General features: G+C 44.4%; 87 protein-coding genes and 4 pseudogenes (1 of these 91 running past the window's edge). 17 read left to right on the top strand and 74 right to left on the bottom strand.

Annotation, left to right across the window (positions count from 1 at the left end; translation table 11 throughout):
* The 15 genes from AC58VC_RS16840 to AC58VC_RS16770 all read right to left on the bottom strand — a co-directional run.
* Positions 1-1334, bottom strand: partial view of a sulfatase family protein gene (locus tag AC58VC_RS16840; RefSeq protein ID WP_497369911.1) — the 5' portion only. Its footprint begins 190 nt before the window's first position; the window shows 1334 of its 1524 coding nt (coding positions 1-1334); the start codon lies at positions 1332-1334; its stop codon lies beyond the left edge, outside the window.
* A gap of 28 nt (positions 1335-1362) precedes the next feature.
* Positions 1363-2172, bottom strand: a complete 810-nt coding sequence (locus tag AC58VC_RS16835; protein WP_497370579.1) for a carbohydrate ABC transporter permease — start codon at positions 2170-2172, stop codon at positions 1363-1365.
* An 88-nt stretch (positions 2173-2260) separates the two neighbouring features.
* On the bottom strand, positions 2261-3244 hold the full coding sequence (locus AC58VC_RS16830) for an ABC transporter permease (protein WP_497369910.1): 984 nt from the start codon (positions 3242-3244) through the stop codon (positions 2261-2263).
* Positions 3245-3259: 15 nt separating this feature from the next.
* A complete protein-coding gene (locus tag AC58VC_RS16825; RefSeq protein ID WP_497369909.1) occupies positions 3260-4825 on the bottom strand; it encodes a type 2 periplasmic-binding domain-containing protein in 1566 nt (521 codons plus the stop codon).
* 162 nt (positions 4826-4987) lie between these two features.
* Complete coding sequence (locus AC58VC_RS16820) at positions 4988-5881, bottom strand: helix-turn-helix domain-containing protein (protein WP_497369908.1); 894 nt, start codon at positions 5879-5881, stop codon at positions 4988-4990.
* Between the two features lie 220 nt (positions 5882-6101).
* Positions 6102-7316: a M24 family metallopeptidase gene (locus AC58VC_RS16815; RefSeq protein ID WP_497369907.1), complete on the bottom strand. Its 1215-nt coding sequence runs from the start codon at positions 7314-7316 to the stop codon at positions 6102-6104.
* A gap of 74 nt (positions 7317-7390) precedes the next feature.
* Entirely contained in the window at positions 7391-8137 is a 747-nt protein-coding gene (locus AC58VC_RS16810; protein WP_497370578.1) for an amino acid ABC transporter ATP-binding protein, read from the bottom strand.
* A gap of 11 nt (positions 8138-8148) precedes the next feature.
* Positions 8149-8793 (bottom strand): amino acid ABC transporter permease, encoded by a 645-nt coding sequence (locus AC58VC_RS16805; RefSeq protein ID WP_497369906.1) that lies wholly within the window; start codon positions 8791-8793, stop codon positions 8149-8151.
* A 26-nt stretch (positions 8794-8819) separates the two neighbouring features.
* A complete protein-coding gene (locus AC58VC_RS16800) occupies positions 8820-9683 on the bottom strand; it encodes a transporter substrate-binding domain-containing protein (protein WP_497369905.1) in 864 nt (287 codons plus the stop codon).
* A gap of 223 nt (positions 9684-9906) precedes the next feature.
* Positions 9907-11250: a sulfatase family protein gene (locus AC58VC_RS16795; protein ID WP_497369904.1), complete on the bottom strand. Its 1344-nt coding sequence runs from the start codon at positions 11248-11250 to the stop codon at positions 9907-9909.
* A gap of 37 nt (positions 11251-11287) precedes the next feature.
* Positions 11288-12115 (bottom strand): carbohydrate ABC transporter permease, encoded by an 828-nt coding sequence (locus AC58VC_RS16790; protein WP_497369903.1) that lies wholly within the window; start codon positions 12113-12115, stop codon positions 11288-11290.
* A gap of 6 nt (positions 12116-12121) precedes the next feature.
* A complete protein-coding gene (locus tag AC58VC_RS16785) occupies positions 12122-13432 on the bottom strand; it encodes a carbohydrate ABC transporter permease (protein WP_497369902.1) in 1311 nt (436 codons plus the stop codon).
* A 94-nt stretch (positions 13433-13526) separates the two neighbouring features.
* Complete coding sequence (locus AC58VC_RS16780) at positions 13527-14858, bottom strand: ABC transporter substrate-binding protein (protein WP_497369901.1); 1332 nt, start codon at positions 14856-14858, stop codon at positions 13527-13529.
* A gap of 123 nt (positions 14859-14981) precedes the next feature.
* Positions 14982-15995 (bottom strand): LacI family DNA-binding transcriptional regulator, encoded by a 1014-nt coding sequence (locus AC58VC_RS16775; RefSeq protein ID WP_497369900.1) that lies wholly within the window; start codon positions 15993-15995, stop codon positions 14982-14984.
* Between the two features lie 301 nt (positions 15996-16296).
* A complete protein-coding gene (locus AC58VC_RS16770) occupies positions 16297-17325 on the bottom strand; it encodes an oxidoreductase (RefSeq protein ID WP_497369899.1) in 1029 nt (342 codons plus the stop codon).
* Between the two features lie 157 nt (positions 17326-17482).
* Between AC58VC_RS16770 and AC58VC_RS16765 the strand changes: the two genes are divergently transcribed.
* Positions 17483-17905 (top strand): Lrp/AsnC family transcriptional regulator, encoded by a 423-nt coding sequence (locus AC58VC_RS16765; protein ID WP_497369898.1) that lies wholly within the window; start codon positions 17483-17485, stop codon positions 17903-17905.
* A 65-nt stretch (positions 17906-17970) separates the two neighbouring features.
* Here AC58VC_RS16765 and AC58VC_RS16760 read toward each other — a convergent pair whose 3' ends face one another.
* From AC58VC_RS16760 to AC58VC_RS16740, 5 genes are all read right to left on the bottom strand, one after another.
* A complete protein-coding gene (locus tag AC58VC_RS16760; RefSeq protein ID WP_497369897.1) occupies positions 17971-18912 on the bottom strand; it encodes a DUF4179 domain-containing protein in 942 nt (313 codons plus the stop codon).
* 1 nt (position 18913) lies between these two features.
* Positions 18914-19447 (bottom strand): RNA polymerase sigma factor, encoded by a 534-nt coding sequence (locus tag AC58VC_RS16755; protein WP_497369896.1) that lies wholly within the window; start codon positions 19445-19447, stop codon positions 18914-18916.
* A gap of 760 nt (positions 19448-20207) precedes the next feature.
* On the bottom strand, positions 20208-20510 hold the full coding sequence (locus AC58VC_RS16750) for an iron-sulfur cluster assembly accessory protein (protein ID WP_497369895.1): 303 nt from the start codon (positions 20508-20510) through the stop codon (positions 20208-20210).
* A 188-nt stretch (positions 20511-20698) separates the two neighbouring features.
* Positions 20699-21646 (bottom strand): ABC transporter permease subunit, encoded by a 948-nt coding sequence (locus AC58VC_RS16745; protein WP_497369894.1) that lies wholly within the window; start codon positions 21644-21646, stop codon positions 20699-20701.
* A gap of 3 nt (positions 21647-21649) precedes the next feature.
* Entirely contained in the window at positions 21650-22723 is a 1074-nt protein-coding gene (locus tag AC58VC_RS16740; protein ID WP_497369893.1) for an ABC transporter permease subunit, read from the bottom strand.
* A 477-nt stretch (positions 22724-23200) separates the two neighbouring features.
* Between AC58VC_RS16740 and AC58VC_RS16735 the strand changes: the two genes are divergently transcribed.
* Positions 23201-26398: an amidase family protein gene (locus AC58VC_RS16735; protein ID WP_497369892.1), complete on the top strand. Its 3198-nt coding sequence runs from the start codon at positions 23201-23203 to the stop codon at positions 26396-26398.
* A 147-nt stretch (positions 26399-26545) separates the two neighbouring features.
* Here the strand turns inward: AC58VC_RS16735 and AC58VC_RS16730 are convergent, their stop codons facing one another.
* The 6 genes from AC58VC_RS16730 to AC58VC_RS16705 all read right to left on the bottom strand — a co-directional run bounded on the left by AC58VC_RS16730 (position 26546) and on the right by AC58VC_RS16705 (position 40711).
* Positions 26546-28852, bottom strand: a complete 2307-nt coding sequence (locus AC58VC_RS16730; protein ID WP_497369891.1) for an AraC family transcriptional regulator — start codon at positions 28850-28852, stop codon at positions 26546-26548.
* Positions 28853-29045: 193 nt separating this feature from the next.
* Positions 29046-30560 carry an extracellular solute-binding protein gene (locus AC58VC_RS16725; protein WP_497369890.1) on the bottom strand — a complete coding sequence of 505 codons (1515 nt, stop codon included), beginning with the start codon at positions 30558-30560 and terminating at the stop codon, positions 29046-29048.
* A gap of 86 nt (positions 30561-30646) precedes the next feature.
* Positions 30647-31528, bottom strand: coding sequence for a carbohydrate ABC transporter permease (locus tag AC58VC_RS16720; protein ID WP_497369889.1), 882 nt, complete (start codon positions 31526-31528; stop codon positions 30647-30649).
* A gap of 18 nt (positions 31529-31546) precedes the next feature.
* Positions 31547-32506 carry an ABC transporter permease gene (locus tag AC58VC_RS16715; RefSeq protein WP_497369888.1) on the bottom strand — a complete coding sequence of 320 codons (960 nt, stop codon included), beginning with the start codon at positions 32504-32506 and terminating at the stop codon, positions 31547-31549.
* Between the two features lie 309 nt (positions 32507-32815).
* On the bottom strand, positions 32816-39418 hold the full coding sequence (locus AC58VC_RS16710; RefSeq protein WP_497369887.1) for an S-layer homology domain-containing protein: 6603 nt from the start codon (positions 39416-39418) through the stop codon (positions 32816-32818).
* A 456-nt stretch (positions 39419-39874) separates the two neighbouring features.
* On the bottom strand, positions 39875-40711 hold the full coding sequence (locus tag AC58VC_RS16705; RefSeq protein ID WP_497369886.1) for a helix-turn-helix domain-containing protein: 837 nt from the start codon (positions 40709-40711) through the stop codon (positions 39875-39877).
* Between the two features lie 149 nt (positions 40712-40860).
* On the opposite strand from AC58VC_RS16705, the gene AC58VC_RS16700 reads away from it, so the two are divergent.
* Positions 40861-41994, top strand: coding sequence for a glycoside hydrolase family 88/105 protein (locus AC58VC_RS16700; RefSeq protein ID WP_497369885.1), 1134 nt, complete (start codon positions 40861-40863; stop codon positions 41992-41994).
* A gap of 206 nt (positions 41995-42200) precedes the next feature.
* On the opposite strand, the gene AC58VC_RS16695 is transcribed toward AC58VC_RS16700, so the two are convergent.
* The 13 genes from AC58VC_RS16695 to AC58VC_RS16635 form a co-directional block, all read right to left on the bottom strand.
* Complete coding sequence (locus tag AC58VC_RS16695; protein WP_497369884.1) at positions 42201-43688, bottom strand: DUF5605 domain-containing protein; 1488 nt, start codon at positions 43686-43688, stop codon at positions 42201-42203.
* Positions 43689-43731: 43 nt separating this feature from the next.
* Positions 43732-44580, bottom strand: coding sequence for a carbohydrate ABC transporter permease (locus AC58VC_RS16690; RefSeq protein WP_497369883.1), 849 nt, complete (start codon positions 44578-44580; stop codon positions 43732-43734).
* Between the two features lies 1 nt (position 44581).
* Positions 44582-45466: a carbohydrate ABC transporter permease gene (locus AC58VC_RS16685; RefSeq protein WP_497370577.1), complete on the bottom strand. Its 885-nt coding sequence runs from the start codon at positions 45464-45466 to the stop codon at positions 44582-44584.
* 151 nt (positions 45467-45617) lie between these two features.
* Entirely contained in the window at positions 45618-46952 is a 1335-nt protein-coding gene (locus AC58VC_RS16680; RefSeq protein ID WP_497369882.1) for an ABC transporter substrate-binding protein, read from the bottom strand.
* Positions 46953-47319: 367 nt separating this feature from the next.
* On the bottom strand, positions 47320-48837 hold the full coding sequence (locus tag AC58VC_RS16675) for an extracellular solute-binding protein (protein ID WP_497369881.1): 1518 nt from the start codon (positions 48835-48837) through the stop codon (positions 47320-47322).
* Positions 48824-51103 (bottom strand): helix-turn-helix domain-containing protein, encoded by a 2280-nt coding sequence (locus AC58VC_RS16670; RefSeq protein WP_497369880.1) that lies wholly within the window; start codon positions 51101-51103, stop codon positions 48824-48826. Before AC58VC_RS16670 ends, AC58VC_RS16675 begins: the two co-directional genes overlap by 14 nt.
* Positions 51104-51370: 267 nt before the next feature.
* On the bottom strand, positions 51371-52123 hold the full coding sequence (locus AC58VC_RS16665) for a TIM barrel protein (protein ID WP_497369879.1): 753 nt from the start codon (positions 52121-52123) through the stop codon (positions 51371-51373).
* Positions 52124-52150: 27 nt separating this feature from the next.
* Positions 52151-54454: a glycoside hydrolase family 2 TIM barrel-domain containing protein gene (locus AC58VC_RS16660; RefSeq protein ID WP_497369878.1), complete on the bottom strand. Its 2304-nt coding sequence runs from the start codon at positions 54452-54454 to the stop codon at positions 52151-52153.
* Positions 54455-54541: 87 nt separating this feature from the next.
* Positions 54542-55390: a carbohydrate ABC transporter permease gene (locus AC58VC_RS16655; protein ID WP_497369877.1), complete on the bottom strand. Its 849-nt coding sequence runs from the start codon at positions 55388-55390 to the stop codon at positions 54542-54544.
* Position 55391: 1 nt separating this feature from the next.
* Positions 55392-56297: a carbohydrate ABC transporter permease gene (locus tag AC58VC_RS16650; protein WP_497369876.1), complete on the bottom strand. Its 906-nt coding sequence runs from the start codon at positions 56295-56297 to the stop codon at positions 55392-55394.
* 78 nt (positions 56298-56375) lie between these two features.
* The gene (locus AC58VC_RS16645; RefSeq protein ID WP_497369875.1) at positions 56376-57722 is read right to left on the bottom strand and encodes an ABC transporter substrate-binding protein; all 1347 of its coding nucleotides are present in this window, start codon (positions 57720-57722) and stop codon (positions 56376-56378) included.
* Positions 57723-57907: 185 nt separating this feature from the next.
* Positions 57908-59476: a response regulator transcription factor gene (locus tag AC58VC_RS16640; protein ID WP_497369874.1), complete on the bottom strand. Its 1569-nt coding sequence runs from the start codon at positions 59474-59476 to the stop codon at positions 57908-57910.
* The gene (locus tag AC58VC_RS16635; protein ID WP_497369873.1) at positions 59469-61277 is read right to left on the bottom strand and encodes a sensor histidine kinase; all 1809 of its coding nucleotides are present in this window, start codon (positions 61275-61277) and stop codon (positions 59469-59471) included. The genes AC58VC_RS16640 and AC58VC_RS16635 overlap by 8 nt, the downstream gene beginning before the upstream one ends.
* A gap of 345 nt (positions 61278-61622) precedes the next feature.
* Here AC58VC_RS16635 and AC58VC_RS16630 point away from each other — a divergent pair, with 345 nt between their 5' ends.
* Entirely contained in the window at positions 61623-61958 is a 336-nt protein-coding gene (locus AC58VC_RS16630) for a hypothetical protein (protein ID WP_497369872.1), read from the top strand.
* Between the two features lie 242 nt (positions 61959-62200).
* Here AC58VC_RS16630 and AC58VC_RS16625 read toward each other — a convergent pair whose 3' ends face one another.
* The 8 genes from AC58VC_RS16625 to AC58VC_RS16590 all read right to left on the bottom strand — a co-directional run bounded on the left by AC58VC_RS16625 (position 62201) and on the right by AC58VC_RS16590 (position 72797).
* Entirely contained in the window at positions 62201-62944 is a 744-nt protein-coding gene (locus AC58VC_RS16625) for a hypothetical protein (RefSeq protein ID WP_497369871.1), read from the bottom strand.
* A gap of 72 nt (positions 62945-63016) precedes the next feature.
* Positions 63017-64585: an extracellular solute-binding protein gene (locus AC58VC_RS16620; RefSeq protein ID WP_497369870.1), complete on the bottom strand. Its 1569-nt coding sequence runs from the start codon at positions 64583-64585 to the stop codon at positions 63017-63019.
* Positions 64586-64639: 54 nt separating this feature from the next.
* Positions 64640-65512, bottom strand: a complete 873-nt coding sequence (locus tag AC58VC_RS16615; protein ID WP_497369869.1) for a carbohydrate ABC transporter permease — start codon at positions 65510-65512, stop codon at positions 64640-64642.
* A gap of 10 nt (positions 65513-65522) precedes the next feature.
* On the bottom strand, positions 65523-66482 hold the full coding sequence (locus tag AC58VC_RS16610) for an ABC transporter permease (RefSeq protein WP_497369868.1): 960 nt from the start codon (positions 66480-66482) through the stop codon (positions 65523-65525).
* Entirely contained in the window at positions 66479-68119 is a 1641-nt protein-coding gene (locus AC58VC_RS16605; protein ID WP_497369867.1) for a hypothetical protein, read from the bottom strand. The genes AC58VC_RS16610 and AC58VC_RS16605 overlap by 4 nt, the downstream gene beginning before the upstream one ends.
* A gap of 26 nt (positions 68120-68145) precedes the next feature.
* Positions 68146-69669 (bottom strand): extracellular solute-binding protein, encoded by a 1524-nt coding sequence (locus AC58VC_RS16600; protein ID WP_497369866.1) that lies wholly within the window; start codon positions 69667-69669, stop codon positions 68146-68148.
* A 93-nt stretch (positions 69670-69762) separates the two neighbouring features.
* Positions 69763-70173 carry a golvesin C-terminal-like domain-containing protein gene (locus AC58VC_RS16595; RefSeq protein ID WP_497369865.1) on the bottom strand — a complete coding sequence of 137 codons (411 nt, stop codon included), beginning with the start codon at positions 70171-70173 and terminating at the stop codon, positions 69763-69765.
* Complete coding sequence (locus AC58VC_RS16590) at positions 70080-72797, bottom strand: cadherin-like beta sandwich domain-containing protein (protein WP_497369864.1); 2718 nt, start codon at positions 72795-72797, stop codon at positions 70080-70082. The genes AC58VC_RS16595 and AC58VC_RS16590 overlap by 94 nt, the downstream gene beginning before the upstream one ends.
* A gap of 182 nt (positions 72798-72979) precedes the next feature.
* Between AC58VC_RS16590 and AC58VC_RS16585 the strand changes: the two genes are divergently transcribed.
* Positions 72980-74743, top strand: a complete 1764-nt coding sequence (locus AC58VC_RS16585; protein ID WP_497369863.1) for a sensor histidine kinase — start codon at positions 72980-72982, stop codon at positions 74741-74743.
* Positions 74718-76331 carry a response regulator gene (locus tag AC58VC_RS16580; protein ID WP_497369862.1) on the top strand — a complete coding sequence of 538 codons (1614 nt, stop codon included), beginning with the start codon at positions 74718-74720 and terminating at the stop codon, positions 76329-76331. Before AC58VC_RS16585 ends, AC58VC_RS16580 begins: the two co-directional genes overlap by 26 nt.
* A gap of 88 nt (positions 76332-76419) precedes the next feature.
* Here AC58VC_RS16580 and AC58VC_RS16575 read toward each other — a convergent pair whose 3' ends face one another.
* Positions 76420-78045 carry a right-handed parallel beta-helix repeat-containing protein gene (locus tag AC58VC_RS16575; protein WP_497369861.1) on the bottom strand — a complete coding sequence of 542 codons (1626 nt, stop codon included), beginning with the start codon at positions 78043-78045 and terminating at the stop codon, positions 76420-76422.
* Positions 78046-78365: 320 nt separating this feature from the next.
* Positions 78366-78695, bottom strand: a pseudogene (locus AC58VC_RS16570) (phosphorylase family protein); the annotation flags it as partial.
* Between the two features lie 15 nt (positions 78696-78710).
* On the opposite strand from AC58VC_RS16570, the pseudogene AC58VC_RS16565 reads away from it, so the two are divergent.
* Positions 78711-79148, top strand: a pseudogene (locus AC58VC_RS16565) (LysR family transcriptional regulator substrate-binding protein).
* 194 nt (positions 79149-79342) lie between these two features.
* Here the strand turns inward: AC58VC_RS16565 and AC58VC_RS16560 are convergent.
* The 7 genes and pseudogenes from AC58VC_RS16560 to AC58VC_RS16530 form a co-directional block, all read right to left on the bottom strand.
* Positions 79343-80032, bottom strand: coding sequence for an ABC transporter ATP-binding protein (locus tag AC58VC_RS16560; protein ID WP_497370576.1), 690 nt, complete (start codon positions 80030-80032; stop codon positions 79343-79345).
* A 49-nt stretch (positions 80033-80081) separates the two neighbouring features.
* Positions 80082-80485 (bottom strand): annotated as a pseudogene (locus AC58VC_RS16555) (sigma factor); the annotation flags it as partial.
* Between the two features lie 111 nt (positions 80486-80596).
* Complete coding sequence (locus tag AC58VC_RS16550) at positions 80597-80743, bottom strand: DUF5605 domain-containing protein (RefSeq protein ID WP_497369860.1); 147 nt, start codon at positions 80741-80743, stop codon at positions 80597-80599.
* 59 nt (positions 80744-80802) lie between these two features.
* Positions 80803-81453 carry a YczE/YyaS/YitT family protein gene (locus tag AC58VC_RS16545; RefSeq protein ID WP_497369859.1) on the bottom strand — a complete coding sequence of 217 codons (651 nt, stop codon included), beginning with the start codon at positions 81451-81453 and terminating at the stop codon, positions 80803-80805.
* Positions 81443-82315, bottom strand: coding sequence for a sugar phosphate isomerase/epimerase family protein (locus AC58VC_RS16540; RefSeq protein ID WP_497369858.1), 873 nt, complete (start codon positions 82313-82315; stop codon positions 81443-81445). Before AC58VC_RS16540 ends, AC58VC_RS16545 begins: the two co-directional genes overlap by 11 nt.
* 134 nt (positions 82316-82449) lie before the next feature.
* On the bottom strand, positions 82450-84162 hold the full coding sequence (locus tag AC58VC_RS16535; RefSeq protein WP_497369857.1) for a sensor histidine kinase: 1713 nt from the start codon (positions 84160-84162) through the stop codon (positions 82450-82452).
* 15 nt (positions 84163-84177) lie between these two features.
* On the bottom strand, positions 84178-85698 hold the full coding sequence (locus AC58VC_RS16530) for a response regulator transcription factor (protein ID WP_497369856.1): 1521 nt from the start codon (positions 85696-85698) through the stop codon (positions 84178-84180).
* 372 nt (positions 85699-86070) lie between these two features.
* Between AC58VC_RS16530 and AC58VC_RS16525 the strand changes: the two genes are divergently transcribed.
* The 4 genes from AC58VC_RS16525 (at position 86071) to AC58VC_RS16510 (ending at position 91278) form a co-directional block, all read left to right on the top strand.
* Positions 86071-86904 carry an ABC transporter permease gene (locus AC58VC_RS16525; RefSeq protein WP_497369855.1) on the top strand — a complete coding sequence of 278 codons (834 nt, stop codon included), beginning with the start codon at positions 86071-86073 and terminating at the stop codon, positions 86902-86904.
* A gap of 19 nt (positions 86905-86923) precedes the next feature.
* The gene (locus AC58VC_RS16520) at positions 86924-87775 is read left to right on the top strand and encodes a carbohydrate ABC transporter permease (RefSeq protein WP_497369854.1); all 852 of its coding nucleotides are present in this window, start codon (positions 86924-86926) and stop codon (positions 87773-87775) included.
* A 31-nt stretch (positions 87776-87806) separates the two neighbouring features.
* Positions 87807-89285, top strand: coding sequence for an extracellular solute-binding protein (locus tag AC58VC_RS16515; RefSeq protein ID WP_497369853.1), 1479 nt, complete (start codon positions 87807-87809; stop codon positions 89283-89285).
* A gap of 70 nt (positions 89286-89355) precedes the next feature.
* Positions 89356-91278 carry a heparinase II/III domain-containing protein gene (locus tag AC58VC_RS16510; protein ID WP_497369852.1) on the top strand — a complete coding sequence of 641 codons (1923 nt, stop codon included), beginning with the start codon at positions 89356-89358 and terminating at the stop codon, positions 91276-91278.
* A 399-nt stretch (positions 91279-91677) separates the two neighbouring features.
* Here AC58VC_RS16510 and sigK read toward each other — a convergent pair whose 3' ends face one another.
* Together sigK and AC58VC_RS16500 are read right to left on the bottom strand one after the other, a co-directional pair.
* Complete coding sequence (gene sigK, locus AC58VC_RS16505) at positions 91678-92244, bottom strand: RNA polymerase sporulation sigma factor SigK (RefSeq protein WP_497370575.1); 567 nt, start codon at positions 92242-92244, stop codon at positions 91678-91680.
* Between the two features lie 77 nt (positions 92245-92321).
* Positions 92322-92642 (bottom strand): helix-turn-helix domain-containing protein, encoded by a 321-nt coding sequence (locus AC58VC_RS16500; protein ID WP_497369851.1) that lies wholly within the window; start codon positions 92640-92642, stop codon positions 92322-92324.
* A gap of 268 nt (positions 92643-92910) precedes the next feature.
* Between AC58VC_RS16500 and phnD the strand changes: the two genes are divergently transcribed.
* Positions 92911-94269 (top strand): phosphate/phosphite/phosphonate ABC transporter substrate-binding protein, encoded by a 1359-nt coding sequence (gene phnD / locus AC58VC_RS16495; RefSeq protein ID WP_497369850.1) that lies wholly within the window; start codon positions 92911-92913, stop codon positions 94267-94269.
* Between the two features lie 224 nt (positions 94270-94493).
* Here the strand turns inward: phnD and AC58VC_RS16490 are convergent, their stop codons facing one another.
* The 3 genes from AC58VC_RS16490 to AC58VC_RS16480 all read right to left on the bottom strand — a co-directional run bounded on the left by AC58VC_RS16490 (position 94494) and on the right by AC58VC_RS16480 (position 96628).
* A complete protein-coding gene (locus AC58VC_RS16490; RefSeq protein ID WP_497369849.1) occupies positions 94494-94979 on the bottom strand; it encodes an Imm26 family immunity protein in 486 nt (161 codons plus the stop codon).
* A gap of 247 nt (positions 94980-95226) precedes the next feature.
* Complete coding sequence (locus AC58VC_RS16485; protein WP_497369848.1) at positions 95227-96021, bottom strand: class I SAM-dependent DNA methyltransferase; 795 nt, start codon at positions 96019-96021, stop codon at positions 95227-95229.
* 277 nt (positions 96022-96298) lie between these two features.
* Entirely contained in the window at positions 96299-96628 is a 330-nt protein-coding gene (locus AC58VC_RS16480) for a hypothetical protein (protein ID WP_497369847.1), read from the bottom strand.
* Positions 96629-97224: 596 nt separating this feature from the next.
* Here AC58VC_RS16480 and AC58VC_RS16475 point away from each other — a divergent pair.
* Positions 97225-98457 carry a M16 family metallopeptidase gene (locus AC58VC_RS16475; RefSeq protein WP_497369846.1) on the top strand — a complete coding sequence of 411 codons (1233 nt, stop codon included), beginning with the start codon at positions 97225-97227 and terminating at the stop codon, positions 98455-98457.
* A 602-nt stretch (positions 98458-99059) separates the two neighbouring features.
* A pseudogene (locus AC58VC_RS16470) lies at positions 99060-99887 on the top strand (IS110 family RNA-guided transposase); the annotation flags it as partial.
* A 491-nt stretch (positions 99888-100378) separates the two neighbouring features.
* Here AC58VC_RS16470 and AC58VC_RS16465 read toward each other — a convergent pair.
* The 11 genes from AC58VC_RS16465 to AC58VC_RS16415 all read right to left on the bottom strand — a co-directional run bounded on the left by AC58VC_RS16465 (position 100379) and on the right by AC58VC_RS16415 (position 110712).
* A complete protein-coding gene (locus AC58VC_RS16465; RefSeq protein WP_497369845.1) occupies positions 100379-100711 on the bottom strand; it encodes a hypothetical protein in 333 nt (110 codons plus the stop codon).
* Between the two features lie 62 nt (positions 100712-100773).
* The gene (locus tag AC58VC_RS16460; protein WP_497369844.1) at positions 100774-101967 is read right to left on the bottom strand and encodes a sugar efflux transporter; all 1194 of its coding nucleotides are present in this window, start codon (positions 101965-101967) and stop codon (positions 100774-100776) included.
* 285 nt (positions 101968-102252) lie between these two features.
* Complete coding sequence (locus tag AC58VC_RS16455) at positions 102253-103533, bottom strand: alpha/beta fold hydrolase (protein ID WP_497369843.1); 1281 nt, start codon at positions 103531-103533, stop codon at positions 102253-102255.
* A 121-nt stretch (positions 103534-103654) separates the two neighbouring features.
* The gene (locus AC58VC_RS16450) at positions 103655-104329 is read right to left on the bottom strand and encodes a DUF4405 domain-containing protein (protein ID WP_497369842.1); all 675 of its coding nucleotides are present in this window, start codon (positions 104327-104329) and stop codon (positions 103655-103657) included.
* Positions 104330-104353: 24 nt separating this feature from the next.
* Positions 104354-105082 (bottom strand): cytochrome P460 family protein, encoded by a 729-nt coding sequence (locus AC58VC_RS16445; RefSeq protein WP_497369841.1) that lies wholly within the window; start codon positions 105080-105082, stop codon positions 104354-104356.
* A 55-nt stretch (positions 105083-105137) separates the two neighbouring features.
* Positions 105138-105614, bottom strand: a complete 477-nt coding sequence (locus AC58VC_RS16440) for a hypothetical protein (RefSeq protein WP_497369840.1) — start codon at positions 105612-105614, stop codon at positions 105138-105140.
* Positions 105615-105984: 370 nt separating this feature from the next.
* Positions 105985-106680, bottom strand: a complete 696-nt coding sequence (locus AC58VC_RS16435; protein ID WP_497369839.1) for a response regulator — start codon at positions 106678-106680, stop codon at positions 105985-105987.
* The gene (locus tag AC58VC_RS16430) at positions 106677-108113 is read right to left on the bottom strand and encodes a HAMP domain-containing sensor histidine kinase (protein WP_497369838.1); all 1437 of its coding nucleotides are present in this window, start codon (positions 108111-108113) and stop codon (positions 106677-106679) included. The genes AC58VC_RS16435 and AC58VC_RS16430 overlap by 4 nt, the downstream gene beginning before the upstream one ends.
* A gap of 231 nt (positions 108114-108344) precedes the next feature.
* Positions 108345-109325 carry an aldo/keto reductase gene (locus AC58VC_RS16425; protein WP_497369837.1) on the bottom strand — a complete coding sequence of 327 codons (981 nt, stop codon included), beginning with the start codon at positions 109323-109325 and terminating at the stop codon, positions 108345-108347.
* Positions 109326-109343: 18 nt separating this feature from the next.
* Positions 109344-110345, bottom strand: a complete 1002-nt coding sequence (locus tag AC58VC_RS16420; protein WP_497369836.1) for an aldo/keto reductase — start codon at positions 110343-110345, stop codon at positions 109344-109346.
* A gap of 37 nt (positions 110346-110382) precedes the next feature.
* Entirely contained in the window at positions 110383-110712 is a 330-nt protein-coding gene (locus tag AC58VC_RS16415) for a carboxymuconolactone decarboxylase family protein (RefSeq protein ID WP_497369835.1), read from the bottom strand.
* Between the two features lie 210 nt (positions 110713-110922).
* On the opposite strand from AC58VC_RS16415, the gene AC58VC_RS16410 reads away from it, so the two are divergent.
* On the top strand, positions 110923-111840 hold the full coding sequence (locus AC58VC_RS16410; protein ID WP_497369834.1) for an AraC family transcriptional regulator: 918 nt from the start codon (positions 110923-110925) through the stop codon (positions 111838-111840).
* A gap of 239 nt (positions 111841-112079) precedes the next feature.
* Positions 112080-112931, top strand: coding sequence for an aldo/keto reductase (locus tag AC58VC_RS16405; RefSeq protein ID WP_497369833.1), 852 nt, complete (start codon positions 112080-112082; stop codon positions 112929-112931).
* Between the two features lie 253 nt (positions 112932-113184).
* Here the strand turns inward: AC58VC_RS16405 and AC58VC_RS16400 are convergent, their stop codons facing one another.
* Positions 113185-113577, bottom strand: a complete 393-nt coding sequence (locus tag AC58VC_RS16400) for a hypothetical protein (protein ID WP_497369832.1) — start codon at positions 113575-113577, stop codon at positions 113185-113187.
* Positions 113578-113728: 151 nt separating this feature from the next.
* Entirely contained in the window at positions 113729-114187 is a 459-nt protein-coding gene (locus AC58VC_RS16395) for an NUDIX domain-containing protein (protein ID WP_497369831.1), read from the bottom strand.
* 316 nt (positions 114188-114503) lie between these two features.
* Here AC58VC_RS16395 and AC58VC_RS16390 point away from each other — a divergent pair.
* On the top strand, positions 114504-115343 hold an 840-nt coding region (locus tag AC58VC_RS16390; RefSeq protein WP_497369830.1), incomplete at its 3' end, for an IS110 family transposase.

The following is a 115343-nucleotide window of genomic DNA, read 5'->3' as shown; positions in this document are numbered from 1 at the left end:
TCACCCATCCTCGTCACTGCATCCTGCAAGGTACCAGGCAGGTACAGGATTAACTTCCAATCCTGCTTGCGCCACATAAAGGCCGGAGCTGCAAATAAACCGCTCTCTACCTTGCGATGAAACTCGCAGAAAGCTCCAACTCGTTGCTTATCGCCGAGCAGATTAAGACCAGGAAGTAGCGGATTGCTCTTCGCTCCAGCTGCCTTCGTAAGCGTCGGAACAAGATCGATGAGTTCTGCAGAACGTTCGTCCACCGTCCCCCGCTTCTCATTCGGCACCCAACTGCCAGATAGAATCATCGGTACCCGTACGCTGCTCTCGTACAGGCAGTATTTACTGAAGCGAAATTGTCGTTCTCCCAGCATTTCCCCATGATCGGAAACGAAAACAATCAGGGCATTGTCCAGTATACCTTTAGCCTGAAGTCCCTCCAGCACCTGTCCGAAATAGTGGTCCAGCCAAGAGCAATTTGCCCAGTAACGCAGCGTGGTTCTTCTTCGTTCCATCGCGCTCATGTCTTCCCATACTTTTCTTCTATCCCAATACACGCTGTCGCTTTTTCTTCCTGGATCCTGCGGCTCTGACAGGTGTGTATGTTGCTCCATTTCCCAAGGAGGTTGTTCAATGTCAGGAATATCTTCCAGTCGGTACCAATCCTCGAATTCTTTCGGCACATTGAAGCCCGCATGCGGTTTAAGGAAGGAGAGATATAAGAATAGAGGCCTCGAGGGATCGATCCCGTTGTCGATAAAGCTCTTGCACTGCTCTGCGACCCAACCATCCCGATGCTGGTGCATCGGCACTTGGCTGGTGCAGCCGATGTAGCCTAGCGCGTTCTCTTCCCCGCTTCCATAGGGGCGGGTTTCCTCAGAATAAGCTTGGAGCCCTTCGGGATCATGGTCTCCCATCATCGTAGCATTCTCTTCATAATGACCGCTATCCCGCGACAAGCCTACCGCCCGCACTTCAAAGCCGCGAGTCGACGGATTGGCGTTGCGCAAACCATGGTTCCAATGAGTTTTTCCGAAGCCAGCTGTCTGATAGCCTTCCCGGCGAAGCAGCTCCGGCAAGGGCTGCACCGACAGCTTATCCTCGTCGTATAGCCCACCGTGATTCGTCCGTACGCCAAGCTGTGAGGGATACAAGCCGAACATCATGGAGCTGCGGCTGGGTACACACATAGGTGCTTGGCAAACCGCTTGGCTGAACACAATTCCTTCATCTGCCAATCTGTCCAGCGTTGGTGTCTTGATATGCTCATTGAATTTTCCGATACAATCCCAACGCTGTTGGTCTGTCATCAGAAAGATGATATTAGGTCTATTGTGTGACATTACATTTTCCTCCAATTACATAACTCACTCAACCTTTTATTGAACCAATCATAGCTCCCTTGGCAAAATGCTTTTGCAAGAAAGGGTACACAATAAGAATCGGTACTGTTGCTACGATAACTGCAGCCATTTTCAACATTTCCGACGGCGGCGGCTGAGTGGAAACATCAAAGACTTCAAGATCGGTATTGCTTGCACTGATCAGCATGTTCTGAAGCAGAACTTGAATGGGCCACTTGCTGGAGTCGTTCAAATAAATTAGAGCCGAAAAAAATTGGTTCCAGTAACCCACTGCATAAAACAAGCCAAAAGCAGCCAAAGCCGGCATAGAAAGCGGCAAAATAATTGTAAACCAAGTTCGCAGCTCGTTGCTGCCGTCTATCGATGCAGACTCATCCAGTTCAGCCGGTATGTTTTCGAAGAATGCCTTCATGAGCAGCACGCTCCAACCATTAGCCAGCGCCGGAATAATCAACGACCAAATGCTATTAATAAGTCCTACTTGGCGAACCAACATATACGCCGGTATAATGCCTGGACTGAAGAGGATCGTAATTAGAACAAGCAACAACACTTTCCTTCTCCCACGCATTCTTTGGCGAGACAGGGCATAGGCGAGCATTGAGGTTACGACGAGCGATAAAGCAGTGCCGACAACAGCTAAAAAAGCGCTATTACTGACCGATCGTACAAAAGCTTTTGCCGACAATAAATAATGGTAAGAGTCAAAACTCCAATGGTTGGGAAAAAGCATCCAGCGCCTCTGGAGAAATTCAGAAGGATCCGATAAAGAAACGATCAGTACGTAATAGAATGGGAAGCATGTGATCAACGCCATCCCTCCAAGTGCAATGACATTAAAACCTTGAAACAGCTTGTCGCCAAAACCAGCTTCGATTTTTCTCACAGAACGAAAATCCCCTTTCCTAATAAATCCCACCCTGCCCCAGCCTCTTGGCTATATGATTGGAAATCAGTACGAGAATGAGTCCTATCAACGATTTAAATAACCCTACCGCCGTGCTGTAACTGAATTGCCCCCGCTGTATTCCGGTTCGATATACGTAAGTATCAAATACTTCCGCAACCTGCGAAACCGCACCGTTGTACATTAGGAAAATCTGTTCAAAACCTACATCCATAATGTCGCCAAGCCGGAGAATCAAGAGAATGACAATAACACCTCGCAATGCAGGGAGTGTTACATGCCACATCTGTCTAAGCCTGCCTGCCCCGTCCATACGTGCTGCCTCGTAAATTTGGGGATCAATACCGGCTATCGCAGCCAGAAAAACAATCGTCCCCCATCCTGCTTCTTTCCACATCGACTGCAAGGTCACCATCACCCAGAAGATATCCGGATTGGTCAGGAAATCAATTCGCTCCCGCCCCATTGCCTCCAGGATATGATTAATGAGGCCTTCCCCTTTGGCAAAGAGTGTAAAGGTCAAGCTGGCGATAATAACCCAGGACAAGAAGTGAGGTAAGTACAGCACGGTTTGTACAAGCCGCTTATATACCATGCTTTGCAGTTCGTTCAACAAGATCGCTATGATAATAGGAAGTGGGAAAAAGAACACAAGATTAAGTAAATTAATAGCCAAAGTATTCCGAAGCAAAATACCAATATCTGGTGTATCAAAAAAGGTGCGAAAATGCTCTAAACCTACCCAAGCGCTTCCTGTTATACCCGAAAATGGCGAATAGTCCTGGAAGGCGATGATGACTCCCCACATTGGAACGTATTTAAAGAAGAGGAAGAACATAACACCGGGTAGAGCCAGCAAATAAAGATAAGGATTACGGCGAATATCACGGAATAGATTCTGGAAGTAGGATCGCTTGTTAGAATTATCGGAACTAGCCCGCTGTGCGGGCTGTGTCTCGCATAAAAGCTCCGCTTTCTCCATGGTCGGGTAGCCCTCCTATTTTCCTCTTCGTTTTTGATATGCATTTGATATTTCTTCTGTCGCTTTAATAAACTGCGGATCGCTTTCCGTCTTTTTAACAAGAGCGTCCCATGAGGATAAAGGTTCCTGGCCAATAATAATTTTGGCTTTGAGGTCAGAAATTCGTTTCTCTAAATCAGGGAGCAGCTTCTCGGCCGTTGGTGAATACAGTCCCACTCCAATATCCGGCACACTCACTTTGACACGTTCCGCATCCACTTTAACTCTCAGTTCTTCCAAGTCCTTTAATTCCTGATTAGCAGGAGGAGGGTTTAATGCGGGATCGATTGAATTCACGATTTGATTGAAATCCGAAGCATTGTCCGCCTGGAGCTTCTCTGGGATCGTAACCTTAATCCCATCTTTCACATTATAATGAACTCCCTCTATACCAAAGCGTTGGACAGATGACACCTCCGTCGTTAACCAGGTATCGACAAGCTTCAGGATTCTCTTCAGTTTTTCCTCAGGCACTGTCTTCGGAATAGCGAGGATACCATTGAAACCAGTTCCCTTAGGAACATAGCCGTTAATTGAAGCTAGAGGGTAAAAGTCGGCTTCTTTATACGTAGGCACTATTTTTTTGAGGTCTGGTGCAAATATTTTAGGACCCGTGCCCGTCTTGTCGATTACAGCGCCGGCTCTGTTCCCCTTGTAGAGGTCCCGTATTTGCGTAATCTTTAGGGACAACTGATCTTCCGGCAACAGCTTTTCTTTATACAACTTTGTTAAATATTCAATGGAGTTCCTCGTTTCCGGCAGAAACGGTGCATATTTCAATTTGCCATTGGCCTCTTTCCAGGATCCGGTTACTCCTGTGAAGATTCCTTGAAACGTCCCCGTTAGGGTTTCAATATCCGTGGAAAGCCCGAACGTATCCTTCTTACCGTTTCCATCCGGATCTTTATCAGCAAAAGCTTTCAACACCTGATATAGCTCCTCCGTAGTTGCAGGCGGCTGAAGTCCTAGCTTATCTAGCCAATCCTTGCGTAAAATGAGGAATGAGACATCGTTGGCGTCACGTCCTCTGGGAATGCCATAAATTTTCCCGTCCTCCAACTTGGTCAGTTCCCAAGCCACATCAGGAATTCCTTTCGCCAAATTCGGATAATCCTTCAGATAAGGCGTAAGATCCCAGATAGCCCCTTGTCTTGCCAGGGTTCTAAAGGATTGATTAAATGGATCGCTAATGAAGGTCAGATCGGCTATTTGGCCTGAAGCTAGCGTAATGTTCAATTTATCATTATAAACATTGTTAGATATCCATTGGATACTCAGCTTGGCATTGGTTAGCTTTTCAATTTCACGCTTTAATATGTTGTCGTCTGCTGCCGGAGGAGTACTTGGCGTAATGGTCATAATACTGACCTGGACAGGATCCGACTGTGCAGAGCCACTTGCATCACTCGTTGGCTGATCTTTCCCTTTTGTTGACACTGGGGCTCCGCAAGCCGTTAATGTCAATAAAGCCGTATTTAGTACCAGTAGAGCAAGTGTTGGAACAATCCTCTTCTTCAGTGGTTTCTGCAAGTTAAACTGCATGTTATCCATCTCCCATCATAAAACATAGTATTCTACTAGGTTTTATCGTCTTTGTTCTTATCTTAACTTAAAAGTCGGCATTAATTTTGTTCAATCAGGACAAATATCTTGCTAATCGAGACGAAAAGAAAGGAAGGACTATGTCCTTCCTGGTTTCGCAAATTAGGCATCTTTACGTGCTTTCTTACGGTATCCGCTTGGCGTATTACCTGCAATTCTAGCGAATAATCGGTTAAAGTGAGAGGGATCGCTGAAGCCTACAAATGACGAGATGGAGTCAATGCTCCTGTTTGTGTCGGTTAGCATTTGCTTGGCGCGTTCGATACGGATCAACTGGAGGGTTTCGATAATGCTTTTGCCTGTTTGCTGACGGAAGATGCGGTTCAAATGTCTTGGGCTTATCGTAAACTTGTTGGCCAACATTTCCGTTGTAATTTTTTGTTCAAAGTTATTTTCGAGGTATGTATTCACATTGCGGGCCAGAATCTCATGTCCGATAATTAGGGGTTTGGTAATGTCTAGTGAAGGGGTCTGACGATTTACAATTCTCGACAGACGAATCATCAGATGGATTAACAATTGTTCGACAATAAGATTCGCACCGGTCTCATTTCTTAGTAATTCCCGAATAATTGTCTCTAATTGCGAAAGCACCTCTGTAGAATCACTTGAAGATAACGACAACTTTCTCGGGAAACGCTCATTTGCCTTATAGAAAGGAATAATAAATGGTAGTTCCAATAGGGAATCCTTGTGTAGCGGCAGCAAAGAAGTGATTGATTCTCGCCGAAACAGGCAATTGACGATTTCCAAACTGTAATCTTTGACATCCGGGAAGTCATGGATTTCACCTTGCATAATCATAAAGACGTCCCCGGTCCGCATGTCATAGTCGATTCCATTGATTCTATGTCTTCCCTCGCCTTGTACAACATAAACCATTTCAATAAAGTCATGCCCATGTTCCTCAAATAGATTATGCTGCCCATGTGAAGAACGCTGTGCCCAAACCTGATTTTTATACCTCTCGTATTCATGAAAAAGTTTAATCTGCAATCGTACTATACCTCCCTCCACTCGCAATGATGATGGATGAAAAAAAGCATGGATTCAGCATCCATGCTTTCGATTTTCCGGTCAGTGTCATAATCTCGTTTATTCCAATTGGTTTACTATGTATTGATATACTAGCATGGTCATTCAAAATCTGTCAATGCAAAGTGCTGCACAAAGTGTCCAGCAACGAGTCCATATGTGCTTCGAATCAGCAATAGTCCTACAGCGAAACGAGCTCTCGGGAAAGCTGATTTATGCGCTCACAACCATTCGTTGTGACCAGCACCATATCCTCGATCATCATCGCACCAATGCCATAACCATAATAAGGCGTTTCGAGGCAGATAACCATTCCAGGCTGGAACAATGTCCTTTCTAACGGGCCTAGGAAAGGGGGCTCCTCGGCTGCGAGGCTTAAACCTGCGCTATGTCCAAGGTGCCCACGATTGTAATGGGGTAGCCCTGAGCGCCGGATCACTCCCATCGCATCCTCGAAAGCCGCCTGCATCGAGATGCCTGGTGCCACGATTTCCAAAAGGCGGTCGTGGCCAGCCTTCAATGCTCTGTAGATACGGGTAATCGTTTCGGAGGGATTGCCGAGAACGAATGTCCGCGCAATGTCGGACCCGTAGCCGTTCACATCCACGCCAACATCAAATTTGATAACATCCCCTGTTCTCGCGGGGGTGGTTTCAAAGCGGTGAGCAGGCGCAAATGAAGCACCCACGGAAATCATATGGAAACGTGCGGCTAAGCCCTTCACATCTTTCATCAAAGACAGTTGAAACTCATGCACGATGTCCTTCGCTGTGCTGCCTAGCCGAATGCTTTGAACCGCATCCGTTATGCCTGCTTCCGCAAACGCGCATGCTGCTCGAAGTTGCTCGATCTCCCACGTTGTTTTGATCGTGCGCAGTGCCGTGAACAGCCCCTGAGCTTCCACTAGCTCCGCTTCTGGTGCCGCCTGATGCAGTGATTCCACAGATGAATGTCGCATATTGTTCAGTTCGGCAGCAATTCTGCCAGCCTCGCAGCCATACTCTGCTAGCGTGCTCTGGAGCAGACCGAACATTTCCTGCGCCTGATGACCTGTTGGTCGTTTTCCTTCATACTTGCCCCCCCTCAAACCGAGCGGATCATCGACATCTACCCAAGTCGGATAAGTTCGCAGCTCACAATTCGGCAAATCGCTGGATACACCAGCCGCTTCGAAGTCATTCATGATAATGATTGTCTTGGAACTAGGGTCGCGGAATAGGACAGCTAAAGCGACTTCGCTCATCCGCAATGTATACATAAACGTGCTTTCATGCCCGCAAAGATAATAGAAATTTTCATAAGACGAAGCCACAAGCGCATCCAAGTTCATTTTTTCCATCAGTACTCGTGCTCTTGCCGCAATTGTGTTTAAATGATGCTCATCGGGATGGGACACAGGTATTTTTCTCCTCTCCTTTGTCTTCTTATTGATTCCTGTACGCAAGACTGCGATTACGTGAGGCGTTACACCTACATATCCCCTAACTGTCTTAGAAATCTACGAGCACGTTCTGTCTGCGGCTGCATGAAGAATTGACTCGGACTACCTTCTTCTTGAATAGCGCCATCGCTCATAAAAATAACCCGATTTGCAACTTCGCGCGCAAACTTCATTTCGTGGGTGACAACGATCATCGTCATCCCTTCCACAGCAAGGTCCTTCATGACCTGAAGCACTTCGCCGGTTAGTTCAGGGTCAAGCGCCGATGTCGGCTCATCGAAGAGCATGACTTTCGGCTGCATGGCTAACGAACGCGCAATCGCTACTCGTTGCTGCTGTCCGCCAGAAAGACGTGAGGGATATTCGTGCTTTTTCTCCTGAAGCCCAACTTTCGTGAGTAATCTTTCTGCAAGTTCTGCCGCTTGTTTAGCACTCATATTTTTAACCAGCATAGGCGCCGCCGTAATGTTTTGCAGTACCGTCATATGGGAAAATAAATGAAATGATTGAAAAACCATCCCGCTCATTAACCGAATTCGTTTAATGGCTTCCCGCTTCGCGGATCTGTCCATAGCGGCATCCCATGTGACATCACCCATTCGGATTGTCCCGGAGTCCGGCTCTTCGAGCCCATTGAGACAACGGAGCAGCGTGCTTTTCCCCGAACCACTCGGTCCAAGCAGCACCACGATTTCTTTGGCCTTCATTTGAAAGTCAATCTGTTGAAGAACTTGCAAGTCGTTAAAGCGTTTTGAAAGCTGATTCACTTCAATCATACGGCTCACCTTTAGTACGCCTTAGATAATTTTTTTTCAACTCTAGTCAGCAGATGGGAAAATAACATGCTCATGAGCCAATACATGACGGCAATGGCGATATAAAAGGGCATGGCAATATAATACTGTGCGATCAAAAGCTGAGCCGTACGGAGCAACTCCGTCACGGTAACAATGGAAACGAGCGATGTTTCCTTGAGCATCCCGATAAACGTGTTGCCCATTGGAGGTATCGCTACCCGCGCAGCTTGCGGCAGTACAACCTTATAGGTCGTTTGCCAAGGAGTAAAACCCAGTGACATCGCAGCCTCCGTCTGTCCCTTACTGACCGATAGAATGGCACCTCGGAACGTCTCCGATAAATAAGCGCCTATGTTGAGACTAAGTGATAGAAATGCTGCTGTAAGTGGACCCAAACGAATACCGTAATCCGGCAAGCCGTAGTAGATGATGAAAATTTGGACGAGAATCGGCGTTCCCCGAAAAATAGAAATATAGAATATCGCAATATTCCTTATAACGATGTTCCCTTTTAGACGAGCAAACGCCACAATCAAAGCAAGAATGAAGCCGAAAAACATCGACACCATGGTGATCAACAGCGTATAATACGCACCCTTTAACAGAAAGTCGAGATTTTGCAAAACAAGCTCCATGCATGCATCCTCCTACGCACTGATGCTCAGATGTTAGGATCGACTTTGAACCATTTTTGGAATATTTGTTTAAACGCACCGTCTGATTTCATTTCAGTCAACGCATTATTCAATGCACTTAAGAGTTCAGCATTATTTTTACGAATCGCGATTCCGGCAAAGTCATCTTTTACAGAAGCACCGACGGTTTTGATCTGAAAATGATTCTTTTCAACCAACGGTTGAATGGCAAAAACATTGTTGATCGTGGCGTCGATTCTACCTGCATTCAAATCCGTAAGCGACGTAATCACATCGTTATAGGTCACGATATTAAATGTACCAACCTTCGGCAGTACTTCGTTGCGTAAATAAGTCTCATCATTTGTCCCAAGGCCTACGCCAATTTTCTTCCCTTTAAAATCTTCAATCGCCTTCACAGAGGTATTATCATTTTTAACGATGACACTCACGCTGTTTTTTATGTAGGGTGTAGAGAAATCCATCGTTTTCTTGCGGTCGTCCGTAATGGTGACTTGGCTGACGAGAGCGTCATATTTGCTTGTTTGCAGCCCTTCTATTAATCCGGAGAACTCGCCCGTAATGAAATCAGCTTGAACACCGATCCGCTTGGCAACTTCCTTAGCGACGTCGGCATCGAACCCGTCCACTTCATGTTTATCATTGAGAAAATTGTAGGGTGCGTACGTCCCCATCAAGCCGATTCTGATTTTGCCTGACTTCTTAATCGATGCCAACAAGTCCTCTGAGGCAGCACTGGTGCTCTTAGGTGTTGCTGAAACGGTTCCTTGCGTGCTATCCCCTGATTTACTCGAGCAACCAACAACCACTGCAGTTATAACACTTATTAATGAAATCCCTCTTATTATTTTCTTGACTGTGACTGACATGTTCTGTCCTCCTAGAGAAAGTAAGTTAACCCTTTAATACTGCTCAAAATAATCTACCACACTACTTATCTACACCTAAGGTTTCCCAATTCCCCCAAATAATACGCAGGATATCTTCACTCTTGATACTTAAAGATTGCTTTTGTTAAAATCCCCGCTACAGCAGCTTCCTAACAAAATAAAAAAACATCGCCCAATTGCAACGATGTTTTTAAATCTCTTATCATTTCCTTTTATACGAGTAGGCAGAGCCATTATCGAATTGCTCTTCCCATTCTGGTGCGGCAATGCCTGCTATTTCTCCATTAAGAAGTGGATCCTTCGTAACTGTCATCCAATCATCCACTTTCGATCGAAGCTCTTCGAGAACTTCCTTATAAGCTGGTAAAACAGCCAAGTTGCTGGTTTCAAGCGGATCCTTTTCCAAATCATATAGTTCCTCCGGAACGTTAGGCACGTAATACGCTTCTCTTACAGCAAATCCCGAAAGACTGCGGTGAATATCGAGCGGTAAATAAACCGAAGGACCATCCTCAAAATTACGGATATATTTGAACTTCTCCGTTCGTATGCTCCTCATCGGGTGATACAGGTCGTGCCAAGTGAGTTCTGAGAAAAAATGATCGCGGGTTGACTGATTTGCATCCTCTTCATCCAAAATAGGCAAGAAACTGTTACCATCAATCCCTTTCGGCGATTCTGCTCCAGCAAATTCAAGGAGTGTTGGCATTAAGTCGACGTTACACAACAGTTGACCTACAACCTTACCGCCTTCTATGCGGCCAGGATAGTACATAATTAAAGCTGTTTCCAAACCTGCATCCATCAAGGTGCCCTTTGCTCTAGGAAAAGCAATACCGTGATCGGTTGTATAGATGACAAGCGTATTTTTATCTAACCCGGTATCTGCTAAACTTTTTAAAATATGTCCAATGCTTTGATCCAATATTTTCACTGATCCATGCAGCAGCGCAAAATCCTCCCGAACTTTCGGTGTATCTGGCAAATAAGCCGGAGGAATAACTCGGTCTATCGGATCAGCAATCGCCTCGTATTCATCGAAATCACGATGTGTCTCAAAAAAGCCGACGGAGGCAAAGAATGGCCCACTATCCGTAGATGCTGCCTTCTCCTCTAAATATTGGACAACTTTTTTCGCAACATCAGGCCCTCGATCACCTGGCACAGGTAATACATGTTCGTAGCCTAATTTATACGTTGAGGAAGTAAGCCTGCTATCCGGCTCATCAATCGTTTCATGGCTAAAACCGATTAATGAGGTTTCGTATCCGTGTTTTTGAAGCTCTTTAGGCAGAGTGGTCACATCCGGATGCATAGAAAATCCAAGGTGAGCCAAGCCGATCATGCCGTGGTTATGCGGGTATAAGCCAGTCAATATGCTTCCTCTACTAGGACTGCATTGGGGCGCCGGACAAAAATACTGGTCAAAGCGCACGCCTTTTTCAGCTAGATTATCCAGATTTGGAGTTTCTACTTGCTTGCCGTAACTACCTAAATATCTGCCTGTATCATGTGAAATCATAAATAGAATATTGGGTTTGTCCATGGTACTCTCCTTCGGTGTTTACATTTTTATGTGTACGCTATTCTTTGACAGCGCCAGATGTCAATCCAGAAATGATGCGTCTCTGAAACAAAAGAACCATGAGAACAATAGGTACTGTTACGATGATGGCAGCTGCCGATATTTCCCCCCACGGGAACGTGAATTCCCCTTGAAACATCGCGATACCTACCGGAACTGTCATCATATTTTCTTTCGTGTTGATGGTTAGTGAAAAGAAAAATTCATGCCACGCATCAACAAAAACAATGATTGCTGTTGTAAATAGACCGGGAGAAGCTAAGGGCAGCAATACTTTCCAAAAAGTTTGCAGGACTGACGCCCCGTCCATTTTAGCAGCTTCATCGAGTTCATATGGGATTTTCGCAAAAAAAGATGTCATATACCAAATGGATAGAGGCAAAGCAAATGTCGTATAAGGGATAATTAAGCCTAAGTACGTGTTGCGTAAGCCTGTAGCTTGCATAAATAAAAAAATGGGCGATATGGTTGCAATCTGAGGAAACATGGAAACCGCAAGCAACACACCTAAAAACACAGATTTCCCCCAAAAATGAAGCCGTGCAATCGCATATGCGGCAAAAGAAGCAATGATTAAGCTGAATATCATACTAAGCCCCGCAACAGCAAAGCTGTTAAGCAAAAATCGTCCAAAAGGATGATTGGCAAACACACTGATATAGTTATCAAGTGTATAACCAGGTACAAACACATCGAAAGCATGTATACCGTATAAATATTGAGGTTGTTTCACAGAAGCTATAAATACCCAAAGAAATGGAAATATGATGACTGCAACAAATACCATCAAGCCGGCGTAAAAAGGCAGGCTCGCTTTCCTAACCATGTCACTCTACCCCCCGCGTTTGCTGATCACGTCGCCGCCTAATATTTTCACATAAATTGTACAAATAACAGCAATACATATAAATACAATGACAGCCAATGCCGATCCAGCACCGAAGTCCAACTCTGAGAACATGGTTTTGTACGCGTAAATCGATAATGATTCCGTGGAGTTGGCCGGCCCACCTCCGGTTAAAACATAGATAAGATCAAAAACACGGAACGCATCCAATGTACGGAACATAAGTGCCACCAGGAATGTCGTTTTGAGAGACGGCAAGGTAATATGTACGAACTGCTTCCATTTATTAGCTCCATCCATTTGTGCAGCTTCGTATAATGAACTTGAAATCGTCTGAAGACCTGCTAGTAAAAGCAGCGCAACAAAAGGTGCGGTTTTCCATGTATCAGCCAAAACGATAGAGAACAGTGCTCCCTGCTTGGTCGACAGCAGCGTGCTCATATCGGGAATTACACCGATTGCCGCAAAAAGTTTAGCAACCACGCCATTCTGACCATCGTAGAGGAAGTGCCAAATCATCGCAGATATGGCTGTTGGTGTCGCCCAAGGGATTAAGACGGCTGCTCGCACGAGACCTCTGCCACGGAAGGTGCGATTGATCAGGATCGCAATCAGCAGGCCGAGAAGCATCTCCATGGATACGGCATATACCGTGAATAGCGAGGTATTTCCAAGAGCATGCCATAAACGGGCATCCGTCATGAATCGTTTGTAATGTCCTAAACCAACGAAATTCGGTTTAATAAAAGAGTCTTGTAGCGCTTTAGTTAACCCGATAGCGTCATCTGGGCGTTGTAATGCTCCAGCTTCCTTTAATTGGAGCAAACTTTTACGCATCTCGTCCAGACTCGATTGAATGCGCTCTGCCTTCTGATTATTCAATTCGATATACTTCATTTCATCTGGAACCGGTTTGAAATCATACAGAAGCTTATCGATCTCTTCATATCTGGCATTTAGAGAAGCGTCGGTCTCCAATTCTTTCTTAATCTGATCCGTCTTCTCTTTTAGCGGTTGCAATTTCATGCCCAAATCTTTATTGCCTGATGCTTCTTTATCAAAAGTTCGGAGCAAAATGGGTAAGGTCTGCGTATATCTCTCCATATCCAACGCATAGGTCGAATGGATTTCACTTCGCGTTGGATCATTCAAACGTACATCGTATAAACTGATCCACATAGAGCGCAGCACTGGCCATATAGCGATTGCGCCAATCAATATGGCAGCCGGCAAAACAAATACATAAGCAAGTCGCGCTTCTCTGGTCATTTTGCTGCGTTTGTTGCGGTTAAACATCCCGGGTATCACCTGCCTTAGTCACCTCGTACGCTAATGAAAGGAAAGAAAGGAAGGGTCACTCCATAGTCGGTAGACCCTTCTTTATTTGGTCCTACTTGCTGACAGCTTGCTTGATCTGGCTTTCCAAATTGGAAAGCGTCTGTTCCGGCGTCTGCTCGCCTGCGATTGCCTTAGAAACTTCCACCTGAATCACACTGGAAATCTTTGCGTATTGAGGTGTAATCGTACGTGGAATAGCACTTCCCAAACTATTGACAAAATCACGGCTAGCGAATAATGGGCTTGCCTTTTGAACATCTGCATCATCAAACAATGGTAAATAGGTTGGCGTTTGTGTGCTGTTTACTGCAATAATTTTTTCCCCTTCAGCACTTACCGCGAATTTCAAAAATTCCCATGCTTCCTTCGGATGCTTGGAGTATTTATTGATTGCCGCCAACCAACCGCCTAATGCTGCCGCTGAACGGGCATCTCCTGCCGGAAGCGGAGCAATGCCTACATTGCCTACTACTTTAGATACCTTTGGATCATTAGCTTGCGCATAAAGTGCCGGCCAATGACGGGCGAATACTGCGCTGCCCTCTATAAAGGCATTTAAAGTTTCTTTCTCAGTAAAAGTGTTCAAATTCGAAGGAACGGCAGAAGACTTGGAAATTTGAACGAGTTTTTTCAGTCCTTTAAGAGCTTCAGGACTATTAACCACGACATTCCCTTTGTCATCGATAATGTTTCCACCATAGGCTGCGACAAGTTCCGTAAAGCTCACGGCTAAACCTTCATATTGCTTAGCTTGAGTGACGAAACCATATTTCGTACCACCTTGACCCTTCAATTGTTCCGCTTGTTTAAGCAAATCATCCCATGTTTTGGGCACTTCTTTTACCAGATCTTTACGGTAGTATAATAGTCCCGCGTTATTGTAACGAGGGAGTGCCCATTGCTGACCGTTAAAGTAGCCAGCATCAATGCCACCCTTTAAATATTGACTTGTTTCAACCTTATCTTCCTGAATAAAACGGTCAAGAGGCAGCAGGAAACCAGCTTGAGCAAATTCAGCCGGCCATACGACATCAAGGTTGACAACATCCACTTCAGCAGATTTTCCGCCTAGAATAGTAACAAGTTGATCATGCATTTGCGAAGAATCATTAGGAAATTTCCGTACTTCTACTTCAATATTTGGATGTTTGGCTTGGAAAGCAGCTATCAACTTCTTCGTTCCCTCAGTTTGATCCGCACCCTGACTAAAAACAATTTTCACTTTCTCATTGGTCGGTGATTGAGACTCCGTTGCCTTGGCGGTTTCCTTGGGTTGTTCTTTCGCTGGCTCGGTTTGGTTCCCGGAAGTACTGCTTCCGCATGCGCTAAGCGCCACAATTAATGATAATAAGAGTGCCGTGTTCGCTGCTGTTTTTTTCAACATATTTACATCCTCCCAATGATTGTTTTTTCATTTGAATTCTCATGCTTCTGAACCTCTGAAAAGCTTTTCAGAAAACGTAGGGAAGCAGTTCAACTGAATCCCTTTTCCATGAGGTCCACCTATTTATTGCTTTAAGTTATACACGGTCTCTCGTTCTTCAATCCAATGAGCCATATACGTTCTTAACTCTTCCAGGGGTTCGCCATTAATCATAAGGTCCAGTTTCCGGATGACCAATTGCCCCATTTCATACAAGGGCTGAGCGACTGTTGTCAGTTTGGGAAAACACATTCCCGCCATCCTTGTATTGTCAAAGCCGATGACCGATATGTCATCTGGCACTTTAATTTTGTTTTCATGCAAATAAGATATGCACCCGAGTGCTCTTTCATCACTTGTCGCAAAAACCGCCGTCATTTCTGGAAATTTCTTATGTAGCCTTTTGACAGCCTCGTAACCATCATTAAAATGATAACTTCCATATTCAATGCAGGTATCGGGATCAAGATCAATGCCATGTGTTCTTAATGCTCGAAGAAATCCTTGGATTCTTGGCAAACCTGATATTGGATCCAGCATAGAGCCGCTAATCATCCCAATTTGATGGTGCCCTTGGCGTATCAAATATTCGGTTGCATCAAATGCAGCCTGTTCGTCATTCACTTTTACGGATGGAATCTCATATTCCAAGCTATGAGTTGCTGCGAGCACAATTGGTACTCCTAATTGTTTAAAAAGCTCGTAGTTGTCAGGGAAAACAGGCTCACTCGTAAAAATAATCCCATCAATTTGCTTTTCACTTAATACTCTAAAACTCGCATTCTTGCGTTCCTGATTGTTATCTGTATTGCAGATAATCAAATTATTGCCGCTCTCTCTCGCAGCATCTTCCATCCCTTTAATCAATTCGGCATAAAATAAGTTGGAGATATCAGGAATAAGCACGCCTAAAGTCTGAGTGCGCTTGTGAATTAATCCGCGTGCTAGCGCATTAGGTGTGTAATTCAGCTGTTTGATCGCTTCCAAAATTGTATCACGCTTGTCCTTGGCTACAATATCAGGGTTATTTAGTACTCGTGAAACAGTACTTATGGAGACATTGGCCATTTTGGCCACATCTTTAATCGTTGATTTCATCTCATTCACCTGCTAAATGTTGTGAAAAGCTTTTCATATATCATATCAAAGCTATCCGGATTGTTCCACAACGTATTTTCAAGGAATAATAAGATAACGACAACTATTATACCTAGTATTATACTCGGTTTAATACGAATTTCAATAGGTTGCAACAATTTCACTTATTGCTAACAGCAAATGCGCAGTTGGTGAGTTTTGCTGGCAAGTAAAGCCTAAATAAAAAAGTCTGTAAATCCCTGGAAGAGGGCTTAAACAGACTTTTTTTGCTAGAGAAGCAGCAGATCTTTATGAACTTTGACTAGGCCGATGAACCGCTGTTGGGAGACAATCCGTTAGTGGAAGCTTGCTCTTGATTTATCAATAAACATTCCGCAAAATCCGGGTCCTCCAAGAGCGGGCTCCCGATGGCAATACAATCGGCTAATTGGTCTTCAAGTATACGGTTGGCAAGACTACGGGTATATATCTTTCCAACTGCAATAACCGGGATATTGAGATGTTGCTTGATCGCAGCAGCGTGCGGCAGCTGATAACCAGCGTGCACATCACTAGGTTGTATAGGGAGAAGTCCGCCTGTTGAGACATGAATCGCATCCAATTCATTCTCAAGGGTCTTTAGCATCCGCACCAACTCCTCAGGTGTTAACCCCCCTGAGCAATAGTCAGTGGCAGAAACCCGTATGGTAACCGGATATTGTCGTCCGACTTCTCCCCTGATAGCCAGAAGAACCTCTCTCAGAAATCTTGCTCGGTTCTCCGAATTGCCGCCATACTCATCCGACCTCACATTGGATAGAGGGGAAAGGAATTGATGAATTAAGAAGCCATGTGCGGCATGAATTTCAATGCCATCGAACCCCGCTTCGACAGCTCTTTTTGCTGCATGTCGGTATTCCTCTACGATTGTATGAATACCCGCCAGAGACAGCGGCTCGGGCGAGCCATAATGCTCGTCGAAAGCAATTGCGCTCGGTGCAACTAATGAATTCGTAACTTCGGGTGAAGATTTTCTACCACCATGAGACAATTGAATAAATACTGGAGTTTGATGGGCATGGATGGCATCGACAATTTTTCTTAGTGGTTCCACATGCTGATCAGTAAATATGCCAATATCATTTTTCCATAGTCTTCCATTGGGGGAGATCGCAGTTGATTCTAAAATAACAAGCCCCACATGCTTGGCCCTTCGTCCATAATGTTCAATGTGGTGGTCAATGGAAAACGCTTCAATCGTCCCTTTATATTGCTGCAAAGGCGCCATGATTAATCGGTTCTTCAGGCGTAAGCTGCCCAAATTAATAGGGTCATCCAAGATCCATGTCATTTCTATTCATTCTCCTTTGCATGTTATTCCTGACTTCATTATAGTGTTGATAACATACAAAACACATAGTAATATTAATATAAATAACGTGTATTAACTAATTTATTAAGTTATTTATTAGTTATTACCTTATATATTTTTGTGAGGTGATTTTATATTGGACCAAGTTGATTCTAAAATCTTATCGTTGATGCATGAAAATGCCAGGATATCTATTTCTGAAATGAGCAAAATTATTGCCATGTCGCAGCCTGCTGTAACGGAAAGACTCCGGAAGTTGGAGGAGCAGGGAATCGTAACAGCCTATCGTGCGCAATTGTCCCCACAGAAACTTGGCAAACATATATCCGCTTTTGTTATGTTTAAAACCAATTGCTGTCCGGACTTCGTCAAATTCTGCGAAGCATCCCCTGAGATTGTCGATCTTTACCGAATCAGTGGAGATTATAACTTTCTACTGAAAGTGCTAACCGAGACGACAGAATCACTTGCACAATTTCTTGATACTTGCAGCCCTTATGGATTTTCAACGACTTTAATTGTACTCTCGACGGCATTTGAAGACAAAAGTCTTGTATAGTTTCCCGATTGCGCACATTCCGGATTATGTCAACCGAAGGCATCTGCACAAACTACCCCTTCTTCTTACTTAATAGGAATCTGCACCGTATCACCGGTTTTCGTAATGATAAGCTGCACGGATTGAAGATTTTCCGGGAGGGCGCCATACCGCATGGAAAAGGCATGCGTTAGGTGCGACTCTTCGCCGGAAATCTGTTGTACCGATTCTCCATTCGCGATCAGATTGATTCCGTTCATGCCAATGCCTAATTCCGGTTGGGATGTACCCTCGATCAAAGTCATCGTCGGAGTTGCGGTGATCGTACCAATATGAATGGACTGGCCATCAACCGTAACTTCTACGACCTGTCTGATCTTGGTCGTCATCGCTTCGTCCGGTTGGTAAGGGAATGTCACTTCTTTCTCCCGTCTTTGATCTTTTACCGGCGGCTCATCGTAGTACGAAAACGTTAGTTTCTTAGCAAGAGGACTGACCGGCTCAAAAGCCAAGAAGCCTTTTGTCTCTGTTTGCCCTTCAATTGGCCCGGATCCGCCGGATTCGAATCGGGAATCCGTTCGAAAGCCTTTGATCTGAATCGGATCAAAACTGTCGTAATTTTGAAAACCATTCGGATTGCTTAAGGTATAGAATAAGATAATCTGATTATCATCTGACATAAGGCCGTTGAGAGTAAGCAATGATCCGTTTGCGAGTTGAACTTGCTCGTCAAGAGGCTGACCCTTCCCTTGATTGTTCAAGTCGCCAAGAGTGCCGTTTACGACTCCGTTGAAACCCAGCAGTGTCTTGCCGTAATAGGCTAACGCATGATATTGGTTGCCCGCGAACAGCATTAGCGCAAGGACTGCCACAGCGATTCTCCAACCGCTTTTTACGTTCCGTATCGTTTTTCTTCTCGGGGCTGCGGCGTTCAATGCCTTTCTCAATCTCGCTTCCAGCACATCAGGTGCGGAAAGTTCACATAGGCGCGCTTTCTCTTCCCATAACCGCTCTTCAACGTTGCTCATCTCAATTCCTCCCATATAACGTTCTCAGCTTCTTCAATCCCTCGAAAATTCTTGATTTGACTGTTCCCGGTGAAACGCGAGTCAACGCGGCAATCGTCCCATAATCTAGATCAAGGTAATATCTGAGTCGTATAGCTTCACTTTGGTCATCGTTCAATTGAACCATTAGCGATTGAAGATCCATTTGCTCCTCCACTTGTCTGTAATCAGACATCTCCGCGTGGCTGCTATATCCGTTACTCCCCTCAAGCGGATTTTCTAACGGTATGACCTTCTTGTTTTTTTTCAGCGCCTGCTTGCATCGATTGACCAAAATGGTCTTGCTCCAAGAGTAAAAGGACTCTCTTTTCTTTAATTGACCGATTTGCTCGTAGAGCTTCACGATCATATCTTCCAGAACATCCATGGCGTCCGCTTCATTCCTCATATAAGAATAAGCAAGCCGATAATACGCGTCTTTCTCGGCTACGATTAACTTCAGCAAAGCCTCCTTGTCCCCATTTTGTGCAAGTTTAACCTCGTTTACCACTAGCATGTCTTCACCTCTCTTTTCTCTAAGAGCATTGAGTAGCTCAAATGGTTCATTCACAAAGAAGGAAAGTTTTGTTAGTCAAGATAAATAAGTTGTTTTATGATGTGCCGATCCGTGAAATCGATTATCAACACGAGGGGTTCAAAATGGTACGGTTATCGGAGCAACGTTTGGACGTAATGCCGCTAGTGTTTATAAGACTGCCAATTCAACCAAGCATAAGTAGCATTTGAGATTGATAAAAAGGCCTGGGATAAGTAATTATCTCCAGGCCTTTGTGTTTACTTCGGGCTTTCCTTCAAATCGCACTAGTCATGAATAGCTCTAAGGTGTACCGTTATTATTGGCGATGAAGATAATGATTATTCCCCCAAATGCTTCTCCAATCTGAACTTAAGTGGGATGGCATAAGCAGGAAGGGAATCTACTAAGTGGTTGGTACACAAATTAATGAAAATTAGTAATGAAAATTATTATATTTATAGATTAGACGTATCGCTCAAATGAGCGTAAGCTTACGCATGTGAGCAAGGCCTGCTCCAAGGAACCTCCCCGAAAGTACTCGAATAAAAACAATTTCGCCTGGCATTATTCAAACGCATGCGGAGATCGTACGATCGACCATATGTACCGTGCCAATTGTTTAATCTGCCAGGTCGACTTTCATCAGTGATGAAACGAAAAAAAGAGCTGCTTCAATGCAGCTCTTGTGCTATAAAATATTCTTTTGCATCCCGTTATTGAACATTAATATTTCCTACCTTTATTTGTCATGAAAACCTGTAGAAGGATTTGTTATGAAGAAACCTTCATCAGGCACATAAAAGTACTGAATCCAAACCCCATCTAAGAGGTCTTCGCGTTTATCTAATACAATTTCAATGTCTTTGTCTGTTTTTACGATTTCATCATGTTCAGTTGGTGTATCCAGCTTTATATCATAATGAGCATGATCTCCATGATTCTGTGTAATAAAAACACGAATCATCTTCCCCTCAGCCGCTTCTTTACTACTCAGCATATTTTTTAATACATTTGCAGCATTTCGATTGATTTTACATTTCATGTTTTGTGTCCTCTATTCAAAATTTGTATACTGTAATACTATTTGTTACAGTATGTTTTGTCAAGATATATTGATTAATCAACAATGAAGAATGAGCAAGTGTGAGAGATAGGCTTTTCATTTCAGTTTCAAACCTATCGATGTCTTTCGTTCTACTTCCACGATAATTCGATTGTTATTGACAAGCATTATTGAGTCCGTTTCTTGAATTGATTCAGGAAAAATTGCAAGGAAAGAATTAAGATCGCGAAAGCAATTCCCGTTTCAATTAAAATAAAAGGAAAATTTCGGATGTACTTAGCTCCATAAGCGAGCAACGAGGTCCACTCGCCGGTCGTTGTCAAATAGATAATATAAGGTGGTTCTCCTGGCTCTGACATCATCAACGTCTCCGAACCACCTATAATGATATTGAAAATCGCTAATTGTCCCATAAGGAAGAGCACGATGATGAATTCGCTTATCAGCATATAAAGCAATTCAAGTCGCATGCTGGAGAGAATGTGTCTTACGATTATATGAAATGTCGAGCTGCCCATCAACCGGGACGTTTCAACGTATGGTTTCCTATTGTAGAAGCTGCTTCTTTCTTTAATTTGATAAGCGAGTGGAAAGATACCTAGGACGGTCATCATGACGAAATAGACGATCGTGAATAACATCAAGTCGTGAGGATCCGCTTTGTTCACCTCATTCAAGCCAAGTCCGAAGAACATGCCTACGAGTGGCGGATATAGAAACAAAAATGCCGGAACGGCAGAGATTACCCAATGCATGGCCCGCAATGCACCGCCGCCTTTACCTGTCGTCCCTGACCACATACCAAGCGGAATCGCGACAATGAATCTTAAAACTGTCAATAATGCGGCATTCGCCAACGTATATTTCAATCCGTTCATAAGCAGGCTCAACATATCGAATCCCCTATGATCGCTCCCTAGAAGATAAGTAGCATTCGGCGAGTAAGGCGGAGTTTCGAAATCCATTTTACCGTCGTTTATCTTCGTTGTCAGGACGACTTTATCGGCATTCGTAAGACCATGGGGCTTCAAACTTCCACCGATAGCAGCTACTAATAGGACGAGAATGAGAATCGCGCAAGAAAAATAGAATATTTTCGAAGTTTTTTTCTTCATGGCTTATACACTCTCCTTGATCTTCACGACAAAGAGTTTGCCGAGCAACGCATACATGGCATGAAAAAGAATTGCCAGAACCGCCAATACAATGCAAAAGATCGGAGTGGCGCTAACATTTTGCATTCTCGGACTTACAATATATCCGCCGAGCCCAAGAATATCGCACATCGCTTCCGCAACTACCATGCTTGCGAGTGCCAATGTTGTCGCTTTAGGAAGCACCATCAAGAGGTCCTCTATGATATTTCGAATAACGTGATGAAATAGAATTTCCCAACTAGACAATCCTTTGGCCTGTGCCGTCGTGATGTAATCCTGTGTCATCTCACGTTCGATCGACAGCCGTAGCGTCCCATATATCAAGAAACAGGGAATGAAGGCGATCGTAAGAAAGGGAATCGTGAACGGTATGTTATTACCGTATTGCGCGATAAGGATCTCGTTTTTCCCCGTCAATCGAGTTAAATAAATGGACACGAGCTGAATGAGAGTGATAAGCAGAAAGTCAGGCAGACCGCTCAATAACGCGTGGATGGAATCCAATAATCTCCCTGTAAACCGCCAAAGCGAAGCCAACATTGATAATAAGACTGACAACAAAACCCCAGCTATAATGCCCGGTATTAAATAAGAGAAAGTGCGGATGATGGTCTTCGTTAATATGCTTTTTACAGAGATGGAATAATCCCCGGTGCGGATTATTCCTAAATTGCCATGTGAGTAGTCAATCAAGAGATTCTTTACAGAAAACAGATAGTAGCGAAACGAAAGCTCTGTCTTTTTTAGCGGTACAACTTTCGCTTGGAGCACACCGGGAATTTCGACGGCTATCTTTTTATATTCATCGACTTTGCCGAAAGGTATGGTTATCATGCGCGTTTTCGGATCGACGATCTTGCTTGCGGGAAGTTCGGATACGACTTTATCAATCGTCGTTGTAGAGCTAAGTCCAAGCTGTAGCCTGTCGGGAGCCTCGTGAATAAAGGCTTTGCTCGTATTACTCAACAGAAAAACAGCTGCAATAGTAAAGAGGCCTAATAATCCCCACTTCAGAACAATTTTCAATACGATCAACTACCTTTCTACTCGTGGGAGCCTTTGATCCTATGCAAACAGTAGCCCATTCGTATGGCCTCCATCTGCCGTAATTTTTTTTCCAATTGAAGGTTTCTACCTAAGAAGAGGGTGTGGTTGTCGCAACAAATTATATTCAAAATCATTAAAGATGTCATTTACATAACGTTAATAATAGGACCTATACTGGACGTTACTTGAACAGAGGGCTGCCTCATGGCAGCCCTCTCATTATTGAACTCTAGTTTTCCTATAGTTGAGCTATAAATCTATGTAGAGTCAATTATGTGTCATTAATATTTACACAATTTCAAAAAAATTAACTCTATAATACCCCTTCCACTCGTATTTTCATTGGTAATTAACATTCCTTGAAGTTAATGTTATTTTATATAACATAATATATCAAAATACTTGACGTCATAGTAACGCAGTGCTAGAATTCCCACTATATTCACTAGAGGGAGTTGAAACATAATGTTTAAGATCAAGAACATTTTGAGGCTCAATAAAGGTCAGTCTTCTTCAGATTTACCAGTCCCCCACGCAGTAAAACGTACTTGGAGCAAAAAAACCACTTTTGCAGCAACCCTCGCTCTTACCATGGCCATCGCAGGATTGGCTCCGTTCAACAGTGCATATGCGTTAACTAAACTGACATCGAAAAGCGGCACGGAATGGGAATTCCATGATTCCTTTGCTCCTAACCTCGATACAGGCAGTGTTCGCAGAGCGAGCGCTACACCTTTACAGGGCTTCGGCGATATTTTCGTACAAGTGTCCACCACACCTGGACCTCGCATGAACGGCCAAATGATGAGAGGTTTTGGACTTACATTTGACAACAATGACACATTTGCCACTACCCAATCTGTTAATTTGGGCAATGTACTTATTACACGCGATATATACTTTGATAGCACAAACAACAAAACACGTTTCTTTGACACCTTTACCAATACGACCGCTTCGCCCATCACGGTCAATGTTTCTTTCGGCGGATCACTCGGCTACGGTACAGGCCCATATTACGCCAATGTGAAAACGACCTCCAGCGGAGACACTGCCATCGCTTCCAACGATTCATGGGTGTTGATAGCCAACGCGAGAGCAGCAGATCGTCCAATCGGTGTCGCTCTTGGTTCGCCTGCTCCATTTGGAGGCGCGTTGCAAGGCACCGGCAACCAGCAAAAGGATCCTTTCACTACTCCACTGGCCACTTCAGGCAATGATGCAAACTTCTACGGCTTTATCCATCGCCTGACGATTGAGCCTGGCCACACCAAGTCGCTTGCCAGATATGTGCTGGCTGGAGAAACAGGCGCAGCCGGACTCACACAGGCTGCCGATTCGCTGGACCAGTTGGCGAAGAATCCTGATCTTACGCACCTGACTCCTGCACAGGTGTGTACAATAAGCAACTGGGACTTGTCCAACCTGGCTGGTTATGATGCTGCTGCTTGTGCAGCCGTTACTCGCCTTGACATTCCGGCGGCTCCTGCCGTACCACCTACGGTGACAACCTCCACTTACGATGTGCTTAACAAAAGCATTTCGCAAATGCAGGATGCTATGGAGAAAGGCTTTACTACCTCCGAAGACATCACAAGGGCTTATCTGGATCGCATTACAGCATATGATTTTGGACAGTTGGGCTTCCATTCTTTCCTTCACGTCTCTGAAACAGCTATCCAACAGGCCCAGGCAGCGGACCAAGCTCGCAAAGGGGGGAAGAGAGGCCAATTGCTTGGCATTCCGATTGCTATCAAGGATCTCTATGATACAAAGGATATGCCGACCACCGGCGGTACCAAAGCACTTGAGGGCTGGCAGCCCCAAGCAGACGCTTACCAGGTTCAGAAGCTGAGAGAAGCAGGAGCCGTCCTTATCGGCAAAACCAATCTTTCAGAATTTGCCAACAGTGGCAGCTTCAGCGAAAGCGGCTGGATGCAAACCTGGAATGCGCTCTATCCGTCCAAAACCTCGTTCGGTTCCAGCGGCGGCTCCGCAGTAGCCGTTGCGGCAAACTTTGCAGCAGCAGCCTTGGGTACACAAACTGGTGTTTCGCTGTACGCACCGTCTGTAGGTGCTAGTCTGACGGCTTTCCGCGGAACGGATGGCATGGCAAGCACGCGCGGTGTTATGCCGCTGACATGGGGACAGGACTATGCAGGACCCATTGCCCGCACCGTCACCGACCTGACTTATTTGCTTAATGCAACTACAGGAACCGATCCACTGGATTTGCTGTTGACAAAGGAGGCAGATACAAAAAGGCCAAGCGACTGGACGGAAGCACTTGATCGCAATGCCCTGCAAGGCAAGCGAATCGGCTATATTCCATCCTCATTCGTTTCCTCGTACGCTGATGACGGCACGGGTGAAGCAGTTTTGCAACATTTATCCGATCTGGAGGCGGCAGGAGCTACTCTGGTCGAAATGAGCACGCCTCCTAGCGGCGGATCAAGCCCACCGGGAAATACCGGCGCCGAGGGCTGGGCGCGCTACATCGAGCTACAGAAGGATTTCCCATTTGCTAACGGCGACGAGCTGCTCGCCTCGCCTAAGGTGCTGCTGTACAATCAGCGCAACTTGCAAGTGCGTCCGCGAATGACAGAAAGCCAGGTACAGGCCTACCTCGATTACAGAAAGAACTACAAACAGATTATTGCAGGCTGGATGGATCAGTACGATGTAGACAGCGTCGTGTATGCAGGATTTATAAGCGATGTGTACAACAACGACAGTGCAGCTACTCAGCTGAGCTCGGACAGAGGTACCGGCGTACTGACATCCAATGTCGGACTGCCAACTGTTATCGTACCTGTAGGCACAAATCCAAATGGCTATTCGATTTCTATGCAGCTTGTAGGCAAAGCATGGGATGACGCCAACATTCTGGGTATGGGCTATGCACTAGAGCAGCAAACCATGGCTTCCCGTCATACAAGCTTTGCGCCTGCGCTGACTCAGAAAGACAATAACGTACCGTTAGACCCAGGCAATGAACATTCAGATTCAGGCAACGGACCGATAGACTCAGGTAATGGACCGACAGTTCCAGGTAGCGGACCGACAGTTCCTGGCAACGGACCGACAAATCCAGGCAATGGGCCGTCCACGCCTGGTGACGGCACTATCGACAAGCCTTCACCAGAAGTGATCTCGTTTACCGACACGAAGGGACACTGGGCCGAGGATAGCATTGTCCTCCTGATTAAGAAGGGATTGCTGTCCGGTTACCCGGATGACAGCTTCCGTCCTGACCTCAGCATTACCCGCGCCGAGGCCGTGAAAGTGCTGTCGACTCAGCTTGGCCTAAAGCCGCAAACAAGCGATTTTACTGATGTACCTGCCTCGCACTGGGCTGCAGGCTACATCGGAGCCGCAGAGAAGTCAGACCTCATGAACGGATATGATGACGGCACATTCCGGCCGGATGACAGACTTAACCGGGCAGAGATGGCCGCCTTGGTTGCCAGAGCATTCAAACTAAGCGGCAGTAGTGCTGTTTCATTCTCAGATGTCCCGTTGGATTCCTGGTCATACCCATATATCAATGCTCTTATAGTTAACAAGATCGTCACAGGATATGATGACGGCACATTCCGCCCAGCTCAAGCGATTACGAGAGCCGAATTTGCCACAATGATAGCCAGAGTACTACAACGCTAGACAAGAGAAACGGGCGCCCGTATGGAATCAGCGCCCGTTTCTTTATTTTATATTATCAAGACCAAAATACTGGACAGTGAAAGATTGTCACACTCACGAATGCCGACGTCGACATCAGTCGCAGCCTGCCTCCGTCGTGCCAATCTCTCATTTCTGTTGAAACTGTCCCCGATATTGTCCCGGCGTCATGCTAGTAATGCGGCGGAAAGTCCGGATAAACGAGCTAGTATTTGTATAACGTAGTCGCTCGGCGATCTCGGATACTTTGTCCGTCGTTGTCTCGAGCAAGTTTTTCGCAATCGTCATACGGTATTCGACGAGATAATCGACGAAGTTGACTCTCGTCTCCTTTCTGAATACCCTGCTCAAATAAACGGGATGGAAATTCAATATAGATGCGCACATCTCCAGCGACAATTCTTCCTCATAGCGCTCATGAATCATTTTGACCATCTGATTGGCAATACCAACGTATTGCGTTTCCGCCCGCTGCGCCAAAAACGCAAACAGCGGATCGAACAGTTGCTGCTTGAACCAGCGCACGATGGCATCTAGCGTCGTCTGCTTCAAGAACTCCTCTACCATCGCCCCATCGCCCAACGCTTTTTGTACCGTACTGCCCTGCTCATGCACGAGCTGATAGATATTGGACACAAGCTGCAGCATCAGCACTGGATATTCATTAAAATGTACATCTCTCACAATGATCGCTGCAATATATTCGCCGAACAGAGCGTCCGCCTTCTCCCGATTCCCTTGCTTCACGGAATTTACAAGCTGATCCTCCATGAACTTGAGTTGCGCATAGATGGCAGCCTTCAATTCCTTTCCGCTCTCGATATCCTCCGCATGAATAATCAGATCGCTGCCCAGGCTGATTCTTACCTTCAACGCTTCCAAACTTTCGGTGTACGCCTTCATCGCGTCGGTAATATGCACGAACGGTCTACTGATGCCGATGCTAACAGTCAGCTGCAAATATTCGTCCACCTTTGCTTTAATAACGCCGGCTAGCTCATGTAACTCCTGTTTTTGCGATACCGGATCACTATCCCCTTTTAGGATAAGAAGCGTCACTTGTGACTGGCCAAGCACAATTGGACTAAACGGGTGCTCCTCGCTGACCAGCTCTGCGACAATATTGTTGATGGCGAACAGCAGCAACTCGCGATCGTGCTCGCCATAACGCGTGCTTTCCAGTGTATCAATCTGCAGCGTCAATACGCCGAGTTTTTTCCACTTCGTAGGCAACCCATACATCGACGATCGGTACGCATAGTCGCTTTCCGACAATTGACCGGTAAACAGTTTTAGCATAAAAAACTCTTTTAGTTGCGTATATTGTCCACGAATTTGCTGCTGAAGCTGCTGCCCTTTGCTGGACAATTGTCGCAGCCGGTCTTCGATCCACACAAATTCATCCTTGCCTTTGCCCGTCGCCGGCCGACTTTCTCCCGAGGACTCCGGCTCAATCTCTCTCGTAAATTCAAACAACCGATGAACAGGCGAATAGATGCGGCGACTTCCGTAAAATCCAAAACTCGCTACAGCCAGCAGAATCAGCAGACAGGCAAAAAACGTAATCCAGCCGATATTGCGCGACTGCTTCGTAATTTCGCTGATCGATACAACCGAAGCGTACACCCAGTTATTGTAAGGAGAGACGCGGTACGTCACAAGCACGCTTTCCCCTCCGCGCTCGATTTCGAAGGAGCCATGACCGGCCGTAAGCTGGGAAGCTGAAAAAATTTCCCGAGCAATGATGCCACGTTCCGCCTTCCCCACTTCTTCGCTATACAGGAAGTCATTCCCCTTCTCATCCAGGACCATCATTTCTCCGAAGTTCACCGACTCTGTCAGCAGCTGCTTGATCTCGTTTTCAGGCAGTTCGGTCACAATCAGCCCTTGGGGACGCTCGGCTTGTACGAACGGAATTTTCAGCACCATACGGATAATTCGTTCGGGCAATTGCTCGGGATAAGCCGACTCATTAGTCACCGTTGCTATCCAGTTCAAGCTGTTCGGAAGCCTGGCATATGTCGCCAGCTCATCGTGGTTCAACAAAGACTCAAACGGCTGGAAGGAGCGGAAATTGATCGACCAGCCGCTGTTCAAGCTGATTAGATACGCCTCTCTGATACTCCCGAACGACTGCAAGCTGTACAATCCCTGCGACAAATCGCGCACTTGCTGGAAATTGTCGGGAGTCAGCGTTTCTGTAATCGATTTCAATATTAACGGAGAATTGGCATACTGGACAGCTGACAGCTCCAGCGTCCGCATCACCTGCTCCACCCGCATCTGCGTCTGCAGTAAAATCTGCTCATTGCCCTCCTTGACCTTGTCCTCGATGTCGCCGGAAGCAATGAGGTAAGAAATTACACCTATAAAAATAATGGGTATTGCACCCAAGAGTATACTGAACGTGAGCAGTCGTGACAAAAACTTTGACATGGCGCACCTCCCCTGGTAGCATCTCAGCCAAGCTTCTCTATAATAATTCTCACATGAAAGCGTTTTATGAACAATAGTTTCATTATATCATAGCCTAGAGATGCATAATATGCATACGCGGATTTCAACCTCTTACGTTCATACAAATGCGGCCGCCTCCTCGAGGAGCGCAGCCGCATGGGTAAGTATGCAATTATTTGGACTCAGCGTAAGAAGCATTAAGCTCCTCGATAATTTTGTCTCCTCCGTTTTTCTGCCACTTCGTCACTTCCGACTGGAAGCCAGCTTCATCCAATTGACCCATAATTAATTTGATTGTTGCGTCGTCGATAATTTTTTTCAACTCGGTCCCACGAGTTGTCAGCGTGTCGGAGACTAGAGCTTCCGCCGGGTTGGCTACAACCATCTTGTCATTGTCGAGCGTAAGCGCCTCATATTTCTCGCGTAGTGGATCGTTGGCAGCTTTCAGGTTCGTCAGATCGAGGCCGATGATCGAGTCCAGCGGACGAACTTCCTGCTCGAATGCATCTTTCGCTCCCGCGATTTCCTCGAATTTGCCGTCTCCCAGCAGCTTGTGATGTACACCCTCAATGCCGACTCTCATCAAGTTGAACACTTCAACCGTGTTCATTTTGTCCATCACGGTAAGAATTTGCTTCAACTCATCCTCCGTTTTGATCGACGTTTTCGGGAAAACGAACATGCCGTTATGCCCCGCCTGCGCCCATACAGCTTCTTTGCCGTCCGGGCCTGCGATGCGGTTGAAGATATCGATTTTAACATTCGGATTAATTTTCGAGCTGTCATTGAACAAATTTTTGCCGTCTACCATATTGCCGACGTACAGCCCTGCCTGACCTTTGGAAAACTTCTCCCATTGCTGCGTTTTGCTCGTCACGGCAAAGTCATCGTTCATCAGCTTTTCCTTATACAACTTATTGAAAAATTTCATTGTCTCGATATACTGCGGGAACATAAATTCCGGCACCAACTTGCCGTCCTTCAAGCCCCATTCGTTTGGGGTACCGAAGTAGGAGGATACCGTCTTAAACGCGCCAAACTTCAGATCGTTACGCTCCGTCAGGCCAAACGTATCGTTTTTGCCGTTTTTGTCCGGATCGTTAAGCGTGAACGCTTTCAATACGTTATAGAGGTCGTCGATCGTCTTGGGCTGCTGTAGGCCGAGATTATTCAGCCAGTCCTGACGTACGACAATTCCTTGACGCGACAGCGGACGTTCGCGCGGGATGCCGTAAACTTTGCCATTAATTTTTATGTTCCCAAGTGTGGTCGGATTTACTTTGTTCAGGTTCGGATAATCCTTGAGCAGTGGCCCGATCTCCCAGAACATGCCGGCCTTCACAGCGCTCTGGAACGAAGACATCTTGATGTCCTGTACCGCTACAATTTTGGTCAGCGTGCCGGACGCTAGCGCCGTATTCAACTTGTCTTCCTTGACCGCATCTGGCACCCACGTAATATCAAACTTGGCGCCAACCTTCTCTTCAATCAGCTTCAGCACCGTATCTTTTGGAACAGATTGTGTATAGAGCGGCGTTGTCCAGGTAATATTGACAGGAGCAGCGCTGGCGCTTGCCTCGCTTTCCTTTGGCGTTTCCTCTTTCCCCCCGCATGCTGTAGCTATTAGCGAGACTGCAGCGAGAATTGAGACCGTTGACATCCAATTTTTACTTGCCGATTTCTTCATGTTTTTGACCCCCCATAATAGAATTTGCAAAGCATGTATAGTACACCCGCCCTCTCGGGTAGGGATCTACTGAAGTTGCCGAGGCGTCAGCCCTTGATCGAACCGAGCATAGCGCCCTTAGCAAAGTGCTTCTGCAGGAACGGATACACGATTAGAATCGGCAGTGTCGCAACCACTACAACTGCCATCTTGATCGTATGCTCCGGCGGAGGCACAAAATCTCCGCCCAGCTCCGAGGTGTCCGCCTGCAAGCCGCTGGAGACGATAACAATTTGTCTTAACAGCACTTGGATCGGCCATTTTTCAGAATCGTTGATATACAATACCGCCTGCTGGAACATGTTCCAGTACGACACTGCGTAGAACAGCGAGATCGTCGCGATGGCGGGCAGACACAGAGGCAGGACGATCCTCCACAGGATGCCGAAATCGTTGCAGCCGTCAATCTTGGCCGATTCCTCCAGCCCGTCGGGAATGTTCTGGAAGAAGTTGCGCAGGATAATCAGGTTAAACGCACTGATCGCCGACGGCAGGATCATCGCCGGATACGAATCGAGCAGCCCCATCCACTTGACGACAAGGAAGGTCGGGATCATGCCGCCACTGAACATCATCGTAAACACAACGAGGAATATCAGTGTGCGCCGTCCATACAGATCGCGCCGGGACAATCCGTAAGCCATCATTGAAGTCAGCGTCATGCTGACGAGTGTACCGACGGCTGTAATGCCGATCGACACGAGCAAAGCCCTGAAAATCGTATCCGTTGAAAAGATATACCGGTAAGCATCAAGTGAAAATTTCGTGGGTAACAAGATAAACTGCCTCTGCAACATCTCCTCGACAGTGGCAAACGAACCTGCAACTACATGCACGAACGGCAAGAAAGTGATTAGCGCAAAAATCGTCAGCGAACTGTAGATAAAGATGTCGAGCAGGCGGCTGCCAACTGTTTTGTCATGTACCATGTCAAACCCGCTCCTTCCTTAATAAATGCCTTCTTCGCCGTATTTTTTGGCGAGCTTGTTGGCGAATACGATCATTATCAGACCCACTACCGCCTTGAAGAACCCGACAGCTGCGCTATAACTGAATTGACCTTGCCGCAAACCGGCCGTATACACGTAGGTATCAAATATTTCCGACACCTCACGGTTTGCCCCGTTCAGCATCAGGAAGATGTGATCGAAGCCCAACTCAAGGATATCGCCTACCTTCAGAATCAGCAAAACGAAGATCGTGCTGCGAATGGCCGGCAGCGTCACATGCCAGAGCTGGCGGAACCGTCCGGCTCCATCCATGCGGGCCGCTTCGTAAAGCTGCGTATCGACTGCGGCTATAGCCGCCAAGTAAATAATGGTGCCCCAACCCGCTTCTCGCCAGATCACCTGCATCACATATAGCGGGCGGAACCACGCTACTTCCGTCAGGAAGCTGATTTTGGCAAAGCCCATCGAAGCCAGCCATTCATTGATCAAGCCGCCTTGCGTCGTGAACATTACATACGTCAGCGAGACAACAATCGCCCAAGACATAAAGTGCGGAATGTAAATAAGCGTCTGCACCGTGCGCTGAAAATATTTGACCCGCACTTCGTTCAGCATCAGCGCCAACATAATCGGCACTGGAAAGAAAAAGATGAGATTAAGCACAAATAACATGATTGTATTGCGGAACAGCATCCAGAACGTTGGCTCGCTGAACAGCCGTTCGAAATGCTCTAAACCTACCCATTGGCTGCCTCGAATGCCAAGAAACGGCTGGTAATCCTGGAAGGCAATAATTAGTCCCCACATCGGCAAGTATTTGAAGATGAGGAAATAAATCAACCCCGGAAGGATCATAAGATAAGTCAGTTTGCTCTTCATCATCTTAGCCCAGACGGAACGTTCCGAGTGGGAGTGGGGCTGCGGCTTTATAACGGATTGTGCGGCCGAGGTGTCCATAAGAAGTCTCCTATCCTGTCCTAAAGTTTGCGTTGCTTGCTGTTGTTTTTAGCATAGGGCTCGGCGCAACCGCCAGTCAATCTGCAAGATTTAATCTTTGCCGATTTAAATCTAGGCGAGTCAGCCAAGTTAAAAAAGGAGTATGTGGCGCAAACAAGGATAAACGACTTTGTCGTCCTTTTAGGACGAGCGCGTTTCATATTTTACTAAATTAACGCTGTGGTGCATTGAAATAAGTACTTAAAGAAAGACTGCCGAGACTCTCTCGACAGTCTGAGGTGTCGGGGTGAAATACCCAACTACTTTTTTCTATTTCAATGAATCAATCAAAGAAGCAATTTCAGGGTTCAATTTTAAGGAGCGAAGCAGTACGGTTAATGCTTCGGCACGAGTCGAGTTTTTGTCCGGAGCAAAGGAATCTTCGCCTACACCGTTAATAATACCGGCCTTTGCTGCCGCTTCAATCTGGTCTTTATTCCATGAATCGCCGAGATCAGTGAACACAGTGCTGCTTGTTCCTTGAACTGTCGTCAAGTTAATGATTCTGGCAATAATGGCAACCATTTCTGCACGAGTAATGTTAGCTTCAGGGTGGAATTTGCCATCTTCATATCCGTTAATGATACCATTTGATGCAAGTGCCAGGACCGCTTCTTTCGCCCAGCTTCCGTTGATATCACTAAACTGAGCAGTCTTTAATTCACCAGTACCGATATTGAAGGTTTTGGCAACGATAGCAGCAAACTCGCCACGAGTAATTTGAGCATCCGGCTTAAATGTACCATCCTCGTAACCATTAACGACACCAAGTTTCGAGAACACATAAATACTTTCAGCTGACCAATGATCGAGCACATCTTCGAACGTTACAGATTCATGAGAAGATCTTATTTTTTCTCCCAGAATCTCCTTCAATAAAGTAACCGACTCAGGCTTGCTCAGATCGAATGCCGGTTTGCCCGGCGTAGTCGTTACCACTGATGACGGTGTTTCCGGTACAGATGGTGGTGCTGGCGTTGTCGGTTCTGTTGGTGCTCCTGGGGTAGATGGTGATGCTGGCGTTGCCGGTGTTGAAGGTGTATCCGAAGGACCAGAGGAGTCATCATCGTAATCATACCCTTCTGTCATTACCGTCATGCTCAGCCCACTGGTAGACCAGTTGCCTGCCGAATCCCATGCCTGTACGGTGAAGGTATAGACAGTTCCGGCTGCTAGACCTGTTACATTATAGCTGTATACTCCACTCGTTACTGTTGTAAGAGGCGTTGAGCCACTGTATACCTTGTAATCAGTTACTCCTACATTGTCTGTTGCTGCGGTCCATGTAAGTGTTGTCCCTGTTCGGGTAGTATTGCTTGCAGTGAGCGTACTTCCTGCAGGCCAAGCCGGTGCTGTTGTATCTGTCGAAGCAAGTGTGGTAACAGTAACCGTTTTTGCTTCTGAGAAATTATTCACACTATCTGCAGCCTTTACATTAAAGGTATAGGATGTACCCGCAGTAAGTCCTGTTACTTCATATGAATATACGTTTGATGTTACTGTCTGCAAAAGAGACGAACCATTATATATGTTGTAGCCGGTTACACCTACATTGTCTGTTGCCGCAGTCCATGTAAGTGTTGTCCCTGTTCGGGTAGTGTTACTTGCAGTGAGCGTACTTCCTGTAGGCCAAACCGGTGCTGTCGTATCTGTTGAAGTAAGCGTGGTAACATGAACCATTTTTGCTTCTGAGAAATTATTCATACCATCTACAGCCTTTACACTTAAGGTATAGGATGTACCCGCAGTGAGCCCTGTTACTGCATATGAATATACATCTGATGTTACTGTCTGCAAAAGGGACGAACCATTATATATATTGTAGCCGGTTACACCTACATTGTCTGTTGCCAAAGGCCATGTAAGTGTTGTACCTGTTTGGGTAATATTGCTTGCAGTAAGCGTACTTCCAACAGGCCAAACCGGTACTGTCGTATCTGTTGAAGTAAGTTCGGAAGCTTCTACTCGCACGTTGTGCAGCATGACGGTGTTATTGGTGCCCGTGTTGCCGTATTCGTAAGAGGAGTTGCCAGAGTTGTTAATGCGGACACCGAAGCCGCCGAGCATGTTGTTACCCAAAGCGCCGGTATCATCCGTCCACGAGATGTCAACCGAATTAGATAGATTTTGTTCGATTTGCAGCGGCGTCTTCTCGGACAGTGTCGAGGCCTGTACGCGAAGGGTGCTGCCTGTAACGGAAACGGTCATGGTGCTCTTCGGCATAAACGCCACTGTTTTAAGTGGCTCGCTCAAAGGTGTCTGACCGGTGCCATCATATTTATACAGCGTCCATAACGTAGCGTTCGAGCCGGCGGCAGCTGTACGTTCTACGCGCAGGCCGTATCCCTTGCGGGTCGCCGGATCATATTTCACATAGATATCCATGAATTGGCCGTTGCCGCCGAAGCCCTGGCCCTCTACCTTGCTTGAGGAGTAGTTCAGGGTCAGTGACATGTCGCTGTAGCTGCCGGGTTGTCCGAACACGAATCTGGTATTCGTACCGCCGGAATTGTTCTGAAGGCCCCAAATCTTATCCGTGCCGTTGCTTCCGATACCCCATCCCCACGGCACTCCTGTACCGCTCACGCGGTCAAAGAACCATCTGCCCTTCGTGGTGGTATTGTCTTCATTGGTAACAGACAAATTTTTAAAGTCAGTGTACAACGACGTTTCCGTTACGTCGTCCGTCGTGACCGCACGCTTGGTGTATATCGTGATGGGTGCGCCGGCGGAGCTGAACTCATACTTCGGTGTGATAACGGCGCGCAGGTAGTAACCTACGTCGTACTTATTAACAGCGTAGTTTTTATATGGTTCGTCTACGAAGAATCCGTTAGCGTCGTTGCGCATCGTGCCGATATGAATGCCGTTTGTAGTATCGGGTCCCGTCTCGCGGTACCATTCGATGACGGAGGTGTCCTTGTATCCGAGCTGATTCAGCGCATAGCTGAGCGTCGCAAGATTCTTGCTGATATCGATCATTGGCGCCGTAACTACGGGCGCGGGGACAGCCGTCGGGCGGATGTAAAGCGTCGCGCCGCCCGAGATGCCGCTTGGAAGCGTACCCGTCACAATCGTCTTAACAATAGCGCCAGTATTGTTGGGCTTGGCGGTCAGTGTAATTACGCCTGTCGCAGCGTCGACTGTGCCGTTCAAAAGATTGGTATCGTACGACCAAACGGTATTTTTTACATCGACGGAATCCGCCGGAGCTGGGGCGGGAGTCAAAACAGCCCTGTTGGTGTTGTCTGTTTTGTCGGAATACATGGTTTTACCCGTTGCGCCGACTAAGAATCGATATGGCAGGTGGGCGTAAGGTGCCCACTCAGCGTTGTACTGGCCTTTAGGGTCCCAACCGTCATTACCCTTTAAGAGGTTATACACGTTGTATTCCTCGCCGACCTTGAAAGCGTTAAGGGCGTTCCCAGTAAGCGTGACAGAGGTTTGCGGCTGGGACGGGCTAATTACGAGCGGCGCATGTCCTTCGCCGATTGTGTTGTTCGACACAAAGTGGCGGGCGTCCTCGCGCACTACGTTTTCCCACTCGACAGATTCGATCCGGCCGGTGAACTGGGTATCGATGATGGCAAAGATACCGTTCGCGTTAGGGCCGATAGCGTTGGACTGCTTGGCAAGGTAAACATCCGTACTGGTCATTTGCGGCATACCGACGACTTTGCTACCCAGCAGGACGTTGATGCCACCGTTACCGGCACCGCTGACGGACGGGTGGTTGCCGAAGAAGTGGAAGGTACTGTTCTCGTACACATTGACACCGCCGGCGAAAATAGAGTCGTCTGTTAATTGGAGAAAGCTGTCTAAGAAATACGCACGGGTGGGCGCAAGGCCAAGCATCATGTTCAAATAGCCGACGAATCGCGTGTTTTTAAAATACAGCTTGTCTGGCGCACCCGTGCCGTTGGCTCTCGTTAAAACCTCGGCATGGTTTTTGGAGTCTATGCGCTTCTTTATATTCTGTGAAGGATCGCGTGGGTAAACCAAATCCTCCTGCGCGTAGTTTGCGATTGTGATGTTCTCGCTGTGGAAGCCCGAGGAGATGCCAAGCGAATACCAGCTGCCGCTCGCGCCTAAGCCGGTCTCGCCCCCCTCGCCTCGGTTACCGGCGATGATCGTGTTTGTAGCATCATCGGTAAGGCCGATGAATGAGATGTTTTCGCCCAAAATGCTGAGGCCGATATTCGGACCTGCAATCACGCCGCCTTCCCTATACGTCAAGTCCGTCCAGTACACGCCGGGGGCAACGTACACCGTCGTGCCCTCGGGCAGCGTCAATTCGCGTTGGTTTGTGGAAAGCGTTCCCAAGGTCTGCAACGTTGACGCGACGTAAGGGCTTTCAAGCTCTTCAGTCGAGGCGTAGGCGTTCAGCAGGCGATGCTTCTCGTCCACCTGGACCCACTTTGCGTGCAGCACCGTGGAACCGGCCACTTTTTCATTCAAAAAGTCCCACATATGGACGCTGGTGTTTTTATCCGTGTACCAGCCTACAAAAACCCAACCGTCCTTTTTAGGACGCACCGGAACTGTGATGGCGTCGCCGACGTGCACGCGTTGCGGATCGACTGCGCTACCGCCGTCGGTGTCAAACGTTACCAACTGATTATCGCCGCTTATTGCGTAGATAGTAGACCAATCACTTTCTCCGATGGCATTCACCGCCTTTATCCTAAATGCATATGTTGCGTCTCTGCTTTCGGCCTGCGCCAAAATGGCTTTAAAGTTGGCGAATTGGTCAATACTCTGCGTGATAAAGGTAGTTGGCCTGGAGCTCGCTTCAACGGTTCCAATTGTTTCCCAGTTGTTACTTCCCTTATCCCACTGAATTTCATAGTGGTCTGTCGAAACATCATTGGAAACCCAATCAATTGTAAAGGTATCTTTGTAGACAACAACCTTGCCGGGTGAAGGTATAAATGTGCCAGCAGCATCGCTGAAAGCAGAACGCACTTCGTCGTTGATTTTGACGCCTGAAATTGCAGGAGTCGCGGGAGCTGAATCGGGAGCCAATGCAAGCATTGCGCCGGAATAGGTCTCAATCTCGTGTTTCAAAGCTTCCACTTGTTCCGGGGTTCCTGTTGGCCATACGACACTACCAGTTGGTCTGAATGACCAATCCAATTGCGCAGGTGGGTTTGTGGTCATAGCCGGATTCGTAGTGGTCGAACCCGCAGCAACCACAACACCAATGTCCAGTTTCGGGTCAAAGTTCTCCTGAGAAGCTTCGTCAAGAACATTTGGCTGAAGGCTTAGAGCAGCAGTCTTAAGGTCCTGAAGGGCTTGATCTGTAAGACCGGACATATAATCCGAGGTATTTCTAAAGCCAGCTATACTACTAGGGAAGTCGCCGTCAGTTACATCCTCTTTTGCAATAATAAAGCCGGGAGCGTCTCCAAAGAAATGGTTAAATCCGGCGTTAGCGGTGCTGGTTTCGCCGGGCCCGGGCACATAATCAATAGCTTGAGAGCCCCTCGCATGGCCCTGGCGGCTTCTAAGGAATGGGAAATTGACGTTTTCAAAGACATTGCCTTCCGCCCATACGGTAGCATTGTGGGCCGCGCCAATACCATACCCCGTGCTTCTGTCCAAGAGCTGATTATGATATACGGTCCCCTGGACATCTTCATACAGGTTGTTAAACACGTGAATCCTGCCGTTTCGCACACGGGGGGTCCTTTCCGCCGAGCCATCGAACCAGTTGTGATCTATGGTTCCATAGTGATTGCTCATTGAAGTGGTGCCGCCGCCAATCAGCAAGACCTTGCTGCTTTCGACATATTTATTGTAAGAAACCGTATAATTTCTCGCGTGATTGCTTATGTCTGTTGCGCCATCACCCTTCGCCTGGTCAGGATCTTGATTCAGAGCGAGATGCTTGTTCTGCCCGTATCCAAACGTAGTGTTATGCACCCATACGTTGGAAGCCCTTACAGTCGTACTTGTGCCATTAATCTCTATGGCGTCGTCAAACCACTGGTCGAAGTGGAGGTTGCTGAATACCACGTTGTGAGCGCCGCTGGTGCTTATCCCCCAGCCGAAGATCGTCGCGTCGGGGCCAATACCTTCCAAGGTTACATTGCCGTTGCCCTGGCCGACCTGAATCATACGGTTGGCGTTTAACCCCGGAGGTCCTACCGTGCCGGAATTGGCAACAGTTGAGTTGACTGTTTTAAAAGAGCCGACAGTACCTAAGAAGCGAATGACAAGAGGTGTTCTCGCATTTGCAGTAGATCCTCTATTTGCTGAAAATACATTCGATGGAAGAGTTTCCCCCATATTTTCATGGGTTACATAGATTATTTTAGCACTGGGATCCTCTCTGCCATCCGGCAAATATCCGCCTATGGCCCCATTGAGAGCAAAAGTGTGGCTTCCTTCGAAAGTATTTGCGTTGGAAGGCACAAACGCTGCACCATTACGCGGGAAAGACCAAGTTTCAAGATCGGTGAATGTGTGAAGAACCGTCGTGCCATCAGTTGCCCTGACTTGGATTTCGTATTCTCCTCTTGGAAGACCGGGAATGTCCACACGCCAGATATTGCGGGCAGGATCCACCTTACGGACAAGCTGAGCGTCCACTTCTTTCCAATCCTCAAGCCAGCCTGCGATTGGGCTGTTATTTCTCCAGTCATAAGCGCCCAAAGTCCTGACGTAAGCCCGGTATCCGCTAACCGATTTACCTGCCCAAGTGGCGTAAGCGGTTTCAAACCAAGTGCCTGCATGCATAGAACCTGTGGTCATAGCACTTGTGGGCGCAGCTACATCGTCGCCTTTCTCAGCAAAAGCGATTGTTGGTAACATGCTAATCACAAGAAGAACGCTGATCAGAAAGTTGACTACTCTCTTTGCTTTAATCATACATACACCTCTTATTTTGATATACTTTTTGCACGCTTCTTCAGTGAAAGCCTCTTCGTGTAAAGACTCCCTGCAATCGTTTTTTTCAATTCTATCAATGAATGAATAACAAGCAATGGCATCCCCCTTCTCAGGAATAATGAAAACACTTACATAGATAAATATATGGGGCTAGTTCGTTACAAACAATATACATTTATTAACCTTGATCCATATGGAACAGATTGCGAACCGGACAGCTTGAGAACTTACGGTTAAACGTAATCCTCATACCAGAATCCCTCCTTTAATGATTACCTAGTATACGATGCTGTATCTTGACAATCTCAATTACTTCAAAAACTCCAACAGCCAACAACACAGATATGCTGTGCGCACCAAAAAGGGAGTATCGAAAATTAGCTTCGTTTGAGCTATTTTCCGACACTCCCTTGAAATCCACAGATTTTACAAACTCTACTTATTCTTCCTGTAATATAACGGGGCATGTCTCGTAACTGACTTAAATACACGGCCAAAATGTGTAACACTGCCAAAGCCGACTTTCTTGCCAATCAGGCTGACTTTCATCGAGGTTCGTTCAAGAAGCTTCTTTGCCTCCTTGACCCTGACACTGTTCAAATACTCCACGAACGTAAAACCTGTCGCTTCTTTAAAAAAACGACTTAAATAATAAGGGCTGACATAAAATTTCTCTGCAAGCAGATGAAGCGATAACTCCTGCATATAGTAATTGTTGATATAGCGGACAACCTCCGAGATTCTTTCATGCATGGAGCTTGGAGATTCCATCGTTTCTATGCTGTTTTTTATGACATGCCGGCAGCAAATCATGAGCATCTGCAGCACCAAAGTCTGTGCATACATCTCGAAGCCCATCTTCTTCTCCTGCATCTCCTGCCTGATACTTTGCCCAAGCGCCTCGATGGCAAGCTTATCAGACAGAGAACATTTCACAATGAGATACTCATTTTCAAACAGCGGTTGCAAAATGTCTCTATACGAAGCATTCACTGAGGCCATATAGTTCTCATGAATATTCACGATGAGCCGTTCATGCTTAGGCATTTCCGTATTGGTTGTCCTGTGCAAAATATTCGGAGAGATAATGATGACATCCCCCTCGTTGATCACTATCGTTCTATCCTTAATAAAGAATTCCCGTTTGCCGGCTATCAAATAGAAGACTTCAAATGTACTATGAAAATGACTGTTCGGCATATGATGACTCAATGCTTTCCTATAAGATACCGAGAAGGTACCTTCACGGTTATCGAATTGAAAATCACCCATTTTGTGCTCTTCCTTTCATTCGATTTGCCATTTATTATACGCCTCTATTTATTTACTACAAGATATAAGAAGAATGAAATGGTTTCAGCAAAAAATGTACATATTCCTCTGTTAAAATAGACTTATTACAAGAAGGAGGAATGAACCAAATGAGTTCTTCAGAAGCTAATAGGCAGACCAAACATACAGAAATAGAGACACGAACCCCCATTCAATGGGCTGAGAAGGCCTGCGAGGCGTTAATGTTCAAATTTGAGCCTGAATATCTACCGCCGGATAGGTTCCACTATCATCAAGGCGTCTTTCTTTCAGGAATGGAGAAGTGCTGGCGAGAAACCAAAAACAATAAATATTATGACTATATGAAACGGTGGGTGGACAGCCAGGTACTTACGGACGGTAGCATTAAGAAGTACAACCCAGATGAACTGGATGATATTCAACCTGGTGTACTTCTCTTTAACCTGTTAGAACAAACGGGCGATGAGCGATATAAAAAAGCTCTGTACACGCTAGTACCTCTTTTAAAGTCATGGAGAACTAATCCATCCGGCGGATTCTGGCATAAGGGACATTATCCGAATCAAATGTGGCTGGACGGGTTGTATATGGCTGGACCGATTGCCGTCCAATTCGGCAAGACCTTCGGTGAGAGCGAATATTTTGACATGATGACCTACCAAGCGATTTTGATGGAGAAGCATACCAAGGACTCTAACACAGGCCTGTTATACCACGGTTGGGATGAAACCAAAACTGCTGCTTGGGCTGACCCTGCAACAGGCTTGGCACCGGAGTTCTGGGGTCGCGCAATCGGCTGGTACCCTGTCGCTTTGCTTGAGATGTTCGAATACCTCCCTGAGGACCATAAGGATAAAGTACAACTCACTAACATCCTTCAAAACCTTCTCATCGCCTTAACACATTATCAAGATACCGCCACAGGTCTGTGGTATCAAGTTGTTGACAAAGGTGATATGGAAGATAATTGGCTGGAAAACTCCTGTACAGCCCTGTACGTTCATGCCATTGCCAAAGCAGTGCGGTTAGGCTATCTGGACGCAAAGTATTTGGTTTATGCCTGGAAAGGCTATCAAGGGGTAATTGATACGCTGAAGTTCGACGAGAACGGTCATGTGATCATCGGCCAGATCTGCATCGGTACAGGGATTGGGGACTACGCCCACTATATCGCCCGTCCGACTAGCGAAAATGATTTGCATGGCGCAGGCGCATTTATTCTCATGTGTGTCGAAATGAGCCTAGCCAAACAAACGGCTTGAGCATGTAAAAATAAGGAGGTAGTAAGTAGAAGTTCATATATCAAAAACCGGAACCCCCCGACAACAACTTACTTCTTGACATTGTGTATACGAAGCAACGTAATTGGATATCTTTTCACACGTAAAAAGCTGAAGTCCTGATGGGAGACTTCAGCTTTTGGGTATTACTTTCAAAGCTGCTAAATCAAATACTTCTTATGCACGCCTCATTGCTCCTGTTTTTCAATAGCACAGACCCGGATTGCCATGTACGGTGTTCCAGGAAGATCGACACGGGTCAGGCCACTGTAGGAACCTTCCATTGGAGTAACTGTCATCTGCCATGTATCAATTACTTCAATCTTAAACAGCTGATCTTCTGGTAATGGAAGTTGACGGTAGGCAGGACAGTGTAGGCCGAAATACTGCAAGTAGTACTCACCATTAATACCGATAGTTGGAGCATCATAGAAAGTTTCTATCGGACTCATAGATTGCGGTGCCTCCTCCATAATTTCCTTTAAAAACGCAATGCGCTCTGGGCTTCCCCCATGTAACTCTCCACCTTTGGACCACCATACAATCTCTTCAGCATGCAAGAAAGTCTCACCATGACCCACATATCCGCCACGGGTAAATCCATCCCAGAAGCGTGCTGTCATATCTTGACCTGTAATGTTTCCCCAGCGCTGCGGCAGATTTCCTTCATAGCAGCATTCATCCACTATCACAGGCTTTTTGTACTGCTTGCGCCAAGCGTGCATCGGGGTTAGCTCCCAGTACTGCATACTTACATGGGTAACCCAAGGCTTGGAATGGTCATACAGGACTAGATTGGTTGGATCATACATTTTGGTTCCGTTATGTATGGACCGTAGATGCTGATAAGGGTCGCATTCTTGTACAATTCGGAAAAACCGATCCCAGTCCTCCATCGTTTTCGTTTTCATAAAATCAAATTCGTTTGCCAAGGACCACCAAATATTTCTGAACGATCCCAAGCGGGCTATTATGTAACGCAGATAGAACTCGTCTGTCTCGGCATCCATACGGTCAAAACACCAGTGTCCTTTATCATAAGGGTGAAATAAGATTAAATCGGCTTCGATGCCTAGCCGCTGCAGTTCTAATATTCGCTTCTCTAATTTTTGAAAGTAAGCAGGATCAAAACATGTCCAATCGAATCCGTCCGCTTGCGAACCTACAAACGGAAAACAATCCGGTTCGTTCGTGTTAAAGCTATAATGCTTCGGAAATATACACATACGAATTTTGTTAAAAGGTGACTTACTTAAGGCTTGCAGGGTTTGTTCCTGCAACGCCTCCTCTTGGTGGGTCCAAACATAACACGTTGTTCCGAACGGCAGATAGGCTGTTCCGTCTTCGTAAACAAATCGGGATGCATCACGAATTCTCACTGGACCGTGATTGCTTTCAGCTGCTGGGATACACTCAAAACTGCCACACGCACCACTCAACTCAGGGCATTGACTGTGTACTTCGTATGTCCACACACCCTCGGTGTCCGGCATAAAACGAATATTATATATACCGTTCCCGTCATAAAATCCGTCAACTCTTACCTTTCGATGCTTATGTCGAAACTCCGCCTCTACTTGAATATCCTTATACGGGTTACCATGGGTTGGTCCTATTAATGACAGTTCAAAAAAATCCCATCGTTCAATGTTATTCTGATTAAGTTGAGTAATCATCGATAATCGCTCCTATCGAAATAAAAAGATTCTTTTTATATTCTTATCCTTTGATTCCTGAAGTGGAAATGCCTTCGACAAAATATTTCTGACAGCTGAAAAATATAACTAAGCTTGGGATCAACGAGAGCACAGACATCGCAAAGAGTACCCCCCATGCCGATTCACCTGATGAATCCATAAACAGTCGCAAGCCTAACGGAATGGTATACAGCTTGGAGGTATTAATGTAAAGCAGTTGACTAAAGAAATCATCCCATGTCCAAATGAAAGTGAAAATCGCCGTTGTGATCAGTGCTGGCAATGCCAACGGCATAACAATCCGCCAATAGATTCGTACTTTGCCACAACCGTCGATGGTTGCTGATTCGTCCAACTCTTTGGGCAGACCACGTACAAATTGAACCATAAGGAAAATAAAAAAGGCATCGGTTGCAAGCCATTTTGGAATTGTCAGGGGATAGTACGTATCGATCCAGTTCAATTGCTTGAACAAAATATATTGCGGGATTATTGTAACGTGATGCGGCAGCATGATCGTCACCAACATGAGTGCAAACCAAAGCTTTTTCCAGGAAAAATCCAACCGACCGAACGCATAGGCCGCCATCGAGCATGATAGCAAATTCCCGATCACACAAAGTAGTGAAACTGCAACCGAATTCATAAAAAATGTAATAAAAGGTACTCGTGCAATGCCTGTCCACCCCGTGATGTAATTCTTTAGAGTCACCTCCTTAGGCCACAAGCTTAAATCTGTAAATATCAAATTAGCTGGCTTGAAAGAGCTCGACAGTAGCCAAAGAATGGGATATAGCATAAATAAGCCAAGACCCAGGAGCAGAGCGTGCAATAGAATCCTACTTGATCGGTTATACGCATTTGGAATCATCTTATTTTCCACCGTCCCCGTAATGCACCCAATACTTGGATGAGCGAAAAGTAATTGCGGTAAAGAATCCGATAATAACGAGCAACACCCAAGCCATTGCAGAGGCATAACCCATTTCGTAGAATGAAAAGCCTTTCATGTACAAGTACAGCGTGTAAAATAAAGTAGAGTCCATCGGACCACCGGTACCACCGCTAATAATAAAGGATTGGGTGAAAGCCTGAAAGGCACCAATCAGCTGGATGACCAGATTAAAGAAAATAACTGGTGTCAGTAATGGAATAGTTATATGGAAAAACTGTTTGTATTTGTTTGCTCCGTCCATTTGAGAAGCTTCATAGAAATCTTGAGGTATCTGCTTCAGCCCAGCTAGGAAAATGATCATGGAAGAACCGAACTGCCAAACGGACAATGCAACAATGGAATAAATCGCATATTTCGGATTCGCGATCCAGTCAGGCGCATGAATGCCCAATTTAAGAAGCAATTGATTAACAACACCCGAGCCGCCAAATATTTTGCGCCATAGTACCGCTATCGCGACACTCCCTCCCAATAGGGTAGGCAAATAGTATAGCGTTCGATAAAAGCTCAGTCCGCGCAGCCCCTTATTCATTAAAGCCGCAATCAGCAAAGCAAATCCTAACTTCAAAGGTACTGAGGTAAATACATATAGGAACGTAACTTTTAATGAGGCGAAAAATCTGGGATCATTGGTAAACATCGTGATGTAATTCTCAAGCCCGATATATTGAGGCGGTGAAATCACATCAAACTTGGTTAACGAATAATAGAACGAATTGATCATTGGTCCTATCGTTAAAGCAACCAAACCAATAAACCACGGCAAAAGGAAAAAATATGCAACAGCATTTTTCTTCCACATCTTTACCAGTAAAACACTTAAGTATCTGGAGTTCCTTTTGTCTGCAATTGCAATCCGGTTCATGAGTACACCCCTTTAAACTGTCGGTCGAAGCAACTGTTCGAGGAACGGACCTGATCTAAATTGTACAGGTCCGCAAGGTAGGTAGCATTTACTTTTTATTAATAGCCTTCTCAATTGCGCCGACTAGCTCTTGTGCTGCATCAGAAATAGTCTGCTTACCATAAGATACTTTCTGGCTTACGTTCACCATCGTAGAGTCATATTCCTTAATGTTGGGAAGTTCACGATCTTGCACACGTGAATTTTTGGCTGCCAGATCGATATATTCATACATTTTTTTGTCAACTGGTGTGGCCTTTGCTTTCAGCGCTTCCCGAACCTTGGATGAGCCTGGTACTCCCCGCTCGCTACCTAGTACGGATGTCGCTTCAGGATCATTCACCATAAAGTTAATAAACATAGCAGCTTCTTTCGGATGTTTCGTATTCGCGCTTACAGATATAAACTGGCTCGGCTGCATCCATAAGCCTTGCACAGCTCCCTGCCCTCCGCTCGGCGGCAGCACAATGTTAATTTCGTCCTTCATAACCTTTTGATAGGAATTAATGGCGTTGGACCAAATTAAATGCATGGCAGTCTTACCTTCCACGAAGGAAGAATTCTCAGGCTGCTCGGTGTACGCTGATGTAAATTCTGCAGTTGGCACACTTCCCGCTTTGCGGTAGTTATCCCAAGTTGTTAGCCACGCGGAAATATCCTCTTTACCTAAACCAATTTTTCCATCCTTGTAAAGGGTTTTGTTGCTCTGGCGTACATGATAGTTCATGTATAACGATAGTTTGGATTCATCTACAGCTCCATAAGAGCCTTTACCTAATGCCTTGGTCAAATCCTGAGCATATTTACCGAAGTCATCCCAAGTCCAATTACCCGTTGGCGGCTGCATGCCGGCTTTCTTAACCAATTCCGTATTGTATGCGATTCCAAATGCATTAGATCCTAAAATAATTCCATAGAGTTTACCGTCTAAAACCCCAGAATCTACTGTGGCCTTGTCAAAATCCGCAACGTTAATTTCCTTGTTTACGTAAGGGTTTAAATCTAGTAGAGCGTTTCGAGTGACATAGTCAGGGTAGTTGTTACCCAGCTGAATTAAGTCTGGGGGGTTACCGCCTGCGACTTGAGTATTCAACTTATCCCAGTATCCGTCACTCCCCAGGAATTCGCCGCTGATTTTAACATTTGGGTATTTCTTCTCAAACAATTCAATCACTTTTAATGTAGCGTCATGTCGTACCTGCGAGCCCCACCAGGTCATGCGCAGCTCTACATTCTTAGCTGGTGCTGAATCACCCACAGGTTCACTCGTGTTATTTGGAGTTGAATTCAGTGATCCACCGCCGCCACCTGGTGTACAAGCAGCAAGCATGGAAGCAATAGTAGTAAATGAAACAAGTAAGCTCCATTTTTTACTCATTTTCATATAAACACCCCCTGATATAATTACTAGACACATGATAAATCCCATTGCCATAATACCAACACTCAAGCTGCCAATCATAAATATTGAATTCGTATGATTGCGAGTGTTCACCGCCTTTCATGGCTGTATTTTCAATTACTGTCCCCACAATAACGCCACTAGGAGATTACGTATATGGTCCTATCCGAAGTAGTTTACGATAATCATTAGCGAACTTTCTTATAATCATGAGCGAAGGCATGTCCCCTGGTGTATAGCCGCCCATTTACCAAGCACCCACTTGCTTCATCTCTTCATGTAAAAACAATAAAATAGCCGAGCAAGAGTGACTCTTGCTCGACTACATTTGGCAGTAAGAAACTACTGTCTATTTGTGATTATATTTATTGTACTCCGCAGTATATTCTACAATAATTTGGCTTCCGCCTTGTTTCTTCCATTCTTCTTTCGCCGCGTGCCATCCGTTCTCATCAATTACACCCATAATGAACTTGACTCGAGCATCGTCTATAACTTTAGTTACTGTTTTGCCACGCTCTGTGAATGTATTAGATATCAACGGAGTCGTAGGATCAGCCACAGCATATTGCAAATTGTCCTTAAGCATCTGCTCCACTGTTTTCGCTAACGGCGTTCCATTATTCGTAACCGGTAACGACATACCGAGATGACGTACCGGGTAAACCTCTTTGTTTGCCTTTGTCGGATCGATTGTTTTGATTCCATCCTGTACCGTGTATTGATTTCCTGCCACTCCATAATTAAACATAGTGATCATCTCATCACTGTTCAACTCATTCAGGAACGTAAGTACTTTCTTCAAATCAGTTTCTGTTTTTACCGATGTTTTTGAAACCATATACATGCCATTAAAACCGCTTCCCGCTTGAACACGGATACCCTTCGGCCCTTGCAGGCGTGTAATGACACCAACCTTGGCATTTGGATTAACTTTCAACAAGTCCGTATTCAGATAGGGCAACGTGTAGTTTTCGAGAGCGGAGGAACGGATGCCCACTCTTCCTTTGACGAATTCATCTTCAGGTTTTGTATTTGGTGACGAGGCAAAATCCTGGTTAATTATCTTTTCATCGTATAGTTTCTTCAAAAATTTAAGATTATCCATATATTCTGGGGTCATAAAAGAGGGTACGATCTTACCATCGATAACGCCCCAACCATTCGGTGCGCCTTTCATAATCTCAAACGGGTAAATACCGTTAAACAGCCCGGAACCGGATCCTGTAGTTGAAGTGGCGAAACCGTAGGTGTCCTGCTTACCGTTACCGTCCGGATCTCCAGTCGTGAATGCCTTAAGCATCAGATATAGTTCATCCATCGTGGTTGGCTCCTTCAGACCGAGCCTTTCTAACCAATCTTGACGGTAAAACAAACCATAACGCGCAGTGTAACGAGAGCGGTAAATACCGTACGATTTGCCATCAATAGAGGAATTGTACAACAAGTTTTCATCTAACTTGCTCAAATTCGGATAATCCTTCAGATAGGGAGTCAGGTCCCAAAACGTGTTAGAACGGACGGCATTGACGATCACAGGATTTTTCGTATCTATCACCAATGTGACCATCGGCAGTTGATTAGATGCTATAGTAACGTTAAGCTTTTCGCCATAATTTTGACCGATCCATGTGATATCAAGCTTGGTGTTCGTCTTTTTCTCTAATACTTTCACTAGAGAGTTATCTTCCATCGGTGGCTCGGACGATTCGAACCAAGTCATCATAGAAATATTGAACGGCTTTCCCGCGTCCTGCGCTGAGTCGGATATGGCGGCATCATTTCTGCAGCCAGTCACGGTCCATACAGATATGAAAGAAAGACTCAGTACAATTACGGGCTTCAAAGCCTTTTTATAAAGTTTCATTATTCAGATACTCCTCCCGATATTTCCCCGGGGTCGTCCCCTCCGTCTTACGGAAAGAGCGGATGAAATTTTGAGGGTTGTTGTAGCCTAGCTTCTCGGCAATTTCGGTAATCGTCATGTCAGTCTCGATTAGCATTTTCTTGGCCATCTCGAGTCGGTACGCACTCAAATATTCGCTAAAGGTGATGCCAATGTGCTTGCGAAATACTTGCCTCAAATAGTCTGGACTGAAATTCATGATTGCAGCGCATGACTCAAGCGTTAAATCCGTATGATACTGCTCATGGATGATCATTTTTAGCGTTTCGGAAATGCTGTTATACTGGCGTTTCCGCTTCGATTCCAGCTCTTGAATCAACGGCCCGACCATCTCTTGATTAAAAAAAGTTTCAATTTCTTGGGACGATTTCAAGTCAAAGAAATGATCGACTGCCGATTTATCATGTGGAGAAACCCTCCCACTAATATCAAGTTCATGCTGTTGTGCAAACTTCAACAGCTCTAGCAGTACACCAACCAACGTTAATTGACATTCCCGGTAGCTGTATTCTTGCGCCAGCATCACTTCCGTCACCAGTTCATGCACGAGTTCCTGTGCTTTCGACTGATCCGCAAAGCGGATGGCCTCCATTAGTTGATTTTCAATATCTTTGGGGAAGATGTACGCCGAAGACGCTACATTCCTCAAATCTTCGATATGCAGGACTACCCCGCTGCCTGCGCGAATTCGGTAATCAAGCGCTTCCAGTCCTTCATAATAAGCTTTGGGTGCATCCTTTAAATTACTGAACAATCGGCTAATCCCTATGCTGGAATCCAGCTCCAAATACTGCTTCACCGCTTCTTGGATAGATCTAGCATATTTACGGCTCTCATTCGTCAGATCGAGAGTATCCATACTAGATTTAGCAAGAACAAGTACAACTGATCGGTTGAGCAGCACTGGACTTAGACGGCGCTCTACCGGTACGACCTCGGCGATCATATTTTGAATAGCAAATAAGATCAGATCGTAATCCTTAAGTTCGAATCGTGTTCCTGCCAGTGTATCGAACTGGACGGTGAGTGCAATGAATTGGTCATGTTCTGCCAAACCAAATAATTGGAGTTTTTCTTCTATCTCCTGCCTGCTTAATGTGCCCTCCAACAATTGAATAATAAAATATTCATTCAACTGCGTGGACTGCATGCGCAACTGATTTGCAATTTCCGATTGCGTATGCATCAGATTGAGAATATGTTTACTGATGTGCTCCATCTCGCTGAGGCCGTCACTTGTCACCTCTGGCTCGTCTGGTTTACTAAGCAGCTTATATACTTTACCAATAGGTGAATACATTCGTCTGGAGCCAACGATCGAAATAAGCAGCGTCAGCACAAACACGACGGTGCAGGTCGCGATCGTAATTTTAGCAATAACACCTGTTCCTGCCGTAATATCGGACACCGGTACGACAGATACATAAATCCACCCGTTATAACCGGACTTTAAATAGGTCACTCCATATTTCTGGTCACCGCTGTAAAAAAAGCCGTTCAACTGTCCAGAGGATTCCGCCGAGAATATCGGTTCTTTTGATGCAGCGATAACTTGAGCAACTGAATCCTCTGCAGGCGTAAGGAGTTGAAATTTCTCGTTCAGAATGGCTATGCTGCCCAGTTCATTTTTACGTGCGATGAGTCTTGTCAACTCACTTAATGATATGTCCGCAGCTATAAAACCCTTGGGATTACTAGAAAGTAACGGAAGTTTTTTGACGATTCGCAGAGTACCTACTGTCGATGGATCCGCTTTCATAATAGACCAACCATTATTCTGAATGGAGACAAATTCCTCTTTTAATTGATCTCGTTTGGAGGTTTCATCTAATGAAATGATACCCCCTTGAGCTATATACCAGTTTTCTCTAATATTAATCATTTCAATCTTTTGAATTCTCGTTTCATATGATTGCAGATTATTCATCTCATTCGTTATTGATTTGACCTCATTGAACTTTTGGATGGTAAAAGACAAATCCATAGACTGAATAACCAATTCCGAGACAGCAAACTGAGTAAGAGCACTATCGACCGATTTTATCAGCTGTTCCGTCTGCATTTGAGTTTGCTCAAGAATCGTCTTACTGCCGAGGTTCATTTTCTCTTTTACAAGATCAGAGCTCTTAATATATGAAACTACTCCAAGAAATACGATCGGAATCGTCATGATTATCAAATTAAGCAACAAGATTTTGGTTAAGTAGCTGGATAATCGAATGGGCATGTGAATCTCCTGTGGGATTGGATGTATATGTCTATTCATAGCATAAATATACAATCAAAGTCTACCCACGATGTTGATCTGTTGTTGCTGGAGAAGGACACTAGAAAGGATTTAATCGTTGAAAAAAGAAGCTTGGGATAGACATCAAACTCTCCCCCACTTGTCAGGATAAAAATGAGGAAGAACCACCCTTATTAGGATGATTCTTCTCCCTTGGTTTCTACTTTGCAATCATCCCGAACTTCATTCAATCAGTCACTTACTTTCCTACAGTAGTCCCTTCGCGTATAACAAGCCCTTGTCATGTTCCATTGACGACGCATACTCCAAACCGATGTAGTTCGCATATCCTGCAGAGCCTAGCTCTGCAAATACGTCTGCATACACAATTTCGCCCAATTGTAACTCATGGCGCCCTGGATATCCAGCAGCATGAATATGTCCGATATCTGGGAGCCGCTCAAGCATTGTCCGTATAACATTTCCTTCTGTGATGTGCTGATGGTAGACATCGAAAAGCACCTTGACATAATGACTCCCCACTTGATCGATAGTCGTAAAGGCTTCGTTGGAGCGTGATAAAAAGTGACCGGGATGGTCGATTCGTGTATTCAGCGGCTCCAGCACCAGAGTAATGCCCGCGTCTTCCACTATAGGTGCGGCCAAACGCAAGCCAGCCACAATATGCTCAAACTGGCGCTCACGCTCCACACCCGGCTGTTCAGCACCTGCTGTCGTAATTAGCGTGGAACATCCCAAGCGATTAGCAATCTGAACTGCATCTTTGATACCGTCTACATAGGCTCGATGAGCCTCCTGTGATACAAGCGTGCCACCATTCGTACAGAACGCTGAAAGCGTGAGAGAGAGGCTTTTCATTTCAGCCTCAAGCCTATCAATGTCTTTCGTTCTCCAATTCCAGAACTCGAAGGCATCAATCCCATATGCTTGAACTACACGCAATGCATCCCCTAGATCCCATCCTCTGAATAGAGAATCAATACATACCGAAAGCTTCATACTCTCTCCTATCTGAATCAGGATGTCTTAAATAGCCTCGATAACTAACTGAGCAGGATACATTCCCTCTGAGGATGCCGATAACACTACACGTCCTGTTTCTCCCGTTAATCGGATGACTGTACTCACACATCCTCGATACATGTGCATCCAGTTTCTGTCGTACGGCTCACTTGAGCATAGATCTCCATTATCTACCGCGATAATCTCTGCAGGCCCAGTCACATGGAAGATGACCTTTGAACTATCGCGAAATACAGGTGTGCCATCCAAGTCTTTGGCTCGAACCGTGAATAATTTCTGATAGCCTTCCGTGGCTTCCACAGTGATGACTTCTGAATCAAATCCAAGCCTCACTACTGGACCTGCTGTTTTCAACATATAGTTGCACACCTCTTGACCACTAATATAACCTCTGACCGTTATCGTCCCTGGCAGGTAGGGAAGATAGCCTGTAATCATTCGGCTTGGAAAGTCAGATGGCTTATTCACGTGCAACTTTTTACCGTTCAAATCAATGGTAACTTCCTCACAATTCGTTGCGATCATATAAGGAATTACCGTCTTATTAAATTGAGGAAAATTCCAATGGCTCGCATATCTCGGAGCATCCCAATGTTCCTTAACGCCTTCATCTTGTAGAGAGTAATCCATGACAGCCAAGTAGACCATCGGGTTCTCTGACCAATAGCTTTCATATAGATAAGAAATCGGCTTACGCTCATTATTCGTCGAGAACAACGAACCCGCCCATCCTTTAGCAGGATACCCCATGGATTCACCCAGGTAATCAATGCCTGTCCATAGCATACCGCCTATGACATAGTCATGTTTCTCCACATCCATCCATGGCACTTCATCGCTGAAATTCTGCATCTGATCCGGATGCCCCCGGAAAAATTGGTAAGTCTCCGTTCCCAGAATCAATTTATCGGGAATGGCTTCTTGTATAAGCGGATACCATTGCTCCTGATAATTGCAGCTAATAACATCCACGATCTCGGCAATTCTCCGGATGCGCTCCACTCTTTCATATTTATCATAGATTTCTGTGTCACTAACCTCATCTACAAACTGCTGAATATCCTTTACCTGGGATAAATCGACATTGCTTTCATATTTAAAATGAGGATTCATCGCATAAGAAATCGGTCTCGTATCATCGAGGGTGAGCAGATGGGTTTTCAACATGGTTAATATCTTGAGCATGGATGCCTGCCCTTGATTCTCAACTTCGTTGCCCACTCCCCACATAAAGATGCACGGATGGTTACGATCTCTCTTTACCATAGATTCCAAGTCCGCTTGCCATTCTGTCTCAAAATATCGTCTATATGAACCACCCGTCCATTTATCGAATGGCTCTTCATACACAAGCAGACCGAGTTCATCACAAAGATCCAATATTTCTGATGCTGGCATGTGATGAGAAGGACGAATGGCATTGCATCCCATGGCTTTGAATTTCGTCAATCTTTCTTTCCAGATTTCCGTTGGAACGGCCACTCCGAGACAACCCGCATCTTGGTGAATACAAAATCCCTTTATCTTGGTCATACTGCCGTTGATAGACATGCCTTTACTGGGTATCATTTGAATATCTCTGACACCGATCCGTAAACCGTAGGTATCCACAAGTTGATCCCCCTCAAAAAGGGATAATTCCAAATGATATAAATGCGGTTGATCTGGGCTCCAAAGCTTTACTTGGGGTATTTCAACTCGGATCGTTCCATCTTCCGATTCGCCTGTAAGATAAGTTGTTCCATCAGTAATACAGGCTCTTACTAAGGAGGAAACCCCTGTCTGGATAGTCACAACCCCTTTATCACCAATAACGGCAGATTTTACTTGAATCTCTTCCGGTTTGAGATGATGTTGATTTAACTCTAGCAGCTTAACGTTTCGGTAGATGCCTGCCCCTGAGTACCATCTGTCTGCCGGGAAAGAAGTGTTATCCACTTTAACCAGGATCAGATTGTCTCCTTCATGAATTTTATCCGTAATATCCAGCGTAAATCTTGAATACCCATATTTTCGTCCACCGGCTTCTTTCCCATTCACCCATACCGTACTGTTTTCGTATACACCGTCAAATTGCAAATGATAGACATGATTTTCTTTCATTTCTGAGATAACCATATTTCTTCTATACCATCCGATGCCCCATCTCTCTCTAAAACCTTGAGCTTCAGCCTGTTTCATTTCTCTGTTTATGGGAGCAGTTATTGCCCAATCGTGCGGCAGATGTACGGGCTCGAAATGCTCATCCTTAGGCTCCTTCAATGTGAATTCCCAACCATCCATAATCAAGTTCTCTACATGGCTCATACCTATTCCATCCTCTCGTTATTAAAAACCAGAGGTCTGCACCTCCGGTTACTTAGCGCGTCCTACTCCGTGCAGTGCTTTATCTCGTTACCCTTTGAGTCCTGTTGTGCTTATCCCATCCACGATATATCTTTGGAAAATAAAGAAAACAATAACAGGCGGAAACAAGGATAAACTCGCCATAGCAAACATGGCGGACCAATCGGTCTGTGAACTCGGATCGGCAAACATACGCAGTGCTACACTTACGGTATATAATTTGGGTTTTCCTAAATAAATCATCGCCTCATAAAACTTATCCCAGGTCCAGTAAAATTCAAAAATAGCCGAGGTTACAAGTGCGGGCACAATTAATGGAAGAATAATTTTCAGATAAATACCAAAACGGTTGCAACCATCCATCTTAGCTGACTCATCCAGTTCATAGGGAATGGTCCGAATAAATTGCATGATGAGAAAAATAAAGAACGCACTCCCGAAAAAGGACGGAACAACGAGCGGAAGAATCGTGTTAATCCAATGCATTTTATAAAAAATGATATACTGCGGGATTAAAATTATCTGCGATGGCAGCAGCATCGTCACCATGACGGTGGCAAACCAGAATCCTTTAAACCGGAATTTAATCCGCGCAAAACCGTAGGCGATCAAAGAACAAGATAGCAAGGCGCCTAATGTAGACAATAAGACAATAACGATTGTATTGGTAAAAAAGGTGGCGAACGAAATCCCCGCAAATCCTTTCCAACCGCGAGCGTAGTTAGAGAAGTTCCATACTTGCGGTAACAGGGACTGCGAATCAGCAAAAACTCTTGAGCTTTCTTTAAAGGAGCTGGCAATCATCCAAAAAACCGGGTATAAGGAAAGCACTGCAATAAGAATACACAAGACCTGGAAGCCAATTTTAGGAACTAACGATTTTTGTACAGACGGCATGTCACTCACCCTTTGATTCATAATGAACCCACGAATTTGATGTTTTGAATACAATGGCTGTCAGTACTGCCACAATCACCAGCAGAATGCAGGACAAGGCGGCTGCGTAACCCATCTCAAATAATTCAAACCCTCTTCGGTATACGTACAGCTGGTAGAACAACGTTTTATCCAGCGGGCCTCCCCCCGTGATAATTAAACCTTGGGTAAACGTCATAAAACCGCCGATGATTTGCATGATTAAATTAAAGAAGAGAACCGGACTGAGCAAGGGCAACGTAATTTGTATAAATCTTTGCCAACCATTTGCACCATCTACGACCGCAGCCTCATAGTAGGAGACCGGGATATTTTTCAAGCCAGCCAAAAAAATAACCATCGGAGATCCGAATTGCCACATACTTAGCAGGATAATGGAGCCCAATGCGGTACTCGGATCCGCAATCCAAGAAATATCAGGCGTCTTGCCGAACAGATAGCCAATAAAGGAATTGACAGCCCCTTCTCTGGAGAACAGCAGTCTCCACATAACAGCAACAGCAACACTGCCACCGATGATTGAAGGAATATAGAACACTGTGCGATAAACCCCGACAAATCGATGCTTCGTATTGAGCAGCATGGCAATCGCAAGTGCGACGATCAGTCGAGCAGGAATCGCAATGAGTACATAAACGAAAGTTACTTTCAAAGACTGTATAAACTTAGGGTCATTTGTTAAAATGGCAACGTAATTATCAAGCCCCAGCCACTTGGGGGAGGATAGCAAATCATATTTCGTAAATGAAAAATAGATGAGACAAAATAAAGGAATTAATGTAAATGCTAAAAATCCAATAATCCACGGTAAAATAAATAGATAACCCGACGTATTTTCAAAATTCGAGCGTACAGTTGTTTTTCTCACTTTCCTCCACCTCTTCCGGACACTTACTTGTAAAAGGCGGGAGCATGGGTCTTTCCAACCGCATCCTCCCGCATCTCATTATTTTTTATTTTTCTCCAAAATTTTGACGGATTCACTTTTTAGTGTTGCGTAGGCTTGCTCAGGTGTTGTCTTGTTATATAGAATTTGCTGTTCCAAGTCCAGCATCAGCTTCTCAATCTCCGTTGAGCCGGCAGGAGCTTGAGGGTCCATCGGTGAGCTTGCCTTAGCAACCTGGTCGATATACGCTGCAGCTACTTTCTGCTCAGGTGTGAATCCTTCTTTAATTCCATCCCTTACTTTCGAAGCAACCGGCATACCTCGCTCGCCATTCAGCACTTTGTTCGCTTCTACATTATTCGTGAAGTAGCTAATGAATTTCGCAGCTTCTTCCTGATTTGTCGAACTGAGTGGGATCACAAAATGCGCTCCTGGACGCAAATCCATCGCTTTAGCTGCATTAGGCCCCGGCAGTGGAATAAGCTTCAATTCCTTACCTGCTGCCTTAGAAATACCAGGATATTGATTCGTATAAATAACATTGACAGCTGACTTTTTCTTCGTAATCATGGATTCCTCCGCTGACTTGATGGAGAGGAACACATCGATAGGTGGCATCAAGCCCTCTTTGATCCAGTTCTTCTTCATTGTGTAGAAATCAACATATGTCTTTTCATCGAAACCTATGCCCGTTTTATCAGCGTATTGGACCTGTCCAAGCTGTCTAGCATAATAAGGAAAGGTGAAATTCTCTCCCAATAGATCATCTGCACCATAACTACCTGTGACCGCTTTCAACTTGACTAGATCTTTTCCCAGATCCTCCCATGTCGTATAGCCATTCGCCGGAATGGTCAATCCTGCTTTTTGATACGCTTCAGGATCTACAACCATGGCCTTGGCATTTACACCAAGAGGAATCCCGTACAGTTTCCCACCAATTTTTCCACTTGCGAGCGCGCTTTCGCTAATATCGCTGACATCGATCAGCTTCTTTGCTACTAGATCATCAAGTGGTGCAATCAAGTTTTTGTCCATGAACTGCTGCGCATCACCGGCACCAACGTAAAATTGAGTCACATCCGGCATATTGTTGGTCGCAGCCTGCAGCGTCAGCTTCTGATAGTAGCCGTCAAACCCTTGAAATTCGGGCTGAAAAGATACGCTCGGATTGTCCTTTTTATACATGTCGAGCACTTTATTCGTTGCATCATGCCTCGGTTGATTCCCCCACCAAAATACGCGCAAACTTGTTGGTTTGACGCTTGGCGTCGAGCTTTCCGCTGCAGTCGACCCACTTGGTGTCGCAGTCGTAGAACCTGTTTCCTTTGTACCTGAAGAGCAGCCTGCAAGCGCCAGCGTTACTGCTAAGCTTGCAACTAACGGTGTCATTGATTTATATCGCATTGTATAACCCTCCTGTTATAGGCAATCCTTTGGAAATCATTTAGTTGGTAAATCAGATGATTATTGCTACATCCGGGCCCTGGGCATAGCATATGACTTGATATTATCGTACCGTTGAAACGCTTCAGTAACAATGAAATAACTCGATGCCCTTTATGCAAAAAATCGACTTTCTCATAAAAATACTACTTATTCAAACCCTCATCGAAATTCCGTTTATATTCCGAAGGTGTCATTCCTGTATATTTCTTAAACACTTTACTGAAATACTGTGTATCTTCCCTGAATCCAGTTAATTTGGATATTTCATATATTTTCAAGTCTCCTGCTTGTTCAATGAAACGGATCGCCCGATCCATTCTGCGTTCAAGCACAAATTGCGAAAATTTCACGCCCGTTTCCTTGGAAAATAATCGGCCCAAATAGTCCACATTCATATATAGTAATTCTTTCCCGATCCAGGTCAGCGATAACTCCGGATTGCCGATATGCTCGTCGATAATGCGAAGTACAGATGAAATCATTTTATTTTGATTCGTAGACGACGCTTGATAATTGGACATGGCCATTTCTTCCGATACCACGTGCAGATAGGCAAGCGTCGCATGCAGCGTATCTAGGTCTTGAAATTTGATGACTTTGAACAACTGATCTGCGGATGGAGGCTCCTGGCCTTGACGAATGACAATCATATATAATTCCATACAGTGTGATTTCACTTCATTAATCTCCATTCGATATTGCTCAAAAATGTTAAATAGAGATTGAAGTCTACGGGTGACATCCCCGACATCCCCCGCCTTTACGGATGAAGCGATCGCTTCAAAATGTGCATTGAAATCAACCTGCCAAGCTACCTTCGTCGTTAGCTGGACATCGCCCTGAGTCAACAAACAGCCTTCTGTAAAATAGAACCGATACCGAAGAATGTCTTGCACTTCTTTGTACATGGTGCGAATATCCTTGAAGCCCCCGACTCCGCTAACCCCTATAAAAAGCTCCATCCGATAATAGGATTTATAGATTTCCCTGACTTCATTTAATATAAGAGCCAGCTCACCAAATTCCATCGCTTGTACCAGAAGTAGTACACTTTCTTCCACAACGGTACTTAAATATAGCTTATCTGAAGTGAACAAATCTTCGGCGATATTCTTCAGAGCAAACTTTTCCAAGTAGCCTCGGCTCTCACCAAATTGAACAAGGACAAGCTGAAACGAACGAACGTGGATATGGAACATCGCCATAAACTCTTCGAAATCTCGCTGATTATAAGTTCCGGTAAGTGCAATATCCCTTAGAAACTGCTCTTTTACATGAGGCAGCACCCGCTTAAAATTACTGTTCAATTTGGCAAAAAAATCGCGTTCCATGCTCAAACTTACAATTTCCTCTTTGATTTCACTTAAAACCTCGATAATTTGCAGCTCGTTACACGGCTTAAGTAAGTAATGCTTAATGCCGTAACGCATAGCTTCACTCATGTAGTCATACTCATCATAGCCAGAAAGGACGACGAATACGGTATCACTTCGTTTTTCTTTGATCTTTCCAATGAGTTCAAGACCATTCATAACGGGCATTTTAATATCGGTGATGACAATATCCGGCCTCTCCTTGTCCACCAAATCCAGTGCTTCAAATCCGTTTTTCGCTGCCCCGACCAACTGTAATTCGTGCTCATCCCAGTTAATTAAACTGGCTATACTATCTCGGGATAGCTTCTCATCATCTACTAATAGAACCTTATACATGGGGCTCACACTCCTTTGGCAGTTTAACTGTAACTTGGGTACCCTTTCCTTGCTTACTGCTGAACCGAATGCCAGCTTTCTCCCCAAACATGAGCTGTAGGCGTTCATGAATATTTTTAAGTCCAATCCCAGTCCCCTTCGAAGGCATCTCAAATTTCCTCAATCGTTCCAGGGTAGTTTCGTCCATACCCGGACCATTATCCGTCACTGAGATTTCGAAAGCCGCTTCCAAGGCAACAGCTGTTACCGTAATTGTGCAATCTCCCAGCATATTTTCTAAGCCATGCTTAATCGCATTTTCAGCAATAGGCTGTAAAGTCATTTTCGGAATAAGGTATTTGTAATAACGCTCATCGATATCCAGAACAAACTGCAGCTCGCTCTCGAAGCGAACTTTCTGGATATTCATATAATCTTGAAGCAATCGGATCTCTTCGCCGAGTGTAATGACTTGGGCATTATTACTAATGGCACTGCGCAGCAATCTGCTAAGTGACTCGACCATACTGGATATAGGTGCTTGTCCGTTTACCCTTGCCATCCAATTAATTGAGGTCAAGGTATTGTACAGGAAATGAGGGTTAATTTGCGCTTGCAACGCCCGGTACTCCGTATCCTTTAATAACATTTGACGGGTATAGTTCTCTTCAATCAATGCGTCGATTCTTTGAATCATAATAAAGAACCTTTTTTGCAAATAACCGACTTCATCCGACCGGCCGTTCTCCGAGGGCAGGAACACAATCGATCCGAAATCGCCCTTCTCCGCGTGCTTCATCTGATGCGTCAGCTGCTCAATTGGCTTCGTAATCCCTCTGGCAAAACGGTAACTAATTGCGATGACCGTTACAAACAAGAGAAGTACAACTACAAGAAGTGCTAAACGTAATTCATTTTTCTTCTTAAAAATATCGTTATACGAGAGAACACTGTAATAGGTCCATCCCATTAACTCGGATGTGGTGTAGGCAACGAAAGAGCTTAATCCTTCAAATTTTTGAATGGTATACCCTTGTTTGGCGTCTCGCATATCCGCTGCTTCTGGCCGAAACCTCTGATCTGGCGTATAAATCGGCTGATTGTCTTTCCAGATATATAGCATCCCGCTGTCCTTGGTGACCGTTTGGTGATGTTTCACAACTGAGTCCAAATTCACTTGAAAAATAAGCGTACCCAGCGGCTCCAGCAAATTCGCACCTGTCGAACGGATCTCTCTTGCAGCCAGTAAATAAGGATGATCAGCATCCGGCTCTGCCCATACGTTGGCCCCTTTCGCCTGCCTCGCTTTGATGATAACCGCTTCCTTCTCGCTTTCCTCCGGCATTTGCGCACTTTGTCCTACCAGCAAATCGTAACCGGTGTCATTCACAAAACGGATGGATGATATATTTTTTTCCGTCAGAATATAAATAAAAATCTTATTTTTAAAATCCGTTAGCGCCTGCGCCCGGTCATATTCATTGGTCATTTCCTTAACTTTGATCAACTGTTCTTGGATGCGCGTATCCGTAGCAATCGTCAGCGAAAGCTTCTCAATATTACTGATCTCGTTCTCAATATCACCGATCGAATTATTGATGGTTTGCGCTGACTGTCCATACAGCATAGCATCATAGGCTTGAAAGACGTATTGCAAACAGGAGACGACAACGATACAAAAAAAGATGATCAACAGCATCATGACGACCATCAACTTATGCTTAATCTTCATATCTTTGAACGATATGCGATGAATTCGGTCAGCAAACACGGTGCCCAGCTCCTTCACAATTAGTAAAAAGAGACACTGACGCAACATCATCAGTGTCTCTTCTTAAGATTATCCCATTATTAAACCGATTCCTATAGAAAAATTCGGACTTTGTTATGTACTTTACCGACTTGTTTCGCAATGTCCACAGTTCTTTCTAATGATCCTTTACATCGCTGTCCTCATCCCTCTATATTGAACTTTGTGATTTTTACGATAAGAAAACGGCGGCTTATTGAGCTATCGTTCTTTCTAATGCACCTCTCCATTCTGCCTTGAAATTATTAGTTAGCTTTTATGTTACTCACTCAAAATTCAAAATTTAAACCAACATACACTTTTTGAACTGATCTAACATAAAATTTTAATATTGACTGTAGAAGGTGGAGGTTCCTAATGTACGCTAGATTAAGTATGTTTAGATTAAAACCTGATGTCCCCATTTCATTCGCAGAGCAATGGGCAGAGAAAACTCACATGATCCATCGATCATTAAAGGGATTTAGAGGTATTACATTTTTGGGAGAAGATATAAGTAATGAGTTCGGTGCCATAAGTTATTGGGAAACGAAAGACGACGCAATAGCAGCCGGTGATACAATTGAGATCAAAGTTTATTCCACCTTATCAAAAGCTTATATCGAATCTCCGCCTATGATTACTATATATGGAGTTTACGACCTACCTACGGGAAACGGTGAATTAATATTTTCCGGGAAATTTAACTGGTAGGAGTTCTTAGATAGAAAAACCGTAGGCTCTTTTTTTATACCTTCATTCTTAGACGGTCTCGTAAACCCTCCTTTTTATTCTCAACAGAAAATAAAGTAGACGGAATTTTTATATTCATAAAATAAGTTTTAGACTGACCCTTGAAAATGAAACAGCGACAGTCATGGACTAGAAAATAAAGTCCTAGACTTGTCGCTGCTTTCATTGAACTAACGTTCCCAGTTACTCCACAGCTGAGTATATCAAGGCGAAAAATGTTTCCAATTCCCTTCGGAAACAACTTCGACTGCTCCGTCGATTACTTTGATGGCAGTCTGATCATCAATCGCATACGTCGATCCTTGCATCCCAGCCGCCCATCTCTCTGCAGCGGCCATGGTGTTTCCAGGCAGCATCTCGTGGTCCAGATGCGGAAATATTGCAAAATCAACCAGACTCAGCGTTTCATCACCACCGGTGGGTGGAGTCCAGCCAACGAAGAATTCCCCAATGTTAGGTGCCATCACCATGCTCCCGGTAGGGTCCTCCGCTATGCCCCAACAGTCATCAAGGTAGAAGCAGCTCACCCCCTCCTGTGGCTCTTCCACTTCAAGAAGCGTGCCACAGCCTTGCATATTCGATTGTCCGGCAAGCACCCAGAGATCTCCAACGAAGACAGGCTCTACTTTCGTCTCAGCGATTAGCTCCTCAGTTAAGCTATCGCGAATTCGAAATTGTAGACAATAACTTCCTGTCGACAGTCCTGTTAGAACACCACCGAACGATTTTCTATCGCAGATCAATCCTGCCAATATCCAGGCACCGTTCATCGCGGTTCGTACTTCCACATTTCCATTAGTCGGCAAAGTAAGCCTTAAAGAATAAGTCACTTCAGCTAGTCCCATCGTATTGCGCTGATACACCCTTTGCGGACTTGGTCCTTCTACCCGCATACCAACGGGTTCATTCCCCATTTTCTCGGCATCTCGTTTAAACGATTGTTCCATTCTTCTCTCCCTCCAATCATGTAATAAAGGAAGCAGCCCCATCGTGCACCGCTTCCTTTTGTCATCATCGCTTTATTTACCTGTATTGATTTTTTTAATAAATTCATTCATTTGCTTCACATAATCGGTACCACCGTTTTTATACCAACCAGCTAACAGCGCATCAAATTCACTAGCCGGAACCTCACCGATCAGAATTTTCATCGTTGTTGTATCCCATGTTTTTTGGTAATCCATATAATTCGGCTTTTTCGCAGCTTCCGGCTGGAAACCTAGATCCATACCAGGAACAACCGTGTCTACCGACTTTTTCAGCCATGGCTTCACTTGATCCACGACATCCTTAGGTGTACCTGTTGTGATGAAGAATTCCGTATCATTCGCTCTTCGCATGGAGTTACGGCGAATATAGAATTTCGGTGGCGACACAATTGCTTTCTTCTCAGTGCCCGTTATTGTATAATCCGAACCTTCATAACCATCGACGACAGTCGGCCACATGTCGTCCGAAATCCATGAATCAAACAAATCCACTACTTTTTGAGGATTCTTTGCATTTTTGGTAACGGCCCAAAAGCCCCATAGTCCAGTCGGACTTGTCGCCAGATTACCACCCTTAACCTCGCCTTTTTCATTCTTCACATGAACAAAAGTCAATTCCGCATTTGGCTGCTGCTTTTTCAACTCGGGAAGATGCCAAGTGTAGTGCCCTGCGAAACCAGGATAAACCCCAGTCAATCCGCGCCAGAAGCGTTCGCGCTGTTTCGTCCCGTCGTTCGTTGCCGAATCTGGGTCGAAGACGCCTTCTTTGTAGAGCCTTCCCGAGAACTCGAGGGCCTTCCTGAAGGCATCCCCTTTCTGATCATACATGGCATTCATATATTCATACTCGCTGCCTGCTGTCTTCTGCCAACCCAAGAGACCAAATGGTCCTGTTAAAACTGGATCCAGTACCTTGCGTGCGTTATATGCCCCAGCATATCCGTAAGTATCGTTTTTCCCATTTTTGTCAGGATCGTTGAAGGTGAACTTCTTTAAAATATCCTCAAACTGCGCTATCGTAATTTCCGCGTTATCCGGAGCCGAGAGACCTACATTCGTTAGCCAGTCTTTCCGTATCCAATACCCGTCGTTGCGAACGACTGAGGTCCGTGGAATACCATAAATGTTGCCGTATTGGTTAACTTTCAGCTGATCCCAAGAGGCTTGGTACGTATACTTGTTCAAGTTGGCAGCTGACTTCACATAATCGTTTACCGGGACAATTATGCCGTCACGAACAGCGTTCTGGAAAGCCTGATCCGTCGTATTTTCGAAGAAAACAACGTCTGGATATTCGCCTGAAGCGAGCATCAGTTGCAGCCTCTCTTTATACCCTGTAACCGGTGGAATATCAAAAGTCAGCTTCACGTTGTTCTTCTTTTCCAACTCTTCAATAAACTTGGCATCTGTTACTGATATTTCTGGTTGGTCATGCATAGCCATGATTTTCAGAGCTACTGGACTTGAGGACTGTGCCGGTTGTGTGCTTGCTGCTGTTGAACCTGAACCTGAGCCTGGATCTGTTGAATTCGAAGCACAAGCGGTTAACAGCATCATACCTGCAAGTACAACCACCATTCCTTTACGTTTCTTACTCATTTCTAATACCCTCCTCTAAGTAAAGCTGAACTATAGTGCGGGTCTCCCCGATGACTATCCTTTAACTGAACCTAACATGATCCCTTTAACGAAATACTTTTGTAGAAAAGGGTAAACAGATAAAATGGGAATCATCACAATCATCAGAGTGGCGTACTTTAAAGTTTCACTTGTCACCTGCTGAGAGCCCATCTCCGCGGCATTCGATTGCTGAGCCATCATACTAGCCGCTTCAATCACCTCACGCAGGTAGAGCATGAGCGGCCAATTCGTTACACTCCGAATGTAAATGATCGCATTAAAAAAGTTGTTCCAATAGCCTACCGCAGCGAACAAACACAAGGTCGCTATAATCGGCTTCGATAAAGGAACGACAATCCGAAATAAGATATAGGGATCCGATGCGCCATCCATTCGTGCTGCTTCCTCCAGCTCCTCGGGCAGCGATTCAAAGAAATTCTTCATCAGAATAAGACTGAAGCCTGAGAACAAAGCTGGCAGAATTAAAGCTGCAAGGGTATCCAGTAGCCCCAGTGAGCGCATCAAGTAATAATTGGGAATCAATCCCCCGTTGAATAACATCGTGAAAACGATGAGCACCATGAGGAACTTTCGACCCTTGAGCACACTTTTGGATAATGGGTATGCCGTAATGATATATAAGAAAATGCCTATGCTTACTCCACAGATCGTAACAATCAGCGTATTCAAGTAGCTTCTCCACAGGAGTGCACGCGACATGATCTCTTGATAAGCAGCTAAGTTGAACTCATGCGGCCAGATCATCATTGGATTATTGACGTAAGCCGAGTAGGAACTCAGGGACACTGAGGCGACATTGATAAACGGATACAGCATAACCACACAGATGAGCGTGAGCAGCGTATAATTAATGGCATCGAAAAGCTCTAGTTTCTTAATGCTCATGTACTCTCACCTACCAAATTTGTTTTCCGAACAATCTTGCAATCCGATTCGCCAATAGAATGAGAACGAAACCGATCACAGCTTTAAACAAACCGACAGCTGCAGCGAATGACAACCTGCCGTCAATTAAACCAATTCGGTATGTGTAAGTCTCGAAGACATCGGCCACCTCATAGGTCATTGGATTATACAAAAGGAACACTTGCTCGAAGCCATTGTCAAGAATGTTGCCGAGCTGCAGAATGAGCAGAACGACGACCGTAGTCGTTATACCCGGCAATGTGATATAGCGGATTTGCTGCACTCTGGATGCGCCATCCATTTTGGCCGATTCATACAACGAGGGATCGATACCGGTCATTGCAGCTAGATAGATGATGGTTCCCCACCCAACTCCTTTCCAAACTTCAGCCGATACGAGAATCGTTCTGAAATACTCCGGCTTTAACAGAAAAGAAATCGGCTCATAGTCCAAGGCTTTAATCAGAAAGTTGACCGGTCCCGTTGATGGCGATAAAAAATTAATGATCATCCCTGCGAGCACAACCCAGGAAATAAAGTGAGGCAAATACAGAATTGTCTGAGATAATCGTTTGAACATGAGATTTCTGACTTCATTCAGCATGACAGCCAATAGGATAGGCGCTGGAAATCCGAACAATATTTGATAAAAACTAATGATTAACGAGTTGCTCAACACTTTGTAAAAATCATGTGACTGGAACAAGTAGGTGAAATTTTCAAGGCCTATCCATTTGCTTGCCCATATCCCCCGCACTAAGCTGAAGTCTTTGAAGGCGATCACGATACCTAACATCGGAATATATTTGAATACGAGCAAATATAGCAGTCCCGGTATCAAAAAGATATACAGCCATTTGTGCAGCTTAAAGTGCTTCAGGGTCGCACTTTTGCGTTCTATTGGCCTTGAGGCAATATGTTTTTCCGCAGTTATTTCCAAACGCTTCACTTCCTTTCTTCCATAACGATCAATCTCGTTGTATGCAGGTCAATTCTGTATGGCCGCTCAACATAATGAAAGCGGTTACACGCAAGGCGAACACCTTCCGCATGATGAACGTCTACCCCGATGGGTACATGCCGAAACGTACATTCATCAATGACGATGTTTTTGTTATAATAACCCTCAAGACCCTCGGATCGAATGCCAATGCCGCCAGTTACTCCGCAACGAGGCGTATAGCCGCAGTTATCAAAGCTGCATCGGCGAATTGTAACACCCTTTGGATGCCCACCCTCGTAAAATTCAGTCCACTCGGCACCAATTATAATGCCGGCATTCATTAAATTCTCATAGGAAACGTCCTCAATGGTAACCTGACTGTACTTCACGATATGTCCGCTGCCAGCTATATTACGAAACGCGGAATGTTTCATCGTATAGGAGTTCAGCTCCCAGCAGGATGGGACAGCATGCGCGTCCAGGTCCAGTGGCAAATCCATTGGTTCTTCACATTCGATCAAGTAATAGTGACCGCCGTTGCCATTACCGTCCGGCTGCCATGATCGGATCTCGCTCTCCAACTGTTCTTTCCCACTGTAGAAGGTAATACGACTCCCATTCCGAAGAGGAGCATAGCTCCATTTGGCCCAGAGGCGTAAGTGACGGCGATCAATCGCCTTGTCAACCAAGAGGAACGTGCTGTGCATGTTCTGACCGTCCATCCGCACACCCTCTACAAACATGTGCTCGATCTCGAAGTCACCTTCACATTTATAAATTTTCCAAGCATCTCTTGGCGCTGTGAACAGCAGCTTCCTTTCCGGCTGAAATCGCACACGGCTTGCTTTCACTCCATTGCAGCATTCTGTCTGCATCGCAAACCCGTTCGAGCTAACCGTGTGCAGATTGTCGAGTTTCAATAGATGGCATTCCTTTAACTGCACTTGAAACTCCGTATTCGCTCCAAAATGCCAAGATAGCCCTTCGCCGATGGCTACTTTCTTAGCAACATCAGGGCTTTCAAGCCTCAACCTGCGCCCCTCGCCTCCTTCAATGCTTCGCCAATTGACACCAGCACCCTTGCCGTAAGTCACACTTTCGCCAACCAGTGCAGCAGCCTGCAAATCAAAGCGGTTTGCACAGAAGCAAGCCATACCATCTATATATGGATTGCTTTCAAATACCTCTACGACAACAAAATCATCCCCTTTGTCGACGATGACTCCGGCGCTGGAGTATGCTGGCTCCCTAGAAAACTTCAAGTTTCGCAGCTGCAAATACGAGCAGCGATCTGCCCATAAGATAGCAGGCAAATAGGCTTCGTTCTCTCCTTTGTGACAACCAACTAGCATCGATGCCGGATTGCCGCCCTCATCGACCGCACCCTCAAGCGTCAAGCCATGAGTATCGCGAATCCAAAGATGTCTGCGAGCCCAATTCTGATGCTCTGCTTCCCCATCTGTCACATAGCTATGCAGGTAGTATTTCCCAGGATCAAGCAGCACGCGCGATTTTCCATTCGCAGCAGCAAACTCTATGGCACTCCGAAGCGCCTCAGCCTGATCAGACGGGTCATCCGGTACGGCTCCAAAGTCCCTCGCAAGTACACAGTTCTGAGAATCTTGTTCTGTTACATTCAGCATGTTATAGCACCTTCCTAGATAACGAATTACGGTTTAACCAAATTTTGTTCAACTAGCTGCTTGTTAGCTGCTTCCATGTATAGATCATAATGATAGGTATTCTCCAACGTGTGAACGAAATCGTCATACTCCGAAATCGGCCGTTTATTGTAAATGAATTTGAACGTCTCCTCCATCATGTACCGATTCGCATCCGTAGCATTAAATCCAATCGGCAGCTCGATAAACGCGTCATAAACCTTCAACCTTGGCTGCTCAATCGCGAAACGATAATAGGGTTCGGCATCTGGGAATTTCGTTCGTAAATAGGTCATTTCGTCACGGCCTACTAATTGGTACAAGTGCGAATACACAACATCATGAATTTGATTGGTTGCCGTAATGGTATCCCCATCCAATTGATAGTGAATGCCAGGAAGTCCATACTGCACAAGACGAGAACCCTCTGTAGAGGATAAGTAATTCAGCAGTTCCATAACCTTTTTCATTTTCCCCGGTTCTTGTTGAAGCGAAGCTGGCATGACCAGCATACTGCGTGCACCCACGTCGTCATAACCGTTATAGGAGCCTCCCGGCCCTATTGGCGCTTGTATTTGAACCCATTTTGCTTGCGGCTGAAAAGCACTAATTTGTTTAGCTACATCGCTATTCACCACGACTGGCCAATTGATATTCAGCAATCCGACCTGTCCTTGATAGGCCTTATCTTTCTGCTGTCCCTTCGTATTCGCCAGAAAATCGGGATCTACGACACCTTGCTTGACCATGTCATTCATAAACCAAAGCGCTTGCTTCAGACGAGGATCGTAGATTGAATTCATAAGCTTTCCGTCTTTCAAATAAAACTTGCCTGGATACGTCGTTCCGTAGGCTCCGAAAATTTGATCCAGCGCGTTAAATTGTGGATTGCCGGTAAAACCGTAAGTATCGTTTTTACCATTATGATCTGGATCTTTCTCGGTAAATGCTTTCATGACCTGAAGTAGTTCGACGAGTGATATCGGTGCCTGCATGTCAACCTGTTCCAGCCAATCTTGGCGCAGCCACAAGGTGAATTGTGAGGCAGGCGGTACCTTCGGAATGCCGAACACCTTACCTTTGACCGTCCCCGCCGCCATCGCCTCTTCTCCACCGACAAATTGCTTCGTCGCTTGGAGCTGATCCATATAAGGTGATAGATCCAATAAACTACCCTGCTGTGATAGTTTGATCATATCTCTGCGATCCACATAAAACAGATCTGCAGAAGTGTTGCTCGCTAAGCGAAGATTGCGCTGATTCATATAATCTTCGTCCCCAACAACTGCTGTTATTTTCAAATCAATACCAAGCTTTGTATCAAGCTCCTTCTTGATCATATCCATGGCCGGGTCTGTTGGCAGGTTGTTAATCGCACTTACCAGCACTTCGATCTTCAACCTTTCTCCGGCTTGATTATTCGTATCAGATGATTTCGGGCTCGCAGACTGTTGATTACAGCCGGCTATGCATAAGGCCAAACATACGCATATCACCAAAGCGGGAAGCGATTGCCATCGTTTCAAGTCCATAAGTCTCTCTCCCTCATTGCAATGAAAGTGATGCTGTACGTCTATTGTACAGTCTACGAGCCCTAATTGCCTTTCAACATTTCATAAAATTCTTCAATATTTCAATCCACTTGCCTGATCGGTTGGATCACTGGTAGTAGGAATGAACATCACCGCATCCGCACGTAGGTACGCCTTATCCATGGCAGTCATCGTAACGGATGCTTCAACTTCTTGTGTAAAGTGATAAGTGCCAAGCGATATCCACTGCTGGCCTCCCAGCTTTTGATCGACCATGACGGACGTTGTTCCACCCGCATGTTGCACCGTGTAGGCTGCTTGCGTTGTACTGTTATGAAAGGACGGATTCCATATCCGGACTTCGTAGTTCCCCTCAGCTTCAAGAGCCGTACTCCAATTAGCTTGATCACCTACTCCATTCCGTACGTATGGTAACCATCCGATGAGTCCACTTCCTTGTAAGTGGTGTATGGCACATAAGTCAGATGAGCATCTCCTGACCACCAATAATGGCCCGCTGTCATTAATCCGTCCGGGTGTGAAGTATCTATCTCAAACCCGTCAATTTCATTTACTTGATAATCCGTTGACGGTGAGTAGAGCTGATTCCCATCAAGTACGGATACACGCTGATTTAAGCCAGCAATCCAAAAGGAGCTGTGAAATCCTTCCTTGTTCCATTGCTTAAATCTAGTTTCATAATAGCCATAACCCAGAAGCGGCTTGGTGATGATACCTCCACCGGAATAGGCTTTTCCTCCGCTGCCAGCAGGCTCCTTTTTCAAAGAAATTCTAAGGAAGCCATCCGATACAGACACATTTTCCTTCTTATTATCGGTATAAGCATTGCTTCCAATGCGATAGTACCACTGATCGTTATTCAGCGCAGAGCCATTAAATTCATCCTCAAAAGCAAGCGTATAGCCGGATCCCGGTACAGACGGCACCAATTCAATATGCAAATAATAGATGATCTTACGGCTTCCGTCCTGGGACGTAACCTCGATGGGGACGGTTCTGACTTGGCCGAATAAAGATTCTTTGGTAACAAGCAGACTATTTTGAATTTGACCATCCATTTTTAAAGTCTGTCCTAGAGCGCTCTTCACCGGTGTTACTGCAATGTCTTGATCCGTCACGATCGTATAATCTGTTATATAAGGATCAAATGAAATAAGTCCGTTCGTTAATGACATGTTGGATAACCGTTCATAATTCTTACCTGGTTCGTCCGTGGGTGGCGTCGTCCCATAAATTTCAAAGGAATAAAGCCCGGTAAATACCAAATCTTTGGCTTTATCCGCATAAAATCTCACGTATCTGGCTGTCACTTCAGGGAAGCTGACGCTTTCAATAGAGGAAGGCTTTGCATGGCTGACATAAGCATCCTGCCATTGCATGCCGTCGTCCGAATATTGAATTTTGAAATTTTGCATGTCCGTGTAGTTGTAAAACGCAGCAACTGCCCGATTAAACGACGTATTGCGGCGTAAATCTATCTCCAACCAGACATACGGGGTGCCGTCTGCCAGCACGTTCCGCCATTCGGTAGCCCCATCGCCATCCACAGCTTGCTTCCCTGGCGTCAAATAATATTCCTGAGAAGCTTTAGCCGGCTTTCCACTCGTATGATTCCCTTTACCTACTGTAAGGTTATATTGCTTCTTGATGGAACGATCCTCCGCTTGCACCTCGACTTGAATGGTTTGAACACCATGTGCCAGAGTGATCGGCAAAGAAACCGTACCGCTGTTTATCAGATCACCGTTTACAGAAAAAATCGCCTTCGAATCATTTGGCTCTGCCGTTACGATGATTTCATTCACTCCCGCCGGTGCCTCATAGGAATATGTTGTCAAATCGGGCTCAAAGCCCGGCGATTGATTTTGACCAGGCATAGCATTGTAGCCTCTCGTCAGCTCTTTGCCGTTTATCTGTAATTTTTTCAGAGTCGCATCCGCATTCTGACGGTAAATATTTAACATATACGTCTGTGTATAGGCTGGATCTTGAGCTATGACTTTCACTTCAATTGCATTATTTCCGACTGTTAAATCAAGTGGCATCGGTTGTTCAGAGTTGATGACTGCTCCGTTCACCAACACATAAGCGGCAGCATCAGCTGCTGTAGGCAGGATATAAATGGATGCGCTCTCATAATAAGCCGTATACGTATACGTGGTCACGCTTGGGTTAAACCCCTGCAATGGAACTCCATTTAACTGCAAAGCGCTTAACTGTGTAATCGTGTTGTTACCAGTGGAACGCTTAACGACAACGTGATAGGGTTGCATGTAGCTCGTATTTTCCGCTTGAACATTGATTTGAATCTCATTAACTCCAACGCTAAGTGGAATGGACTCACTTGAATTTCCACTATTTACAACCGCACCGTTCACCTTGATTTCGGATGTTGGATCTGTTGCTGTCGGTGTAATCGTTATCTCTTGAACAGAATTACTGACGAGATATGTATATGAAGTTACTGTAGGCTGTAAGATCGAAGCGTTGCCTACCTGAAGATGACTCAGCGTATGGATACGCGATGGCAGCTTCTCGAACTTCACTGAATCCGAGTTGAAATAACCAGTTGGTCCTCCCGGATCTCTGGATAGCTTCACATACTCCTCCCCTATACCTTGAAAATCAAAAATACCAACCTCTACCCAACCACCAGCTGGAGCCGCATTATCATATGCCGTCTTGGTCGACTCTCCATTCCGATATACCTCGGTCATAAGTCTCGCGCTTGCCGCCGTTCTTTGAACAACCCATACGGATACGCGATATGTCCCCATTGTAAAGCCCTGCTCGCTTAAAGATGGTGTGTAGGTGGCGTAGGCTGTATTCGTATTGGCGTTCTGCGAGCCCTTCGCGTAGGCAAGTGTACTTTTGGCCCCGCCGCCTAGCATGCCCGAGCTGGAATAGCCCTTCATCGTCGTGGGCAGTCCACCTACGCTATTGGGTGCCCCATCATTATCGTTATCGATAATGATCGTTTGCTGCACAGCTTCTGATGCATAGGTTTTATTAGCTCCAAGTACTTCAAAAATGCCGCTTATCCCTGAAGCCATTAGAAGCACTAGTGCAAGAAAGCCGTAAACCGTACGTCTGAACGATTGATACATGACAAATCCCCCCATTTTCCAATGAATTCGAATAACATCCTCATTATCACTTCATTTGATCCATCACCTGTATTCAAAATTTATTAAAATGATTCAAAATTCAACGAAGTTACCTTTTACACTAACTTTCACTGCGAAAGACATTATAATGGAGAGGAGAAGATCGGTTTAGGGGGACAACTATGAAACGCCGTATTGCTGTCCAAGTGTTCGTTATCTCCTTCTTGCTGGTGGAGTCCATTATTATATTACTGGGTTACCGGTATTACCGATATGCATCAGACTCCTTATTGGATGCCCAGTATGCCTATGCGGACCAAATTGCAAGCAAATCGAATGACTATTTAAATGTAACTTTGGAGAATATCCGTAATTTATTCATTACAGTTGGAACCGATAGCCGGTTTCAGCACGGCTCAAGCGAGGAAATCATTCGTTGGTTTAATAACAGCCTGCTGCCTTATATGCCTAACGTGTACAATATTCATTTGCTTGAACAGGGAAAATTAGCTGCCAGTACTTCTTATGTTCAATGGGCCCTATTAGATAGCCCCTCTTTAACCAAGGAATTAGAGCAAATTAAGCTAAGCGGCATCGTGTATTGGATCGGACCCTATTTCTCACTGCCCTCCAATTATACGGTGACGGCCGCAATGAAGCTTCCTTCCACCGATGGAGACAAGATTATTCTGCTCGATTTATATTTAGCCAGACTGTTTGATTCCTTACAGTCCCAGTCCACAAATCGGATTACTGGGGAAATCATTTTGCTTGATCGATTGCACCGCCCCGTCTTTGGACGTCCTCCCTATTCGCAATATAATGTTTTTAATAAATCGTATGAGCTAAATGGACTCGAAGCTGGATGGTTCGAAGGTGGCTGGAAACAATCCGAACGTCAAACCGTTGATGGGCGAAATCTGGTCCTTACAAGAGTGACGAATCCAGCAATCGGCTGGGATGTTGTTTGGATTCTGGACAAAGCAGCACTGCTGAAGCCACTTCAAGAAACTGTTTCGTTTACTTGGGCGCTAGGCTTGATCTCGTTGTTATTGTCCATTGGGATGGCTTATATCATTTCTGTGCTGATAAGCAGACCCATACGTAAGATCGCTAGCTCAATGAACGCTGTCAGCGCTGGCAACTTGGACACATCAATTCAGCTAAATCGACAGGATGAGCTCGGACTGCTCGCTAAACATTTCAATCAAATGACAGCACGTATTCGCGATCTTATCACTAATTTGAAGCAGTCAGAGAAACAGAAACAAATCTCTGACTTTCTAGCTCTTCAGGCCCAGATCAAACCGCATTTTCTATTTAATACGTTGAATTCCATCAGCATGGCCGCTCGTTCCGGTGAGTACAACAAAGTCGATCAGCTTGTCTCTTCCTTGACGGCTCAGCTGGATTATACGTTAAAAGCAAGTCCGGGTCCCGTTACCTTAAGAGAGGAAATTAACGCCTTAGAGAACTATGTTCATCTGATGCATATCCGGTATCCGGGCAAATTTTCGTTTCACATGGACCTAGATCCACTGACCTTGGAGAGGAAACTGCCGAAGTTCGTGCTGCAGCCATTGGTGGAAAACAGCATTTTCCACGGCTTGGTGCCGGATCAAAAGGAAGGCGTGTTGTTCATTGGCACAACCATGGGGATGGAAGGCTGGGATATTATGATCGAAGATAACGGCAAAGGTATGTCGGCTAAGACGATATCGGATATCATGGAGCGACTGACGATTTCTTCGGATAGCGATATTGGAATAACAACGGAAGAAACGAATAACGGACATAGCGTTGGTCTTGTGAATGTTCACCGCAGACTTCAAATGATGTATGGAGATAGATACAGTTTTCACTTGGAAAGCACAGAAGAAGAAGGCACGAGGCTATTAATCAGATTGGGGGCAGAACCGAATGAAGAGCATCTTGATCGTGGATGACGAACCGTTGGCCCGTCAATACATACGCACGCAATTTCCCTGGGAATATTGGGGATACTTGATTGTTGGCGAAGCGGAAAATGGGGTCGAAGCTTTGCAGAAGTGCCGCTCCATTCAGCCGGACATCATGCTGCTCGATATTACCATGCCGCTAATGAGCGGATTGGAACTTCTCCATCATCTGAAGAAGGATTATCCTAATGTACGCTGCATCATGTTAACCGCTCACCGGGACTTCTCCTTTGCACAAGAAGCGATTAGAAGTGGCGCCGATGGCTATATCTTGAAATCCCCTATTGAAGCAGAAGAGCTTAAAGCCGCTCTAGCGAAGGCTTGTGAGGAGCTTGACAAGACAAGTCGATTAAAAAGCAGTGAACATAGCTACAAGGTGCTGGTGCAAAGTTATCAGTACCCGCTTCGTCAAAAGTTTCTTGAGGATATTCTCTCTTCTTTACTAGCCAAACCGGAGGAAATCGTAGCTCATGGTTCGAAGCTTGGCATCGACCTCGCTCAGTCTTCTTATGTATTAATGGAATGCTGCGTCGATGAGCTGTCCAAATTCGAGCAGCGTTATCCAATCAAAGACCGTTCATTGATTGAATTCAGTATGCTCGAGATCATTCGAGAATGTGCACAAGCCGATTTTCCTTGCCGGTTCGAGCTGTTTCCTGTTAGCTTCGGGAGGTTCATTCTACTCCTGACAGGTCAACCGCCATCAAGCAACAGTCTTCTTAGGGAAAGTATTATCTTATTTATTCGCAAACTCTCAAACCCGCTCAAGCAATATTTAAAGCTCCGGCTCATAGTAACTGTTAGCCGGCCTTTTACGACTATTTCCTCCCTTCGTTCCATCTATATGGATACAGTGAAATATGGTGTTTACCACTTTTATTCGGATACGGCTGAGCCTTTGTTCGTAGATCAAGCGCTACCATTCAGGGCAGTTCCGGAAAAAACACTAAGTAAACTGCGAACGCGTCTAGAAGAATTGATTAACCATCCAGAAGAACCGGTTTATCAAGATTGGGCTACTATGGTGCGGAATGAATATCTCATGTATAAGCCAGATCCATCCATAGCGATAAGTTGGCTGGAATTGCTAGAACCGCTCCTTACTTCAGGTATCGGAGCTCCTGAAATGAATCCACTAGCGCCCATCAGTTTGAAAGTAGAGACTTCTTTCCACCGCGCTCTCGATACTCTCATAGGGCGATTCATCGAAATTAGGAAACGAAGCACGCGGTCGCTGCAGTTGAGGCACGAGCTTTCCACCGCGATTCAGTACATCAAGACACATCTAAGTGATGATCTCAATGTAGAGTCGATCGCAATCAAAGTAAAGCTGAGTCCATCCTACCTAGGGCATCTGTTTAAAAAAGAAGTCGGCGTTTCCATTGTGGACTACATCCTGGAGCAGCGCATGGAAATAGCCAAAGTGTACCTGCAGACCGGTCAGTATAGGAATTATGAACTCGCTTCGAAGGTCGGCTTTCGCAGTTACTCGTATTTCTGCACCTTATTCAAGAAATACTCAGGGTTAACGCCTAATGAATACAAGCATGCTCATCAACCTCTTGTGAATCCTTAACCATTAACTATAAAAAAGATTGCCTCCTATCCTGCCTTCCCGGCCAGGTGGTTAGCAATCTTTTTTTTCTGATTTCCTACGATCTTGCTCAAATTATGAAATCAATTGTGCCCGTGATTCCTGAACTAACAACCAAGGGCTGATCCACACGTTCAAATTGATTGTTATTTATTACCACTTCATCTGCATCAATGGCATGAACGCCAATTGATGAATTCTTGAAGAGGTTCCCCGTAATCATAATATTCCGATTATGCTTTCCTTCGAATCCTGCCGATTTAATGCCTATGCATCCCTCAGCGCCGTATCGCGGATAAAATCCACAATGATCGAATTCGCAATCTTCAATTCGAATGTTCGTTGCATGTCCTCCCTCGGCATGAGTCGGCAGTTCCGCACCTAGCAGAATCCCCGGATTCATTGTGTTTCGATAGGTGCAATTCGCAATCAGGACATGATCATTCCTCACCAGATGCCCAGCTCCTGCAATGTTGAAAAACACGGAGTGTGAACACGTATAGCTGTCAGCCTCCCAATAATCGGCTGCACACAAAGATCCCTCTGCGGCATATTCAGGAATATCTTCCGTAAATTGAATTCGATATAAATGGCCCCCATCTCTCTTCCCTTCGTGCGACCAATGGGCAATCACTCTTTTCTCCATATATTCACCATTGTAGAATTCAATGTGACTGCCGAGCTGCAAAGCAGCGAACGTATACTTCCCAAAGAACAGTGCTTCTTCAGGCGAAAGCCTGCTGTCAAAGAATAGCCAGTTGCTTTGAATATTTTGCCCATCCATTCTAACGCCTTCCACATACATCCGGCTGATTTCAATTCGTCCCCCACACTTAAACAGCTTCCATGCATCTCGCGGTGCAGTGAACAATCGATTCCCATCCGGTTTAAAAACGACTCGATCTGCTGTAATATGGCGGCAGCTTTCTGCTAGCATCGCAAAGCCATTGGCATTCATTACGCGTAGATTGTTCAGCACAAGGTTATTGCATCTTGCAAAGTAAGTTTGGAAATCTGTTTGAGCTCCTTGATGCCATGATAGATGCTCGCCAAGTCGAACCTTGGAAGCAACGCTCTCGCTATTTAGGATAAGCGTTCGTTCACCTATTTGTTTCCAACCGGCGTCAGCTCCACCGCCATAGGTGACACTTTCCCCTATCAGTGCCCCCGTTACGGGGTCTAATCGGTTCATACAGTATGTACCCATTCCCTCATAACACGGATTGCCCTCGAAGACCTCAACCGCAATCGATTTATCCGTGCGATCTATAACGACTCCTGCAGATGCGAACACTGGCTCTCTCGTAAATGCTAGATTTTGGAGTTTCAAACTCTCATTGTCCTCGCACCAAAGAATGGCTGGTAAATAGCCATGAATAGTTCCATCATTATAACCGACAAGGACAGTGGAAGGTTCGCCGTTTTCTCCTATCGCACCTTGGAGTGTTAAGCCACTAGCATCCTTAATTGAAAGGTGGCATTCTTTCGAGTGTTGATTGCCGCTTCCTGCATCATGCACCATCCCCTCGGTCTGCAGCAGATTAACGGAAACTAATCGATATCTCCCTGGTTCAAACACGACCCTCTGCGCTCCTACAGCAATAGCCTTCTCAATCGCTTCGCGAATACCTGCTGCGCTGTCCTCCTTGGAGGGACGGGTAAAATCTTTGACATAGATGCTTTTATCAGAAAACATTAGAATTTCCTCCTTTAATCCGCCAAAGGCTCTCATCATGTCACCATTATAAAGCTTCCATAGCCCACCAAATATGAAGGATTTAACGAAAAAGTTAAAAATATAACAATCTTGATTTACTAAATTAAACTCTGCGCTTCCATAATCGCTTAAATAATGCTCCACTTATTAAACAATCTGGGCTTCACTATAATACACAGTGGTGATAGAAGCCGGTAAGAGGAAGCTATCTCCTGGACCGATAAGTGAGAGGCCCATGCAATTTCGCATGGGCCTCTCACTTATATCGACTTAAACGGATGGTAATGTCGTTTACTGTTTTATTTGCTTGGCATCGTTGAAATGTATTTTTTTACTACTTCAAAAACATATTCCTGACATGCTGTTGCTGTATCTGGGTTGTATTTACCACCATTCACTTTATTATTTGATAATACTCGAATACCCAAAAGTGGTACATTATAAGCTTTGGCAATTTGTGCTGCTGAGGCACCTTCCATTTCTTCTACAGATGTACCATACATTGTATGGAACCATTTAATACGATCAACTTCATTATTCCAAACGTCTGCAGAGCCTATAGTACCCTCGACAATCTTACCTTTTGTATATTTATTTTTAACCGCATTAGCAGCTGCGAGTAGATCCTTAATCGAGTGATTGACATGGGGTTTATCGCCAAGCTTGACTGGGACGAAACCATTATTCCGATCACCAGAGACAAGATGGTTGCCGTAATATCCAAAGGGCACCGGCTCTCAAACTACCAGGCGATTCCTGTGCGGATGATTGCGGACGCTCCATTTATCATGCCAACAGGTGGATGCGAGCTTATGATTCGAGAGATTTTCGAGCAATCCGATTTGTCTCTTATCGTATAGTTTCAAGTCAGAGAACTAACTACGATATTAAACATGGTTCAAGAAGGGCTAGGTGTTACAGTACTTCCTGAGTTTGCGTTGCCGGACAAATTACCCGATATTGAGATTCGAGAGTTAGAACCTGCTGTTTGGAGACACATAGGTCTTTGTTGTCCTTCTATGGACGAAATCACGCCGGCCGCTCAAAGGTTTATTTCTATTGGACAATCTTTATTTAAGTAGATCACTCTTTCCAGCGGATATTTGTGTCATCGCGATCATTCACTGCTAATGCTGCCTAATGGAAAAATTGCATGTAGTGAATGATAGCGAAATCATTACATTACAACGGATAGCTGATTAAGCTATCCTACCCGTCCTAAGGTCATAATAACAAAATAAGAAACCGGAACCCCATCGGAGTCCCGGCCCTCAACCTATCCAACCTCACTCAAAATCCCATCCCGAAAATACACAATACGCTTCGCCTGCTTTGCAATCGCCAGATCATGCTTAATCAACACAATCGTCCTGCCCTGCTCATTCAACCGCTTAAAAATCTCCAAAATCTCTAGACTCGTCTTTGAATCCAGCGCTCCCGTCAGCTCATCCGCCAGAATTATCGCCGGATCTCCAGCCAACGTCCGAGCAATCGCAACGCGTTGCTGCTGCCCGCCGGACAACTCCGAAGGCAAATGCCTTCTCCGATCTACTAAGTCAACCGTTTCCAATGCCTGCATGACAAGCGGTTCCCGTTCTTTTCTGCTCATGCCCCGATAAATTAACGGTAGCTCCACATTCTCATACGCATTAAGCCGTGGCAGCAGATTAAAATTCTGGAAGACGAAACCGATTTTTTGATTCCTTATTTCAGCTAGCTGAGCATCTTTTTGCCGTTTAATCGCCTTTCCGTCCAACACATAATCCCCATCATCCGCCACATCCAAGCAGCCCAAAATGTTCATCAGAGTCGACTTCCCCGACCCCGACGGCCCCATGATCGCCACGAACTCGCCATGATCAATCTCTAACGAAATATCATTCAACGCCCGAATCATTTCCCCGCCCATCACATAGTTCTTACTCACATGTTCGATCTGGATTAAGGTCATGCTCTCCGCCTCCATGATCTGAAACCAAATAAATGAAGTATGCGACTCTTCCGACTGACCGACCTTACCGTTTCGCCTTATAAAACTCATGATACAGCTTCATCAGCGCCCGCTTCTCGATCCGCGACACATAGGAGCAGCTAATTCCAAGCTCCTTTGCAATCTCCCGCCCTTATCCACGACATCGTCTGCTTCCGTGCCTAGGATGTCGATCAGCGTAATTTCATTCCCCTCTTTGTCCGTTCCGATGGGATCATGCAAGGACACATCTTTCCTCATCTTTTTCAACGAACGCAGATGCATAAGGATCTCGTTCTCGATACAACGAGCCGCAAAAGTCGCGAGCTTCGTGCCCTTATTCGGCGAGAACGACTCGATGGCTTTGATCAATCCGATCGTTCCAATCGAGATCAAATCCTCGAGATCTTCGCCCGTGTTGTCTAATTTTTTGACATTGTGGACACGAAGCAACGTAAATCGATGTCTATTCACACGTAAAAAGCTGAAGTCCTGATGGGAGACTTCAGCTTTTGGGTATTACTTTCAAAGCTGCTAAATCAAATACGGCTTATGCACGCCTCATTGCTCCTGTTTTCCAATAGCACAGACCCGGATTGCCATGTATGGTGTTCCAGGGAGATCGACACGGGTTAGGCCACTGTAGGAACCTTCCATTGGAGTAACTGTCATCTCCCATGTATTAATTACTTCAATCTTAAAAAACACGCCTTATTCGGCGTGTTTAAAATGACTTTTCGCACAACATACTCTGTGTTCAAGCAAATCTAACAGGATATATATTTCATAACTTTGCGTTGGTTCAGTGCATACTGTAACCATCCAATACAAGGTCCAGTGAGCACCACCGATAACACCGTCACAATACCTACGACCCCGCCCAATGAAAATCCAATCAGGGTATACAATGCATCCGTTAATATACGAATTCTCTTGTATGGAATACGCGTCATTTCCGAGATAATAAGGCCTATGCTGTCAGCAGGACTGGCGCCCAACTGCGGAGAAATATAGAGATAGATACCGAATGACAAAATGATAGTTCCTATAAATGCTGTAATCAACCTCAACCACAGCGACAGATCCGAGCCGATAAATTGACCGATCAGTTGGTTAAATAAATCTAACAGCGGGCCTGAAATAATTAACGACAGGAAGAGAGAAACATTCATATATTTCTTCTTAAAAATGACTATAAGAATAACAATGATGGAATTCAGCAGTAAATTTGCTTGTCCATAACTAATGCCAAATCGCTTATGCACAGCTATTGCAAACACCTGGTACGGATCTGCCCCCATATTGATCTTATAGAACAGGGAAGCACTGAAACAAGTAATGGCAATACCTATGATGCTAGTCAATATCTTGAGGATATATTTTTTAGTAAATACGGCATTTAATATCCTATTCTTCATATAAGCGGATTAAATATTTCCCAATGTCAGCAACATGTGCAGTCATTGTTCGACGAAGCTCCACCGGCAATGGGCTTGAAAATGCCTGAATTTCATAGGTGAAATCCCCTTTATAGTTGATTTCTTTGAGCGCACGCATCATTTGATGCCATTCTACGTTGCCATAGAATGGGGCCAAATGCGCATCCGCATTACCATGGTTGTCCGCGATATGAGTCGACTTCAGTCGTGAACCAATCTTGCGCAGCTCGGCTGTTTGGTCGCCTACGCTAAGATTGGCATGCCCGAAATCCCAGCATACACCAACGTTGGGACGGTTCAAGGCGTCCACCAGCTCCGCCAAATCTTCTCCATTGCATGCAAATACATACTCACTGTCCCATTGCACCATATTTTCAAGGGAAAGTCCGTATCCCAGCTTCTCCACCTCATCCAGCATGGGTCCATAATAGTCCAAATTCAATTGTAAATAATCTTGTCTCGAGTAACTCGGCATGTGCTGATGCAGCGGGTGAGTTACTGCCCATTCGGCTCCAAGTACCCCTGTGCAAACGATAGAACGTCTCAAAAGCTCTCGCTCCCAGCCATGATCAGTAACTCGCGGATCATTCGGGTCATACATGTGCAGATGGGTTTGCGAGAAAGTTACGCCAAGTTCATCTGTGAACTTTTTAAATTTGCATATATACTCATACCAATCATCTTGCGCAATAGGGCGACCTGGCCTGCCTTGATCGCAAAAGTTAAAGTCAAAAACCTTAAAGCCCGCTTCCAGACACTGTTCCAGACAACTTTCAGGGGAAATAATCCCGAATTCATCAAATACTTTGTCTAACAGGTTTGTTGAGGTAGATAAACGCATAATAGAGTCCTCCTTATTAGTTGAAGAATAAAATAAATGCGTACCAGGCAGCTCTTGCCGGGGTACGCATTCATTATTATAAATATCCTCGATAGGCACAACCTTGAAAATCAATGTTCTATCACCAAAATTATTCAATCTCCTTGAAACGGAAGGTTAACCATAATCCTTGTTCCTTCTCCTGGCCTAGAGGTTATTCGAACACCATACTTCTCTCCGTAATACAGATTCAGTCGGTGATGTACGCTCGCAAGCCCAAAGTGTTTTTTATTGACATTAATATCATAATTAAGCATATGCTGCAGGGTGGCATCCAGCTCTACTTCTGACATTCCATTCCCATCGTCTTCCACGACGAAACACATTTCTTGCCCGCTTCTTTCCCCCAGAATCGAAATATGCCCTACCTTCCGACCCATGAAGCCATGCTTAAAACAGTTTTCCACCAGCGGTTGAAGAATGAACGAAGGCACATTGAGCTGTTGAATTTCTTCCTGAAATTGTACACGAAATGTGATGAGGTCATCCTTCAAGAACGATTTCAGCTTACAATAAGTGATCAGTTCGGTCTGCATATCAAGGACACTAATAAATTCTTTATTTTCATGAAGTGTATGCTTCAGGTACGTAGAGAAATCTTGAATCGTGTCGGTCACTTTATCAAAGTCTTTAAATTTCATTGTCCAAATCATAGAGTCTAAAATATTGTAAATGAAATGGGGATTAATGCCGTTGCGATACACACGCAGTTGCGTTTCTTTCTTATATAAACTAGCCTTATAAACCTCGTCAATTAAGTAGTCAATACGCTGCACCATGTCAGCGAGGCTCTGAAATAAAAAAGAGAACTCGTCCTTTCTGTCTGTCTTGAAAATAACCTTCTCATAACTATTCTGACGGTACTTTTTGATCATGGCAGAGAGCTGATAAATCGGAGCTGTGACATGATCCAACACGCGATACAGAAACATCAGCATCACAACAGAAAACAGGAAGGCAATAAAGAAAAGCAGTCTGCGGATTTTATACATGCTAGAGAACACTTCTTTCTCTAACATCAGCTTCGTATATTTCCAGCCGTACATTTCGGACTCATCGCTGATTACAATATACGACTGATCTTCGATCATGACCTGCCCTCCGGTTGGAATGTCATGGATCTTCGCAATAACCGCTGCAGGATTATCGGTTCCGCTGTTGGCGACAACCTCGTGGTTCTGGTCACTAATAATTTGAATCGAATTAGGATATACATTGTCCTTCACTAATATTTCCTTAAACGAATACTTCAGCATATTTACAGAAAGATAGGCGACAGGTTCTTCGAAATAATTCTTCTTTACCTGTCCGGCAAGAGCTATGAGTGCTGCAGAGCTGGTTGTCAGATCGCGGGTATGAATCAATCCTGGCTGATCTACTTCTTCCCGATTGAAGCCCTCCACCCATGTACCGGTCGTATCCTTCACAATGCTGGATTCCTCGGTAGAAACGATCACACCACTGCGAATATCCTTGAGATAAATGGAGAATAGCTTGTAATTCGAAGAGAATAAAATATTTTCAAACTTGGATAGCATGCTTGTATAATCAACTTCACTTGGCTTTAGGGATAATGCCTTACTAATTTCTTCATCAAAGGCAATGGCATAATAAGCTTGATCCAAATACTTAAACTGATCGTCAATCTGTTTAATGGCAAAGTTGATCTCCAAATTCGCGGTATAGATGGCTTGTTTCCGTAATTCCGAACCAAGTATGTGATAAATGATGCTGCCTGCAATAGCCATCGCAATAGTAAAGAACGTAATAATCGCGAAGTAGGTGTTCCATTTGATTGATTTAAACATAGCTGCTCATCGCCTTTAGCCTACATCAGGATAATTTTTACTTTGATATTCTTTCGGCGTTATTCCCATATATTTTTTGAAAAGAAAGTAGAAGTTCTTCTGCTCCAGCCCTATCCGAGCACAAACATCACCAATTTTGGCGTCTGGCGCGGACAGAAGCTTCTTGGCGAGTTCAATCCGATAAAGATTCATATATTCCGTATATCCAACTTGGTAGTCCTCCTTAAAGGCCTTACTCAAATAGACATAGCTGGTATTGATTTGGCTTGCAATAAATTTCAGATTTAAACCTACCTCTTCAATATGGTCCAAGGAATACGACAAGGCCAGCTTTACAATCGGACGAATTTTTTGCGATTTATTGTTCTTAACCTCGTTTGCAATAGACTGCATTTTTTCTTTCATAAAGCTTTGCAGCTCGGCAAGACAAGTAATAAGCTCGAGCTCTTTCTGCACGGTTTTCGGTGCAAGTGCATCCGCATCGATCAACAGTTCTGACGTTAATCTAGATATGCTTTCGCTGCACTGATTCATCATATGGGTAATGCTGCTGTTGCTGACCTTCCATTTCGTAGTCATCTTGTCGATGTAAACCACTGCCTCAACATCCCATTCCGCTTCCATACATTTGATTAAATAAGAGGTATCCAGATAGAGCATGCTGTCCCTCTCAACCTGCAAGTCATCCTGTATTCGTTCATAGAAAGTGACTCTATCTAAATTGTGAAGAAAACCATAGCGATAAGCATGAAGCGCACTTTCGTACGATTCTTTTAACTGGACAGGCGTGTCGACATTGAACCCTACACCAATACGAATCTTTGCGCTAAATGGTAAGAGATTGTAAAAAATTTGGAAATAAGCTTTATCAATTGGCTTGTCATCAAATATAACGCCGGCAAGCAATGTCCCGCATGGCAGCAGCATGATCTTTCGGCCTGAGCTTGCGACCTCTTCCTTTAGTCTACGCATCGAGACACGTTCTCCATACTCTCGCAGCACAAATACAGTAGCTCTAGTAAAATCCAACTGGCTTTGTAACGTTTCAAATGCGTGCTCCAACAGGAAAGGATCAACTGCTTTGCTCATCAGATAGGCTTCCAACGTACTCCCAAGCTCCTGCAGCTCCACTAACGAGGCAAGGGCATGAACCTCGCGATCCTTCATGATTTGATGCGTTGCTTCACATACCTTCTCCAGCAGCTCCACCTCTGCAATCGGCTTTAGCACATAGGAGAAAACACCATATTGAATGGCTTGATGGGCATAGGAAAATTCCGCGAAAGCACTAATCATTATGATCTTGATCTGAGGCATCCGTTCGTGAACATAAGCGGCAAGCTCCAACCCGTTACCATGATCCATCTCAATGTCTGTGATAATAATGTGGACATTGTTGTGACTTAAGAACTCGATGGCAGACTGCCCGCAATCAAAGGCTCCTACGACGCGTGCGTTAATCGATGCCCAATCTATGAACTGGACAAGCCCTTCACGGGTTATTTTTTTGTCCTCAACAATTACAATGTCAAACATCTTGTTCTCCTTAGATCGTAATAGTAGAGATAAACCCTGAGTGAAAATCCATCTCGCATTCAGTATAAAAGACGATAATGTTCATCGTGGCATACTTTTGTTATCGCAGTGTAATTGTTTTTAAATCGCTTTCTTGAAGTCGGTTGATTTTCAGGATATTACACTGATGTTTTGGATTGTGAGAGCAGATCGCAATTTGATAAGCTTCAAGTGGAAGTTAGAGAAACACCACAAGAGAGGAGAATGGAAGCTATACATACAAACAACTCTGGGGTAATCAAATCTTCGCAAATACAGAGATCGAGAACCGCTTTACTATTCCGGAACATCTATAAGCAGCGTCAGTTATTTTACATTATCGCCATCCCATTAGTGTTATATTTACTTTTTGAATACCTGCCTATGTTAAAGCTGCGTTGGGCATTTACCAATTTCGGAGAGGTTCCAGAATCACAGGTTTCTTACATCGGTCTAGATAATTTCATTAAACTAATCAACACGGAGTCGTTCATTAATGCTTTCAAGAACACGATTATAATTAGCTTCATGAAGCTGGTATTCGGCTTCCCGATTCCTATTCTTATTGCGCTGATGCTCAATGAATTAAGTTCGAGACTATTTAAATCTTCCGTGCAGACCATTATGTACTTCCCGCACTTCTTATCATGGGTTGTCATCGGAAGCATCTGGTTCCTTATTCTAGCTCCCCAGAACAGTGTGAATTCGCAGCTAGCCACCCTACTGGGAGCAGAGCCGACCTACTGGTTCGCCAGTAAAGAGCATATTCGAGAGCTATTAGTGTTAACGGATATTTGGGCAGGAGCCGGTTACTCAGCTATTGTCTATCTAGCCGCAATTACTTCTATTGATCCGACTTTATACGAAGCTGCCAAGGTAGATGGCGCAGGAAAGCTATCGCAAATTTGGCACATTACACTAGCTTCCATTCGTCCTACCATCATGATTATGCTCATCTTTGAACTTGGCAAGATCCTAAACATCTTCGACCAAGTGCTCATTATGGCGGCTCCTGTCGTGTATGAGACGGCTGACGTTATCCAAACCTATGCCTACCGAACAGGGATTAGCGAAATGAGGATTGGATATGGCATGGCGGTTAGTATCTTCAAGGCTGCCATCTCCTTTATGCTTGTGATGATTACCAATAAATTTGCTAAAAAAATGAATGATGAAGGCATATTTTAGATAAAAGGAGGTGTCGTCATTGCTTAGCAGACAGACGCTTGGGGAGAAGGCCGTACACATCCTATCCATCGTCGTCATGGGCGTATTCGCATTAAGTGTGCTGCTGCCGATCCTGTACATCGTTCAGCTCACATTCTCAACTTCTTCCGATGCGTCATTTCGCATATTTCCTAGAGGCTTTACGCTAGAACACTATAAATATGTATTGGAAAATGACCTCATCCAAGTGCCGTTCATGAACTCCTTGTTCGTAACCGGATGCAGTCTTGTTGTCTCTATGGTTCTAACGATTGGATTTGCGTACCCTCTCTCCAGAAGAGAGCTTGTAGGAAGAAGATATCTTAATTTTATTGTTTTACTCCCCATGCTCCTTAGCTTAGGCTTTCTGCCCAAATATTTGCTTGTCAAAGACTTCGGTCTGCTTAATACGTTCTCAGCACTTATTTTTCCAGCCGCTTTGAACACCTTTAATGTTCTCATTATGCGAAACTTTATGGAGAGCATTCCTTCTTCCCTTGTAGAGAGTGCTCGAATTGACGGCTGCTCCGAAATCAAAATTCTGATCAAAATCATCCTGCCTCTATCCACGGCTGCTCTCGCAACTGTCGGCTTGTTTTATATGGTAGGCTCATGGAACAGTTACTTGGATGTCATCCTTTATATTAATGAACCTAAGATGCATACTTTGCAGGTTGTCTTGCGCACCTTAGTGATGGAAACCACGATGGATTCGACGAGTACGGAGCAAACACTGATTAAAAATATTCAGTATACGACTATTGTCGTAGCGCTATTACCCATTATGATTGTTTATCCATTCCTGCAAAAATATTTTGTAAAAGGTGTATTGATTGGCTCCGTAAAGGGCTAATGCTCAAATCATATAAAGAGGTGGAGAAAAAATGAAAAAAGTCAAACCAGTTCTCGCAGTTCTTATCACCTGCACAACGGTATTAGCAGCTTGCAGTAATAGCAGTCCGTCAGACAAGCCTGCTGCAAGTGCTGCTGAGGGAGAAAAGCTTACCTCAATCTCATTTTTGACCAAGGACTATTATACGAACCCCGATGTAGCCCAGATGTTATCCACGCAGTTTATGAGCAAAACAGGCATTGATCTAAAAGTAAAACATATTCCGCAAAATAACTGGGAGGATAAGGTCACAGCTTCCTTCGTTTCAGGCGACAAGCCCGATCTTGCCCGCCTGCCTGCGAATCCGTATCCCTTAGTGAAGCAGGATTTTCTAGTTCCTTTGGATGATTATATTAACGGTAACCCGAAAGTAAAAGCTGTTCTCGATGCGAATCCAAATGTCTTGACCCCATTTAAATATTTCGGGAAAACGTATGGGATATCGGTTACGAACCAAAAGTATATGAATCTATGGCTGCGTACCGATTGGCTGGACAAGCTTGGCGTCAAGCAGCCGAAAACGATGGATGAGCTTGTCAACATACTGACTCAATTCCGTGACAACGATTTGGATAACAACGGGAAAAAAGATACGATTCCAATGACCCTCTCGGCCGTACTGAAGGACCAGGATATGTTCGCCGCATATTTCGGCACTCGTAATCAAATTTATATGAAAAATAGTAAAGCTGTTATTCCTTTCCTTACACCTGAATATAAAGAATATCTGGATTTCATGAAAAAACTATACAGTGAGCAGCTAATTGATCTTGAGATGCCAACGAATACAAGCTACGGTGCAGTAAGAACGAAGTTCATGAATGGTAAAGCCGGTGCCATTATTATGTGGGATGATATTTATGACACGCTCAAAGAGGGTATAGACAAGAACTTCAAAGGGGCAGATGTTGCTTATGTGCAGCCGTTCGAAGGTGCCAAAGGCGTGTTCGGATTATCGTATTATGAAGCAGATTCTCCAATCGGCATTACACGTGCAAGCAAGCACCCGAAGGAAACGTTTGACGCTTTCTTCACTTGGCTGCTAACCGATCCAGAAGCTATTGTGTCCACTAGCCGCGGAATTGAAGGTTACCACTATAAGGTAGATAACGGCGTACTTGTTGCGAATGTGGAAAATGGCGGTGTCGGCTTCCGCGGGCAATCCTTCCCGCCACTTAATCGGGATTTTAAATACCCATTCACATTTGATCAAGAAACTCAAGGAGAGTATAACGCCATTATTGAAATTGCCAAGTTGGGCGAAACCTATAAAGATAAAGTTGTAACCGACGCTCCCTCGAGCACATTTACGCTGTATAGTAATGTTTCAAACGATCTTAAAGCTAAAGCAACGGATCTGTTCCATAATTATGTGATGGGCAAGATTGATTACGATAACTATGTAACGAAATTTACGAGTTATGCCAAAGAAATCAACCTTCAAGCAGTCGTAGACGAAATCAATAAGTAAACGTAATGGGAAGAACGGCATTGGACAACGAAGCTGATCTTCCCCTCTTTTTAATTCAAGGAGGTACAATATGCTGAGAGAATTCATATATGAGACAACCAACTCAGGTCATGTAAAATCAAAATCTTTTCCCGTACTCCCCTTAAAGCAGTTTGTCCCCTTTCTTCGCTATGAGCAGCGAGAATTGTGGGATTCAATAGATACTCAGATCCGGGATCTTATTATAGAGCAGGCAATGACGTACCAAAACTTCGACTATCCCATGCTTAAAGCCACTGATTTTAGAGAGTACTTCATTAGCGGAGACCGAGCTATCTACGAAACACCCTATTTCGCTCGAAGACATGCTCTTTCCACATTGACGCTAGCGGAATGCTTTACAGGTGACGGCTCTTATTTGGAGGACATCATTAATGGTATTTGGTGCGTTTGTGAAGAAAGTTCATGGGTCGTTCCTGCTCATAACTTTATTTATGAGCAGGATCCCATTAATGGCGAAAGAACTCTTCCTGACATCGATGTTCATGCACTTGATATATTTGCGGGCGAGACCGGAATGACACTTTCGATAGTCTACTATCTTCTCAAAGACAAGTTGGATGAGATCGATCCGCTCATTAGCCGTCGAATCAAGCGTGAGATTAAACGCCGTATTATTGACCCCTATTTGACAAGATATGATTATTGGTGGATGGGCTACAGTGATCGAAGAGATATGAATAACTGGAATCCATGGTGTGTGGTTAATTGCTTAATCAGTATTCTATTCTGTGAGGAAGACGATGATCTCCGAAGTAGAGGAATTGTCCGTGCAATGGATATGCTAGATTATTACTTGCAAGGAATACACGAGGACGGCGGCATCGATGAAGGAGCCACCTATTGGGGAAGATCCTGCGGCATGCTGCTAGAAGGATTAGCTCTAGTCGATTATGCGACTAACGGTGCGATTCAAATCTATGAAGAGCCAAAACTGCGCAACTTCACCGATTATATTCGAAAGCTATATATAGGCAAGAATTATGTCGTTAATTTTGCGGATGGCAGTGCAAAATACAATCCACCTGCAGAAATTATTTTTACTGCAGGCATTCGGATGAGTGATACACGGCTAGCGGACTTTGGAGCCCATTGCTTTAAATACCAATTGGATAACAAAACATTCCCAACGCTCTCCCTCTCAAGGGCCATGTCATCGATCGGTCACTCACATCGTATGCTGCAGAATGCACAGTGCGTTAAATTTGAAACAGAATCCTATATTGAAAGTCTAGGCATAATGGTTGCACGGGAAACCGAGGAGGCGGATAAAGGACTGTTCCTCTGTGTCAAAGGCGGAAGTAATGGAGACAGTCATAATCACAATGATGTTGGTAATTATGTCGTCTTTTATAACGCTCGTCCAATACTTATTGATATCGGGGTAGAGGTCTATCGCCGATCGTTTTTTGGCCCAAACCGCTATGATATTTGGTCCATACAGTCACAATATCATAATCTGCCTACCATCAATGGTATGATGCAGCACGAAGGACCTGAATACCGTTCTGAACAAGTATGCTATCATGCGACCGAGCAAATAGCCAGCCTGTCGATGGACATTAGCCATTCCTATGAAGCAGAAGCTATGATTAAACACTATATTCGCCATGTTACCCTTAACCGGTTGACACAAAATATAACCATCAAAGATCGTTATGAACTAGAACAGAATAAAAGCATGTCGCATCACTTTATTACTCCCTGTGAAGTGAAACATACCAAAGATGGAATTATATTCATTTCTGAGAAAGATGAGGTACAAATGAATTTTGACACGAACTGTTTTACCATTCATGTCGAAGAAATACCCTTGACTGACAGCAAGCTCGTATCGAGCTGGGGCAATACGATCTTTCGAATTGTACTAGAGCAGAAACATGTTCCAAAAAGTGGAGATACCTTGTTTTTAATATCGAAGACAGGAAACCAAGAATTTATAGATCGATTTTAGTTAGTCGACACCTTACGTGGATTTGCACATGGGAACGCACTACTCCGCCACGCATGACTTAATTTGACCGAAGCAAGCTTGGGAAAATGGAAGGGACAAATGACACTCAGTAATCGAGGCCGTCCACGCCTGCCCATGCTGGGCGCACACAGACAAAGACAGCCGATCGTGTGCCGGCTGTTTTCATGTCGTGATTAAAGAAATGTGGAAATTCCACCTCCTCACCTATCGACAAAAATAAACTCGACATCATCTTTGACAGCCTCCAACATGATATTCAAAAACACATCTCGTTCGATTTCGTATTCATCTTTTCAGTCACATCATCAGAATTTTTGAATTCCATCACTTCCATGATTATTCTGTTCGACATGATTTGGTCGAACAGCCCCATACGTTTCACGATATCGATGGTATTTTCGTCTTCATGAGCGCCCGCTTCTCAATCCGCGACACATAGGAGCGGCTAATTTCAAGCTCCTTCGCAATCTCCCGTTGCGTCCGTTCTTCCCCGTCAAGCTCTAACCCGAACCGCCAGACAACAACTTCCTTCTCGCGGTCATCCAAAATCTCTAAATTCCGATATATTTTGCTTTTCTCTATCTTCAATTGAACCTTATCCACGACATCGTCCGCTTCCGTGCCTAGGATGTCGATCAGCGTAATTTCATTCCCCTCTTTGTCCGTTCCGATGGGGTCATGCAAGGACACATCTTTCCTCGTCTTTTTCAACGAACGCAGATGCATAAGGATCTCGTTCTCGATACAGCGAGCCGCAAAAGTCGCGAGCTTCGTGCCCTTATTCGGCGAGAACGACTCGATGGCCTTGATCAAACCGATCGTTCCGATCGAGATCAAATCCTCTAGATCTTCTCCCCTATTATCGAATTTTTTGACATTGTGGACACGAAGCAACGTAATTCTATTCAAATTTGAATAAAAAAACAAGAAGCTGCTTGTTAGCAGCCCCTGTGGAATTAAACAATCGTTATCCGTTAGCTCAATACGGCAAGTCCAATAGATAGGACTTGCCGTACATTTTGTTATTGGACAATCACAGCTTCAGTTTTTGTAAGCCAACTGTCAATAGCTTTCAATGGGAAATATATTGTATACCCAATTTTCACATAAGGGATTTGACTTGTAGTTGTAGCCCCCATGGATTGCGGTCCCAGTTTGTCTACCGCAGTTTCACTAATACCTAGGTATTGGGCTAATTCAGAACGGGTTAAAAGCTGATTCTGACGATTAGAAGATGGAACCTCAACGTTATTTTTGTCAAATGAATTTGATATGAGCCAGCACCCAATTATTAAACAAACACCTAAAAATACAATGGACAATGCATTTGCAGAATTTTTCATTTTTTCCTCCTGCAATATATTTATTTTTTCTTATTCGTCCACGTACTAATAAACTCCTTTTACAAGGTAGTTATTATTTAAATATTGTATTACGAATAACTCCCTTTAGTTTAATAGTGGCGAAATTCTCAATGGGAATCCCCGCTGCAGTTGCTACCCGGTATTTTTTGTTGCAAACTTGCCTGCCTACAAACTTTCCACAATATGGTAAGATGGGATAAAGCGATAGTTTTATCAGAAATATAAAAGATTTATAGGGGGATTATATATGAAGACTCTAAAAACAGCACTGTGCACTTTCTTACTTAGCATGTTATTTTGTTTTAATAATGGGTTAGCAATGGATGACAACGATCTCATGGCTAATATTGTGATTGATAATCAGACGCTTCATCTTGAAGTTCCGCCTGTTAATCATCAGGGGACTGTCATGGTTCCTATGAGGCCTATTTTCGAAGCGCTAAATGCACAGGTTACTTGGAATAAAGAAGATCAGAGTATTGTTGCTAAAAAAGACAACATATCTGTTCAACTTTTTATTGGCTCACAGTTTGCTTATATCAATAAGGGGGCAGTTGTTTTAAGCGGTGTTCCCTATATTAATAACGGGAATACAATGGTTCCGGTAAGGTTTATTGCAGAAACTTTCGGGGCTCTGGTAACTTGGAATTCTGTTGATCAGAAGGTTAAGATTGTTACATCATCTGAGGTATTAGATGATACATCGCAATATCGTCCGGACTCTTTGGATCAGAATAGTGCCGCATCTTCTGCTTCTTTTGTACCCAGCGAACTAAGGATTCAATTCGTCCCTTCTCAAATGGCGGAACTTTTACTGGCTAAAGCAAAACCCCTTGAGAAAATGCTTAGTGAACAGCTTGAAATCCCCGTCGAATTTAGTGTCAATATGGATTATAACAATGTAGTTAAATCCATGAAAGCTAAGACTATTGATCTAAGTTTTTTGCCACCCTCTTATTATGTTTACGCACATGATAACCTTAAAGCAGTCGATGTGCTGTTGCAGGCATTACGCTATGGTGTAGAAACTCCAACTGGAAAGTCAACTCAAGAACTTGTTGATTTTTATCAAGCAATGTTTCTCGTTAGAGCAGATTCGCCTATCCAAAGCATTGAGGACTTAAAAAACAAAAAAATTGGATGGCAAAGTGTAACCTCAGCTGCAGGCTATGTTTATCCAGGATATTTGTTGTTAAAGAACGGAATAGACCCTTTTCGTAATGTAACGGGCGAGCAATTCAGGGGACATGACAAAGCAGTTCAAGGACTGCTGAATAACAAAGTAGACGCTGTCGCTGTATTTCAAGATATTCGAACCAATATGCTGAAAGATTACCCCAATGTTATGAATGACACACGTATCCTTGCATTTTCAAGTAAAATCCCCAACGATACCATTTCTGTTCGTTCGGATATGCATCCAGAATGGCGTAAAAAGATTCAGGACGCATTTATTGCTATCGTTAATGATCCTGAGGGGAAGAAAGTTATTCAAGATGTGTTTAGTCATCAAGGTTATACTGTCTCCGAGGATAATAAATTTGAAATTGTTAGAGAGGTTAATGAATGGTTATATGATGAGTTGAACACAACTCAAAAACCCTGAAACTTGATAACAGAAGGACTGCCTTTAGAAGGCAAGTGATGTGATTGCAACTAAAATATGGGAAATGTCACTCATACTAGATGAGATAAAAATAGATACCATCTGGCGTGGGAAAGGCTTTAAAACACCTTGTAATGCTTCAGCTAATCTGCCCAATTGCTTAATGAGGCTGCCCGATCTATTCGCGGCAGCCTTACTTTTTAGTTCCTGAACTAACGTTTTCGTTAGCGTAATAACTTAATTTCTGCAACTTGTCTAATGTAATCTGTCCCCCAAGCACCCAGTGTAGGATATAACTCCCATTCACTTTTAGTAATTGGTCTTAATTCAACTAACCCTTTCATCAACTTACAATATTCAGGCTGATAACCAGTTTGAGAGCGAAAGTAATCAGGTTCAATAAAGTCTATTTCTAATGGGCGATAACCGATTATCATTTCTGGTAAACCTGTCTCGTGGATTGCTTTAATATGTGCCACGCCTTGTATTAAGGTCTTTTTTCCTGCAATATCTTCAGTCTTTGGAGGTGCATCTCCTACCCAATCCATTAATCCAGCAAGGAATGTTTTTGTTGGGCTTGCGATGTATGATTTAGTTACTTGAATAACTCTACCACAAGCAAATTTCTCGTTTTGAAGAGGGATGGCCCAGAACTGACCAGGAGTTAAAAATTTATTAGTCTTAGGTTTAAACGGATATTTTATTTCCACAAATTCATCTCCAAAAACACTGATTTATCATTATTATATCATGATACTTACTGCGCTAAACTGCCCTTTAACACGACCAGGGAGCAGTTGCCGCGTGGCGATCTGCTCCCTAGTCAGTACGCTATAGTTCTTTCGTTAGTTCAATAGTGCTACATTTGTATTGCATTAATCGGTAGCCGTCAGGGTCTTCAATAATGAAGATATTGTTTTCTAATATCTCGTTATGAATCACAATTGGGACGCGATTTTACTTTCGGCAGATAAAGACCAGATCATGGTGGTCTGCGGTAGCTGGTTCATCTCTGAAGTCTCCAAAGATCTGGATGTCGCTGAAGCCCGCGCGCTCAAGCATCAACACCAACTCGTTCTTCGTAAAGTCTTCCACCATTTGCGTGTGAACTTCTTCCTTGATAAGGCTCTCTTCGTGCCACAGCCGAACTCGCATCTGACGGGTGGAGACGTTCTCCAAGGGATCTGTCTTAAGTGTCCGGGCAGCCATTTCCAGCTCCATGCCGTCGGCCAGGCGCTGGCGCTCGCTGGATGCGGGCCATTCCTGGGGTTCAGCCCGCCTGTACTCAGGCAACCTCGCTAGCCAAGCGGGCGGATCGTTCCATCGCACCGCATAGTTGAATGCGAACGTGCCGCCTGAACGTAGATGCTCAAGGCAGCGCTGCATGGCCTGCATAGTCAGACGATGCTCTCCGCCGAGACCAATCACTCCACAGGCAATTATCGTCCTATAGCGCTGTGGCAGATCCAACTCATGCATGGCCTGCACATAGAGTCGAGGTGAAAGGCCATGCTTTGCTGCTCGCTCCTGGCAGACTGCAAGCATATCCTCGGAGTAGTCGCAGCCATCCACATCCAGACCAGCCTGCAAAAAGTTGAGCAACAAGCGTCCACTGCCGCAACCCAGGTCAAGTGCCGGTTGTCCGGATGTCTCGATCAGCTTCTTGTAGTACGCCCCTTCCGGACCAGCTTCCGTAGCATTCGCCCACGATTGCGCGACAAGGCCATAGTGCCATATTTGGGGTCGTTGCATACTTTGTTGACCTCCTTCTATTCCTCTTTGGGAAGTTGCTCTCGTGAATCGCACCTTATTATCTCGCTGAGTAAACAGGGAAAATTATACATACCTCAGTTTACTAAACAAATCACATTTGTTGCGGGTAAAAATCGCTATAAATTGAATTATCCTGCCTGATAACATAATGAGGCTACCACATTTTCTCGGTGGTTGCCTCATTTGTAGTTTATTGAAGTAACGTTCACCGTTAGTTTAACAACCAACTCTTTTACTTATTTATCGCCTCATGACATTAATCTTTACTCGTTATGAATATGCCGTCATAGTCATCCAAAATTAATACCTTTGTTTGTTCGTTAACAGAATCCAAATCATATGCCGTTTCAGAAGTTTTATATGACTGTTCGGACGAAACACGCCTGAATTCTCCAAATTTAGTAGTAATCAAATCTGTTTCTTGTTTTAGCTTTTTCATTTCTCCTTCTGATATTTTCCTTGGTGACGATACAGAAGAAGAACTATCTTTCACAGTTATTATTATTGATTTTGTAGCTAGACCTGCAAAAATAATACTTGCAACAACAAAACTAATAATCAAACTAGCACGTTTTACCTTACTCATGAAATTACCAGTCCCTTTCAATTATTATCCCTTTTATTAATTGACGCAGTAAACATGGAAATGTTTCTATGGTTTCGCTTAATATTCCATTTTATTAGGGTTGTTGCGTTATCCTGCCCTTTAGCTTAATGGGCTGCGCTGCAGCCTGGTTTCATGGAGTTCTCGTATCCTTAAGGATAATAAAGCAATCCGTTGATTGCTCTAATTCATCATTTACAAATGCCCTATAACGGACAAGCACTCTCCTGATAACTTCATCATATCTTTAAATAACCCAAAAACGCTCATAATCAGTTTGAAATTCATGAATCCTTCCTTTATAACACTTAGTAATATCCTCAATTAATTGTCCTGTTTCAAGGTATATTTTATTAATACAGATTCTAATATTTTGAGTAGTTCCTTATCCTCAGCGTTTGTAACATCTATATTGAAGAGTGCATGATCCTGATTTCCTCATTCGACTCGAACATACCAACGCTCCTACAGGTATGAACCAAAATAGTGTAATATAGATATATATATTAGCACGGAAGCCAGATACGAAGGTTCCCTCCGGAAAATTCAAAATGCAAAAAGTAAAGGGGGATCTGCGCATGGAGATCATGACATTAAAAAATCATTTACAAGTCGTACTGAAGCCAGATTCGTCTTCGCGCAGTGCGGTCTTTGCCTACGCGATTAAAGCAGGATGCAACATGGAAGTAGGCGTCCCTGCCGGGACTGCTCATTTTCTCGAACATATGCTCTTTAAAGGCAGCGCCACGAAAACGGCAAAAAAGATTAACCAGGACGCCGCGGACCTCGGCACGCTTCCCAATGCCTATACCTCGGAGGATGAAACCAAGTACTACATCCAGGTGCAAAGCAAGTACGGCATGGAGGCGCTGGACCTTCTATCGGACTTTTTTTGGCAACCGGCGCTCCCAGAAGAAGAAATCGAAAAAGAAAAGCAGGTCATCATCGAAGAAATTCATATGTATGCCGATCAACCGTCTTCGGTTTCCGGCGAGGTGCTCGAAGGTCTGTTGAAGCGAAGCTCGCTTCTGGGTACTAAGAAAAGCGTGGGGAAGATCCAGCGATCACATCTCCTTCAGTTTTATAACTCGTACTATCACACAGGCGCTGTGATCTTTGTAGCGACGGGCAATTTTGATAAATTTGCGGTGCTCTCTTATTTGGAAAGCCTAAAAGTTCATCAGCCGAAGGATCGTGCCGAGCAGGAGAGGCGTGAATATGATCTGCAGCAAAAAGAGGCGGTTGTCAAACGCAGCGTCAAACAGGCGCATATTTCATGGGCAATTCCCGTAGCAGGTTACGGGAGCGGCGATGAGCCGGCGCTTGAAGTTATTGCCACGATCTTAGGAGCGCATGGAAATGCGTCTTCTCGTTTGTATGATGAGATTCGTGAAGAAAAGGGACTCGCGTATGCGGTCGATGTGGATTACGAGTCTTTTCATGACCACGGCTACCTTTTGGGATATATGGGACTGCCGGCAACGTACGTAAACGGGGCAAGGAAAATTCTGTTTAAACACCTGGCGGATCTGGAGACAAGTCTCGTCAGTGCTGCGGAGCTCCGCCGCGCCATTGCATGTTTGACCGGACAGCTGGTAATCAGTATGGACGATGTGCTCACTCAGAATGATTCTCTGAGTTATAGCACACTGTATGGACTGGAGTTTGATGTTGATGCTTTCGTAGCCAAAGTAGAGGCGGTGACCGCAGATGAGGTACTGCGGGTGGCGCAGAAATATGCCTTGGCTGGGAACGTCTATGTGGCATCCGTGGTGCCGAAGACATGGAGCGCCATCGAACAACTTTCTTAAAACCCTGTTAAAATTCGGTGTGATTTTTCAATAACAAAGCTTAAACCCACCATTTGTTGGTGGGTTTGAGCTTTGTTATTGAACTATCGCTCCCGTCTTAATCGTTTTTCAATATGGAATCAACTGAACAATTAATATTGGATTTTTATTAAATACAACTTCTCTTATTGATAATACTACCGTGTTCTCCGAATCATTGAATTTCCATTTCTTCTTTATCATTTAACTATTAAACTCCCTGTAACAATACCCATTTTGTTTGAACTAATCTGCCCGATCGTATTATGAGGTCACCAGATCTTTCTGGTAGACCTCATATTTGTGTGGTCGTAAGATAGCGGTAGCCGGGGATCGAACGTTTCTGCTCGTGGGAGTTGGATCCCGAGAGCTATACAGTTCATCCCCCCTACTTGTTATACCATGATTAGGCTGGTTGGGACGATGATCCCGAATCACATGCGATAGTGTGGACGACAAGAAGGTTAGGGGTTGCCGGTGAAAATATATAGGGAGTGATTGTGTGAATCCTGTCATTGGTTTGGATGTTTCCAAGGGGGAAAGTCATGCGCAAGCTTTTGCAGACAGAGGAACGCCCTATGGAAAGAGGTCAATATCTGATGAATTTGCGTTACCTGACAAGGCAACACGAGTCTCTAACGGGTATGTACGTTCAAGTAAAGTTACAATTCCAATCGGTACTGGATCAGGTGTTCCCGGAGTATCATGGCGTTTTTGGTGACCTTTATGCAAAGGTTTCCCTTCGGTTCTTGGCTCTATATCCTACGTCTCAAACGGTGCTAGAGATGTCTGAGAATGACGTTATGACGCAGATTCAGTCTCTAGTGGGATATGTCAATTCAAACGACTGGACGCTGGAAAGCGCACGAAAACTAATGGCTGCTGCAGGGCGTAATCCCTTCAAGGAGACAGCTTTCCCAAGTCATTTAATCTCGTTGGAGCTACTTGTTAATTTACTTCTTCAATACCAAGAGCATCTATCTAAACTTGATCACTCCATAGAGAAGTTGGCTCAAGAATTATTGGAGTATGAATTAATTCAATCGATCCCCGGAATTGGTACTAAACTTGCGGCAACAATTTTAGCCGAAATCGGGGAAATCGATCGTTTCGATCATGCAAAGAAATTGATCGCATTTGCGGGTATTGATCCTAGCGTTTTTTCTTCCGGAAAGTTTACTGCTACTCGAAATCCAATTACTAAACGCGGTTCTAGAAAGCTTCGTACAGCCTTATACCAAGCTGTTCGTTGTGGTCTGCGAAGCTCACGCAATAAAAAATTAAGGGTCTTTTACGATAAGAAACGTGCTGAGGGCAAATTGTTTAAAGTAGCAGTGATCGCTTGTGCAAATAAACTAATCCACTGGATTTATGCGATCTTAACTAAGAAAGAACCCTTCCGCCTCGACTAAATTAGCAAGCCTTAGACATAGAGGAAAACTTTCCCAAATTCTGTTGGACGGCTATTTGTCGTACCCATTTATCAGTATAGCATCCTTCAAATCATTGATTAATTATTAAATATTGACAGCCTATTAGCTGGTATAGTTTAGAGATGACTTGTAAGAGCTTAAAAAAGAACGTTTAAATGGCTCTGTCGGGAATGGGATCAAGTTCTTGTCATTGGGTTTTGACAAGAACTTGATCCCATAAAATAAAAAAACCGCGGTTAACGCGGCAATAAATGAGATAATGTTCTTGTCACCCGACAGTTGTCCTCGAAAAGTAAAAAACCATGCAGTAAATGCATGGCTTAAATCATTTAGCAGAACTACCGTACGAAACGTAACTGCTGATCATATAGTAATCAATTCTGTTCCCACAATTCCGAACATTCTTATAAAAACCGTCAGGGGCACTGTGGAGAATACGTCCAGCATTTGTAATGAATCTCACTACAAAATTAAAAAAGGTTAGCCTTGTTTTTATAATATCTTCTTATACATTCAAACGCGTGCCAAACAGCGGCTTCTTTAGCCATTTTTAAAACTATTTCTTCTTCTTGATCTATTTGTTTTAAATGTTTTTCCAATATGTTCCTGATACCATCACAAATTTCCTGGATGGGTTCTACATATGAAAAATAATCGACTAAATATTCTTCTGAACTTTCACTTGCATTATTCATGATCAAAGTCATTTGATCTTCAGAAATCTGATAGCTTTCTTTCAACAAATCTTTAATTCCTTCAATTAATTGTATGTCATTCTTTTCTTTTTGAATGGCTAGATTCAACCTCATGCCCCCTTTGGCTTGCAAAAAAATAACCTAACACGATTTCCTGCCGATCAATCAACCTAAGTAGATACCTCAACATCCTTATGGGGTCTTATCCTCCATAAGATACAGAACGAGACAATCACAATTGCCAGACACACCCAATAAACATCTCGAAACCCAGCATACTGAGCTATGATACCTCCGCCTAAATTTCCTACTAACCTTCCAATAATAGACCCGTTGTAATAAATCGATGTGGACAGCCCTGGTGAATTTGGAAGCAATTCCGTGAAATAGCTTAATCCATTGCCCATAACAATAGCCACAAAAGCTGCCTGCAAAAGCTGGGCTGCGATCAGATGCCAGGAATCGGTAGAAACACTTAAAATAATATTGTAAAGTATGGCAATAAAACATGCGCTGATCATCAAAGAATGGTTGGATATCTTTCTGCTTACAGCACCTAGCACGAACATAATGGGAATCTCTAAACCAGCACATATACTAACAATCATTCCAACATCGGAATATGTACCATGAAGCTCGTTGACAATAAATAATGGCGTAACAATCCCGTTAACGGCATTGACAGCAAATAGAAATATGAAGGCAATTAGCGGATAATATATCTGACTCCGTTTGAGTGTAGTTGTGCCAGTACCCATTCTCTTTTTCTGAATGGCTCCTTTTTTAGGCAGAAATATAAAAACAAGAGATGATATTGTAAGAAAAATAGCAGAAGTCCCCATAAAGAGACCCTTATATCCAACAGTTCCTAAGATTATTGTTCCGATTAGAGGACCTACCAAGAAACCGAGAGATACAAGAGAACGTAAAGTGGACATTGCAAATGTCTTGTCATCGGAGTTGCTTTCATTTGCCGATTCCTGAGCGTAGGCATAAATTTGCGGCATTGCAGCAGCCCCTAAACCACTAAAAAAACTAACAATGATAAGCAAAATTAAGAAGCTATCAAATACTAAATAGGAGGTATAGCCCAGTGCAGAAGAAACCGTTGCTATAATAATAATAAACCTCCGGTCCATCCTGCGATCCGAATGTTTACCAATAAAAGAGTTGGCCACCACGCCACTTAACGAACTCACTGCTGTGAAAATTCCGAAGGTTGCCGCACTCATACCCAATTTCTCTGTACAATAGAGAGCTAAGTACGGCAGTGAAATTGAAATACCTGTACCTACCAATAGAACACAAATGACAAACAAACCATATCCCTTGATCGCAAACAATTTATTTATTCGAGTAAACAACTTTTGCCTCCTTAAAACAATATGATTACCGCTGGTTCTCTCTGATTGCTACGCCTCATTAACTTTATTCTTATTATGCAGCAAATGAGAAAAAGACAGATATCCCATTCGTCTCGAATCATTGTCTATTCCTCTCATTTTACTTATTAGGAAGTCATTCTCTTCAACCTTCCTATTCACCGCTATGTTATTGAGTAATTCGTTGAATAACTTGGAGGGGTTTACAAGATTATTTAAGAAAAACCTGGCGGATCACCGCCAGGTCCTTTTTTACAATGTGGAGTCTTATTTAATTTTATCGAGCCCTTTTTCTTTTAACCATTCAGCGAGTTTTTCTGCAACAACCTGATTGTTCAAATCGGACATAATAAAATGCGTATTCCCTTTTATTCCAATTTCAGGTAGATGTACGATAGTCACATCACCGCCATTGCTGTTAACCAACTCTGCCCACTGTCGCGCTGATTCAAGAGACCGCCTCCAAAAATCCTGCGAAGGGATTCCGGTTTCCTTATCGGGGATGTTGTCTCCATAATACACAATGATGGGAATTTTGGTCAGCTTCATAAAATCCTCCATTTCAATCCCGCCAACGGAACGCGTAGGATTGGCATTTGGGTCAATAGGAAATGGGAAGCCACCTGGTTCAATGGAGACAATTGCCTTTACATTTGCATTAGTAATCGCAGTCTGCCAACCAGTCATACCACTTGCCGAGTGAGTAAATAAGATGCCAGGGCCGGTTCGGTCAAATACATCAGACATGGCGGTAACCGTTGCATTCCGCTCAGTAGTAGTGCCGGTATCTGGCACCATCATACGGAAAAACTGATCGAGCGACTTGCTGTCTTTTGGGAACTGCACACCTTCATAAAAATTAGGCCAGAGACCGATCCGGAATTGTGTGAACCATGTTTGATCGTCTGGAACTGCACTTATCTGTCCAGCCCCAGTAACCTGTCCCGCCTCTCCACGACCGGGCTGATCGATGAGGTAAGTACTGTAACCCTTCTTCAAGAAAATATTGGAAAAACCCTCCCGACCATCGGCAGTTGTTTGCCAACTCCGTCGAGATTGACCATAACCGTGAAGAAACACCATTGGATATTCATTGGCTTTAACCGGAATTTGATAGAGTACATCAGCATGGTCGCCATGCCGAGTTTGACCGCCTTGAGCGACCGTCCACGGCTGCATCGGATCAAATTTTCCGTCGCTTGTTTCAACTGTACCACCGGCCGAAAAATTGCCTTGTTCCTTAATGACTAAAGCACTGTCAGTTGTAATATTGACGTTTGATGAATTTTCGTTCCAAGTCACTTTTCTGCCAAGACCTTCTGATAGTGCACGAGCCGGAGCATATGTAACCCCATTATAAATAAATGTTTCTGCAACTTCACCATTTGCATCGCGAGTAATAAATTCTTTGTTATCAACGTATATCTTTACTCCGCTGCTTACTTCAATTCTCTTTTGAATCAAATTTCCTGCAGCGGTCACGATACCTGTCGTCAGAAAAACCGTTGTCAAACTCAATGCAATACTTGCCTTTCCAAGTTTTTTCATTTTTTCCTCCTCGTATTCATTTTCGATTTATAATGCACGATGCAAATTTAATTACGAATCGTAAATCACCTTTGCATCCCCCCCCTTCCCTCCCTGCTCTAATGATCAATGCATTTAGCCCTTAGCCTTTTTCGTGCTTCTGAATAAATTTCAAAAAATAATGAGTACCGGAGATGTAAATGCCCATAATAGATAAGAAATCTATACTAAAAGGCACGATAGATTCATCGAAGCCCCCATACCCAAATGGATCATATATAAGCAACCTAGAACCAATATCTCTTTCGAAGGAAATCCGGACACCGTATACAACAATTAACACCGCCAAGAAACGAAGCACAATAGTTCGTAACCGGTTTGTTGTGGTGGTACCTGTCATTTTTCTCGTCACAATAATAATCCTTCCCCACGAGATTCCTATATGAACAGCCATGAGTATAAATGCCCAATAAGCACTCTGAACATGAATCTGTCTCACGATCATTTCATTATTCAACGAATTAAATGGAAAGATGTCACGTGAAATTGGCACCGCGCTAATCAGGGCAACAGCAATTAGTAATAAAAATAGTAAGTTTACCGATATATGAAGAATTTGTTGAACTTTGTACGTTCCACGAAAGATTGTTTTATACCATCTTCGATTTAAGAAATTGTGTACCGTAAACAATACAAATAAAACAACGCCTACCAGTTCATGGAACCTATTACCGGTAATAGGATAAGCCATCACCACTAACATAGCTGCTGTCATAAAAAGATCAACGACCAGCTTAATTAACATTTTTGGATTCACATACTTACCTCCATAACTTTTCATCTACGATGTTTCTTCGGATGCTAGAGCAGCCATGTAATCTTTCATTGCATCTAACTCCCAATCGTTCAGAGAGAGACTTGCATGTCTCGCTTCTTTACTTGTATCCAACGATCCAATAAAATCCTCAAGCTTGAAACCCTCCATCTGGCTGTATGTGTATGTGTAGTCATCACGAACCTGGCTTGCGTGACAAGAAATGCAACTCTTTATATCTCTTTTGGTATTAACGGACTTATCAGCAAGGAAAGCCTGATATCGCCAATCTCCGTTACTCTTCTCAGAAGTGTTCTGACCGCCCCACCCCGTGCGCTTTTCAGAGACAAAAATGTCGGAAAGTACGCCATCTCTATAGATCTCGAGCGTTAATACGGTTCCGCTAGGGAACGGCTTATCGGCTTTCACCGCTTCGATCGTTTCTCGACTCGCATAAAGCAGTTCTTTTGCATTTCCACGAGTTACAGTCGTATAGAGCACACCTTTATCGTAGTTCTCAGGAAGTTTAACTTGTTCACTGTCTATTCCAGGAGGTTCCGCCTGCTGAGTACTTTCTATCCTGCCGCTGTCCGTTCTAGGCAGTTCGGTTTCCCGAGTACTTTCTGTCATAGCACGATCAGCTGCAGACGGCTCTGCTTGCCGCGTACTGTTTGTCATTTCATTGTTAGTACTTCCACATGAAGATAATATGAAGGCGCTAACTAATCCGAAAGTAAGTAAAAATAGTTTTTTCAATGATTTTCCTCCTAAAAATTGGAATTGGTTTGATGATTTATCCGGATAATTGCGCTCATTGCCTGTGCGTCGATAGCCCTATCCTATTCTGTTCCTTAATCTGCTCAATCGCAGACTTGAAAGCGTCGGATATAAGGCTGGAACCTGTTAATTGGTCCACGCTAACCTCGTCGATACGCTTTCCAACAACGACCGCCGAGATGGCGTCAGCGATGCGTTGTTGAAAGTTGAGGGATGTCGGATCCGTAGCAAGAGGATTGATTTGAACGTCAGTGATGACGTCATCAACCAGGGTGATGGTCACGGAGATGGACGAGTCGCGGCCCCGATATTTACCGATCGCCGTGTGGACTCCGTCTACATAGGCAGATTCTTTACCTACTTCCGAAATCGAACTGCTGAAACCAGCATTCGATACAAACGACGCTTGCTTAACCGCCGCCATATCCTTCGTAGAACATGAGGTAATGATAAAAGCTAAAGAAATCCCTAAGATCGTCGTCATTTTAATGTTTCGGCTCAGGTTAGTCATAATCAACCCCTTCTCCTTTCCGTCGAATTGTTCGACTTGCTAGGTCGTCTCCAGTAAGGCAATTACTATCCACTGTTTCAATTTAATCGTTGCCCGTCTACCACGCGTTTAGATATTATTTTTATTACTGAAAGAAACACAAAAGTAATCCATAGGAATTCATTCATATGTTGCATAAGAACTACCTCTCCAATCTCAATAACTATTTGGCTATCTGGTGATATCTATAATAAAAAACAACCTTAAACTAGTGAATGATAATATCTAAACAATTTCTAAATTCCTCAAAAAAACAAAACGACCGTTCCCCGATAGAACACCGAGAATCGGTCGCTGCTTATAATTGGCTTTTGAACGTGTCTACTTCTGGTTACAAATTTATTCGATAACCGGCGCCCCATATGGTTTCAATCATTCTAGGTTTGGAGGGATCTTCCTCGATTTTTTCGCGAATGCGATTAATGTGAACCGTAACGGTGGCGCTGTCGCCGATATAATCATGTCCCCAAATTTTCTCAAAAAGCTGATCTTTGGAGAAAACAATATTGGGGTTCATGGCAAGGAATTTTAACAGTTCAAACTCCCGGTTAGGAAACTTTATTTCTTGTCCGTCACGGTACACCTTCCAACTCCGGGTCATGATCTTCAAATTGCCAATTTGGATTGTACTTTCTTCCGAAGATCGAGAGGATGAATTAGTAAGCCGATTGTAACGGCTCAAATGAGATTTGACTCTGGCCACCAGTTCCGCAGGGTCAAAAGGCTTTGCAATATAATCATCCGCACCCAAGCCAAGGCCGCGAATTTTATCAATGGTTTCCGTTTTGGCCGTCACCATAAGAATTGGAATATCCGTATGGTCGCGAATTTCACGACAAATATCATAACCGCTGCATCCAGGTAGCATAAGATCTAGAATCAGAAGGTCATAGCTGTCATCCATGATGGTTCTCACTACTTTGCTGCCATCTGCCACAATTTCCGTTTCAAAGCCGTTGATCTCCAAGTAATCCTTTTCCAGCATGGCGATTTCGGTATCGTCTTCAGCAATCAATATTTTCGTCATGCAGTACCTCCTTTCGATATGGGTAACCTAATCGTAAATTTCAACCCCTGATCGTTTTCAGCGGCAACCGTCCCACCATGGGCTTCAATAATATATTTCACGATGTACAAGCCGAGACCGCTTCCATCACTGTTGTTGCTGTTTCTTGATTCATCCCCACGGTAAAACTGTTCGAAAAGATGCGGGAGCTTCTCCGGCGATACGCCATTTCCGTTATCCGCAAAACAAAGAACTTCAGTTTCGTTGTCTCGAATAACCTTCAGAGAGAGTTCTAACGGATTTACACCTGCATATTTCAGCGCATTCTCCACGAGATTGGCAAGTACCTGCCTTATTTGTTCCCTATCAATCCTAACCGGATGAGTACCATCTGATATCTCGACACGAATTGATGTATTCTTATGCTTTAAATCATCGTGAATATGAAGAGAAAATTTCTGCGTAAACTTGCCAAGATCTGTTACTACCGGAAAAAACGGCAGATTCCCTGTTTCAAGCTTCGAAAAATAGAATAACCTTTGCAGCAGCACGTCCATCTCAGAGGCTTTTTTGTAAGCAATGGAGAGATATTGCGCTTGTTTTTCCGGCGTGTTGGCTATTCCGTCCCGCAATCCCTTGATATATCCTTTGACAGAAGTGAGCGGCGTTCTTAAATCGTGGGAAATGCCGGAGATCATATCGGTACGTGCCCTTTCATAGGCTGCATTCTTATTCTGCTCTTCTTTGAGATGAAACTGCATCTGGTTGAAGGAGTTACATACGGTTTCAAATTCGTCCTTGCCTGTGTAAATAATTGGCGTTGATAAATCACCTTCTTCAATACGCTTGGCACTTTCGGTCAATTGATGGATCGGCGTCATGATGTGCTTGACTAGATGCCTGGTGAGCAGCTGGCTCATAAGCAAAAGGACAGCAATTGCGGCAAGTCCCACAAGCAGGAATGTGATCAAGAATATCTCGAAATAGCTCCGGTCAATGCCAACCCATCCGACCCATTGGTTATGAATATTGTAATTGACTGCAACCACCGCATAGGTTTCATCGCCGAAAGTCATAAGTTGTCCAACCGTTGTAACACCATCCGCATAGAACACATTTAGCTGATCTGTGCTCAATTTGAGTGTTTGCAGAAAGGCTTTAATATCATCTTGAGGGTGACGTATATTACAGTAAATCAGTGAACTTCCATGTCCGACACAAAGTCGATAATTGTATTCTGCCAGAGAACCACTAAGCGCCGACCAATCCTCAACGAAACCTTGATTTTCCTTCAAAATAGAGGAAACTATTAAAATGTTAGGGTCAAGTTGATTATTCTTGTTGGCCGCTTTATGGTACAAATTAATCATAATGCTCCCAATTACCAGCAATACGACTAATGACAGCAATACCATCAATGTATTCGAAGTAAATATTCTCTTTCCTAGTTTCATAGCAGCACCCTCTAAATTATCTGAAGCTAATCATAGCAGTTAATCATAAACAACAATGGGAGATAATCTAAACAAATCCTAAACAACCAAACAAAGGAGCAGTTTGCCACGGCGGCATACCTGCTCCTCGTTTTGTACAATTGTAGTTTTTAACAACATCTACTTTTTCATGCCTACTCGGAGGGAAAATTCGGGCTTAAGTAAGGAGCAACCACTCCGTAGTCAACAGCTTTATTGAAAACCGATATATGGATGAGGAATATACGGCTCTTCTAGAAAAGCAATCTCGTCAGGCGTTAATGTGACTGAAAGAGCAGCTACTCCATCTTCTAGATGGGATTCTTTAGTCACCCCGATAATCGGTGACGTAATAGGCTCCTTCTGCAACACCCAGGCAAGCGCGATGTGGGAGCGCGGAACTCCGCGTTGCCCCGCGAGTGCCGCAACCCGATCTACAATCACTCGATCCGCATCCTCATGTGGGCCATATTGGGATTTCTGCACTTGGTCCGTTTCGGAACGATGAGTTGATTCTTCCCAATCACGCGTCAATCTTCCTTTGGCAAGCGGGCTATACGGAATCACGGCGACCTTCTGGTCCTTGCATAGCGGGAGCATCTCCCTCTCCTCTTCCCGGTATAGAAGGTTGTAGTGATTCTGCATCGATACGAATCGGGTCCATCCATTTTTCTCAGCGATATGCTGTGCCTTAAGGAACTGCCACGCGTACATGGCGGAAGCGCCTATATATCTCGCTTTGCCGGCCTTCACCACATCGTGAAGCGCCTCCATCGTCTCTTCAATCGGCGTTTCATAATCCCAGCGATGAATTTGATACAAATCCACATAATCTGTACCAAGGCGTCTTAGGCTATGATCGATTTCCGCCATGATTGCCTTCCGGGATAGACCTGCTGCATTCGGACCTTGGCGCATTGGAAAACGAACCTTCGTCGCAAGAACAATTTCATCCCGATTCGCGTAATCTTTTAGCGCCCGCCCGACAATTTCCTCACTCGTTCCGACTGCGTACATATTTGCCGTATCGAAAAAGTTAATACCAAGCTCGAGGGCTTTTTTTATGATCGGCCGACTCCGTTCCTCATCGAGTACCCACGGATGACTCCACCGATCCGCAACGCCAAAACTCATACAGCCGATACACAACCTTGATACGTCCATGCCGGTATTTCCAAGCTTCACATACTCCATTTCTTGTCCTCCCCCATTCTAACTAAATTCGCTGCGGCGTGGCAGTGAGAACCAAAGCCCCTCAAGCCATGCTAACTGCCGCTGCGTCAAGTCATTCATTTCAGCGGCTTGCAAGCTCGCATCCAATTGCTCCGGACGACTGGCACCAATAATGGTGGAGGTAATGCCCGACTGCTGCGTAACCCATTTTACGGCCGTAGTCACAGGATTCAATTCCTGTTCTTCACACCAGCCCCGGTACCGATCAACTGCGTCGAACGTGGCTTCTTTCCAATATCGTTCTTGGTAGAAGACCCCCGAATTGTTCCCGAGTCCAAACCGGGTTCCTTCTTCAATTTGAGCGTTTTTTCCATACCTGCCCGACAACATGCCGCCAGCGAGTGGGTTGTATGTCATAATGCCGATCCCTTCATCAAGTGCCATAGGAACCAAATCGTCTTCAATCATCCGAAACAACAGATTGTACCGCGGCTGAACGCTTACGATCCTGGCGTAATTTTTCCGCTCTGCAATGCCGTTTGCCTTTGCTACCTGCCAGGCGCGCCAGTTCGAGATTCCGATGTAACGAACTTTTCCTTGCTGGACAAGATCGCTCATCGCGCGCAGCGTTTCATCTATTGGCGTGTCTGGGTCGAATTGGTGCGCTTGATAAAGGTCTAGATAGTCTGTCTTTAAGCGGCGCAAACTGTCCTCAACCGCTGTGAAGATATGCTTCCTGCTCAAGCCCTTTTCGTTGGGACCAGGTCCCATAGCGCCAAAACACTTTGTCGCAAGCACCAGTTTGTCTCGTCTACCTTGCAACCACTCCCCGATGATCGACTCGGTTGCACCGGCGACGGCATGCGATTGTCTTCCAATCGGGTACACATCGGAAGTGTCAATGAAATTTACACCAGTCTCAAAGGCTTTGTCCAAAATTTCGAAGGAAGCCTTCTTGTCCGCTTGGTTGCCAAAGGTCATTGTTCCCAAACACAAACTGGTTACCTTTAATCCCGTATTTCCTAATGAACGAATCTCCATGTGATCACCTCTTTTGATGGGTAAGGCGAATAGTTAATTATTTCTCGGATGTAAATAAGTCTTTTGCAAACATAATGGCTGACATCGCTTTCGGCCAACCTGCATAAAAGGCAAGATGGGTCATCGCTTCGATTAGCTCTTCTTCCGACAAACCGTTTTGTTTTGCTAAATTTAAATGGTTTTTCAGCTGCTGCGTATTTCCGCCAGTGATTAGGCTCGCTACTGTAATCAAACTGCGGTCACGCGGAGAAAGTCCCTCGCGCTTCCATACATCTCCAAATAATACTTCGTCAGTTAGTTCAACCAACTTAGGCGCGAAATCTCCGATCGCCTTCTGAGCAATAGTAAGTTCTTTGGAATCTGACATTTTAATCGCTCCCTTTTACACTTATTATGTCAATGGTTGTTTAACCTCGTCTTGCAAATTTAAGCACAACCTTATTATGCTACACATTTAAAAGTGACTGTTATCCCATTTGTCTCAAATGATTGCCTAATCCTCTCGTCACTACTATCGCAAATGAAGATTGTTATATTATAATGAGATCATCAAACGTCAACCCGTAAGGAGGACAGTATGTCTGGACAAATTGATAACCTACAGAATGAACTTGCTGAACTGATTGAGCGACATGCGGGCCAAGACGGTGTTTACGAGACGGGGATTCCATCTTTATTTATTGTACGTGCCTCGCAAGTGTCTCAGCCCGTTTACAGAGTATACAAACCTTGCTTATGTTTCATCGCTCAAGGTTTTAAAGACATACTACTGTCTCAGGAACGTTTTGAGTATGGTCCTGCTGACTATCTGGTTTCCTCTATGAACTTGCCGGTAATCGGTCACGTAATAAAGGCTTCTCCCGATGAACCATATCTTAGCTTAAAGCTGGAATTTACGCAGAACCAAATATTAGAGGTATTAAATGAGGGAAACATTCAAATCGACCAGCAAGAAGCTACAAAACGTGCGATGTTCGTCGGCGAGATCGAGTTATCCATATTGGATGCGATCATGAGATTGTCTCGTTTACTGGACAAACCGAAAGACATTCCGTTTCTGGCTCCCTACTACACGAAAGAAATCTTATACAGACTTCTTCAAGGGCAGTATGGTACTACTTTGGCACAAATCGCGATGGAAGGTAGTAGTACCTACCGAATCCGGGAGGCTATTGATCAAATAATCAATAATATGGATAAGCCTTTACGAATCGAGGAGCTTGCGGAATTAGCCAATATGGGGACTTCTACATTCCACAGACACTTCAAAGAAGTAACTGCCATGAGTCCGCTTCAATTTCAAAAACAGCTAAGATTACAGGAAGCCCGGCGCCTATTACTATCCGAATCAACGGATGCCGCCGATGTAGCTTTCCGAGTAGGCTATGAGAGTGCATCGCAGTTCAGCCGTGAATATTCTCGTATGTTTGGTTTTCCACCTAGAGAAGATATTAAGCGCTTGAAGGCGGGCTACGACCAACTCGTCCACGCGTAAAGCAAGTAAAACAGGGAGCAGTAGCTTAGGCGACTGCTCCTCTTTAATGTTACTCATTATTAGAGAGTTTTTTGCAGCGCTAGATTTACATGGTAGCGAGAGGTTTAGGCAAAGATTTGAGACGATTGGGATAACGCTCACTTTATCATTTAATGCATAATAAGAATGTGAAAAGAGCAGCTGTTATGGATATGATTGAGTTGACTTGCACATAATCATAAAAAACTGGAGGAAGTTATATGCAAAAAGTAACTTTGAACAATGGTATTGAGATGCCTATACTCGGTTTTGGTGTTTTCCAGATTGCAGATCAAAATGAATGTGAACAAAGCGTTTATGACGCTATTATGGCAGGTTATCGGCTGATTGATACAGCTGCCTCTTATCTAAATGAGGAAGCCGTTGGCAGAGGGATTAAACGGAGTGGCGTAGCAAGAGAGGAATTATTTATTACTACGAAACTTTGGGTTCAGGATACTGGTTATGAGCGCACAAAAAAGGCATTTGAAAAATCACTGGAACGATTACAATTGGATTATTTGGATTTGTATCTAATTCATCAGCCATTCGGCGATGTGCATGGTTCTTGGCGGGCTATGGAGGAACTGTATCGTGAAGGAAAGGTCCGCGCAATTGGCGTTAGTAACTTCCATGAAGATCGTCTGATCGATCTAATCATTCATAATGAAGTCGTTCCTGCAGTAAACCAGGTTGAAACACATCCTTTCAACCAACAAATCGAAAATGCAACATTCATGAAGGAGAATCATGTTCAGATTGAATCCTGGGCGCCTTTTGCTGAAGGGAAAAATAACTTGTTCCACAATGAGGTATTGGTAAATATAGCTGAAAAATACAATAAATCCGTTGCTCAGGTCGTTTTACGTTGGTTGACACAAAGAGAAGTCGTTGTGATTCCAAAGTCTGTTCGTAAAGAAAGAATTATTGAAAACTTCAACATCTTTGATTTTAAATTAAGCCAAGATGATATGGCATCTATTACTACGTTAGATACGAAACAGAGCCTGTTCTTTTCGCATCGCGATCCTGAAAAGGTGAAATGGCTTGGTACCCGCAAACTCGAAATCTAACAATCGCTATTCCAAAGATCATAGACAGTACTTTCCTCGTGTTTTGCATTTTGCTTTTCGTTACAACTCACAAACTTTGTGGTCTCCTTGGAATGTTTATTGTGACAACTAATCTGGAATTGAGAAATGTAAAAAGGATGGCGAAATCCCCATCCTTTTTCATTTACTTGAGAAAAGGCAACCAATCCATTAAGCTGGCTGCCTTTTCTGCAATTGAACTCTCGTTCGCCGTTAGCGCAATAACATAAGTACATCATCCTGCATCCTGCATCCCATATTTACTGAAACGATGATACCATCCATCTTCTGTAAATAATTCTCCGTGCAAGCCATCACTAACTTCTGCTAAATTGACATCATCTACAAACACCTCGATCTTGTCACCAAGTTCATGCGCTTCTTGTAAACCGAATAATAGGTCATGTAAGCCATGATCGATACAGCTAATGACGACTTTATGTATAATTTCTTTTTGTTCTTCACTGAATTGTTCCAATTGACTTTGAATCAGTTGCAACGATGGTGCTTTCCATTTTCCCATACTTAGCATTTGATAATTATCAATAGCCCTATCTCGAAAGTTCTCCATTATGAACTTCCCAAACTTATCTAACGGCAAATCGACGGGGGAATTGCTATCATACATAACGACGTACACCCTTTCCCTTGTTGGTAGTTACTAATGTATTCGGGTTCTCTATCACAATCCCTTTTGTTATTCTAAACTGCCCGTCCCTCGGTTCAGTAAACGAAAAAGGAACTGCCGCGTGATATGGCTCCTCCGCTATAGTTCACCGTTAACTTAGAGACTTGCACCATTTAAGCACTGCCTCATCAACTTCATCAATGTAACCAACATTTTCGGTTAAATTCCAAGGTAAAATTCTATCTGTTTCATTATTATCTTTAAACGGGAGAATGTAGTCCAGTTCAGCATAAAAAATGGGGTTATATTTTATTGTTCCGTCTGGTTTCCTAACTTTTAGGAGGCCTTTAAAATCCATATCTTGAACAATCTGTGCTGTTTCTTCAAAAAGCTCCCGTATAGCGCATTCTTTAGCCGTTTCATTATCATCTCTTCTTCCCGCAGGTACTTCCCATTGTATCCTCCATGTATTAAAACAAATAAGATATTTCCCGTCGAATCTTACCACTGCGTACGAACCTGCTAATGGCTCATAATTTATTAGTTCAAGTTCATCCAATGAAATGCACTCTATAAGTTCATAACCATTTTTATTAATAATAGCTGTCAATTAAAGCTCCCCCTTTATCCCAAATTATACCATAAAATAAGTGAGGATTATTGAGCATAACTGCCCGTTCGTATTATGAGGTTAACCAGTTTTTACTGGTTGACCTCTTTTGTATTTTAGAGGTTTAGTAACGGTAGCCGGGGGCGAACGTCTCTGCCCGTGGGACCGTGATCCCGTCAGCTAAACTGTTCACCCCCTACTTGTAGAAACATGTTTGAGGCTGGTTGAGACAACGATCTCGAATAACAAGCGAAGCTATGACACTGCAAGAAGGACTAGGGGCTACCGGCAAATTCAGTTTAGGAGGGATAGAAGAATGAATCCAGTAATTGGTCTGGATATTGCAAAAGGAGAAAGTCAGGGCCAGGCCTTCTTGGATAAAGGACAGCCCTACGGAAAGAGCTTTACGGTCATTCATACACGAGAGGGACTGCAGCTTTTCCATCGGCTTTTAAAGGATCTTGAAGCCACGACTGGACAAAAACCTACTGTTATTCTAGAGGTTACAGGCCATTACAATGCTCCTGTCACCCAGTTTCTAGATGATCAGAATTACTTCTACATTGTTATTAATCCGATTCTGTCGTATCAATCTAAAAAGTCTTCGAGCTTACGTAAAGTAAAAACAGATGCCATTGATGCCTATGCTTTATGCGAATTCTTTTACAAGGAGGACTTCAAGCATCGTAAGAATAGAGGCGTGCAGTTACTAAATCTCCGCAATCTCACAAGACAGCATGAATCGGTAACAGGACAATTTGTTCAGATCAAGCTTCAATTCCAAGCGGTGTTAGATCAGGTATTTCCCGAGTTTAGGGGTGTTTACGGGGCTCTGTACTCTGCGGTGTCAGTGCAAACCTTGTTAGCCTTTCCTACGTCTGAGGACGTTCTCAGTGCAGGTGAGGCTAAATTAACCGAGAAGATTGCGGTTTTATGTATAGGCCGATCAAAAAAATGGGCTAAAGAAAAGGCTCAGAAGCTCATGGCAGCTGCAATTCGAAATCCGTTTCGAAAAGCGCCTTATCAAAGTCACTTATTTAGTATAAATATGTACATTAGCATGCTCCTCCATTATAAAGAGCATCTATCAACCCTAGAAAAGCAAATAGATGCACTCGCTAATGAAGTTGAAGAATATGAGATTATCCAATCCATC

The organism is Paenibacillus sp. J22R67 (assembly GCF_059692175.1).
Note: the sequence above shows the minus strand (reverse complement) of the source record. Positions and strands in the feature narration are given on the sequence as shown.

Bases quoted from the DNA above. Each gene is read 5' to 3' on its own strand.
- AC58VC_RS16835 (WP_497370579.1), bottom strand. From the start codon at position 2,172: ATGGCGTTGATCACATGCTTCCCATTCTATTACGTACTGATCGTTTCT.
- AC58VC_RS16830 (WP_497369910.1), bottom strand. From the start codon at position 3,244: ATGGAGAAAGCGGAGCTTTTATGCGAGACACAGCCCGCACAGCGGGCT.
- AC58VC_RS16825 (WP_497369909.1), bottom strand. From the start codon at position 4,825: ATGCAGTTTAACTTGCAGAAACCACTGAAGAAGAGGATTGTTCCAACA.
- AC58VC_RS16810 (WP_497370578.1), bottom strand. From the start codon at position 8,137: ATGATTGAAGTGAATCAGCTTTCAAAACGCTTTAACGACTTGCAAGTT.
- AC58VC_RS16805 (WP_497369906.1), bottom strand. From the start codon at position 8,793: ATGGAGCTTGTTTTGCAAAATCTCGACTTTCTGTTAAAGGGTGCGTAT.
- AC58VC_RS16800 (WP_497369905.1), bottom strand. From the start codon at position 9,683: ATGTCAGTCACAGTCAAGAAAATAATAAGAGGGATTTCATTAATAAGT.
- AC58VC_RS16795 (WP_497369904.1), bottom strand. From the start codon at position 11,250: ATGGACAAACCCAATATTCTATTTATGATTTCACATGATACAGGCAGA.
- AC58VC_RS16790 (WP_497369903.1), bottom strand. From the start codon at position 12,115: ATGGTTAGGAAAGCGAGCCTGCCTTTTTACGCCGGCTTGATGGTATTT.
- AC58VC_RS16785 (WP_497369902.1), bottom strand. From the start codon at position 13,432: ATGTTTAACCGCAACAAACGCAGCAAAATGACCAGAGAAGCGCGACTT.
- AC58VC_RS16780 (WP_497369901.1), bottom strand. From the start codon at position 14,858: ATGTTGAAAAAAACAGCAGCGAACACGGCACTCTTATTATCATTAATT.
- AC58VC_RS16775 (WP_497369900.1), bottom strand. From the start codon at position 15,995: ATGAAATCAACGATTAAAGATGTGGCCAAAATGGCCAATGTCTCCATA.
- AC58VC_RS16770 (WP_497369899.1), bottom strand. From the start codon at position 17,325: ATGACATGGATCTTGGATGACCCTATTAATTTGGGCAGCTTACGCCTG.
- AC58VC_RS16760 (WP_497369897.1), bottom strand. From the start codon at position 18,912: ATGAGCAACGTTGAAGAGCGGTTATGGGAAGAGAAAGCGCGCCTATGT.
- AC58VC_RS16755 (WP_497369896.1), bottom strand. From the start codon at position 19,447: ATGCTAGTGGTAAACGAGGTTAAACTTGCACAAAATGGGGACAAGGAG.
- AC58VC_RS16750 (WP_497369895.1), bottom strand. From the start codon at position 20,510: ATGAAATGTAAAATCAATCGAAATGCTGCAAATGTATTAAAAAATATG.
- AC58VC_RS16745 (WP_497369894.1), bottom strand. From the start codon at position 21,646: ATGAAGAAAAAAACTTCGAAAATATTCTATTTTTCTTGCGCGATTCTC.
- AC58VC_RS16735 (WP_497369892.1), top strand. From the start codon at position 23,201: ATGTTTAAGATCAAGAACATTTTGAGGCTCAATAAAGGTCAGTCTTCT.
- AC58VC_RS16730 (WP_497369891.1), bottom strand. From the start codon at position 28,852: ATGTCAAAGTTTTTGTCACGACTGCTCACGTTCAGTATACTCTTGGGT.
- AC58VC_RS16725 (WP_497369890.1), bottom strand. From the start codon at position 30,560: ATGAAGAAATCGGCAAGTAAAAATTGGATGTCAACGGTCTCAATTCTC.
- AC58VC_RS16720 (WP_497369889.1), bottom strand. From the start codon at position 31,528: ATGGTACATGACAAAACAGTTGGCAGCCGCCTGCTCGACATCTTTATC.
- AC58VC_RS16715 (WP_497369888.1), bottom strand. From the start codon at position 32,506: ATGGACACCTCGGCCGCACAATCCGTTATAAAGCCGCAGCCCCACTCC.
- AC58VC_RS16710 (WP_497369887.1), bottom strand. From the start codon at position 39,418: ATGATTAAAGCAAAGAGAGTAGTCAACTTTCTGATCAGCGTTCTTCTT.
- AC58VC_RS16705 (WP_497369886.1), bottom strand. From the start codon at position 40,711: ATGGGTGATTTTCAATTCGATAACCGTGAAGGTACCTTCTCGGTATCT.
- AC58VC_RS16700 (WP_497369885.1), top strand. From the start codon at position 40,861: ATGAGTTCTTCAGAAGCTAATAGGCAGACCAAACATACAGAAATAGAG.
- AC58VC_RS16695 (WP_497369884.1), bottom strand. From the start codon at position 43,688: ATGATTACTCAACTTAATCAGAATAACATTGAACGATGGGATTTTTTT.
- AC58VC_RS16690 (WP_497369883.1), bottom strand. From the start codon at position 44,580: ATGATTCCAAATGCGTATAACCGATCAAGTAGGATTCTATTGCACGCT.
- AC58VC_RS16685 (WP_497370577.1), bottom strand. From the start codon at position 45,466: ATGTGGAAGAAAAATGCTGTTGCATATTTTTTCCTTTTGCCGTGGTTT.
- AC58VC_RS16680 (WP_497369882.1), bottom strand. From the start codon at position 46,952: ATGAAAATGAGTAAAAAATGGAGCTTACTTGTTTCATTTACTACTATT.
- AC58VC_RS16675 (WP_497369881.1), bottom strand. From the start codon at position 48,837: ATGAAACTTTATAAAAAGGCTTTGAAGCCCGTAATTGTACTGAGTCTT.
- AC58VC_RS16670 (WP_497369880.1), bottom strand. From the start codon at position 51,103: ATGCCCATTCGATTATCCAGCTACTTAACCAAAATCTTGTTGCTTAAT.
- AC58VC_RS16665 (WP_497369879.1), bottom strand. From the start codon at position 52,123: ATGAAGCTTTCGGTATGTATTGATTCTCTATTCAGAGGATGGGATCTA.
- AC58VC_RS16660 (WP_497369878.1), bottom strand. From the start codon at position 54,454: ATGAGCCATGTAGAGAACTTGATTATGGATGGTTGGGAATTCACATTG.
- AC58VC_RS16655 (WP_497369877.1), bottom strand. From the start codon at position 55,390: ATGCCGTCTGTACAAAAATCGTTAGTTCCTAAAATTGGCTTCCAGGTC.
- AC58VC_RS16645 (WP_497369875.1), bottom strand. From the start codon at position 57,722: ATGCGATATAAATCAATGACACCGTTAGTTGCAAGCTTAGCAGTAACG.
- AC58VC_RS16640 (WP_497369874.1), bottom strand. From the start codon at position 59,476: ATGTATAAGGTTCTATTAGTAGATGATGAGAAGCTATCCCGAGATAGT.
- AC58VC_RS16635 (WP_497369873.1), bottom strand. From the start codon at position 61,277: ATGATGTTGCGTCAGTGTCTCTTTTTACTAATTGTGAAGGAGCTGGGC.
- AC58VC_RS16630 (WP_497369872.1), top strand. From the start codon at position 61,623: ATGTACGCTAGATTAAGTATGTTTAGATTAAAACCTGATGTCCCCATT.
- AC58VC_RS16625 (WP_497369871.1), bottom strand. From the start codon at position 62,944: ATGGAACAATCGTTTAAACGAGATGCCGAGAAAATGGGGAATGAACCC.
- AC58VC_RS16620 (WP_497369870.1), bottom strand. From the start codon at position 64,585: ATGAGTAAGAAACGTAAAGGAATGGTGGTTGTACTTGCAGGTATGATG.
- AC58VC_RS16615 (WP_497369869.1), bottom strand. From the start codon at position 65,512: ATGAGCATTAAGAAACTAGAGCTTTTCGATGCCATTAATTATACGCTG.
- AC58VC_RS16605 (WP_497369867.1), bottom strand. From the start codon at position 68,119: ATGCTGAATGTAACAGAACAAGATTCTCAGAACTGTGTACTTGCGAGG.
- AC58VC_RS16600 (WP_497369866.1), bottom strand. From the start codon at position 69,669: ATGGACTTGAAACGATGGCAATCGCTTCCCGCTTTGGTGATATGCGTA.
- AC58VC_RS16590 (WP_497369864.1), bottom strand. From the start codon at position 72,797: ATGTATCAATCGTTCAGACGTACGGTTTACGGCTTTCTTGCACTAGTG.
- AC58VC_RS16585 (WP_497369863.1), top strand. From the start codon at position 72,980: ATGAAACGCCGTATTGCTGTCCAAGTGTTCGTTATCTCCTTCTTGCTG.
- AC58VC_RS16580 (WP_497369862.1), top strand. From the start codon at position 74,718: ATGAAGAGCATCTTGATCGTGGATGACGAACCGTTGGCCCGTCAATAC.
- AC58VC_RS16575 (WP_497369861.1), bottom strand. From the start codon at position 78,045: ATGTTTTCTGATAAAAGCATCTATGTCAAAGATTTTACCCGTCCCTCC.
- AC58VC_RS16560 (WP_497370576.1), bottom strand. From the start codon at position 80,032: ATGGAGGCGGAGAGCATGACCTTAATCCAGATCGAACATGTGAGTAAG.
- AC58VC_RS16545 (WP_497369859.1), bottom strand. From the start codon at position 81,453: ATGAAGAATAGGATATTAAATGCCGTATTTACTAAAAAATATATCCTC.
- AC58VC_RS16540 (WP_497369858.1), bottom strand. From the start codon at position 82,315: ATGCGTTTATCTACCTCAACAAACCTGTTAGACAAAGTATTTGATGAA.
- AC58VC_RS16535 (WP_497369857.1), bottom strand. From the start codon at position 84,162: ATGTTTAAATCAATCAAATGGAACACCTACTTCGCGATTATTACGTTC.
- AC58VC_RS16530 (WP_497369856.1), bottom strand. From the start codon at position 85,698: ATGTTTGACATTGTAATTGTTGAGGACAAAAAAATAACCCGTGAAGGG.
- AC58VC_RS16515 (WP_497369853.1), top strand. From the start codon at position 87,807: ATGAAAAAAGTCAAACCAGTTCTCGCAGTTCTTATCACCTGCACAACG.
- AC58VC_RS16510 (WP_497369852.1), top strand. From the start codon at position 89,356: ATGCTGAGAGAATTCATATATGAGACAACCAACTCAGGTCATGTAAAA.
- AC58VC_RS16500 (WP_497369851.1), bottom strand. From the start codon at position 92,642: ATGAAAAATTCTGCAAATGCATTGTCCATTGTATTTTTAGGTGTTTGT.
- phnD (WP_497369850.1), top strand. From the start codon at position 92,911: ATGAAGACTCTAAAAACAGCACTGTGCACTTTCTTACTTAGCATGTTA.
- AC58VC_RS16485 (WP_497369848.1), bottom strand. From the start codon at position 96,021: ATGCAACGACCCCAAATATGGCACTATGGCCTTGTCGCGCAATCGTGG.
- AC58VC_RS16480 (WP_497369847.1), bottom strand. From the start codon at position 96,628: ATGAGTAAGGTAAAACGTGCTAGTTTGATTATTAGTTTTGTTGTTGCA.
- AC58VC_RS16475 (WP_497369846.1), top strand. From the start codon at position 97,225: ATGGAGATCATGACATTAAAAAATCATTTACAAGTCGTACTGAAGCCA.
- AC58VC_RS16455 (WP_497369843.1), bottom strand. From the start codon at position 103,533: ATGAAAAAACTTGGAAAGGCAAGTATTGCATTGAGTTTGACAACGGTT.
- AC58VC_RS16440 (WP_497369840.1), bottom strand. From the start codon at position 105,614: ATGACTAACCTGAGCCGAAACATTAAAATGACGACGATCTTAGGGATT.
- AC58VC_RS16435 (WP_497369839.1), bottom strand. From the start codon at position 106,680: ATGACGAAAATATTGATTGCTGAAGACGATACCGAAATCGCCATGCTG.
- AC58VC_RS16430 (WP_497369838.1), bottom strand. From the start codon at position 108,113: ATGAAACTAGGAAAGAGAATATTTACTTCGAATACATTGATGGTATTG.
- AC58VC_RS16425 (WP_497369837.1), bottom strand. From the start codon at position 109,325: ATGGAGTATGTGAAGCTTGGAAATACCGGCATGGACGTATCAAGGTTG.
- AC58VC_RS16420 (WP_497369836.1), bottom strand. From the start codon at position 110,345: ATGGAGATTCGTTCATTAGGAAATACGGGATTAAAGGTAACCAGTTTG.
- AC58VC_RS16415 (WP_497369835.1), bottom strand. From the start codon at position 110,712: ATGTCAGATTCCAAAGAACTTACTATTGCTCAGAAGGCGATCGGAGAT.
- AC58VC_RS16410 (WP_497369834.1), top strand. From the start codon at position 110,923: ATGTCTGGACAAATTGATAACCTACAGAATGAACTTGCTGAACTGATT.
- AC58VC_RS16405 (WP_497369833.1), top strand. From the start codon at position 112,080: ATGCAAAAAGTAACTTTGAACAATGGTATTGAGATGCCTATACTCGGT.
- AC58VC_RS16400 (WP_497369832.1), bottom strand. From the start codon at position 113,577: ATGTATGATAGCAATTCCCCCGTCGATTTGCCGTTAGATAAGTTTGGG.